This is a genomic window from Silvibacterium bohemicum, assembly GCF_001006305.1.
Lineage (GTDB): Bacteria > Acidobacteriota > Terriglobia > Terriglobales > Acidobacteriaceae > Silvibacterium > Silvibacterium bohemicum.
Genome location: NZ_LBHJ01000004.1, coordinates 575347 through 690689, shown reverse-complemented (window position 1 = coordinate 690689; position 115343 = coordinate 575347). Strand labels below are relative to the sequence as shown.

General features: G+C 57.8%; 99 protein-coding genes and 2 tRNA genes (1 of these 101 running past the window's edge). 66 read left to right on the top strand and 35 right to left on the bottom strand.

Features of this window, described 5'->3' with window-relative positions; translation table 11 throughout:
* Positions 1–55: 55 nt before the first annotated feature.
* From XX99_RS13595 to XX99_RS28665, 6 genes are all read right to left on the bottom strand, one after another.
* Complete coding sequence (locus tag XX99_RS13595) at positions 56–1363, bottom strand: glycosyltransferase (protein WP_050059910.1); 1308 nt, start codon at positions 1361–1363, stop codon at positions 56–58.
* Between the two features lie 391 nt (positions 1364–1754).
* On the bottom strand, positions 1755–2345 hold the full coding sequence (locus XX99_RS13590) for a TetR/AcrR family transcriptional regulator (protein WP_082125542.1): 591 nt from the start codon (positions 2343–2345) through the stop codon (positions 1755–1757).
* Between the two features lie 316 nt (positions 2346–2661).
* A complete protein-coding gene (locus XX99_RS13585; protein WP_050059908.1) occupies positions 2662–4074 on the bottom strand; it encodes a flavin monoamine oxidase family protein in 1413 nt (470 codons plus the stop codon).
* 193 nt (positions 4075–4267) lie between these two features.
* Complete coding sequence (locus XX99_RS13580; protein ID WP_156185974.1) at positions 4268–4762, bottom strand: RidA family protein; 495 nt, start codon at positions 4760–4762, stop codon at positions 4268–4270.
* A gap of 116 nt (positions 4763–4878) precedes the next feature.
* Positions 4879–5571, bottom strand: a complete 693-nt coding sequence (locus tag XX99_RS28365) for an alpha/beta hydrolase domain-containing protein (RefSeq protein WP_408021478.1) — start codon at positions 5569–5571, stop codon at positions 4879–4881.
* Positions 5478–6896: an alpha/beta hydrolase domain-containing protein gene (locus XX99_RS28665; protein WP_197081885.1), complete on the bottom strand. Its 1419-nt coding sequence runs from the start codon at positions 6894–6896 to the stop codon at positions 5478–5480. The genes XX99_RS28365 and XX99_RS28665 overlap by 94 nt, the downstream gene beginning before the upstream one ends.
* Before the next feature lie 88 nt (positions 6897–6984).
* Between XX99_RS28665 and XX99_RS13570 the strand changes: the two genes are divergently transcribed.
* Positions 6985–7428, top strand: coding sequence for a cadherin-like beta sandwich domain-containing protein (locus XX99_RS13570; RefSeq protein WP_050059906.1), 444 nt, complete (start codon positions 6985–6987; stop codon positions 7426–7428).
* A gap of 82 nt (positions 7429–7510) precedes the next feature.
* On the opposite strand, the gene XX99_RS13565 is transcribed toward XX99_RS13570, so the two are convergent.
* The 3 genes from XX99_RS13565 to XX99_RS13555 are packed head-to-tail and all read right to left on the bottom strand — an operon-like array spanning position 7511 to position 13416.
* Positions 7511–8938, bottom strand: coding sequence for an efflux transporter outer membrane subunit (locus tag XX99_RS13565; RefSeq protein WP_050059905.1), 1428 nt, complete (start codon positions 8936–8938; stop codon positions 7511–7513).
* A complete protein-coding gene (locus XX99_RS13560) occupies positions 8935–12159 on the bottom strand; it encodes an efflux RND transporter permease subunit (RefSeq protein ID WP_050059904.1) in 3225 nt (1074 codons plus the stop codon). The genes XX99_RS13565 and XX99_RS13560 overlap by 4 nt, the downstream gene beginning before the upstream one ends.
* A gap of 6 nt (positions 12160–12165) precedes the next feature.
* A complete protein-coding gene (locus XX99_RS13555) occupies positions 12166–13416 on the bottom strand; it encodes an efflux RND transporter periplasmic adaptor subunit (protein WP_082125540.1) in 1251 nt (416 codons plus the stop codon).
* 138 nt (positions 13417–13554) lie between these two features.
* Here XX99_RS13555 and XX99_RS13550 point away from each other — a divergent pair, with 138 nt between their 5' ends.
* The 3 genes from XX99_RS13550 to XX99_RS13540 all read left to right on the top strand — a co-directional run bounded on the left by XX99_RS13550 (position 13555) and on the right by XX99_RS13540 (position 17414).
* The gene (locus XX99_RS13550) at positions 13555–14217 is read left to right on the top strand and encodes a TetR/AcrR family transcriptional regulator (RefSeq protein WP_184085274.1); all 663 of its coding nucleotides are present in this window, start codon (positions 13555–13557) and stop codon (positions 14215–14217) included.
* Positions 14218–14369: 152 nt separating this feature from the next.
* Complete coding sequence (locus XX99_RS13545; protein WP_050059902.1) at positions 14370–14714, top strand: PadR family transcriptional regulator; 345 nt, start codon at positions 14370–14372, stop codon at positions 14712–14714.
* Positions 14715–14723: 9 nt separating this feature from the next.
* Complete coding sequence (locus XX99_RS13540; protein ID WP_050059901.1) at positions 14724–17414, top strand: ABC transporter permease; 2691 nt, start codon at positions 14724–14726, stop codon at positions 17412–17414.
* Between the two features lie 307 nt (positions 17415–17721).
* Here the strand turns inward: XX99_RS13540 and XX99_RS13535 are convergent, their stop codons facing one another.
* Positions 17722–18213, bottom strand: coding sequence for a hypothetical protein (locus XX99_RS13535; RefSeq protein WP_156185973.1), 492 nt, complete (start codon positions 18211–18213; stop codon positions 17722–17724).
* A 309-nt stretch (positions 18214–18522) separates the two neighbouring features.
* On the opposite strand from XX99_RS13535, the gene XX99_RS27270 reads away from it, so the two are divergent.
* A protein-coding gene (locus XX99_RS27270; RefSeq protein ID WP_156185972.1) for an IS5 family transposase occupies positions 18523–19277 on the top strand; the annotation gives its coding sequence in 2 pieces (ribosomal slippage) (positions 18523–18838 and positions 18838–19277; 756 coding nt in all).
* A 107-nt stretch (positions 19278–19384) separates the two neighbouring features.
* Here the strand turns inward: XX99_RS27270 and XX99_RS13520 are convergent.
* The 3 genes from XX99_RS13520 to XX99_RS13505 form a co-directional block, all read right to left on the bottom strand.
* A tRNA-Leu gene (locus XX99_RS13520) sits at positions 19385–19471 on the bottom strand.
* A 504-nt stretch (positions 19472–19975) separates the two neighbouring features.
* Entirely contained in the window at positions 19976–23119 is a 3144-nt protein-coding gene (locus tag XX99_RS13510) for an efflux RND transporter permease subunit (protein WP_050059896.1), read from the bottom strand.
* 86 nt (positions 23120–23205) lie between these two features.
* Positions 23206–24291, bottom strand: a complete 1086-nt coding sequence (locus tag XX99_RS13505; RefSeq protein ID WP_050059895.1) for an efflux RND transporter periplasmic adaptor subunit — start codon at positions 24289–24291, stop codon at positions 23206–23208.
* A gap of 622 nt (positions 24292–24913) precedes the next feature.
* Here XX99_RS13505 and XX99_RS13500 point away from each other — a divergent pair.
* From XX99_RS13500 to XX99_RS13490, 3 genes are all read left to right on the top strand, one after another.
* Positions 24914–24991: transfer RNA gene (locus XX99_RS13500), tRNA-Glu, on the top strand.
* Positions 24992–25890: 899 nt separating this feature from the next.
* Positions 25891–30072, top strand: coding sequence for an Ig-like domain repeat protein (locus tag XX99_RS13495; RefSeq protein WP_184085329.1), 4182 nt, complete (start codon positions 25891–25893; stop codon positions 30070–30072).
* Positions 30073–30081: 9 nt separating this feature from the next.
* On the top strand, positions 30082–30708 hold the full coding sequence (locus tag XX99_RS13490) for a hypothetical protein (protein WP_156185971.1): 627 nt from the start codon (positions 30082–30084) through the stop codon (positions 30706–30708).
* 128 nt (positions 30709–30836) lie between these two features.
* Here the strand turns inward: XX99_RS13490 and XX99_RS13485 are convergent, their stop codons facing one another.
* Positions 30837–31550 (bottom strand): M24 family metallopeptidase, encoded by a 714-nt coding sequence (locus XX99_RS13485; RefSeq protein ID WP_050059892.1) that lies wholly within the window; start codon positions 31548–31550, stop codon positions 30837–30839.
* A gap of 97 nt (positions 31551–31647) precedes the next feature.
* On the opposite strand from XX99_RS13485, the gene XX99_RS13480 reads away from it, so the two are divergent.
* Genes XX99_RS13480 through XX99_RS13470 form a run of 3 tightly spaced genes read left to right on the top strand, consistent with a single transcriptional unit; the run spans position 31648 to position 33813 of the window.
* Positions 31648–32688 carry a thioredoxin family protein gene (locus XX99_RS13480; protein ID WP_050059891.1) on the top strand — a complete coding sequence of 347 codons (1041 nt, stop codon included), beginning with the start codon at positions 31648–31650 and terminating at the stop codon, positions 32686–32688.
* 11 nt (positions 32689–32699) lie between these two features.
* Positions 32700–33311: a peptide-methionine (R)-S-oxide reductase MsrB gene (msrB, locus tag XX99_RS13475; protein ID WP_050059890.1), complete on the top strand. Its 612-nt coding sequence runs from the start codon at positions 32700–32702 to the stop codon at positions 33309–33311.
* Between the two features lie 4 nt (positions 33312–33315).
* Positions 33316–33813 carry a GAF domain-containing protein gene (locus tag XX99_RS13470; RefSeq protein WP_050059889.1) on the top strand — a complete coding sequence of 166 codons (498 nt, stop codon included), beginning with the start codon at positions 33316–33318 and terminating at the stop codon, positions 33811–33813.
* Here XX99_RS13470 and XX99_RS26745 read toward each other — a convergent pair.
* The 4 genes from XX99_RS26745 to XX99_RS13450 form a co-directional block, all read right to left on the bottom strand.
* Positions 33786–34031: a CHY zinc finger protein gene (locus tag XX99_RS26745; protein WP_231581372.1), complete on the bottom strand. Its 246-nt coding sequence runs from the start codon at positions 34029–34031 to the stop codon at positions 33786–33788. The two genes, XX99_RS13470 and XX99_RS26745, sit on opposite strands and share 28 nt — an antisense overlap.
* A gap of 127 nt (positions 34032–34158) precedes the next feature.
* On the bottom strand, positions 34159–34605 hold the full coding sequence (gene cynS / locus XX99_RS13460) for a cyanase (RefSeq protein ID WP_050059887.1): 447 nt from the start codon (positions 34603–34605) through the stop codon (positions 34159–34161).
* A gap of 68 nt (positions 34606–34673) precedes the next feature.
* Positions 34674–35834 carry an NAD-dependent formate dehydrogenase gene (locus XX99_RS13455; RefSeq protein ID WP_050059886.1) on the bottom strand — a complete coding sequence of 387 codons (1161 nt, stop codon included), beginning with the start codon at positions 35832–35834 and terminating at the stop codon, positions 34674–34676.
* A gap of 130 nt (positions 35835–35964) precedes the next feature.
* Entirely contained in the window at positions 35965–36867 is a 903-nt protein-coding gene (locus XX99_RS13450) for a LysR family transcriptional regulator (RefSeq protein WP_050059885.1), read from the bottom strand.
* A gap of 107 nt (positions 36868–36974) precedes the next feature.
* Between XX99_RS13450 and XX99_RS13445 the strand changes: the two genes are divergently transcribed.
* From XX99_RS13445 to XX99_RS13430, 5 genes are all read left to right on the top strand, one after another.
* Complete coding sequence (locus XX99_RS13445) at positions 36975–38039, top strand: aromatic ring-hydroxylating oxygenase subunit alpha (RefSeq protein ID WP_050059884.1); 1065 nt, start codon at positions 36975–36977, stop codon at positions 38037–38039.
* Positions 38040–38160: 121 nt separating this feature from the next.
* Entirely contained in the window at positions 38161–38400 is a 240-nt protein-coding gene (locus XX99_RS27265; RefSeq protein ID WP_156185970.1) for a hypothetical protein, read from the top strand.
* 184 nt (positions 38401–38584) lie between these two features.
* Positions 38585–38914, top strand: a complete 330-nt coding sequence (locus XX99_RS13440) for a PadR family transcriptional regulator (RefSeq protein ID WP_050059883.1) — start codon at positions 38585–38587, stop codon at positions 38912–38914.
* A 7-nt stretch (positions 38915–38921) separates the two neighbouring features.
* Positions 38922–41573, top strand: coding sequence for an ABC transporter permease (locus XX99_RS13435; protein ID WP_050059882.1), 2652 nt, complete (start codon positions 38922–38924; stop codon positions 41571–41573).
* 163 nt (positions 41574–41736) lie between these two features.
* Positions 41737–42084, top strand: coding sequence for an STAS domain-containing protein (locus XX99_RS13430; RefSeq protein ID WP_050059881.1), 348 nt, complete (start codon positions 41737–41739; stop codon positions 42082–42084).
* Positions 42085–42172: 88 nt separating this feature from the next.
* Here the strand turns inward: XX99_RS13430 and katG are convergent, their stop codons facing one another.
* Positions 42173–44440, bottom strand: a complete 2268-nt coding sequence (katG, locus tag XX99_RS13425; RefSeq protein WP_050059880.1) for a catalase/peroxidase HPI — start codon at positions 44438–44440, stop codon at positions 42173–42175.
* A gap of 366 nt (positions 44441–44806) precedes the next feature.
* Positions 44807–45829 carry a zinc-binding alcohol dehydrogenase family protein gene (locus tag XX99_RS13420; protein ID WP_050060131.1) on the bottom strand — a complete coding sequence of 341 codons (1023 nt, stop codon included), beginning with the start codon at positions 45827–45829 and terminating at the stop codon, positions 44807–44809.
* Between the two features lie 338 nt (positions 45830–46167).
* Between XX99_RS13420 and XX99_RS13415 the strand changes: the two genes are divergently transcribed.
* Complete coding sequence (locus tag XX99_RS13415) at positions 46168–46884, top strand: outer membrane lipoprotein-sorting protein (RefSeq protein WP_050059879.1); 717 nt, start codon at positions 46168–46170, stop codon at positions 46882–46884.
* 53 nt (positions 46885–46937) lie between these two features.
* Here the strand turns inward: XX99_RS13415 and XX99_RS13410 are convergent, their stop codons facing one another.
* A complete protein-coding gene (locus tag XX99_RS13410) occupies positions 46938–49232 on the bottom strand; it encodes an MMPL family transporter (RefSeq protein WP_050059878.1) in 2295 nt (764 codons plus the stop codon).
* A 325-nt stretch (positions 49233–49557) separates the two neighbouring features.
* Here XX99_RS13410 and bioB point away from each other — a divergent pair, with 325 nt between their 5' ends.
* The 13 genes from bioB (at position 49558) to XX99_RS28355 (ending at position 66527) form a co-directional block, all read left to right on the top strand.
* On the top strand, positions 49558–50568 hold the full coding sequence (gene bioB, locus XX99_RS13405; protein ID WP_050059877.1) for a biotin synthase BioB: 1011 nt from the start codon (positions 49558–49560) through the stop codon (positions 50566–50568).
* On the top strand, positions 50565–51710 hold the full coding sequence (locus tag XX99_RS13400) for an 8-amino-7-oxononanoate synthase (RefSeq protein ID WP_050059876.1): 1146 nt from the start codon (positions 50565–50567) through the stop codon (positions 51708–51710). The genes bioB and XX99_RS13400 overlap by 4 nt, the downstream gene beginning before the upstream one ends.
* Positions 51707–52345 carry a dethiobiotin synthase gene (gene bioD / locus XX99_RS13395; RefSeq protein WP_050059875.1) on the top strand — a complete coding sequence of 213 codons (639 nt, stop codon included), beginning with the start codon at positions 51707–51709 and terminating at the stop codon, positions 52343–52345. The genes XX99_RS13400 and bioD overlap by 4 nt, the downstream gene beginning before the upstream one ends.
* On the top strand, positions 52342–53616 hold the full coding sequence (locus tag XX99_RS13390; RefSeq protein WP_050059874.1) for an adenosylmethionine--8-amino-7-oxononanoate transaminase: 1275 nt from the start codon (positions 52342–52344) through the stop codon (positions 53614–53616). Before bioD ends, XX99_RS13390 begins: the two co-directional genes overlap by 4 nt.
* Before the next feature lie 5 nt (positions 53617–53621).
* On the top strand, positions 53622–54602 hold the full coding sequence (locus XX99_RS13385; protein ID WP_197081884.1) for a beta-ketoacyl-ACP synthase III: 981 nt from the start codon (positions 53622–53624) through the stop codon (positions 54600–54602).
* Between the two features lie 76 nt (positions 54603–54678).
* Positions 54679–56928: an alpha-amylase family protein gene (locus XX99_RS13380; protein WP_050059872.1), complete on the top strand. Its 2250-nt coding sequence runs from the start codon at positions 54679–54681 to the stop codon at positions 56926–56928.
* 163 nt (positions 56929–57091) lie between these two features.
* Positions 57092–59320, top strand: coding sequence for a prolyl oligopeptidase family serine peptidase (locus XX99_RS13375; RefSeq protein WP_184085324.1), 2229 nt, complete (start codon positions 57092–57094; stop codon positions 59318–59320).
* A gap of 173 nt (positions 59321–59493) precedes the next feature.
* Positions 59494–61194, top strand: a complete 1701-nt coding sequence (locus tag XX99_RS13370; protein ID WP_050059870.1) for a carboxylesterase/lipase family protein — start codon at positions 59494–59496, stop codon at positions 61192–61194.
* 117 nt (positions 61195–61311) lie between these two features.
* Positions 61312–62616, top strand: a complete 1305-nt coding sequence (locus XX99_RS13365) for an extracellular solute-binding protein (protein WP_184085321.1) — start codon at positions 61312–61314, stop codon at positions 62614–62616.
* 99 nt (positions 62617–62715) lie between these two features.
* Positions 62716–64095 carry a sensor histidine kinase gene (locus XX99_RS13360; protein WP_050059868.1) on the top strand — a complete coding sequence of 460 codons (1380 nt, stop codon included), beginning with the start codon at positions 62716–62718 and terminating at the stop codon, positions 64093–64095.
* The gene (locus XX99_RS13355; protein WP_050059867.1) at positions 64079–64708 is read left to right on the top strand and encodes a response regulator; all 630 of its coding nucleotides are present in this window, start codon (positions 64079–64081) and stop codon (positions 64706–64708) included. Before XX99_RS13360 ends, XX99_RS13355 begins: the two co-directional genes overlap by 17 nt.
* A 90-nt stretch (positions 64709–64798) precedes the next feature.
* On the top strand, positions 64799–65173 hold the full coding sequence (locus XX99_RS13350; RefSeq protein ID WP_050060130.1) for a DoxX family protein: 375 nt from the start codon (positions 64799–64801) through the stop codon (positions 65171–65173).
* Positions 65154–66527: a sigma-54 interaction domain-containing protein gene (locus XX99_RS28355; protein WP_269430970.1), complete on the top strand. Its 1374-nt coding sequence runs from the start codon at positions 65154–65156 to the stop codon at positions 66525–66527. Before XX99_RS13350 ends, XX99_RS28355 begins: the two co-directional genes overlap by 20 nt.
* A 41-nt stretch (positions 66528–66568) precedes the next feature.
* On the opposite strand, the gene XX99_RS13340 is transcribed toward XX99_RS28355, so the two are convergent.
* A complete protein-coding gene (locus XX99_RS13340) occupies positions 66569–67207 on the bottom strand; it encodes a nuclear transport factor 2 family protein (RefSeq protein WP_050059866.1) in 639 nt (212 codons plus the stop codon).
* 417 nt (positions 67208–67624) lie between these two features.
* Between XX99_RS13340 and XX99_RS28660 the strand changes: the two genes are divergently transcribed.
* From XX99_RS28660 to XX99_RS13310, 6 genes are all read left to right on the top strand, one after another.
* On the top strand, positions 67625–67852 hold the full coding sequence (locus tag XX99_RS28660; RefSeq protein WP_050059865.1) for a DUF1427 family protein: 228 nt from the start codon (positions 67625–67627) through the stop codon (positions 67850–67852).
* Positions 67843–68814 (top strand): quinone oxidoreductase family protein, encoded by a 972-nt coding sequence (locus tag XX99_RS13330; RefSeq protein WP_050059864.1) that lies wholly within the window; start codon positions 67843–67845, stop codon positions 68812–68814. The genes XX99_RS28660 and XX99_RS13330 overlap by 10 nt, the downstream gene beginning before the upstream one ends.
* A 73-nt stretch (positions 68815–68887) precedes the next feature.
* Positions 68888–70381: an alginate export family protein gene (locus XX99_RS13325; RefSeq protein ID WP_050059863.1), complete on the top strand. Its 1494-nt coding sequence runs from the start codon at positions 68888–68890 to the stop codon at positions 70379–70381.
* Positions 70382–70479: 98 nt separating this feature from the next.
* Positions 70480–71415 (top strand): LysR family transcriptional regulator, encoded by a 936-nt coding sequence (locus XX99_RS13320; RefSeq protein WP_050059862.1) that lies wholly within the window; start codon positions 70480–70482, stop codon positions 71413–71415.
* A 231-nt stretch (positions 71416–71646) separates the two neighbouring features.
* Positions 71647–72075 carry a DoxX family protein gene (locus XX99_RS13315; RefSeq protein ID WP_050059861.1) on the top strand — a complete coding sequence of 143 codons (429 nt, stop codon included), beginning with the start codon at positions 71647–71649 and terminating at the stop codon, positions 72073–72075.
* Positions 72076–72178: 103 nt separating this feature from the next.
* Positions 72179–73486, top strand: coding sequence for a glycosyltransferase (locus XX99_RS13310; protein WP_050059860.1), 1308 nt, complete (start codon positions 72179–72181; stop codon positions 73484–73486).
* A 282-nt stretch (positions 73487–73768) separates the two neighbouring features.
* Here XX99_RS13310 and XX99_RS13305 read toward each other — a convergent pair whose 3' ends face one another.
* A complete protein-coding gene (locus tag XX99_RS13305; protein ID WP_050059859.1) occupies positions 73769–74725 on the bottom strand; it encodes a LysR family transcriptional regulator in 957 nt (318 codons plus the stop codon).
* 135 nt (positions 74726–74860) lie between these two features.
* On the opposite strand from XX99_RS13305, the gene XX99_RS13300 reads away from it, so the two are divergent.
* Positions 74861–75565: an alpha/beta fold hydrolase gene (locus XX99_RS13300; RefSeq protein ID WP_050059858.1), complete on the top strand. Its 705-nt coding sequence runs from the start codon at positions 74861–74863 to the stop codon at positions 75563–75565.
* A 496-nt stretch (positions 75566–76061) separates the two neighbouring features.
* On the opposite strand, the gene gyrB is transcribed toward XX99_RS13300, so the two are convergent.
* Positions 76062–78686, bottom strand: a complete 2625-nt coding sequence (gene gyrB / locus XX99_RS13295) for a DNA topoisomerase (ATP-hydrolyzing) subunit B (protein WP_050059857.1) — start codon at positions 78684–78686, stop codon at positions 76062–76064.
* A gap of 336 nt (positions 78687–79022) precedes the next feature.
* Between gyrB and XX99_RS13290 the strand changes: the two genes are divergently transcribed.
* Positions 79023–79208 carry a hypothetical protein gene (locus XX99_RS13290; RefSeq protein WP_050059856.1) on the top strand — a complete coding sequence of 62 codons (186 nt, stop codon included), beginning with the start codon at positions 79023–79025 and terminating at the stop codon, positions 79206–79208.
* 111 nt (positions 79209–79319) lie between these two features.
* Entirely contained in the window at positions 79320–80192 is an 873-nt protein-coding gene (locus XX99_RS13285) for a hypothetical protein (protein ID WP_050059855.1), read from the top strand.
* Positions 80193–80325: 133 nt separating this feature from the next.
* Here XX99_RS13285 and rpmA read toward each other — a convergent pair whose 3' ends face one another.
* Together rpmA and rplU are read right to left on the bottom strand one after the other, a co-directional pair.
* Complete coding sequence (gene rpmA, locus XX99_RS13280) at positions 80326–80589, bottom strand: 50S ribosomal protein L27 (RefSeq protein ID WP_050059854.1); 264 nt, start codon at positions 80587–80589, stop codon at positions 80326–80328.
* A 50-nt stretch (positions 80590–80639) separates the two neighbouring features.
* Positions 80640–80966 carry a 50S ribosomal protein L21 gene (gene rplU / locus XX99_RS13275; protein WP_050059853.1) on the bottom strand — a complete coding sequence of 109 codons (327 nt, stop codon included), beginning with the start codon at positions 80964–80966 and terminating at the stop codon, positions 80640–80642.
* 544 nt (positions 80967–81510) lie between these two features.
* Here rplU and XX99_RS13270 point away from each other — a divergent pair.
* Both XX99_RS13270 and rpmB read left to right on the top strand, forming a co-directional pair.
* The gene (locus tag XX99_RS13270; protein ID WP_050059852.1) at positions 81511–82803 is read left to right on the top strand and encodes an MFS transporter; all 1293 of its coding nucleotides are present in this window, start codon (positions 81511–81513) and stop codon (positions 82801–82803) included.
* 230 nt (positions 82804–83033) lie between these two features.
* A complete protein-coding gene (rpmB, locus tag XX99_RS13265; protein WP_050059851.1) occupies positions 83034–83222 on the top strand; it encodes a 50S ribosomal protein L28 in 189 nt (62 codons plus the stop codon).
* Positions 83223–83280: 58 nt separating this feature from the next.
* On the opposite strand, the gene XX99_RS13260 is transcribed toward rpmB, so the two are convergent.
* The 5 genes from XX99_RS13260 to XX99_RS13240 all read right to left on the bottom strand — a co-directional run bounded on the left by XX99_RS13260 (position 83281) and on the right by XX99_RS13240 (position 88179).
* Positions 83281–84279 carry a hypothetical protein gene (locus XX99_RS13260; RefSeq protein WP_156185968.1) on the bottom strand — a complete coding sequence of 333 codons (999 nt, stop codon included), beginning with the start codon at positions 84277–84279 and terminating at the stop codon, positions 83281–83283.
* Complete coding sequence (msrB, locus tag XX99_RS13255; protein ID WP_050060129.1) at positions 84276–84689, bottom strand: peptide-methionine (R)-S-oxide reductase MsrB; 414 nt, start codon at positions 84687–84689, stop codon at positions 84276–84278. Before msrB (XX99_RS13255) ends, XX99_RS13260 begins: the two co-directional genes overlap by 4 nt.
* 58 nt (positions 84690–84747) lie before the next feature.
* Positions 84748–85140, bottom strand: coding sequence for a RidA family protein (locus XX99_RS13250; RefSeq protein ID WP_050060128.1), 393 nt, complete (start codon positions 85138–85140; stop codon positions 84748–84750).
* Between the two features lie 50 nt (positions 85141–85190).
* Positions 85191–85775, bottom strand: a complete 585-nt coding sequence (locus tag XX99_RS13245; RefSeq protein ID WP_050059849.1) for a hypothetical protein — start codon at positions 85773–85775, stop codon at positions 85191–85193.
* A 163-nt stretch (positions 85776–85938) separates the two neighbouring features.
* Positions 85939–88179 (bottom strand): RelA/SpoT family protein, encoded by a 2241-nt coding sequence (locus tag XX99_RS13240; RefSeq protein WP_050059848.1) that lies wholly within the window; start codon positions 88177–88179, stop codon positions 85939–85941.
* A gap of 113 nt (positions 88180–88292) precedes the next feature.
* Here XX99_RS13240 and XX99_RS13235 point away from each other — a divergent pair, with 113 nt between their 5' ends.
* A complete protein-coding gene (locus XX99_RS13235; protein ID WP_082125536.1) occupies positions 88293–89621 on the top strand; it encodes a class I SAM-dependent rRNA methyltransferase in 1329 nt (442 codons plus the stop codon).
* Positions 89622–89871: 250 nt separating this feature from the next.
* Positions 89872–90039, top strand: a complete 168-nt coding sequence (locus XX99_RS27260; protein WP_156185967.1) for a hypothetical protein — start codon at positions 89872–89874, stop codon at positions 90037–90039.
* Between the two features lie 30 nt (positions 90040–90069).
* Here the strand turns inward: XX99_RS27260 and XX99_RS13230 are convergent, their stop codons facing one another.
* The 4 genes from XX99_RS13230 to XX99_RS13210 form a co-directional block, all read right to left on the bottom strand.
* Entirely contained in the window at positions 90070–91416 is a 1347-nt protein-coding gene (locus XX99_RS13230) for an EAL and HDOD domain-containing protein (protein WP_050059847.1), read from the bottom strand.
* 447 nt (positions 91417–91863) lie between these two features.
* Complete coding sequence (locus XX99_RS13225) at positions 91864–94905, bottom strand: TonB-dependent receptor (protein WP_082125535.1); 3042 nt, start codon at positions 94903–94905, stop codon at positions 91864–91866.
* A 388-nt stretch (positions 94906–95293) separates the two neighbouring features.
* The gene (locus XX99_RS13215) at positions 95294–97567 is read right to left on the bottom strand and encodes a YncE family protein (RefSeq protein WP_050059844.1); all 2274 of its coding nucleotides are present in this window, start codon (positions 97565–97567) and stop codon (positions 95294–95296) included.
* A 342-nt stretch (positions 97568–97909) separates the two neighbouring features.
* Positions 97910–99985 carry an alpha/beta hydrolase family protein gene (locus tag XX99_RS13210; protein ID WP_050059843.1) on the bottom strand — a complete coding sequence of 692 codons (2076 nt, stop codon included), beginning with the start codon at positions 99983–99985 and terminating at the stop codon, positions 97910–97912.
* A gap of 623 nt (positions 99986–100608) precedes the next feature.
* Between XX99_RS13210 and rpsL the strand changes: the two genes are divergently transcribed.
* From rpsL to rpsE, 23 genes are all read left to right on the top strand, one after another.
* A complete protein-coding gene (gene rpsL, locus XX99_RS13205) occupies positions 100609–101013 on the top strand; it encodes a 30S ribosomal protein S12 (RefSeq protein WP_050059842.1) in 405 nt (134 codons plus the stop codon).
* Between the two features lie 87 nt (positions 101014–101100).
* Positions 101101–101574 carry a 30S ribosomal protein S7 gene (rpsG, locus tag XX99_RS13200; RefSeq protein WP_050059841.1) on the top strand — a complete coding sequence of 158 codons (474 nt, stop codon included), beginning with the start codon at positions 101101–101103 and terminating at the stop codon, positions 101572–101574.
* Positions 101575–101680: 106 nt separating this feature from the next.
* Positions 101681–103762, top strand: coding sequence for an elongation factor G (gene fusA, locus XX99_RS13195; protein ID WP_050059840.1), 2082 nt, complete (start codon positions 101681–101683; stop codon positions 103760–103762).
* Between the two features lie 94 nt (positions 103763–103856).
* Positions 103857–105044 carry an elongation factor Tu gene (tuf, locus tag XX99_RS13190; RefSeq protein ID WP_050059839.1) on the top strand — a complete coding sequence of 396 codons (1188 nt, stop codon included), beginning with the start codon at positions 103857–103859 and terminating at the stop codon, positions 105042–105044.
* An 84-nt stretch (positions 105045–105128) separates the two neighbouring features.
* Positions 105129–105446 carry a 30S ribosomal protein S10 gene (rpsJ, locus tag XX99_RS13185; RefSeq protein WP_050059838.1) on the top strand — a complete coding sequence of 106 codons (318 nt, stop codon included), beginning with the start codon at positions 105129–105131 and terminating at the stop codon, positions 105444–105446.
* Between the two features lie 96 nt (positions 105447–105542).
* Positions 105543–106298: a 50S ribosomal protein L3 gene (gene rplC / locus XX99_RS13180; protein WP_050059837.1), complete on the top strand. Its 756-nt coding sequence runs from the start codon at positions 105543–105545 to the stop codon at positions 106296–106298.
* 103 nt (positions 106299–106401) lie between these two features.
* Complete coding sequence (gene rplD / locus XX99_RS13175; protein ID WP_050059836.1) at positions 106402–107082, top strand: 50S ribosomal protein L4; 681 nt, start codon at positions 106402–106404, stop codon at positions 107080–107082.
* Positions 107083–107376, top strand: a complete 294-nt coding sequence (locus XX99_RS13170; RefSeq protein ID WP_050059835.1) for a 50S ribosomal protein L23 — start codon at positions 107083–107085, stop codon at positions 107374–107376.
* A gap of 115 nt (positions 107377–107491) precedes the next feature.
* The gene (rplB, locus tag XX99_RS13165; RefSeq protein WP_050059834.1) at positions 107492–108316 is read left to right on the top strand and encodes a 50S ribosomal protein L2; all 825 of its coding nucleotides are present in this window, start codon (positions 107492–107494) and stop codon (positions 108314–108316) included.
* A gap of 134 nt (positions 108317–108450) precedes the next feature.
* Positions 108451–108738 carry a 30S ribosomal protein S19 gene (gene rpsS, locus XX99_RS13160; protein ID WP_050059833.1) on the top strand — a complete coding sequence of 96 codons (288 nt, stop codon included), beginning with the start codon at positions 108451–108453 and terminating at the stop codon, positions 108736–108738.
* 48 nt (positions 108739–108786) lie between these two features.
* Positions 108787–109341, top strand: a complete 555-nt coding sequence (gene rplV / locus XX99_RS13155; RefSeq protein ID WP_050059832.1) for a 50S ribosomal protein L22 — start codon at positions 108787–108789, stop codon at positions 109339–109341.
* Positions 109342–109350: 9 nt separating this feature from the next.
* On the top strand, positions 109351–110022 hold the full coding sequence (gene rpsC / locus XX99_RS13150; RefSeq protein WP_050059831.1) for a 30S ribosomal protein S3: 672 nt from the start codon (positions 109351–109353) through the stop codon (positions 110020–110022).
* A 143-nt stretch (positions 110023–110165) separates the two neighbouring features.
* Complete coding sequence (rplP, locus tag XX99_RS13145; protein WP_050059830.1) at positions 110166–110600, top strand: 50S ribosomal protein L16; 435 nt, start codon at positions 110166–110168, stop codon at positions 110598–110600.
* Positions 110601–110731: 131 nt separating this feature from the next.
* Positions 110732–111064, top strand: a complete 333-nt coding sequence (gene rpmC, locus XX99_RS13140) for a 50S ribosomal protein L29 (RefSeq protein WP_082125534.1) — start codon at positions 110732–110734, stop codon at positions 111062–111064.
* A gap of 3 nt (positions 111065–111067) precedes the next feature.
* The gene (gene rpsQ / locus XX99_RS13135; protein ID WP_050059829.1) at positions 111068–111421 is read left to right on the top strand and encodes a 30S ribosomal protein S17; all 354 of its coding nucleotides are present in this window, start codon (positions 111068–111070) and stop codon (positions 111419–111421) included.
* 31 nt (positions 111422–111452) lie between these two features.
* The gene (gene rplN / locus XX99_RS13130) at positions 111453–111824 is read left to right on the top strand and encodes a 50S ribosomal protein L14 (protein WP_050059828.1); all 372 of its coding nucleotides are present in this window, start codon (positions 111453–111455) and stop codon (positions 111822–111824) included.
* Between the two features lie 60 nt (positions 111825–111884).
* Complete coding sequence (gene rplX, locus XX99_RS13125; protein ID WP_050059827.1) at positions 111885–112214, top strand: 50S ribosomal protein L24; 330 nt, start codon at positions 111885–111887, stop codon at positions 112212–112214.
* Between the two features lie 149 nt (positions 112215–112363).
* The gene (rplE, locus tag XX99_RS13120) at positions 112364–112912 is read left to right on the top strand and encodes a 50S ribosomal protein L5 (RefSeq protein ID WP_050059826.1); all 549 of its coding nucleotides are present in this window, start codon (positions 112364–112366) and stop codon (positions 112910–112912) included.
* 50 nt (positions 112913–112962) lie between these two features.
* Complete coding sequence (locus tag XX99_RS13115) at positions 112963–113148, top strand: type Z 30S ribosomal protein S14 (RefSeq protein WP_050059825.1); 186 nt, start codon at positions 112963–112965, stop codon at positions 113146–113148.
* 135 nt (positions 113149–113283) lie between these two features.
* Positions 113284–113682 (top strand): 30S ribosomal protein S8, encoded by a 399-nt coding sequence (gene rpsH / locus XX99_RS13110; RefSeq protein WP_050059824.1) that lies wholly within the window; start codon positions 113284–113286, stop codon positions 113680–113682.
* Positions 113683–113901: 219 nt separating this feature from the next.
* Positions 113902–114441, top strand: coding sequence for a 50S ribosomal protein L6 (gene rplF / locus XX99_RS13105; RefSeq protein WP_050059823.1), 540 nt, complete (start codon positions 113902–113904; stop codon positions 114439–114441).
* A gap of 132 nt (positions 114442–114573) precedes the next feature.
* Complete coding sequence (gene rplR, locus XX99_RS13100) at positions 114574–114930, top strand: 50S ribosomal protein L18 (protein ID WP_050059822.1); 357 nt, start codon at positions 114574–114576, stop codon at positions 114928–114930.
* A gap of 100 nt (positions 114931–115030) precedes the next feature.
* Positions 115031–115343, top strand: partial view of a 30S ribosomal protein S5 gene (gene rpsE, locus XX99_RS13095; protein WP_050059821.1) — the 5' portion only. The gene runs 197 nt beyond the window's last position; only the first 313 of its 510 coding nucleotides appear in the window; it begins with the start codon at positions 115031–115033; its stop codon lies off the right edge, out of view.

The following is a 115343-nucleotide window of genomic DNA, read 5'->3' as shown; positions in this document are numbered from 1 at the left end:
TGGGACAGCCTCAAGTAGAAGCTGTCTCAGCATGTACAAATCCCTGGAGTGAGGATCAGCGCTCTGACTGCGATGCAATCAGCTCAGGCACATCCACACCGCGATTGACTTCGAAGACCCTTTCAATCACATCGGCGGCCGTCTCCGGTCCGTTGGTTTTTGCAATCACATCCTGGAAATAGAGCGCCTTGTCGCGATAAGACGGATTGTTGCGTACGCGGTCAATCAACTCTGAAAGACCCTCGACCGTAAGATCGTCGACTTCTACGAATTCACCCACTCCATGATGTGCAATTCTGGCCGCAACACCCGGCTGCTCATAACCGATGGGAATCGCTACTAAAGGCACACCCTGCGCTAACGCCTCCAGGGCTGTATTCAGGCCCGCGTGCGTGATGCAGAGCGACGCACGCTTCAGCAGCTCCAGCTGAGGAGCCGAGCGCACCACGACAGTGTTCGATGGAATCTTTCCCAGCTCTTCGAGGTCCAGATTGCGGCCGACCGAGATTACGAGCTGAACATCTGAAAGCGGAGCGACCGCCGCAAGAATCGTCCTGTATATATGCTCGAGGCCATTCACCAATGTTCCCAGCGAAGCGTAGATCAATGGCTTGCCATCCAGCTTTTCCCAAGGAAAATCTATCGGCGCGCGGCCTCCCTCTTCATGCAATGGGCCTGCGTAGTGAAATTGCGGGGGCCAGGGAGAGCCTGGGAAATCGAATTCCTTGGGCGTTTGCGAGATGATTGCCAACTTGGAAGCGGTGTAACCATAGTCGCTCCAATCGATCTTCAATCCATTTTTTTCGGCATAGCCGGCCGCAGCCTCCGCGATTGGCTTCCATGCGATGCCGAGTTGCCGAGCCCCTTCTTTATTTCTGGCGAGCGCTTCAGGGCTCACCTCATGCGGCCAGTTGAAAAAGCTTGGCGGCGTCGCGCCGGAAAAATCGACATGAAGAATATTCCAGATATGTACAAAGGGAATGCCGAGATGCATGGGTACAAGTTCGAGGTAAAAATAGATGGTGTCGATAACCAGCGCCTCAACGCCAGTCTCCACTATCTTTTTCTCCAAATGCTCTAATCCCGCCGCGATCAGGCCGGGCAGCACATTGTGAACCGTAAATTGCGCCACGTCTAAGCCGTGCATCTTGGATACGCCGCCCCAACTCCTGGTTGCAGAGCCAAGGGGATATTCCTGCTCGCAAAAAGGAACGAAATCCAGGCCCGCACCGCGAATGATGGATTCTCCATCCAGAACAGAAATGAATACCACTTCGTGTCCACGTGATTGCAATTTACGCGCGAGTGCGGTCATGGGATTCAGGTGCCCGGATATGGGCTGGGATAAAAAGCCGATTTTCATATTTGATCTCTCCCGGTTACAGATAATTTCTTTCTCGTCGTTGCGTCAGGGCGATAGGCCCAGGAAGGTTGGCGAACGAGCTTTAAAAGATCGAACGTTCGGATGTTTTTTTAGGCCAAGCAGATATGCTGACTGACCTTGCCCTGAATAACAACTGGCTTCCGCCTTTATTCCCCGCGCGGGATTGATTTCGCACTCCAGTGCCCGGCTACCGTGGCTGTAGTGACGATAGGAGCGTTCAGCGGCGAGCATCGTCTCATCGCTGTAGAGCGATTCGCGGGTATAAGGGATGGTCGGCTGCATTTCCTGAGATGGAATTGCAGAGATTTTTCTAGTCGTCGATCACATTCTTGATGGAGTCCGCAACAGAGTCCGGTTTAAGAATCTCGCGTCAGCCTGGCCGGTAAGCCACCGTATCAAGGTAGAGGTTGAGATGAGCGCACACCCTGTCCAGATAGCCGACTTTCTTGTCCAATCGATCCATAGCCACTGCTCCTTCGAGCGAGGCAATGATGAATGAAGCGATATCTTCAGGCTGAACCTTCGCCCGAATCTCTCTTCGGTCCTGCCCTTCTTTTACAACGCGTTCGAGGTAGAGGCGCCATTCTTTCTGCGCGGCTCTCACCATCTTCTTGAGGGTCGGATTTCCGTCATCGCTGTCTACTCCGGCGTTGATGAGAGGACATCCTCCAGGAAATGACGGCGTAGATACAAAATTGTCGACATGTATTCTTAGTTTTTCGATTGCATTGGCGACGGTATCCATTCTGGCCAGACGCGCGTCTCTGACTTCTTTCCATGCATATTCGAAGGCAGCAACAGCAAGCGCTTCCTTCGTGGAGAAATGGCCATAGAGGCTGCTTTTCTCCAAACCTACTTCCGAAACGATGTCCTGTATCGAGCAGCCCTCGAAGCCCTTTCGGTTGAATAGGGGTGCGGCCTTCGCGATAATCCGATTTCGTGTTTCAGTACCTTTACTCATAGAAAGTCCACACTTGCCGTCCTGCTGGTTTCAAATCACAGACTACTTGATCTAACTCCTAAGTCGGCCGGCTCAACACAAGCAGCCGGTGACGAAGAGCTGCAATCTATATCGCCAGAGCAGGCAGCTCATTGAAGTTCAAGGAAACAGTCCAAGCGAAGCTAAACCGCGGGAACAGATCCTCTGTAATCGCTATTGCGACAGAATACCTGTTCCTGCGAGGTTGATATGTCTCACAAAAGTATTTGGTTAGTCACAGCCAAAGAGAATACCGGGGTGAAAGTCTATTGTGCGGAATCCTGGTGAAGCCTCACGCTTACCCGTGAATTTCTTTCGCTACACGCTGCCCAGACTCGATAGCGCCCTGCATCCATCCATTCCAACGAGACGTATGTTCGCCGGCAAAGAAGATTCGGCCTTCCCTGCGTGCGTTTACATATATGGTATCGAGTTTGCCCGGAGCGAATCCCGACAGACCGCCCAGCTGCCACGGATCCTGAGCCCAGCTCTTGACTCGAGCCGCTTCAAAGTGTTCGTTGGCGCCAGGAAACACAGTTTCAGCATCGGCGAGTGTTTGTTTGATACGGCTCTCTACATCCATTTCGTCCAGCTTCACGGCATGAGACCCGATTACATAGGACAGTAGAAGGCCACGTTGGTCGAGCGAGTCAGGCCCCAGTGCCCAGAAACGATCGGACAGTAGATCGGTGTTGGCAAAGCCGCTCTGGCCATTGGCCTTCCAAAACTGCTTCCGCATTTGTAGGAAGATCTTATCGACTGGGAAGTAATTCAGCTCCTGGATAACGCGCTGCTTGTCCGCCGGCAGACGCGCATCGGCGAAGAGATTTCTGGCTACCGAAAAAGGAAGCGCGGAGACGACATAATCGCCGCGAATAGTCTCATGGCCCTCGGCGTTTTCAATCACCGCCCACGCGCCGCTGTCGTCCTGTCCAATGCTCACTACCCGGCATCCATACCGGACCGCTCCGCCGACCTGCTTGGCGAGCGCCGCCGGAAGCTGATCGTTACCGCCGGCAATATGGAAATACTGGTGATTGATCTGCTCATTGGATTCAACGAGCAGGAGCAATCCGGTACTAATTTCCGTATCTCCACCCAGGGTCAAAAGTTTAATGGCATCAGGGGAGAGACCTTGTTTCGAAAGGTATTGGCTAAGCGTGGGGCCATCCTGCGCCAAAATAGCCTTAGGTATCTCGGGCGATTTCTCTGTGCCTTTTGCGAGTTGCACGGGACCGGCCAGGTAGCGTTCGGCCATACCCTTGCGGCCCAGACGGCGCTCCTCGGGAGTCAGTTGCAGCGGCCAATCCGGTTCGGGAGTTTGTCCTGCAAGATAATTTTTCCCGCGCAGATGAAGCACATCGGAATAATCACCGCCGTGGAAAGGTTCCAGAGGAAGCCCGAACTCGCGCACATAGGAAAGCGTGAAATCATGGGTATCCGGAATTCGCGTCGCCCCTGTTTCGGCCGTAAGTCCCGGATAAAGTCCTTCCCGTAGCGTTTGTACCCGGCCTCCCGCTCGCCCCTGGCCCTCAAGAACGACTGCATCGAGACCATATTTCTGTAACTCGTATGCGCAAGAAAGGCCAGCCAATCCTCCGCCCACAATAATCACCTTTCGCCGGGGTGAAGCCAGCGGGGCGAAAGCGGCATGGGCGGCCGGAGCCAATGCTGTAGCAGCGAATGCAGCAAGAAAAGCGCGACGGTTCATAACACTCCTCATCAAAGATCGTTTGACATCTTGAATCTATAGATCGAAATCACAGCCCATGACAAACGGGACTTGGCCAGCGTTTACGATTTGCCGAAGATCGACCGCTGAATCCTATCCCAGGCATGCGCTATTCTTGACATAGAAAGAACAGCGCATGATTTCTCAACAAGCAACAGGATGGAGACAGAAACTACTGGGCGACAGGCTGTGCTTTATTCTGCGCTGCGTTCCGAACTGCGATACCCATAACCTCGAAATGCGCTCCGAAGAGCAAATCCTTAATGCCGATAAAATCTCTCGCGGGATAGGGCGCGGTAAAGAAAGAACCATACGCCTTGTTGAAGGCCGCGTACATTTTGAGATCTGTGCAGTAGACTTCGACGTAGACCAGATCGTTCATGCTCATGCCGGCTTTGTGCAGTGTCTCCTGGACCGCAGTGAGTACCTGACGCGCTTCATCCTCAGGGTCGGCTGGCGCTTTGCTCGCAGCAGGAGGCACGCCGAGATGGCCGCTGACATAAAGAGTATCTCCGACCTGGAGACCCGGACTAAAGGGTAGCTTCGCAATGTTCACAACGGGTGCGGCACTTGCGTCCGACTGCGCCTGTGAAGCTATGGGAAAAATCAAGGCCATGGCAGAAAGAGCGGGAATGGCCAGAAGATGTTTCAACTTACAGCTGCGCACGTTCTTTTCCTTCGAATCTTCAATTTCATATCGGGGAACTTCTAGGTAAACACCTGGAGCATCTTTTTATTCCCTTAGGAGTGAGTTCGGAAACGCGATCTCACTTAGCAGGCAGCTTACTTCGTAGCTTCGCTCCATTCCTGCTCGCCGCGTTGCAGAAGCGCGGCCCGATCTTCGGGCAGGATCCAGCGCCGTCTGATCAAATCATCGACAGCATCTTTGTATCGGGCGCTGTAGTCATCGTGATTCGCATAGCGCTCGGCGATGGACTTGCGGGGATCGCTGGCCTTCTTGCGCTCGGCCGCTGTTTTAGCGAACGGAATATAGGAAGCCTCGAAAGCTACACGCAGGTCGGGGGCTCCGATCGACGGATCGCGAAGGTTCCATCCTGCGTAGGTTGCTAGCGGGACAGTGATCTCCGGCAGACGGACGCCGTCGCGTTCATTTCCATCCGCGTCGACCTGGGGCACGAGGACGGGATAGACCTTGCCGATCTTAGGTGGCTGCACACTCAGGATGCCATTGCGCCAGCCCGGACCGAAGTCGAGTCGCCACGCTTCGTTGGCTTCGTGCGGACGATTCAGGCCGGGAATCGCCGGCAGTGCATAGTCGCGTAGGGATACCAGATTTCCGTCGGCAAGCCTGGGATAGCTGCTAGCAGGTGGAAGTGTATTGTTCCTCGCCCAGGCGTCCATGTTCGAGATCATGGCACGCATCAAGTATCGATGGGAGAGCGGCGACTCCGGCTGCTGACCGAGAAGGTCATCTTTGCCTCGTGCGGGCGGAAAAGGACCGGAGAAATGCTGCAGACCGGTGAAGTGATAGATGCGTACGTTGTCCGAGATGGGTGCGTCGTGTTTTCCGTCCGCGCTGATGTGGATAAGGGCGGCGGCACGGCCCCAGTATTCGAAAGAGGTGTTGGAGAAAAAGATATGCGGTACGACTTTGTCAGCGGCAGCGCGGTCGAGCAATCCGCCGGTTTCTTTTGTGACTGGATCACGCTCGGGAAGATCGGTGAAGGGAAAGATGTCGGTGGGGAAAAAGAGAGATGAGGTCGGTTGCCCATCGCGCGAGGGCTGCGCGAAGCGGTAGTTGAAACTGCCGCGGCCGGCTCCGGCGACGTGAGCAAGGACCCGTCGAGCGCGATCTTTCCATCTTCGTCGGCATTGAAGCCCTCATACAGAAAATCGCGCAGGAATCGGCCATCCTGCGAGATGCCTTGACCATAGACGCGCGCAACGGGAACGATAGAATCGGGCGCGTGCTTGGCATAGGAGGCGAGGTCGCGCACCGCGGCAAAGGCGCCTCCTGCGATCACAGGATCGGCGGCGACGTAGACATATTCATAGATCTTGCCGGGCAGGAAGCCGCCATTGAGATGGATGTATCGATCGCTTGGAGCGAGTTTGCCATCGACCGTATGCGCGAACTGCCACTCGGATCGAGGGATCGCGGTGCGCTGTGCATCGGGCGAGTCGCGAACGGTAAGCGTATTGCGAGGGTCATCGGGTGCGGAGACCGGATATTCGGTTCCTCCAATGTTGCCGAGAACGAGGTGGCCGAGCGGGATCTCCGCCATCACCTTTGAGGGCATCAGATCGCCGCGCAATAAACCGGTAATCGTCTTCCCGTCTTCTTTCGCGATCGGAGCGTAGAAGCGCAGCGCTCCCGGCCCGGTTGCATCCCATTCCCAGCCGAGGCTCACGATGGTGTAGCCCTTGCGCAGCAACCATGCATCGCCGGCATCCTTCGCGACATCCGCATCGCCGCCGTCGATGAAAGCGACGATGATCCTTTTACCTCGGTTGGGAATCTCCAGAATCATTGAGCCATTGCTCTTGGCGGGATCTTTTGGCCGAATGGCGACGAAGTCCGAGGAGAATTCGACCTCGCCATCCTTCAGGTTCACTGCATTGCGAAGATCGACGATTCCCTGATTGTGCGGATTTGCGACGGCCAGCGAGAAATAAATGCGTCCACTGACGCGCTCATATGCCCCAGCAGCGCCGAACGATTGTCCGTTAAGGACATCGGTGCGGGAAGCAATGTCGACACGAGTAACGCGTGCGTGGAGAGGTGCAACGGTGATGGACAAGAGAACGAGGAGGAAGATCGATCGTGCGGAACGAGTCATTCTTTGAGCCTTGGCTATTTCAGTTACTAGAGACATCTGAATCTTTCTCTTATTCCCTTCGCGTTTTGACATTGAACGACCGATCGGTATGAAGTGGGCAAGCCTCGAGTTAGGCTATCGCACTATTGAAGGCAAGGCGGCGTGTGCCTGCCGACTGAATCGGCTCTCGTGTATATGCGGATGTCCTGATGCCTTTATTGAGTGCAGGCGCCGAGCGTGGCCAGGAGCAGTCTTCGATGCGAACCAGCTGACTGCTCTGACGGTAAGCGCAGGAACGCTGAATCCTTCGTTTCACGCCAACGTGGACACGTATACGGTGAGAGTGGATCAGAGGGTCGCCGGCATTCAGGTGGGCGCGACAACGGAAGATCCCAACGCGACAATAACCATCGCGGGCCAGACCATCTCCAGCGGCGGAACCTCATCGGCGATCAATCTGAAGCCCGGAAAAAACCTCATCAACGTTGTGGCGACGTCGGTCGATGGGGCTTCCAGGACGTATGCGGTGATTGTTATCCGGGGAGGCTATTGAACGGGTAATCTTCGTTCGAAGATGTGAGAAAGGGTTTGGGACCAGGGCGTCAGTGTTGTTGACGCCCTGGTCGCGTAGCGACCTACTCCTGCCATCCACCGCCGAGTGCGCTGTAAACCTGGACGAGCGTGAGAGCTTCTTCCTGCTGTGCAGTTACGAGCGTCAACTGCGCCGAATACAGATTGGAGTCGGTTGTGAGGACTTCGAGATAGGAGGTCGACCCGCCCTGGTAGCGAATACGCGCCAGCCGTGTTGCGTCTTGTGCTGCGGCGACCAGCTTCTCTTGCTCCTCGCGGTATACGCGTTGTTTGTTCAGAGCAATGAGAGCGTTCGAGACATCGCGGAAGGCTCCGGCAATGGTCTTCTGGTAATTGAGGACCATCTCCTTCTGCGTCTCCTTGGCCAGGTTGAGTTGGCCGCGAAGTTTGCCGCCCTCGAAGATGGGCTGCGTCAGCGTTCCGATGCCGTAGATGGTCTTGCCGGAAGGATCGAAGATGCTCGACAACGAGTCGCCCCCTACGCCACCAGAGCCAGAGATGGAGAGGTTGGGGAAGAACTGCGCGCGTGCAACGCCGATCTGGGCGTTGGCTGCAATCAGCGTCTGTTCCGCCTGCTGAATGTCAGGCCGGCGTTCGAGCAGTTGCGATGGAATGCCGGTGGGCAAATCCTGCGGCGGAGGTGTGAGCGCGTTGGGGTCGGTATGAGCAACCGGTCCGGGATTTCCTCCGAGCAGCAGGTTCAGAGCATTTTCCTGCTGCTGAATCTGTTCTTCCAATTGCGGCACTTCAGAGGTCGCAGTGTAGAGGAGCTGTTCGGCCTGACGTACATCTGAAAGTGGAGCGGAGCCACCGCTCTCGAGTGTCTTGGTGAGGTCGAGCGAATCCTGGCGCACCTTCAGGGTCTGTCTGGTGATCTCTAATTGCCGGTCGAGCGCTCGAAGCTGCAGGTAGGTTGTGGCAACCTGCTGCACGAGTGTCAGGCGAACTGCGCGCTGCGCCCAGCTTTGCGCGAGGAGTTGCGCGCGTGCGGCTTCGGTCTGTTTGCGATAGAGACCCCAGAAGTCAGGTGTCCACGCGGCGCTGAGGTTGAAGCTGCCTTCGACCAGTGGATTCGGGATGCCGCTTCCGACGCTGCTGGGTATGGTGGCGCCGATTCCAGTTCCGCCGACACTGAGCGTTGGAAATTCCTGCGACCGAGTGATCTTGACCTGCGCCTGTTGTTCAAGCACGCGCTGTGCGGCAATGCGGACGTCATAGTTATTCGTGAGCGCGGTGCGGATCAGGGCCTGGAGCTCCGGCTCGCGAAAGACCTTGGACCACTGTTCGTCGCCCAGTGAATTTTGCGCTTCGCCAGTCACGGCTGCGTCGTCCGCGCCGCGAAAAGCCGGCGGTGTGGGATAGGACGGGCGCTGGTATTTCGGACCCACATTGCATCCGGCGATACCTGCAATGAGGATGCCCGCGAGAGTAGTTGCGTACGAGCTTTTGAGCATGGTCGCAGATTTCCTCATGCCTGATCTCCTTGCGTCGAGGGCTGCGGATGAGCGCCCGTAGCCTTGCCGCCGCTGCTTGGGCCGCATTCATGCAACGAGTCCATCGTCGTTCCCTTGCCGCCTCTGCCGAAGCGATGCGAGAGATACTCGACGACCGAGAACGTGACTGGAATAAAGATCAGTCCAAGAGCAGTTGAGAGGAACATGCCGCCGACCACGACGGTTCCGAGAATGCGGCGTGAAGCCGCACCCGCGCCAGTCGCAGTCCACAGCGGCAGGCATCCGAAGATAAAGGCCAGAGCGGTCATCACAATCGGCCGGAAGCGCAGACGTGCCGCACCCAGCGCTGCCTCGCAGATACTCTGGCCGCTCTCGTAATTCAACTTGGCGAATTCGACAATCAGAATGGCGTTCTTCGCAGAAAGTCCGATCAGCATGACCAGACCGATAGTGGCGAAGATGTCATTCTCGAGCGAGCGCATGTGTAACGCGAGATATCCGCCAAGGATAGCCACCGGTGTACTGAGCAACACGCTGAAGGGCAGAGTCCAGCTTTCATACAGCGCGGCGAGAATCAGGAAGACGAAGAGCAGGGAGAGTCCGAAGACTGCCCACGAGGGAACACCCTTCTCCGCCTGCTGCTCCTGGAAGGACATGCCGGAGTAATCGAAGCCCGCGCCGGCCGGCATGGTCTTCGCGAAGGTTTCTTCGAGCGCGGCCCGTATCTGTCCGGAGCTGTAACCGGGTGCGCCGGTGATGTTGAGCTGGGCTGCGTTGTATTCGTTGAACCGGTAGATGAACTCAGGGCCGGTCGTCTGGTTTACTTTCACGAGCGATGACAGCGGCACCTGGCCGCCGTTCGCGCTTCGCACATAGAACTGGCTGATGTTCTTGATGTCCCGGCGCGAAGTACCTTCGGCTTCCACATATGTCTGCCACTGCCGGCCGAAGCGATTGAAGTAGTTCACCAGATAGCCGCCCATGAAGGTTGACATGGTGGCGTAGACATCCGAGAGAGACACCTGCTGCTGCAGAACCTTCTCCTGGTCGACCGCGGCATAGAGCTGAGGCACCGCAGGCTCGAACGAGGGAACTGCTGCTCCGATCTCCGGCCTCTGTTTGAGTGCGCCTAGAAATGTCATGACATTCTTGGTGAGCGTCATTGGATCGTCGGAGCCGGAGCGGTCTTCGAGAATCATGGTGACGCCGCCCGACGTTCCGATACCGGGAATCGACGGTGGCGGGAAGGCGAAGGCGATGCCGTCAGGGTCGGCGCCGAGTTGTTTCTGAAGATTGCCCTGAATGTAATCGAGCTGCTCTTTCTTGCTCTTTCGTGTCTCCCACGGCTTGAGCGCGACGAAGAAGAAGCCGGCGTTGGTGCTTTGCACCTGAGTGAGCAGCGAGAAGTTGGTGACTGCAATCACGCCCTGGATGCCGGGTGTTTTCAGCAGCGCATCGGTGATCTTTTGTTGTGCCGCGTCGGTGCGCTGAGCCGATGCTCCGTCAGGCAGCTGCAGCGCCAGGAACATGTAGCCCTGATCTTCGGTCGGAAGAAATCCGCTGGGCAGCCTGGCGCCCAGGAAAACGGCGAAGATGGCGACCAGTACGAGTCCAAGCATGGCAACGGAAGATTTGTGGATGAGCACACTGGAGGTGTGAACAAAACTGTCCGTGGTGCGACCGAAGAATTTATTGAAGAGGCCGTATGCCTTGCCGAGCGGGCCTTTCTTCGCCTCTTTATCTTTCGGCTTCAGCAGCAGCGACGCCAGCGCGGGTGACAACGTCAGCGCATTGAAGGCCGAAATGAGCACCGAGATGGCGATGGTTACGGCGAACTGCTGATACATTCGGCCCGTGATGCCAGGGATGAATGCGGTTGGGATGAAAACCGCAGCCAGGATGAGAGCAATCGCAACGACCGGGCCGCCGACTTCTTCCATAGCCTTGATGGTTGCTGCGGTCGGATCCATACCTTCTTCGATATGGTGTTCGACTGCTTCCACGACGATGATGGCATCGTCGACGACCAGACCGATGGCGAGCACGAGGCCAAACAGCGACAGCGTGTTGACCGAGAAGCCGAGCGCCGGAAAGATGATGAAGGTCCCGATAAGTGAAACCGGCACGGCCAGCAGCGGGATGAGTGTGGCACGCCAGCCCTGAAGAAAGATGAAGACGACGATGACGACGAGTCCGAGCGCTTCAAGCAGGGTGAGAACAATTTCGTGGATACCGGCGGTGACAGCCTTGGTGGTGTCGAGCGGAATGTCATACGAGATGCCGGAGGGGAAGGTAGAGGAAAGCTCCTTCATGCGCGCGGTAACTGCGGCGGCAGTGGCCACGGCGTTCGATCCGGGAAGCTGGTAAATCGCCATGACGCCTGAGGGTCGCTGATTGTAGCGGCCTGAGATGCCGTAGGCCTGATCGCCGAGCTCGATGCGCGCGATGTCACTGAGGTGCAGGATGGAACCATCGGCGTTGGCGCGGATGGTGATTTTGCCGAACTCTTCCGGCGTGACGAGACGCCCCTGGGTGCGAACGGTATAAGTGAACTGCTGTCCCATGGGAATGGGCTCGCCGCCGATCTGGCCGGCAGGGTTCACATTGTTCTGGGTCTGTATGGCGGCGATAACATCCGGCGCAGTTACGCCCAGTTGCGCCATCTTGTCAGGGTTCACCCACACGCGGAGAGCGTACTGGCCGCCAAAGGTCTGAACGCGCGAGACTCCCTTGACGCGCGCAATCTGATCCTGAAGGTTGATGATGGCGTAGTTGGTGAGAAAATCCTGGCTCATGTTGCCGCTCGTCGAGTTGACGGCGACGAGCATGAGAGGCGAGGTGAGCGCCTTCTGGACCGTTAAACCAGCGGTTGTGACCTGGGCGGGCAACTGCGCCTGCGCCTGATCGACACGTAATTGTGCAAGCACCTGGTCGATATCTGGATTCGTCTTGACATCGAAATCTACGAAGAGCTGGACGACGCCGTTATTGGCGCTGACGGAGTCCATGTAGATCATGTTGTCGACACCGTTCATCTGCTGCTCGATGGGTGTCGCAACGGCCTGGGTGAGCGTCTTCGCGTCAGCGCCAGGATAGGTGGCGGTGACCAGAATTTCAGGCGGAACAATATCTGGAAACTGCGATGTCGGCAGCGTGAACATCGACACCGTACCAAGAATGACGGTAAGGATAGCGATAACGATGGCGACGATCGGACGGCGGATGAAAAATTTCGACATCGACTCCTACCTCCCCGCCGGGCTATTCGCCGCTTCCGCGGAAGCAGCGGTGGCGGGAGCCTGGTGTGGGCTGACCGGAGCGCCATCGCGCAGCTTTTGCAGATTGTCCGTGATAACCAGTGCTCCTGAGGAGACGCCGGAATCGACCAACCAGTCGGTTCCCACCTGGGTGTTCAATTGCACAGTGGCGACATGGGCTTTGCCATCGGAGCCTGCGAGGTAGACCTGGTGCAAGCCTTGGAACTCCTGCACCGCGACCTGCGGAATGAGCAGGGCGTCGCGGCGAATCTCGGTATCCGCTTTGACACGGCCGAACTGGCCGGGGCGCAGGACATTTCCCGGATTCGGAAACGCGGCCGCAATGCGGATCGCGCCGGTCTGCGCATTCATCTGGCGATCTATATATACGATGTGGCCCTTTTGCGGGAAGACTTCGCCGTTGGAGAGCGTGAGTGTCAGCGGAAGCGTTGAAGCATCCTTGAGCAGGTCACCGTGATTCTTCCTGGCGCGCTGGGTAAGCGCGAGATATTCGGAGTCGCTGATAGAGAAATAAGCCTTGATTGGATCGAGCTGCGAGACGGCAGTGAGCACCGACTGGGTGTTGACCAGATTGCCGACTTGCGTGGTCGCCTGGCCGGCGACACCCGTGATGAGCGAACGCACCTGGGTAAAGCCCAGATTCAGCTTCGCGTTTTCAACGGCGGCTTCTGCGGCAGCCACTGACGCTTGTGCGGAGGTCACAGCAGCTTCGGCCTGTGCCTTCTGCTGCGTGTCGTTATCCAATTGGCTCTGCGCAATCGCGTGAGCCTTGGCGAGCGGCGTGTCGCGGTTGACGTTGATTACAGCAAGGCCCAGCTGTGCCTGCGCCTGTCCAACCTGTCCTTTGGCCTGGGCCAACTGGCCAGCTGCCTGATCCAGTGCAGCCTGGAACGGCCGCGGATCGATTTCGAAGAGAACCTGACCCTTGGCTACCTGCGCGCCTTCGCGATAATCCTGCTTGATGAGGTAGCCGTTCGCCTGCGGCTGAATCTGTGCGTTCACATATCCGTCGAGGGTTCCCACCCACTCGCCCGTGATGGGAACAGCCGTGGGCTTAACCTCAACGACGGTTACCGGCATCGGCGGAGGAGGTCCGGCCGGGGCCGCTTTTTTGCTGCAGCCTGTGACCAGTCCTACGCCCATGAGCAGAGCGCCCACCGTGCGGGCAAAATTCATGGCAGGCTGGATGGATGCTGCTCGATATCTGCGCTGCTCCATTATTTTCTCCGTGGAACTTTCATTTGTAACCTTCTGTGCATATCGCGAATCAAACGTTTGACAGGGCAAAAATACGTCCATGTATGTTTGGAATAAAAATACGTCTATGTATGTTTACTGTCAGACGCGATGAACCGCTTGACTGATTCAAAAAATGCCTCCGGGCAACTTAAAACCGTTTTTCATAAGCAAAAGCGCGGGTTGATTACGCGGCAGGAGCTTCTTCTTTCGGCCAGGGAGATTTTTGCCCGCGATGGTTTCGAAAATGCCCGCCTCGAAGACATCGCGTCGAATATTGGGAAAACGCGTGGCGCTCTTTATGACAACTTCGAGAATAAAGAGGCCGTTTTTTATGCGATTTTCGAGCAAAATATAGAGCGCGACAAAACCGAACTGGCCTCACTGCTGGCCCGGGCCTCCACTCTCGAAAAACGTATTCAAGCTTTGATCAAATACCTGATTCGCGTAAGCCAAGATCGGGAACGGGTGCTTCTGAATCTGGAGTTCAAGCTCTATGCCATCCGGCATCCCCGGAAGCGCCAACGATTCGCCGATCTGCACGACGCGATCTGCCTCGAGGTCTTCGGCCCTGAGCTTCGCCAGCTTTTACAGCAGCTTGGCAGGCAGAGCTCCCGAGCAAAGAGGATGGGCTCCCTGGCCATCAGCGGGGTTATGGATGGATTGGTTCTCGGCCATCTCTTCGACCCAGAGGTATTGGACAGCCGGGAAGTCGCGCGTCATCTCAAACTCTGCCTAAGCGAAATACTGCAGATGAATCTCCCGGCAAAAAAGACGACGTGAAACCAGACCACGGCGCCAAAGTGTCTTCGCGCAAAACATAGCCCCTATCTATGGTTGGCGGATTTCCAAGTCTATCGAGGAAAATCGGCCTGGCTAGCCTGTCTTGAAATACCTATTTGCAGAATAGGTATTTTGATACTATTATTCCGCCAATGGCGAAAAATCCTGAACATCGCGACCTCTTTCCCGGCGCACTGGAGATCATGATTCTCCAATCGCTGCGGCTGAAGCCCATGCACGGCTATGCGCTGGTGAAGCACATCAAGCAGGTTTCCGACGACCTGCTCCAGGTGGAAGAGGGCTCGATCTATCCGGCTCTGCAGCGAATGCTGAGAGAAGGCCTGCTGGAATCGCAGACTGGAACCTCGTCCAAGGGCAGGCCAACGCGGATTTACCGGCTTACCCCTGCAGGCATCCGCCATCTCGAAAGCGAAGTCGTAAGTTTCGAGAGGATGTTTGCCGGTTTTTCCCGTGTGCTTGCCGCTGCCAGAGCGTAGGAGGTTCGAATGGCACTCTTCAGTCGCTTCTTTAGAAATCGCCGCTACGACGACATCTCTGTCTCCATCCGTGAACACATCGACGAGCGAATCGATGAGCTGATGGACGAGGGCATGCCGCGCGAAGAGGCCGCACGAGCTGCGCGTCGCGAGTTCGGCAATGTGACGCTGCTCGAAGAGCGCAGCCGCGAAGCGTGGCAGTGGCAGAGACTTGAATCGATGTTAGTGGACCTCAAGCACATCGGCCGCCGCCTGCGCCGCTCGCCGGGGTTTGCGATCACCGTCGTGCTTACGCTGGCTATCGGCATTGGGGCGAATACAGCGGTCTTCAGCGTGCTCAACAGCGTGCTGATCCGGCCGCTGCCTTACCATGAGCCGCAGCAGCTGGTTGCGTTGCGCCTGGTTGCACCCGGCGCTCCGGGACTGACCGACTTCCGGGATGAGCTGCGCCTGTCGGCCTCGATGTACCTCACCGTTGCCGCGCATAATCATGCGTTCCAATCGGTAGGCGTGTGGCTGCCTGGGACTGCAAGCATCACGGGCATTGCACAGCCGGAGCAGGTCAACACGGCATTGATTACGGATGGCGTTCTCCCGACGCTCGGTGTACCTGCCGCTGCCGGCCAATGGCTGACTGCAGCCGATCAAGACCGGCGCGGGACACGGCGGGTAATGCTTGGCTACGGATACTGGCAGCGGCGCTTCGGCGGCGATCCAAGCGTGGTAGGCCGCAACATCAACGTCGATTCGCAGCAGTGGGAGATCGCCGGTGTGATGCCGCGCGGATTCAGGGTCGTCAATTACGACTTCGATCTGCTGGTGCCGCTAGCCTTCGATCCGGTCAAGGAGTCTCTTGCAGGCTTTGCGTATCACGGCATCGCGCGTCTCCGGCCCGGCATTACGATCTCGCAGGCCGACGACGATATGGCGCGCCTGCTCAACGTATGGATGGACTCGTGGACGAACGGACCAGGCTCCGATCCGCACTTTTACCTGAACTGGAAGATCACGCCCGCGTTTCGGCCCTTGAAGGACCAGGTGGTCGGCAGCATCGGTAATGTCCTTTGGGTGGTGATGGCGACGATCGGTGTGGTGATGCTGATCGCGTGCACCAACGTGGCCAACCTGCTGCTGGTACGCGCCGACGCACGTCAGCAAGAGCTCGCGGTGCGCTCTGCGCTTGGTGCGGGCAGATGGCGGATTGCCCGCGAGCTGCTGCTGGAGAGCGTGACGCTTGGCTTGCTGGGCGGCGCAGCCGGCGTGGGAGTTGCCTATGCGGGATTGCGGCTGTTAGTGGCGATCGGGCCCGAGAACTTGCCGCGTCTGAGCGAAATCTCGCTCGATGCAAGTTCGATCGCATTCACTGTAATACTGTCGGTGCTCTCGGGGCTGCTGTTCGGCTCGATTCCGGTGTTGCGTTATGCTCCTTCAAAGCAAGCCGTGCCTTTGATTGGCTCCATGCGAACGGCGAGCGTAAGCCGCGAGCGCCAACGCGGCCGCAACCTGCTGGTGGTGGCGCAAGTCGCCATGGCACTGGTGCTGCTGATCAGCGCCGTGCTGATGATCCGCACCTTCAATGCAATGCTAAACGTCGATCCGGGCTTCTCCGCGCCCACGTCGCTGCAGGTAATGCGCATTTCGATACCAGAGACTATGGTCCGCGATCCGCAGATGGTCACGCGGATTCAGAACAACATCCAGGACAAGCTCGCCACAATTCCTGGCGTCTCCTCCGCGGGCTTTGCCGTGTCCGTTCCCATGAGCGGAGCTGAACCGAACTGGGATGGCATCTCTGTCGAAGGGAAGACCTATCAAGGTGATGAAGAGCCGCCCTTGCGCCTGTTTAACTATGTCTCACCCGGTTATTTCCATACTGCCGGCACCCGAATGGTTGCGGGACGTGATTTCACATGGACAGAGATCTACGGCCTGAGACCGGTGGGTATCCTCTCGGAGAGCCTCGCCCGCGAGCTTTGGGGATCGCCGCTCGCAGCCATCGGCAAGCGCTTCCGCGAGTTTTCCAACATGCCGTGGCATGAAGTGGTGGGTGTGGTTCAAGATGTGCGCGAGAACGGTATCGATCAGATCTCGCCTGCAACCGTGTACTGGCCTTCGATCATGCGCGATCTTTATGGCCCGGGACCTCTCGATGTAAGGCGTACTGCCTACTTTGCCTTGCGGAGCAACCGCGCTGGAACGCAGGCCTTCATCAACGAAATGCAGCAAGCCGTCTGGTTGGTGAATTCGAATCTGCCGGTTGCCGACGTGAGCACCATGCAGGATATCTACAGTCAATCGATGGCGCGTACTTCGTTCACCCTCGTCATGCTGGCCATCGCCGGGACGATGGCTCTCGCTCTCGGCATCCTCGGAATTTACGGGGTAATCTCGTATGCCGTCTCGCAGCGCACACGCGAGATCGGCATACGCATGGCGCTGGGCGCGAAGAAAAGGGAACTGGTGTGGATGTTTGTTCGTTCCGCGCTGGTGTTGACCGGGATAGGTACGGCTGTAGGCATCGGCGCCGCAGCGGCACTCATGCGCCTGATGCGAACATTGCTGTTTGGCATCAGCCCGCTCGATCCGGTCACGTTTGCAGTTGTACCCATTGTCCTGATTGCCGCAGCCGCGCTGGCAAGTTATCTACCCGCCCGCCGGACTGCGGCCGTCAATCCGGTCGAAACGCTTCGAGCCGAGTAATCATATGAGACATGAAGCCCCTCGATACGAGTCAAGCGGAGGACATTGACGACGCTTGACTCGCCGTTGAAGTTGTCATCCTGCGAGAAACCAAACACGACATATGCGCAATACTTCCGACGCTTCCGGCCAGTCTCGTACGTGCCTGAATGGAGCACGCTGCAGAGGGTGAAGAGAAGCATCGCAATGGAAGCGGTAACGACGATCCATTTTCCCGATATTTGAGGACCTGCAGTTTACCCTGTATCTTTCGTGAAAAGAGATTATGACAAAGCTCTACTGATGTGTTCGAGACGCTAGTAGGGCCTTAGTCGTGTCGGTAGGGCTGGGTCAGGGACGCGAGGTTGACAGAGCCCAAAAAGGAACGGACGGAGTTGGAGAGGCGCTGGCGGGCGACGTCAGCAGGAAGCGAACTATCTGAGATTTCGGCCCGGATCAGGATTGGAATGGGGCGCTCTGGATACTGTGAGATCAGGGCAGAGGGTTCAGGACGGCTGTAGATGAAGCCCATCTGCATGACGTCGAAGGAAGACTCGCCGCAGCGGGAGCCGTTGCAGAGAGCAGAAGCCTCGAGATATTGGCTGGCGCCATTGTTGAAGAAGGAACCGCTGAAGGCGATGGCGCCAGCAGCGGTGGCTACGGTTATCTGACCTTGCCAGAGCGGGTATTCGCCGCGGGTGGAGTGGCAGAGAAGCGTGTCGTGCGCACCTAGCACTGGAGATAGACCGATGGCAACGTGGGGTCCATCGTCCGCCGGAGCGTAGTCCCCCCAGTGGTTATGGCATTGTGAAAATGCCATAACATCTATCGCGAGTTCTGCCCAAGCCGCCAAATGAGCCTTACCTGGCGCAAGACAGCCTCCTTTGAAGTTCCAAAACTCGTTCTCCGTTGCATGTCCATTTCGAAGACGCGGCGGGTCGCCCTCAAACATCATGTCAAGAAGCGGGCTGACGTCTCTCTGTCGAATTCCCGCTGCGATGTCCTTGATCGTGGCCCTTGAGGATCACTTTCCTTCGTGACCGTTATCGTATCGGTCGCAGACCGACTAGGTATTTTAACCAGGGCGTGTTAACACTATTTCCATAGAGCAGCGGTAAGTTATGTATAGATGGAAATCAGCGAAGAGCAGTATGCGCGAATCAAGGACAGCTTGCCGGTGCAGCGTGGGAATGTGAACTTATCTAACCTGCAGTTTCTGAATGCGGTGTTGTACGTGGCCGAGCATGGATGCAAGTGGCGCGGGCTTCCGAAACGGTTTGGCAACTGGCACACCATCTACACCCGGATGAACCGCTGGTCCAAGAGCGGAGCCTTGGATCGTGTATTTGAGAAACTGCAGTTGGAACAGATCGTTCGCATTCGTATCGAAGCCTTCAGTTTGGACTCAACTTCGGTGAAGGTGCATCCAGATGGCACCGGGGCATTAAAAAAAACGGACCGCAGGCCATCGGCAAATCTCGCGGCGGATGGACCACCAAGATTCATATGGTTGCCGCGGATGCTCGGACCGCAATAACGTTCGCGCTCTCTCCTGGCAATGCTCATGACGCGCCGGAGGGCCGCGAATTGCTTCGCGACCTGGGCTCTTTCCCCGGCATGCCCGTGATCATGGATCGCGCTTACGAAGGCAATGAAACCCGTCAACTGTTGCTCGCCCTGGACATGGTCCCCGTGGTCCCGCCTAAATCCAATCGCGTCGATCCCTGGCGCTACGACCGGGCACTCTACAGAAAACGCAACGAAATCGAACGCTTATTCCGAAGGCTGAAAGGCTTCCGCAGAATCTTCTCCCGTTTCGAGAAACTAGACTGCATCTTCCTCGCCTTCGTCTCCTTCGCTCTCATCGTCGAAGCTCTCAGATAGTGTTAACACGCCCTAGTTCATCGCGTAACCAAGAAACCAACAGCCACCAATGAAAAATGACCTCTCGCATTGAGGGATCATTTTTTGATCTAAACCCTTTAGTTTATTGGTGCCGGGAGGGGGGGTCGAACCCCCACGAGGTTGCCCTCGGCGGATTTTGAGTCCGCTGCGTCTGCCAGTTCCGCCATCCCGGCTTTGCACTGCTTGTGCAATTGCTTGAGCCGTTTCGTACTTCCTCATCACATCTTGAGCGAGGGCTCTAAAAAGTTCAATCCCATCTTGTGGCGATTATGCTCGAGGCCACATCAGTATCGCATAATCGTTGCGACGGCTTCCAGTCCGGTCCCTCTCTTCTAAGGCCTGCGTTCCCTAGCCATCTTTGGACAATCTTGCGAGACGGTTTTGTACTGCATCGTTTCTAGATGAGTGCGGGGTCAATGCCCGCGTCCTGGTTATCGATCCTCGGACGCGTGAAGGCCCGAAAGCGCAAAGAAGAAAGCGCTACCTATACGACACCCATCAATAACTCGATGCGCACTTGACCGGCTTTCTCCAGGCCTACGATTTCACGCGGGGGCTCTAGGCCCTGGAGGCACTCGCGCGCGCCTACGAGTATCTTTGCGAACTCTGGACTCAGACGCCGGATAGATTTCCTCTCAACCTCATCCACCGACTGCCGGAGCGAAGCAGCCACTCCGCTAGCTCGCCGTTTCCACTGTAGCCGGTGCGGGTGGGTGTCCCTTCTTCTTGGAAAAGAGTCCCAGCAAGGTTTGCAAAATGACGTAGAGCGCCGGGATGAAGAAGAGGTTGAGCACCGTTGAAAGCAGCATGCCGCCTACGATCGTGGTTCCGACCGATCTGCGGCCGAGCGCTCCTGCTCCGGTTGCAAAGTATAGAGGCATAACGCCGAGGATGAAGGCAAAGGAGGTCATGAGGATGGGGCGAAGCCGAAGTTCCGCGGCTTCGATGGCGGCGTCGACGATGGACTTTCCCTGTGCGCGTATCTGTTCGGCGAACTCGACGATAAGGATAGAGTTCTTCGCCGAGAGACCGATGAGCATTACCAGACCGATCTGGCAGTAGACATCGTTCGCCATGCCGCGCATGGAAACCGCGCCGAGCGCGCCGAGCACGGCCATGGGAACGGCAAGCAGAATGATGAATGGCAACGCGAAGCTTTCATATTGTGCTGACAAGGTCAGATAGACGACGAGCAATCCGAGTCCGAAGATGATGATTGCTTTGCCGCTCGACTCGATCTCTTCGAGCGAGAGTCCGGTCCAGGAATACGTCATGCCCTGGATCATCGTTTTCTTCGCCAGATTCTCCATCTCTCGCAGGCCCTCGCTCGAGCTGTAGCCGGGAGCCGCGGCCCCATCGATCTCCGCAGAGCGGAAGAGATTGTAGTGAGAGATGACCTGCGGCCCGGAGGATTGTTCTATCGATACCAGATTGTCGAGTGAGACCATCTGTCCGCCATCTGTACGCACATAGAACTTACGCAGATCTCCCGGCGTCATGCGGCTCGATTGGTCGGCTTGAACGTAGACGCGATACGAGCGGTTGTTGAAATCGAAGTCGTTCACATACTGCGAACCCATGAAGACACTCAGCGTCGAGCTGATCTGACTGAGCGAAGCGCCCATAGCCTTGGCCTTTTCGCGGTCGATGGAGACAAGCAGCTGCGGATCGTTCGACGTATAGCTGGTGTAGAGGTTGACCAGTCCCTTGTCCTGCCGGCTGGCTCCGATGATCTGATGCGCCACGCGATCCAGATCTCCGAGCGTATTGCGGCCAAGATCCTGAAGCTCGAACTGGAAACCGCCGAATGTTCCCAGGCCTTGAATGGCGGGCGGCTCAAAAACGGCAACGGTTGCTCCAGGAACGGCAAACAGCTTTGGCGAGAGAGTAGCGAGCACATCCGAGGCCGCATGCCCTGGCCCTTTCTTCGATCGCAGGTCGACAGCTTTAAGCGGAATGAAGATGAGGCCGTAATTGGATGCGCTACCGCCGCTCAAGCTGAATCCCATGATGGCAAAGGTTCCGAAGACATCATCATCTTGGGTAATGACCTTGACGGCGCGCGACGCCACTTCACTGGTGTAGCTGAGCGAGGCTCCTTGAGGCGCCTGGACAATGCACATCAGATAATTCTGATCTTCCGAGGGGACGAAGGCAGTGGGCACGCGCTGATACAGATAAACGGTGGCGTATAGTCCCGCGACAAAGACCAGCAGCACCAGATACCGGACTCGCAGCACATGATGGGTGATGCGCCCGTAGAGCTGCGTGCTCTTATGGATGCTGCGATCGATGACTCCTAAGAGCCCGCGCTTGGTTTTCTCGCCACGCAGGAAGAGAGCGGAAAGCGCAGGAGAAAGCGTGAGCGCGTTGAACGCGGAGATGGCGATGGCGAAGGCGATGGTCAGAGCGAACTGGCGATAGAGAATTCCTGTTGTACCGGGAAAGAACGACACAGGCACGAAGACCGAGATCAGCACGAGAGATGTGGCGATAACGGCGCTGGTCACCTCGGACATGGCGACAGAGGTGGCCGTGTGCGGGTCTGAGTGCTCGGCGTTGATGTGTCGTTGCACGTTCTCGATCACCACGATGGCGTCGTCGACAACGAGGCCTGTCGCCAGCGTTATGCCGAACATGGTGAGCGAATTGATGGAGAATCCGAAGGCCTTGATGAAAGCGAAGGTGCCGACGAGCGATACAGGAATGGTGATGGCCGGGATGATCGTCGCACGCCAATCCAAAAGAAAAAGGAAGATGACGATGATCACGATCACGATGGCTTCACCGAGGGTTTGCACCACTTCGCGGATGGAGTCGCCGACAACGGTGGTGGTATCGAACGGGATTACATACTGAAGTCCCGGGGGGAACGATTTCGCCAGCTCATCCAGCCCTGCTTTCGCTTCGCGGTCGACCTCGAGCGCATTGGCGTTGCTCAACTGCTGCACGCCGAAGCCTACGCCTTCGAGACCGTTGTAGCGCAAATCCGTGGAATAGGTCTCAGCGCCTAATTCGGCGTGGCCCACATCCTTGATCTGGACGATGCCCGAAGTCGTGTTCTTAACGATGATGTTGTCGAACTGTTTCGGGTCGGTGAGCCGGCCGACGACGCGAACTGCGATTTGGTAAGCCTGATGTTCATCCGACGGAGGTTGGCCTACCTGGCCGGCGGGGATCTCTACATTTTGCTCGGCCAATGCGCTGGTTACATCGGAAGCGGTGAGAGAACGCGCTGCCAGCTTCGCTGGGTCGAGCCAGATACGCATTGCGTATTTGCGCTCACCGAAGATGACCACGTCGCCGACGCCGGGAATGCGCTTCAGCGCGTCCTTAATATAGACATCGAGATAATTGCTGATGAAGAGGTCGCTATATTTTCCGCCCGGAGCGATCAAGGCCGCGCCAAACACGAAGTTGGAGTTGGCCTTGCTGATGGTGATGCCGGTGCTGGTGACCGCCTGCGGCAGGCGACCCTGCGCTGAAGCTACGCGATTCTGTACGTCGACCGCGGCGATGTTCAGATCGTAGCCGGTGCGGAACGTCGTCGTAATGGTGCTGGTGCCGTCGTTCGAGCTGGTCGAATTGATGTAGTGCATTCCTTCGACGCCGTTGATCTGCTCTTCGAGTGGAATGGTGACCGCGGATTCAACCACCTGCGCGTTCGCGCCTACATAATTGCTGCTCACCACCACCTGCGGCGGAGCGAGCTGCGGATAAAGCGAAATCGGCAGGGTGGGAATGCAAACGGCGCCCGCGAGAACAATCAGCAGAGCGCATACGGTCGCAAATACTGGCCGGTGGATGAAAAAATCTACCAAGAAGAGCCTACCTATCTAGATGTTCCTGACGGTCTCATGTTGATGCTGTAACGGGATGAGAATGCGCTCCGGGACAGCAGATTCGCTTAGCCCAAAGGCTGCACAGGCATGCCGTCGACCAAAAACTGGGTGCCTGAAACGATGACTTTATCTCCGTTGCGCAGACCGCCCAAAACCGCGTAGTTGTTCCCCACCGGATCGCCCAGCTTCACGGGGAGCTGCTGCGCGAAATACTTTCCGCCCTTATCCTGGGCCACGTATACAAAGGCCTGGCCGCCGAGCCGGGTAACCGCGAGCACCGGCACAACGGGAGTTGGATTCGTGCTCCACACCACACGCGCTTTCACCAGCTGTGCGGTTCGCAGCATTGCCTGATCCGAATGAACGGGAGCCTTTACGAGAATTCCTTGCAGCTGGTTGTCCACCTGGGGAGAGATGAAATCGATCTTCGTGTGCTCGAGGAGCTGCTCGTTGTTGTCGAGAATGTCGACCGCGAGCCCGCTGCGCACCAGAGAGCCGCGCTCCGTAGGAATATAGATATAGGCTTCGAGGTCGCGATTCTCGTCGACGGTGGTCAGCATTGTGGTGGCCGAGACGTAATCGCCCACGTGCACCGGTATATCCCCGACAATGCCGTCGAAGGGCGCGGAGATGCTGTAGTAGCCAAGCTGCTTCTCTTGTGTGACTCGCGAAGCGATCGACGACTCGTAATCGGCCTTGGAGTTGGCAAAGGCTTGTTCGGCCTGGTCGAGTGTGTCGCGGCTGGTCACTCCCGCGGCAAAGAGCTTACGCTGGCGCTCAACTTCCGTCTGGTTGTATTGGTAGACGGCCAGCTTCTGCTGTTCGGTGGCAGCCTGCGACTGTACGGTAGCTTTTTGCCTGGCCGGGTCAATCTCCATGAGTGTCTGGCCGGTCTTCACCCGATCGCCCGAGTGAACCAGGATCTCCGTGAGGTTGCCATCCACCTGGGGATTCAACGTGGCCGAGCGGCGAGACTTGATGGTGGCGACGTATTCATCCGACGTGGCAACTGGAGAAGAGGTCACGGTAAGGGTTTGAACGGGCAGCGCATGAAACGCGGCCTGGGTCGCCGGCTTCGCCTCCCGGCATGCCGTGATTGCCAGGGAAAGAGCCAATGGGATTAAGGCAATGCAGATGCGTAACGGTCTCATCAAAAAAATCCTTAGATTTAAGCCTTCCGGTGAATATCCCGGTTCTGGTATTTGCGTCTGCTTACAATTTCATCCGCCGACTCAAGTGGCAAGCGAGCGATGTCGCTACGATTCCCGGAAACTTGCGACGACGGGTTTCCCCTGCCGCTCGATTTCGGATGCCCGGTTTCGCGACCTATGTTGTTGTCGCTCTTCGAATCTTCCGATTGATTCCAGAACAGTCGATCGATTTTAGGCAATCCCGGCCAGATTGCATGGCAACCCAGTTCCCATACTGATTCACCGTCAAGGCGAAGGCTTCACGAAATGTTTCAAATGAGATAGGCTTCACGATCGATCCAGCGCCGTGACCGAGAAATACGCCCTACGGGCTCTTATTTTCAGGAAATTTCCCCGGCTCCTGTCGCAGGCCAACATGCTAACTGAAAGATACGAAAGCGTGCCATCTGAAGTTCCGGCTGGGCATGGGACAGATGGCGAGACGAGAAACCAAGGTAATTCTAGGTTGGGAGTCGAGCGTTCGACGCGACGTCCGGGTTTTGACACCGTCCGCTCCAATTGATACATTCAAGATGGCTCTTGCCGTGCGTGCGTGCGTGCTTTTTCCCGCCTCGCATCTCGCGTCCCCGTCGTCTAGCCCGGCCTAGGACACCGCCCTTTCACGGCGATAACACGGGTTCGAATCCCGTCGGGGACGCCAAATACATCAACAACTTCAAATCTTATTGCCGGCTGAAACGGCTTCGTGTGGTGATGGAATCCACTGGGGCAATCCACTGGGGCCAGGAGTGAATCAGTTCTCCGCCACCGGCTCGCTGCCTTCCTGATCGGCGAGGGGAGAGCTTGGACGATGCCTGGAGCCTAAAACGTTCGTGTTGGTGGAACCTGTATTCCGCGGATGGCGCTGGAGTAAAGGAAAGTACGGCTCGGCAGAGCCTATATAAGCGTTGTCTTGGAAGGTACGCAGGAACTAAATGCACTTATAGCATTCCTCTACCTATTCACAGCCCGAACAACAGACTCGATAGGATCAATATCAGTTAAGCGAACTAAGCAGACTGTAAGGTCTGGCTATTGAAGATCCCAAGTTCCGCTGTAGCTCTCTGTCGAAATTCGCTGGGAAAGTACAGCCATTTTGGCGTTCTACATTTAGATACTTTGAGCCTTCAAGAAATCTGGAGCGCCTTGATATAGCCCAACGGATTAGGTCCACGTTGGAGTTAGTCGGACCCGAGATCAGGCTGGTGGAATGTGGGTCGATCTCTTAGCTTGCCTTCGAATGGTTACTGTCAGTGACCAGTTTTCCGTGCCGAAAGAAAAGAAACTTTTAATGTGCAGCGCCGGCAATAGGGCCAATTCTTGCACTGCACTCCGCGTACAGGCCAGGCCAACTTACTAAGCCCTAAGCTTTAGGATCATAGTTTGTGTCGCTTTGCAATAGCTCTTGCTGGAGATTGCCGACAATCTTGAGTAACAACGATGATTACTTCGGGCACTATCACCTTGGCTATAGCACTGGATTGTCGTCATCTGCCCCAACTCGCAGATGTTGGTGTCGAACCGCCAAGTCAACCTCGCATTGCCAAAGGATTAATCCGCATGCAAAACTCACTTAACCTCCTCCGCCACCGGCTCTCTGCACGGCGACTGTCAGCGCTTCGTCTTGCGTTGGCCTGCTTGCTTGTGCTGGGTGGAACGCGGCCCGTATGGGCTATCTTTACCGTCAAATCCAATGGCGTAGTCAGCACGCTGGGAACAGGAAGCTCAACGCTGGGCACTCCTGCCGGCATCGTCACTGATTTCTATGGGAACGTTTATGTTGCCGACACCACCGATAGCCAGATTATCAAAATTGCGCCCGATGGAGTAACCGCGAGCGTTCTTTCGATCACCGGACTTAGCCCGGCGTTGAACGCGCCCAAGGGGCTGGCCATCGACTCGGCCGGCAACTTGTATATCGCGGACACGGGCAATTCCCGCATCGTCAAGGTTTCGATCAGCGGCGCGGCCTCGGTCATTGCGACGCCGACCATCACGCTGAATGCTCCGCAGGGTGTCGCCATCGATATCTCGGGCAACATCTACATCTCGAACACCGGGAACAACCAGATCGTGAAGGTGCCTTCGGACGGAAGCAACGCCTCGGCCGATCTGACCGGCTCGCTGGCCAGCCCGAGCGGCATTGCCGTCGATCCATTGGGCAACCTGTATGTCGCTGATACCGGGAACAGCCGGGTGGTGAAAATCAATGCCACTTCGCCGTTTTCGAGCGGCAGCATCAATGCGACCGTTACCACAGCGGCTGGCGTTGCGCTTAATGCTCCCAGCGGCGTTTACATCGGCAACAACGGCATTCTCTACATCGCCGATACCAGCACCACCGAAGGCGGCCATCCCACTCCAGGCCGCGTTGTCATTGTCGACTCGCAGGGGAATGCCGAAGAGTTGCTGACCGGGTACCCGGTGTTCAACTCGCCGCTGGCCCTAGCCGTGAACGCCATGGGCAATATTTTCGTGGTCGATAACGGCGGCACATCGAATGCCGGTCGCGTGCAGTCCTTCCAGAGCTACACCATCGATACCTCCGACACCTTTACCTCTTCCGTGAACTTTGGCCATGTGCAGCTCGGTTCTGCCGGAACTTCCATCACTATTCCCATCTCGGTCAGCTCGGACACCACGCTGAGCGCGATCAACGTTTACACCTCCGGCACGCAGAATCTCGACTTCACCATCGCCAACGACAGTACCTGCGCCGCGGCCACGACCAACACCGATTGCACCGTCGATGTCACCTTCGCGCCGACCGCTGCCGGCCTGCGCCGGGGCACGCTGGTCCTGAGCTACACCTCCACCGACTTCCCCCCGGGCTCGCTGACCATTCCCATCTTCGGCTCCGCGGATGCACCGATCGCAGCCCTTTCGCCTGGCGTCGCCTCGGTCTTGAGTGTCGGCACCGCGACGGTTACCGATCCCTTCCAGGAAGCGGTAGACGGAGCCGGAAACATTTACGTCACCAGCTATAGCAGCAACAAGGTCCTCGCTATTCCCGCCGGCGGAGGTTCCGGAACGATCGTCAACACCGGCAGCTTCACGCCTTCTCAGCCCACCGGTGTCGCTGTCGATGCCTCCGGGAATCTCTTCATCGCGGATTACGGCAATGCCCGCATTATCGAGGTAGCAACTAACGGAACCGCTTCGCTGTTCACGATCAGCGGTCTGAGCACGGGCATCAGCTTTCCCACCGCGCTGGCCTTTGACGCGGCCGGAAACCTCTATATTACCGACTACGGCAATGGTCGCATCGTCGAGGTCAATCCCTATGGACAGGGCACGGTGCTCTCGACCGGCAGCTTCACCTTCAGCTCGATCGACATCACCGGCACGGCCGTGGATGCAATCGGCAATGTCTACATCGCAGACCGCAACAACAACCAGATCGTGAAAGTTGACCCTCTGGGCAACGCAACTCTCCTGAATCTGCCTTCCCTCACCCTCAACGATCCGCAGGGCGTCGCAGTTGACCCTAGCGGCAACGTCTACGTCATGGATTCCGGCAATGAGCGCATCATCCAGACAACGACCTCCGGAGCTGTTTCCGTGATGGCGTTCTCTGGCGTCACCATCGGTCCCACCATCTTCGGCATCACGCCCGATTCCAACGGCAACATCCTGGTTGGTGACTGGAACAACGGTCGCCTGGTCAAGATCAATGTTGGCCAGGCGGCGCTGACCTTCGCTGACACGAACACCCGGAGCACCAGCTCGGACAGCCCCAAGACGGCGACGGTGACCAACCTGGGTGACCAGCCGCTGGTCTTCTCTGCCAATTCGGTCTTTCCGGCCGATTTCTCCGAAAATATGGGAGACCCGAACCCCTGCATTTCCGGCACGTCGCTCTCCGCCGGAACCGACTGCGATGTGGCAATCAAGTTCACGCCGCTGACAGCAGGCAGCTTGAGCGAAACTGTCACTGTCACCGATAACACCCTCAACGTGGCCAGCTCGACGCAGCAGATCGCAGTAAGCGGAACCGGCATTAATGCCGGCGACACCACCTCGACCACTCTCTCGATCTCGCCTAACACGGCCAGCTACGGGCTGCCGTTAACCCTTACCGCTCTGGTCGCGGATACTACGACCGGGCAGAGCGCCACCAAGCCCACCGGCTCGGTGACCTTCACCGATATGGTCGGCTCGACCGTTACCCAGCTGAATAACGGTGCTGCCGTCACTCTCGATGCGACGGGCAAGGCCGTGCTGTCGAACGTTGTGCTCAGCACTCCGGGTGCGCACATCATCACTGCGACCTACGACGGAGTGAGCAGCACCTTCCTTGCAAGTAACGGCACTGCCAGCATCACCGTGAGCCAGGCTTCGGTTACGGTGGCCGGTCCTTCTTCTGCCGTCACTCTCACTCCGGGCCACGCCGGTTCTGTCGCCATCACGGTGACGGGAGCCAACACGTCAGCCCCCAGCGTTCCTAGCGGAAGCGTCAGCTATACCATCACAAACTCTTCCAACACCGTGGTTGGTTCGGGAACAGCGATCCTGACCGCGGGCGCCGGTAACGCAACAGCCTCCGTGCCTCTCGCGAGCACACTGGCTTCGGGAACCTACACCATCACGCTGACCTACTCCGGGGACGCCAACTACGCCTCCGGCACGGCAACCGTGACGGTCCACGTAGCCCAGATCACTCCCACCATCACCTGGAGCGCCTCCGGTGCTTCCATTACCTTTGGCACGAACCTGGCCGCATTGCTCAATGCCACTGCGAGTAATAACGGCACAGCGGTCCCGGGCACCTTCACCTACACGGCAACCCTCGCCGGGGGCTCGGCCGTCGCGGTGAACGCTTCGACGGTGCTGGTTGCGGGCATGTACACCTTGACCGCAACCTTCACTCCAACCGATACCACTACCTACTCCACTACGTCCGCAACGGCTTCGCTGGCTGTCTCGATGGCCTCCGCGAATACGTCGCTCACCGCATCCGCCAACCCGATTCTGGCTACGGCATCCGTAACCTTTACGGCGACAGAAGCCTCGACGGCCGGTACGCCGACCGGCGCCATCGGCTTCTACGATGGCACCACGCTTCTGGGCACGGTCGCTCTCTCGCAGGGGCAGGCTTCGTTCACGACGACGGCTCTCGCCACCGGCAGCCAGCCCATAACCGCGTCCTACTCCGGCGACAGCAACTTCGCCGCCAATACCAGCCCGATCGTCACCGAGGTTGTCCAGGACTTCACCCTGTCAACCCAAGGGGGAACATCGTCCGGTTCTGGCTCTACCCCCTCGGCGACCGTCGAACCTGGGGGAACAGCTACCTTCCAGCTCTCATTTGGTCCCACCGCTGGCACTGTCTTTCCGGCGCCGGTTACGTTGTCGGTGAGCGGACTGCCTCCCGGAGCGACCGCAACTCTTACCCCGCAGACGCTCCCTGCCGGCTCGGCATTGACCTCTGTGACTCTGACCATTCAGACCGCGCCGCAGAGCGCTTCGCTTGGCCGTGATCTGCGGCTGGGTGCACCGGTCCTGGCGCTCATATTCCTGCCCTTCGCGGGAAGCCTGCGGCGCAATGGCAAAAAGCTGCAGCGGCTGAGCTTCCTGCTGATGATCCTGGTGGGCGGCGCAGCGGCCATGGCTGGAATCTCGGGCTGCGGCTCGAATAACTCCGGCTTCCTGGGACAGGCAAACCAGAGCTACACCGTAGTGATTACGGCGACCTCCGGCAACCTGTCTCATTCCACTTCCGTAACGCTGAATGTCCAATAAGGAGCGCAAATGTCAGTCAGGTTTTTCAGAAACATGCTGCTCCTGAGCGGAGCATTCTCCATGGGCCTGTTCGCACAGGCCCAGCAACAGCAACCGGTATCCAGTCATCCGGCAGATATCGATCTAGCCATCACGTATGTAGCCGAAAGAGCCAAGATCGTGAACACTGACTGCGGCTGTTTCTGGCTGCAGGGTGGAAGCGGAAACTTCGCTTTTAACTTCTTCCACGGCCTGGGGGTGGCTGGAGATTTATCCGGTGATCATTCGGCTGACATCGCAAGCGGAGTGGCTCTGGACAAGGTAATGTTTGCCGCGGGCCCTCGTTATACTTTCAGCCCCGGCAGTTGGTCGAAGCATCACCTGGGCGCCAGCCGCGAGCTGTCGTTCTTTGGTGAAGCCCTCTTTGGAGGCGTGCACGGCTTCAACGGCGTCTTTCCTTCTTCTTCCGGCGTGCAGGGTGCAGCCAGTTCCTTCGCCATGCAGTTCGGTGGAGGTGTGAACCTCAGGATGACGCACACCTTTGGCATTCGTGCTATTGAAGCAGACTACGTTCGCTCCACACTCCCCAACAGCGGCAACGATACGCAAAACGATCTGCGGCTCGGCGCTGGTGCCTACTTCCACTTCGGGCGATAAGTCCGGCTCCCTTCTATGGGTTGGCCCAGATTGTGCACCGGCCCATAGAACTCAAGTTCGGCAAACGCGGTAACGCTGGACCGAATCCCCTCAGAAACGCCAAATAAAACATCAGAATTAGTACATTTTCAGTCTACAGTCAGCAGCTCTTCAAAAAAGCCTCCGATCTGGCGCTCGCGGTCGATGAAATGAATCTCCAGGATCCAGTGCCTTCGCTGGCCGCTCTCGCTGGTCGAACGCATGCGCAGGTTGCTCTTCGGGTGGACGTAGAGGGTCACTTTATCCTCTGCAATTCGCTCGTGAGGAAAGTGGCCTATTAGATGTCCGGCGATCGGTCCGCCAAACTCCCAGCCGTATTTTTCTGCGAGGGAGACGGCATGCTCATAGAGCTGGCTCGCGGTAATGTCCGGGTGTTGCCAGAAGTAGCGTTTCCCATCCGCAAACGCCTTGGCGACGTCGTCGCGCATCTTCAGCTTGGCAGGATCTGATCCGATCACAAAAGTTCGGCCAAAATCCGCCTCATACTCTTCGAAGACAGGGCCGAGGTCCAGAAAGAGAATCTCATCTGCTCTGATGACGTGATCTGGCGGATTGTCGTCGTAGGGCAGCAGCGTATTGGCTCCGGCGCGAACCATTCGCTTGTGCCAGTACGTCGAGATGCCGTACATCTCCTTCGCGAGATCGTAAACCTCCCGGTTTAGCTGGCTTTCCGCGATACCAGAGCGGATCAAGCCGCGCGTTTCGACCTGGTCAAAGAGCTGCTTCGCTTTCTCCTGTGCGATGCGAAGCTCTGTAACCTTTCGCTCTTCTGAGCTATCTACTATACGAGTGTGGTCTGCCATGTGGACTTGGCTCATTATAGAGAGTGTGCCCAATGGAGGGGCAGAACGCCAGATGCCGATTCCTTCCCGCGTAAGGTTTATGAGATCGTCCGTAGTCATGGCCGTTGCTGCGGTTCTGATCAGCCTGGCGCTCGGTTCTTCTCTCTCCGAAGCGCAGGAGCCGCCGAGCATCGTCGGGAGCTCTCCGCTGCCTGGGCTCGCGGGCGCCACAGATTGGATCAACTCCAAGCCGCTGACGGCGAAGGAACTCAAGGGCAAGGTTGTCCTCGTCGATTTCTGGGACTATTCCTGCATCAATTGCATTCGCGCAATCCCTTACATCCGCGCGTGGGCGGATAAGTACAAGGACAGCGGGCTGGTGGTAATCGGAGTTCACACGCCTGAGTTCGACGTTGAAAAGCAATTGCCGAATGTCCAGAAAGCGGTGCAGAAGTTTGGCATCACGTATCCAGTCGCACTGGATAACAACTACGCGATCTGGAATGCGTTTCACAATCAATATTGGCCTGCCCACTACTTCATCGATGCCAAGGGCAAGGTTCGCTACGAACATTTCGGAGAAGGCGAATATGACCAATCCGAGCGATGGATACAGGAGCTTCTGAAAGAAGCAAACGCCAAGCAGATGCCGGCGAGCCTGGTGAGTGTGCATGGGCAGGGAGCCCAGGCCGCCGCGGACATGAGCGATGTCCGGTCTCCTGAAACCTACATTGGCTACTCGCGCGCCCAGCATTTTGTATCTCCAGGCGGCATCAAGCGCGATGCGGAGCAGCTCTATATTGCGCCGAGTCATCTTCAGCTAAACGATTGGGGGTTGACCGGCGACTGGCTCGATCATGGGCAAGTAGCTGTGCTTCGATCTCCCGGAGGAAAGATCCTCTTCCGCTTCCATGCCCGTGATCTGCATCTGGTACTGGGTCCGAGTGCTGACGGCAAGCCCATCCGCTTCCGAGTGACAATCGACGGACAGGCTCCAGGAGAAAACCACGGGGACGATACGGATGCGCAGGGAAATGGTGTGGTGAAAGATCACCGTTTATATCAATTGGTAAGACAAAAGGGCTCCATCACAGACCATACGTTTGCGATCGAGTTTGAAGATCCGGGAGTACAGGCGTTTTCATTTACCTTCGGATAAGTGAGGACACAATGATTCAGAAACAGGATGACAACAAGAATGGGACGAACCGGCGGCTGTTCCTGATCGCTGGAGGAGCAGCCGCAGTTGCGTTCGCTCTCAAGCTTCGGCATGGAACCGAGATAGTACAGGCGAGACCCGAGCTTCCAAAAGAAGTGAAGATCGTCGAGTTCTCCGCCTCCGGACAACGAAAAGATGCAGTCACGGTTCCTGTGATTATCAAGACGGATGCAGAGTGGGAACAGCAGCTCTCACCGGCTGCCTATCAGGTCACACGGCGTGCCGGCACGGAGAGACCATACTCTGGCGAATACTGGAACTTGCACGACAAGGGGCTGTATCACTGCATCTGCTGCGACACGCTGCTTTTCAATTCCGACACGAAGTTCGAATCGGGCACGGGATGGCCGAGCTTCTGGCAAGCCATCGCCAAAGAAAATGTCCGTGAAAACACGGATCTCTCTATAGGGATGGAACGTACCGAGGTTCGGTGCAGGCGATGCGATGCCCACCTTGGTCACGTCTTCGATGACGGCCCAAGACCAACCGGCCTCCGCTACTGCATGAATTCTGTCGCACTCAAATTCGTGAAATTGGCCGATGCCTTGAAGGGCGCACAATAGAAGCATGCCCGAAAATGCCTTCGTCCAGATTGTCTCTGAAGTGAGATCGTTCGCCTCCCACGCGAACGATCTCGAAGCGCTGCAGAAGTTCATCGTCGAGATCATTCCGGCCCGCTTGTCTTACTACAATTGGACAGGCTTTTACATGCTCGATCCCAATGATCCGGAGACGCTCGTTCTCGGACCATTTCGCGGAGCGCCCACCGAGCACGTTCGTATCCCTGTACACGAGGGCATCTGCGGAGCAGCTGTCGCGCAGAATGACACTGTTATCGTCGATGACGTCAACGCCGATCCGCGCTACCTTGCCTGCTCACTGGAGACCAAATCCGAGATCGTTGTTCCAGTGCGAGCCAACGGCGTTGTCGTTGGCGAGATCGACATCGACAGCCACGACCTGGCGGCCTTCTCTTCGGCCGATCGTGAATTCCTGGAAGAGTGTGCAGATATCGTAGGCGGCTTTATCGAGCGGTCTCAGCTGGCGTCTTCTGTTGCAAAGTAGAAGTGGTAATGATTCCTGCAGCCGGGGTTGAATCCGGCTGCGCATTGCGGACACTGCGACCCGCTATCCACGTATTCGCGAATCGTCAGTTCATGACCGCACGCCCCGCAAAGAACCGCGCGAACGTTCCACTCGGAGCGGAGCCATACCTGGATAGCGTGATCGGCGAGGACTTCGTGGCAATCCTTGCAGGCGTAGTAGACGCCGCAGCAGCGCATTCTGATCGCAAGGATGTCGAGCGCTGAATGATAGTGGACGCAACGTGTCTCTGCATCCAACTCCACTCCCCGAACTTCCGGTCTCGGTATGCTCACATCTCTATCAAAGCACACCGCGCAGAGTTGCTCAGTAACGCTTGTAGGGCAGGAACTTTCCGGACATGGTGATGCGTACCCGGTCGCCTTTGGGATTCTGTTCGCGGCTGATCTCCATATCGAAATCGATTGCGCTCATGATGCCGTCGCCGAACTCTTCCTCGATCAGAGCCTTCCATGTGGTGCCGTAGGTCTGTACGAGTTCATGGAAGCGATAGATCAACGGATCGGTTGGCGGAACGGCGGGCAGGGAACCCCTGTAGGGCGGCTCAGCAAGCAGCGCGACCTCTGACTCATCCAATTCCAGGAACTTTGCCAGCTTGCCGGCTTCTTCCTTCGTCAGTGTCATCTGCCCGAGCAGCGCGGCCGTATAGAGGATCGGCGATCCCGGTCCGACAGCTTCTGCAATCTGTTTCCATGAAAGACCCTTCTTTCGCTTCGCATCCAGTATCTTTGCGGTGAGTTCTTCGCGCGTCATCGATTTCTCCTAAATGAATTGACGGGCGAAGGTTGGCTTCGCCCGTCATGATTCGGTTGAGTGGTGCTTTACTTCTTCACGGTATAGGAATGCGCCCCGGCTCCAGCGAGCTTACCTCCGTCCACGATCAGGTACTCCTCGCGGATAGGACGATTCTCGAAGAAGCACTCCAGGATTTCCCGTGTGCCGGCAGCGTAGCGCGTCTGAGCCGAAAGCGATGTGCCGGAGATATGCGGGGTCATGCCATGGTGAGGCATCGTCCGCCACGGGTGATTCTGCGGAGCGGGCTGCGGATACCACACATCGCCGGCGTATCCGGCAAGTTGACCGCTCTCCAGTGCGCGAACGATTGCTTCACGATTGCAGATCAGGCCGCGAGCGGTGTTGACGAGATAAGCGCCGCGCTTCATCTTGCCAATCAGCTCCTCGTTGAAGAGGTCGAGCGTGCCAGGATGCAGCGGTGCGTTGATCGTTACCACGTCGCAGACCTTGACCATGTCCTCGACGCTCGTGTGGTGGGTGAGACCGAGTTCCTTCTCTACGGCCTCAGGCAGACGGTGTTGATCGAAGTAGTGCAGTTTTACATCGAAGGGCTTCAGGCGCTTCAACACTGCAAGTCCGATGCGGCCCGCGGCAACGGTTCCCACATGCATGCCTTCGAGATCATAGGAGCGCTCGACACAATCCGCGATGTTCCAGCCGCCTTTGAGCACCCACTCGTGGGACGGCAGATAATTGCGCACCAGCGAGAGGATCATCATGAGCACATGCTCCGACACGCTGATGCTGTTGGAGAATGTGACCTCGGCAACGGTGATGCCGTGCTTGATGGCGGCTTCCAGGTTCACGTGGTCGGAGCCGATGCCGGCCGTGATTGCCAGCTTCAGTTTCTTCGCCTTCGCGATGCGCTCCGGCGTCAAGTAGGCCGGCCAGAACGGCTGCGAGATGACGATATCCGTATCGGGCAGCTCGCGATCGAATACCGAGTCAGCGCCTTCCTTATCCGACGTGACAACGAAGGTGTGGCCGAGGCCCTCAAGATACTTGCGCAGGCCGAGTTCACCGGAAACGCTGCCGAGCAACTCGCCGGGCTTGAAGTCAATTGCCTTCGGTGTCGGAGCTGTCTGACCGCCTGGATAGTGATCGATTTTGGGAATGTCGTTGCGAGCGTAACTCTTGGGGTAGCCGGTAACAGGGTCGTCGTACAGCACACAAAGTATCTTTGCCATTGTTTCCTCCACTTACGGAAACAACGCTCTCAAAGTGAAAGAACGACGGTCAAACAAAGGACTTCAATGGGGCAATCGAAGATATCGATCATCATTGCGAATGCGTGAATCATGGATAGAGCTGCGCAAGTCATCGCTTCATTTCTTCGTTGAGATTTACTTGTTTGGCCAGGTCAAGAAACGCCCGCGCGACCGGAGGCAAGGGATCACGATCGGATGCCACGAGGCCAACTACGTGCGCGGCATCCGGTTCGACCAGTGCGAGCGCAACAAGTCCATCCACGTTACCAATCAGAGAGAGAAACGAGTTCGGCACCACGGTCGACCACTGGCCGAATTTCAAATGTGACCACAGCGTGATTAGAGAATTCGTTTCGATGGCCGCATTGACTGTGGCTCCCGCTCCGCGGAAATGCATGTCGATGATCCTGCGATTCTGCATGTCGGAGGTCAGGAGGCAGAGGGGATAGTTCGCTGCTTCTGCCCACGGAATCGTCTTCCGCTCTTCGACACCTGGACTTTTACGGGTCAGAAAAACATAATGCTCGGGATATAGCTGGAGCCTACGAACCCTGGCCAGTGGCTCGTTATCGAGATAAGTCACTCCGATGTCCAGTGTGAGTTCGTCGATGCCCCTCTGAATCTCAATCGAGGTCAGGCTGCGAATCACAATGTGAGTGTGAGGATGGAGTTTGGCGAACGGTGTTGTGAGTAGAGAAATCACCGGCAGGGTGACGGGAATCGCGCCAATCTTCAAATATCCGGTCAAGCCCCGTCGCATCTCTGAAAGACTCTGCTGCAGCCCTTCATAGTCGACGATGACGTGCTTGGCCCACTCAAGAACTTTTTCGCCCTCTGGAGTGAGCCCCAGGAAGCGCTGCCCGCGTTCGACCAGTAGAACGCCGAGGCTCTCCTCCATTTGCTTGATCCCCGCGGAGAGCGTCGATTGCGTTACGTGGCAGGAGGCCGCGGCTCGCGCGAAATGTCTTTCTCTCGCCAATGCTGTAAGGAATTCAAGGTGCCGGAGAATCATGCGTATCTCTTTCAATTGAAATCATATAATTCCGTGACCTGAAACTGGCTGAAGCGGCCGTCCATGCGTCGATTGCTGCAGCGAGAGGCTTGCACCCATAATGATCTATGGCAACGATTCCCACGATTCTTCCCACCGACGTTCGGTCATCCCGTGAGTCACTTCCGCGTGACTGTACTTTTTCCGTATCGGATTGGCATGCGCTCGCTCCGCACTGGTATCCGGTCGCGTTCTCGCATGAGGTCAGCGACAAACCTTACGCCGCTCGGCTGCTGGATGAACGCGTGGTCCTCTATCGCTTGAGTGATGGAAAGATCGTCGCCGCAAAGGACATCTGCTTTCACCGTGGCGCTCCATTAAGCCTGGGCAGCGTCGAGAAAGACGAGATTATATGCAAGTATCATGGCCTGCGGTATAACGCTTCCGGCCAGTGCACGTGCATCCCGGCGCATCCCAAGGGAGCCATTTCTCCGCGCCTCCATTTGCATATGTTTCGCGCGCAGGAAGCGTTCGGTCTGGTCTGGGTGCAGCTCATTGCGAACGACGAGGCAAGACTGCCGGAGATGAGCGAGTGGTCCGATCCCGATTACATCCAGGTGCTGCCCAACAGCGTTGCCATGAATGCCGCAGCAGGCAGACAGGTCGAAGGCTTCCTCGACGTGAGCCACTTTGCATTTGTGCACGTGGAGACCTTTGGCGAACTCGATAATCCGGAAGTCCCCGACTACGCCGTGACGAAAACGGCCAATGGATTTGTCGCCGACTACATCAGCTCCGTCAGCAATTACTCGAAGGATTTCAAGCATCTCAATCCGCCGGGCTTTCTCTGGCGGCGGCGTTTTGAGACCTATCTGCCATTCACGGCAAAACTGACCGTCTTCTTTCCCAACGGCCAGCTTCACATCCTCAATGCCGCTTCGCCCGTGTCGGCGCGAAAAACAAGGCTCTTTGTTCCGATATGCCGAAACTTCGATAAAGACGCCCCGCTTCAGGCAACGCTGGAATTCAATCATCAGGTCTTTGCTGAGGACCAGGCGATTGTCGAGCAACAATACCCGGAAGACCTGCCTCTCGATCTCCACGCGGAAGCCCATTTTCCCGCGGATCGAAGCTCTATCGCGTACCGCAAGGGCTTGGCTGCGCTGGGTCTGGGACGTTCGTTTACCGCATAGTCTCCGCGTGCTCATGGAACAAGGCTGTTCTGCAGCGTGGGCGAGTGTTCGCGCGCGCGAAAATCTGATAGAAAGTGTAAGCGCCCGTCAAAGCCGGGCAAACAGACGCGATAAGGAATTTATGGCATCTATTCAAGAGTTTCGATGTGAAGTCTGCGGAACAGTGGCCAGCAATCCCACCCACTGGTACGTGATTCAATGCGGCGATAGAGCACTCACCGTTCTCAAGTGGGACTCAGAAACCGCCAACGCTGAGGGCGCGCGCCACTATTGCGGAGAAGCCCACGCTCAGGTGTACATCAGCCGGTGGTTTGACTCGGTATGTTCGCCGGCGAAGCCGGACTTCACCAGGTCTTCGTAGGAAAGTAAAGAACAGATACGCTCGGGCGTGTGTCTCGCTCGAGCGTCACCATCTCGGGACGATGACGTTGTGGCAGTATGCCCCGGCGAGTAGCCGCCCTGATCTCAAGGATGAACGCAAACTTTCCCCTTGCACTTCTACAGGTAAGGTTGTAGCGTTCCTGTAGAAGTGGAAGGGTTTGAGAATGACCGATCGAATTGATCTTCCGCAGGGAACTTTAGACCTCCTGATATTGCGAACGCTATCGATGGGGCCACAGCATGGCTGGGCGATTTCCGAGCGTGTGCAGCAGGTTTCGAGCGATGTTTTGCAGATTCAACAGGGCTCGTTGTATCCAGCGTTGCACCGGTTGGAGCGGCGTGGTTGGATCAAGGCGCAATGGGGAATCTCTGATAACAATCGGCGTGCGAAGTATTACGAACTGACGCGCAGCGGGACCAGGCAGCTCGAGGTAGAGACGGATACTTGGCGCAAGCTTGCCGCTGCGGTTGCCCAGGTGCTCGAGAGCGTGTGAGGCTGCGATGCTCAACGATTTGCTTTATCGGCTGCGTGCCCTTTTCCGTCGCGATGCAATGGAAGCGGAACTTGAAGATGAACTGCAGTTTCATTTCGAGCGGGAGATCGAGAAGCATCGGAGGGCGGGCATGACGGAGCAGGAGGCGAGGCGGCGTGCGCGCCTGTCGATAGGCGGCCATGACCAAGTGAAGGAAGATTGCCGCGATGCGCGCGGCACCATTTTCATCGAGCAGTCAATACAGGATGCGCGTTATGCGCTGCGGCAGCTGTGGGCGAATCCCACGTTTGCCCTGGTGATGATCTTGACGCTGGCGTTGAGCATCGGGGCTAATAGCGCGATCTTTAGCGTAGTCGAGAGTGTGCTGATCCGTTCGCTTCCTTTCGAGCAGCCGGATCGCATTGTGCGCCTGTTCATGTCGGAGCCGATGTATCCGCGGTTTCCCCTGAATCCTTTTGACTTTCGCGATTTTCGCTCGCGCAGCCGATCCTTTGCCGGGCTGGCTGGCTTCACGCGCGACGACCTGCAGCTTTCAGGAGGCTCGGGACAGCCCGAACAGTTGCATGGATTCGATATCACGGCTGGATATTTCCAGGTACTAGGTCTCCATCCAGAGCTGGGGCATGAGTTCACTGAGCGCAACGAAGTTCCGAACAGTGGACGGCAGGTGATTATCAGCGACCGGCTTTGGAGGACGCGATTTGGAGCCGATCCAGCAATTCTCGGACGCAAGCTGACTCTGAATGCCATGCCCTTCACGGTGATCGGAGTCATGCCATCCGGCACCGAGCACCCGGGCAACGAACGCCAGCCGGTTGCGTATGGAGAGAGCGTGGATGCATGGACTCCCTTCTGGTTTCAGGGTGACCCGTCGAATCGCGGTTCGCACTTTCTCGAAGGTATCGGCCGATTAAAAGACGGCGTGACTGCCGCTCAGGCAAAGGCGGAGCTGAGCGCGATCATGGCGCAGATGGCGCGTGACCATGGCGACTCCAACTGGCAGGTGCTGGCGGTTCCTCTGGAGCAGGAGATTGTGGGGGCGAGCCGGCAAATGTTGCTCGTGCTGCTCGGTGCTGTTGGCATGGTGTTGCTGATTGCCTGCGCGAATGCAGCCAATCTGCTTTTGGCGCGCGCTGCCAGCCGTCAACGGGAGCTCGCTGTGCGGCTGGCGCTCGGTGCGCCGCGTTCGCGGCTTATCCGGCAACTGTTGACGGAGAGTCTGATGATCGCTCTTACCGGAGGCGTGCTGGGTCTGGTGCTGGCAGCGGGAGGCGTACGGGCGATGGTCTCTTTGTTGCCGAATGATTTTCCGCGCGTACACGATATTCATCTCAGCGTACCGGTGTTTGCTTTCACGATGCTGATCAGCCTGAGCACGGGGATTCTGTTCGGGCTGGTTCCGGCGATTCAGGCATCGCAAACCGATCCGAAGAACGGGTTGCATGAAGGCGGCCGTTCGGCGACAGCAAGCGGCCGACAGAGCCGGCTGCGCAATGCACTGGTCATTTCGGAGGTGACGCTGGCCTGCGTGCTGCTGATCGGGGCCGGATTGATGCTGCGCAGTCTACTGAACCTGCTGCATCTCGACCCCGGCTTCCGGCAAGACCATGTGTTAACCGCGAGCCTTTCATTGCCGCACGCCGAGTATCGGGACAAAACGTCGGTGGAGCGATTCTTCAGCCAGTTGACGTCGGATCTCCAATCGATGCCGGAAGTGGAGGCGGTGGGCGCAGGAAGCGATCTGCCCTGGACGGGCTGGGATGAGAACACCAGTTTCAATATCGAGGGGAAACAGCCTCCTCCGAAAGAGTTTTTTCACGGACGCTATCACGCAGCAACGCCGGACTACTTTCGCGCTTTGGGAACACCGCTGGTGAGCGGCAGGTTCTTTACGGACGCCGATAAGGATGGCGCTCCTGCTGTTGTCCTTGTGAACCAGGCGATGGCTGAGAAGTATTGGCCGCACGAAAATGTAGTGGGCAAGCGCATCACCTTCGAGGACAAGCCTGCAGAAAAGGATTGGCTGATGATCGTCGGCGTGGTCGCGGACGTCAAGGACAAACCGAACAGCGCTGAGGCGGCTCCCGGGTTCTGGTGGCCGCATTTGCAGGCTCAATTTCACAATATGTCGTTGGTAGTGCGTTCCTCGGGCAATCCGCAAACAACCATGGATGCAATGCGCAATGAGATTCATCGGCTGAATCCAGGATTGGCAGTATCTCATCCGGAGATGATGAACGAGATCGTACAGCAGTCTGTGGCGACGCCGCGGGTCGCATTTATTCTGGTCGGGCTTTTTGCAGCGCTCGCGATTTTATTAGCGGCCATCGGCACGTATGGCGTGATCGCGTACGCGGTGAGCCAGCGGACTTCGGAGTTCGGCCTTCGCCTGGCGCTCGGGGCACGCCGTTTCGATTTGCTAAGGCTGGTCCTGGCTCAAGGGGCGCGGCTGGCGATATTCGGAACAGTGCTTGGAGTATTGATGTCCCTGGGCCTGGGGCGGGTGATGCGTAGTTTGATTTATGGAGTCAGCCCAGCCGATCCGCTGATCTTCGTATCCGTTGCCTTCATGGTATTGGCAATTGCGTTTCTGGCATCGTATATGCCCGCTCGACGTGCGGCGCAAGCGGACCCGATGACCGCACTCCGCAGCGAATGAGCCCGGTAGCAGCGCGAATCCCGGAATATCAATGTCCTTTGCGTGCCGTCATCAATCTGCGTACGCCTCTGCACAAATTAGTTCCAGCATTCAGGTTTCGTATGCGAGAATTCCCACGTCGACTGACAGGCCCACGTTCGTCATCGCCGCCGGAGCAGTGCATATGCCTGAAGAAGTGCAAAAAGTTTTGACCTTTGAAATCGAACGTGACGGGAATACCGCTGTTGTGAAGTGTCAGGGCCGATTGGTAGCGGGTACGACCGAAGAGTTTCAGCGCAAGGTGAAGCTCCTGCTGCCCGAGACAAAAGTAGTGGTCGTCGACTTGGCGGAACTTGCTTACGTGGACAGCACGGGGCTTGGCACGTTGGTGCGGCTGTATGCGTCCGCCCGGCAGCAGGGGTGCGAGTTCAAGTTGCTTCATCTCGGCAAGCAGCTTCGCAATGTGCTGAAGATGACGAATCTTCTCTCGGTCTTCGGCGAGACGGAAGATCACGGAATCAACATCGCCTGATTATTCACGAGCAAGAAAAACGCTCAACCTCGGCCTGACCTGAATCAGACCGAAGTTGAGCGGTGTAAGACTGCCCTACCTTTTGCGACTACGCCAGGTCGTAACGATCGAGGTTCATCACCTTGGTCCAGGCTGCCACGAAGTCATGGACGAACTTCTTCTGCGCGTCCGAACTTCCGTAGACTTCGGCAACTGCCCGAAGTTGCGCATTGGAACCGAAGATGAGATCGACACGCGTGCCGGTCCACTTGAGTTCCCCTGTTTTACGATCGCGCCCTTCGAAGACGTCCTGGGCGTTTGAGACGGCTTTCCACTCCGTGCCCATATCGAGCAGGTTGACGAAGAAGTCGTTGGTTAGCGTCTCCGGTTTCTTGGTGAAGACGCCATGGGATGCCCCTCCAGCATTGGCATTCAACGCGCGTAAGCCGCCGACGAGCACTGCCAATTCAGGCGCAGTCAGAGTTAGCAACTGTGCCTTATCGATCAGCAGCGTCTCGGACGGTACGGTGTATTTGCCTTTGAGGTAGTTGCGGAAGCCATCTGCGATCGGCTCGAGCACCGCGAAGGATTCCACATCGGTCTGCTCCTGCGAGGCATCCGTGCGACCTGGTGCGAAGGGAACGGTCACATCGTGACCCGCGTTCTTCGCTGCCTGCTCGACAGCCGCAGAACCAGCCAGGACAATCAGGTCGGCGAGCGAAACCTTCTTGCCGCCGGACTGCTTGCCGTTGAATTCGCTCTGGATACCTTCGAGCGCCTTCAGTACTTTTTCGAGTTGTTCTGGCTGGTTGACTGCCCAGTCTTTCTGCGGAGCCAGACGAATGCGTGCGCCATTGGCGCCTCCGCGCTTGTCGGAGCCGCGGAAGGTGGAAGCCGATGCCCAGGCGGTGGAGACCAGTTGAGGAATGGACAAACCCGCAGCGAGAATCTTGCCCTTGAGAGCAGCGATGTCCTGCTCGTCAATGAGCTTGTGGTCGACCGCAGGGATGGGGTCCTGCCAGAGGAGCTCTTCGGCAGGGACTTCCGGTCCGAGGTAACGCACGCGCGGACCCATGTCGCGGTGCGTCAGCTTGAACCACGCACGGGCGAAGGCATCGGCGAACTGGTCGGGGTTCTCGTAGAAGCGCCGCGAGATTTTCTCGTATGCCGGATCGACGCGCAGCGCAATGTCCGTGGTTAACATGGAAGGCGCATGACGCTTGGATTGGTCGTGCGCATCCGGTACGGTTCCGGCGCCTGCGTCTCCCTTTGGTCTCCACTGATGCGCACCGGCCGGGCTCTTGGTGAGTTCCCATTCGTAGCCGAGCAGGTTCCAGAAGAAGTTGCTGCTCCACTTCGTCGGCGTGCTGGTCCAGATAACCTCCAGACCGCTGGTGATGGTGTCCGCTCCCTTGCCGGTGCCGTAGCTGTTCTTCCAGCCGAGGCCCTGCTCTTCGATGCCGGCGGCTTCGGGCTCAGGCCCCACGTTGGACGAAGGTCCGGCGCCGTGCGTCTTGCCGAAGGTGTGTCCGCCCGCAATCAGCGCAACGGTCTCTTCGTCGTTCATGGCCATACGTCCGAAGGTTTCGCGGATGTCATGGGCCGCGGCAACGGGATCCGGATGGCCATCGGGGCCTTCCGGGTTCACGTAGATCAGACCCATCTGCACAGCGGCAAGCGGATTCTCGAGGTTGCGCTCATTGGAGCCGCCGCCGGTGCGATCGTGCTCAGTGCCGTGCAATTCTGCGTCGGCTACGAGCACGCCCTCGCCTGCGGGCTTTCCTTTACCGTAGCGATGATCGCCGCCCAGCCACGTCTTCTCGGTGCCCCAGTAGACATCCTCATCCGGCTCCCAGACGTCTTCGCGCCCACCGCCGAAACCGAAGGTCTTAAAGCCCATCGATTCAAGAGCGACATTGCCCGTGAGGACAATCAGGTCGGCCCATGAAATTTTGTTGCCGTACTTCTGCTTGACCGGCCAGATCAGCCGGCGCGCCTTGTCCAGACTGACGTTGTCGGGCCAGCTGTTGAGAGGAGCGAAGCGCTGTTGTCCGGATCCGGCGCCGCCGCGACCGTCGCCGGTGCGGTAGGTTCCGGCGCTATGCCACGCCATGCGAATGAAGAATGGCCCGTAGTGGCCGAAGTCCGCAGGCCACCAGTCCTGCGAGGTCGTCATCACCGCCAGGAGATCCTGCTTCGCGGCTGCCAGGTCGAGGCTCTTGAACGCTTCGGCGTAGTTGAAGTCTTCGTCCAAAGGATCGGACAGGGACGAGTGCTGGTGCAGAATCTTCAGCTTCAACTGGCTCGGCCACCAGTCACGGTTCGATGTGCCTTCACCTGCGGCGTGATGGAAAGGGCACTTCGCTTCGCTTGACATGCTATTTCTCCTTCTTGCGGTTTGAGTCCAACTAGAGGGCCTGGTATTCAGCCCCAGGCATCGATCAGTGCGTGTTTGTTTTCATGGCATCGAATGAAGAGCGGTTTCCCGAGTGGATTGCCGGGGCTGCTTGTGCGTCGTCCTGCATCCTCCGAGATCTCTTGCTCCCGTCTGCCTTCATTCCGCTCGCGAGACAAAACATGTGCGGAACAAAGCTCATTCGTTGCGACCGCACTGCTGTTTGTCTCGCCCAATGAATGTAGCACCGCAGAGAGAGATAGCTCCAATACATTGTTCCCATGTCGACGATAGGAATCACCTATGGGAGTTTTCTTCGTCCCTTTGTGCCGACGCCGCAGTGAAACCCTAGAATCCGCTGAGCGTTATTTTCCCGATGGCTTTTCCGCTCTCGGCAAGCGTGTGGGCCTTCTTAAGATTTTCGACATTGATGGGGCTGAACGTCTGTGTCTGAGTCGAGCGCAGTTCACCGCGGTCGACCAGGTCCGCGACGCGACTCAGCAGGCGTCCCTGCTCGCCCATGTCCGCCGTTTGCCACATGGAGCGTGCAAACATGAACTCCCAATGGAGAGACGCCGCCTTACGCTTGAGAGGAACTACATCCAGCGTCTGCGGGTCGTCGATCAGGCCGAGCTTTCCTTCGGGAGCCAGAACTTCAACCAGTTGCGCAAAGTTCCGCGCGGTTCCCGTCAGGCTGGCGATGTATTTCACCGGAGGCGCGCTCAGTTTCTTTACCTGCTCGGCCAGCGGTTCGGTGTGGTCGATGACCTGGTGGGCTCCCATGTGTGTGACCCACTGCACGGTTTCCGGCCGCGATGCGGTTGCAATGATGGTCAGTCCCGTGAGCCGGCGCGCCAGTTGCACGAGAATGGAGCCTACGCCGCCCGCAGCTCCGCTCACCAACAAAGACTCGCCACTCTCGCCCTCGCGAATGCCAAGGCGATCGAACAGCAGCTCCCATGCGGTAATACTCGTCAACGGCAGCGCGGCGGCTTCGGCAAATCCGATCGACTTCGGCTTGCGTCCCACCAGCCGCTCATCGACAGCCTGGTACTCCGCGTTCGAACCGGGACGATCCAACTCTCCCGCGTAGTAGACTTCGTCTCCCACGTTGAATCCGCTGACACCTGCGCCTTTGCTTACAACCACACCAGCCGCATCCCAGCCCAGCACCCGCGGTTTCCCCGTGTTGTCCGAGGTTGAGCCTTGATGCCGCGCGCCTCGTATCTTCGTATCTACTGGATTTACCGAAACCGCCCGCACATTGACCAGCAAGTCTCGTGCCCCGATCTCTGGCTGGGGCAGATCCAATTCCACAAGTGAGTCCTCCGCCTCGATCGGCAGCGGACGCGTGAACGCAATCGCTTTCATCTTCTCTCCAGTCTCGAACGCCATCCGGCGCGTTTCGAATCAATTTATGACTCAATCCATCCTGCTTCAGACTTGGAGCAACCGTTCCGTCCGTTCGATGCTTTTCATTCTGTCCTTGCATCGGAAGCTAGGGTGGATGGCCGCTATACAGGCTTTGGCTGTATACATAACTTATGACCCTCCTCCGCCGCGTCGCCATGCTCTCCCACAGCAAGTTTGGCCGGTACCCTGAGGCGAAACGGACGAATAGCGCCTTTAGGACGATTCAAGCTTCCGTAGCTTTGCTCGCACTCTTGTTGCTGGTGCATTCCCCGAGAATGTCGGCAGCAGAGGCCCCAGTGGCGAATCCCGACCTGGACACGGTGTTGACCAGCTCGCGCCAGCGCATTGAAAAACTGGACTATCGCGTGAGCGGGCGGCTGACACAGGTGGGGGGCGACGGCAAGCGCACGAACTATAAGTTTGTCGGCAAGGCGCACTGGTTTCCCGATGGTTTGCGCGTGCTGTCCGAGATCTCCGGTCCTGGCTCAGACAAGACGATCCTTCTCTTGCAGATGAGCGTGAACGGACGCGTGACCATCGAGGCGTTGCTTCCGGGTCAGCAGACCGCCAGCGCATTGCCATTTGAACATTGGAGCGACTCGCTTGTCGGAACGAATTTTTCCTACGAAGACATGCTCGAGAGCCAGTTCTTCTGGAAGAAACAGGAACTCCTGGCGCCGGCGAAATACGGCGCGCGGGATTGCTTTGTCCTCAAGAGCACGCCCGGCCCGCAGGACCGGGTTCATTACGATTCGGTGACGTCGTGGATCGACCGTAAGATTTTGTTCCCGGTGCATGTGACGAAGACGCTTCACGGAACTGGACAGCAGAAGGACTTCGTTTACTATGGCCTGCGGCAGGTTGACGGCGCATGGTCTGCGACGCAGGTGGAAGCCAAGCTGCAAGGCAAGCCCGGTTCTTCGCTGATGGTCATCGAAGGTGGGTCGGGGAAGGCAAAACTTGCCCTGAAGGACTTCGATATCAGCCAGTCCGGTCCTCAAGGAAAGAAGTGAAATAAGCCGAATGGCCTGGCTTCATCGGCCGTTGCGACGTCTTGAGCTCATCTTTAGTCGCCGTAGTGTTTGGCCTCGGGGATGAGCTCCTTCTCCGCGATTATCGGAGCCCCATGCAAGCCATAGGGCCACCAGTTCCAGTCGCCGGCAAGCTGCAACAGCGCCGGCCCGACAACCATCCGCACCACTGTCGCATCGATGAACACGGCTACGGCGAGCGTGAAGCCCAGCATCTTGACGACCAAAAAGCTTCCTATCGTAAATGCGATGAAGACAGCAATCATGATCGCCGCTGCGCTCGTGATGAGCTTGGCCGTCCGCGCCAGTCCCTCGATCACCGCTGATGTCTCGGGTAAACCGCGCCGCCGCTCCTCGAGGATTCGGGCGACGAGGAAGACTTCGTAGTCCATGCTCAACCCAAAGACGATGGCAAACGAGAGAATTGGCACGATGGGGAATACTGCGCCTGTAGCTCCGCCCAGACCCAGGAGCTTGCTGCCGTGGCCTTGCTGAAAAACCAGAACTAATGCACCGAATGAGGCGCCCACGGAGAGCAGGTTAAGCAAAATTGCTTTGATGGCCGCAAACAAAGAATGTAGTCCCAGGAGAAGCGCGAGTAGGCTCCCCACCACGACGCCAACGATCACCTTGGGCAAGCGTTCCTTCACTACCGAGTCATAATCTGCATTGAGCGCGGGAATGCCGCCAACTCGCAGCACTGCACCGGGCACGCCGGTGATCGCCGCCACATCCGAGGAGCGCACCTCTCGCACCCATCGTATTTGATCGGTGGGCGAGAGTTTAGCCGCTGGCAGCAACTCGATCAAAGTGGCTTGCCCATCGGTGCTTAGAAAATTCTTGCGGATTGCTTCGGGCGCGCTGTCGACACCATCCGGAGTGTCGGACATTCCCGAGAGGGTGGGAAGAGATAAGACCTCTTCCGCTCTGGGATCGCTCTGGAAGTGCTTCGTCAGGCGGCTGACGGCCAGCCAGCCAGATGGCGAGAGCGTGGAAGACTGCGATGGTAACTCCAGCACCACGCGGAGGGAATTCACAATACCCGATCGCCCCATGCTTTGAAGGGTGTCCAGAGCCTGCGCTGACTGAGCCGTGGCCGGGAGCGAGCCTCGGTCAGGAACCCCGATAGCGATTTTGCGCGCCTGGAAGGCAAGAATCAGCAGCGGAATTCCGGCGACAAGCAAAGCTGTCCAGGGGCGGCGGGTTACGATACCACCCCACCGCGCCCACCGCTGACTCGGCGCGCACAGGGTGTCCCGTTTTTTGATTCGTTTGCCAGGAAGACGCAATCTCCCGGCGTCGATGCGATACCCCAGCAGGCCAAGCACCCAGGGCAGGATGAAGGTACAAAGCATGACACTCAAGAGGGTCACCAGCAGGCCGGCTATTCCTATCGAGCGTAATTCGCTGATGGGCACAAACAACAACGCTGAAAATCCGATGGCAACGGTCGTGGCAGACACTATTAGCGTGCGCCCCGCTTGCACGGCAGCAAGATCGGCAGCACAACCGGGATCGCATCCGTCAGCCAGTGCTTCGCGAAACCGGCTTACCATCAGCAATGCATAGTCGATGCCCAGGCCAAGGCCGAGCATCGTCGCCAGATTTTGCACCAGAATCGACAGATGCAGATGATAGGAGAGCAGCGCAGAGGCACCCATCGCCATTGAGATGGAGAGCACTCCAACCCCCAGCGGCAGGAGCGCGGCCACAAGAGTGCCGAAAGCCAGCAGCAACAGCAGGAGAGTCACGGGCATGGCCCGCTCCTCTGCATGCCGGACGTCATCGGCGCTGACCTTGCGAATATCGAAGTTTATCGGTGTCTCACCCGTGATCTCCAGCTTGATCTTGGGGTATTGCGCCCTGAGCTTACCTTGCATCCAGTCGGCTTTTGCTCTCAGCGTCGGGACCAGCGCCTCCACAGCTTCACCGTGCGGGTCCAATCCGACGATGATCAAGGCCCCGCCGTTGTCTCCAGTGAAAAGAGGATCCGGCCAATCCACACTCGAGACCGCGCCCGACACGCCAGGCACGCTGCGCAAGGAACTGGTCAAGAAGCCCAATGCCTCCGCGCCTTCTGCCGAATCCGGCTCGGGAATTCCGCTGATCACCAGAATCAGCCGGTGGGCATAAGGAGACTGGAAGCGTTGCGCCAGTTCCAGGTCAACCTTTTCGGATTCGCCGCCCCTGATGTGAACGGCTGTCTCCAGGCGGCGTTCGACTTTGTAAGAAAAGGGCAGCAGTGTAAGGGCCATGACGAATCCCACCATCGCCAACCAGAACCGGCGGCGAGCGGCGCCCTGACCAATCTTCGAGCTCGGCGTTACCATTGAAAATCCATATCCATTTTAAGTTCGTACGGCAGCCATGAACGGGCGCCGGTGATCCTACGCGTCCATAATATAGAGCCAAATCGCATATCTATCGAAGTTCGGTCTTTGGCACCGTTAACGATGAGATGCGGGGAACCGCCCGCTAAGCCTTCCGTCAATGGACGGATATGGCCGGCAAGGTGTCTCTCCCCGATGCCGCCTCGACTGCGCAGCCACAAAAACGACTGCTATATTCAAAAAGTCGAGAGATTAAAAGGCGATTATTTAATAGTCCTTTCCCAGAGCGATAGATCTGCTCGCGCAGGAGGCTGGAAAATATCTCATGAATGAAGAAATCGCATTCGTGCCTTCCGAACAGGTGGCCGCGGCGCCCCTCACTTCAGTTACGCGCTGGACCTCCGCCGCCGCACGCGCAGTGTATGAGCTGCCGTTCAATGACCTCTTGTTTCGCGCGCACTCCGTGCACCGGGAGAACTTCGATCCAAACCGGGTACAGCTGAGTAAATTGCTCAGCATAAAAACCGGAGGGTGCCCCGAGGATTGCGGCTATTGCAGCCAATCTGCCCGCTATGCGACCGGCCTCAACGCTTCGAAGCTGATGGAGGTTGAGCACGTCATAGCCGAAGCGCGCAAGGCAAAGGAAGGCGGAGCCACCCGCTACTGCATGGGAGCCGCCTGGCGCAGCCCCAAGCAGCGCGACATGGAAATGGTCGTCGCAATGGTTGAGGGCGTGAAAGCGCTCGGCCTGGAAACATGCATGACGCTGGGAATGCTGTCGTCCGAGCAGGCTGAATCCCTTGCCGAAGCCGGGCTCGATTACTACAACCACAATATCGATACGTCGAAGCGGTTTTATGGGGAGATCATCACCACCAGGAGTTTTGGAGATCGTCTCGAAACGCTGGAAAATGTCCGGCAGGCAGGCATCAAAGTGTGTGCCGGCGGCATTATCGGCATGGGCGAAACTGCTGAAGATCGCATCGACATGCTTGTGACGCTGGCCAATCTGCCTGCACCGCCCGAGAGCGTGCCGATCAATATGCTCATCCCCATTCCGGGATCGAAGCTCGCCGATGCGCCGCCCGTCGATCCGATCGAATTCATCCGGATCATCGCGCTTGCCCGTATTCTTATACCCGCATCCCATGTCCGCCTCTCGGCCGGACGAAAAGGCATGTCAGACGAGCTGCAGGCTCTCTGCTTCTTTGCCGGGGCCAATTCGATCTTTGTCGGCGACACTCTTCTGACAGCCGCGAATCCCGGAGAAGACCGTGACAGCAGTCTCTTTCACCGCCTCGGATTGGCGCCAGAGGCGATGAGCACCGTCGAATGATGCCGCAACGGCTGGCTCGATATGCGGCCACGCTGGAGCAGCTCGAACGGAAGGGAAGGCGGCGCACTCTAACGCAACCAAGCGGTATAGACTTCACCTCGAACGACTATCTTGGCCTTGCAGGCTCAGCTCGGTTGAGCGCGAGTGTAATCTCTGCAATCGAGCGGGGAGTGCCGGTTGGCGCAGGCGGATCGCGTCTCCTTCGTGGCAACCATCCCGAGCATGAAGCCCTGGAAGCGGAAGCGGCCGCATTCTTTCATTCCGAGCGAATGCTGTATTTCGGCAGCGGCTATGCCGCGAATGTCGCGATAATCTCGACGCTGCCGCAGCGCAACGATCTCGTCGTTTATGACGAATTGATTCATGCGAGCGCGCATGAGGGAATGGCCGCGGGACGGGCCAAAGCCGTTGCTGTACCTCACAATGACCTCGACGCATTTGCAGATGTCATCCGCAATTGGCGCGATGAGGGCGGCAAAGGACATCCCTGGATCGCGGTCGAAAGCCTCTACTCGATGGATGGCGACAGGAGCCCTCTTGCCGGACTTGCCGAGGTGGCCGACCGCTACGACGGTTTTCTTCTGATCGATGAAGCGCACGCGACGGGTGTTCACGGCGCAGATGGTCGTGGTCTAGCGGCCGGGTTGGAAGGGCGCGACAATGTCGTCGTGCTTCATACCTGTGGAAAGGCGCTTGGCTCATCTGGCGCGCTCGTCGGAGGAAGCAGCGTTCTCTGCGACTATCTCGTGAATCACGCGCGTCCTTTTATCTATGCGACTGCTCCGTCTCCGCTGGCTGCAGCCAGCGTTCGTGAGGCTCTGCGCATTCTTGCAGATGAACCGCAGCTACGGCACAAGCTGCAGAGAATGATCGAATACGCTAACGAGCAGTTGGTCCGTCATCTCGGAATTCAAGGCAGCGGCTCACAGATACTTCCGGTCATCCTCGGCGACAGTGCCCGAACTTTGAGGGTTGCGCAACAGATGCAGGCCGATGGATTCGATATTCGCGCCATCCGTCCTCCTACAGTCCCAGCAAATACGGCGCGCCTGCGAATCGCGATTACATTGAATGTCGATTGCCCGGTTATCGCCAATATGTTCGAACGGCTGGCACAGGTTATGGCGCAGGAGCACCTATGAGCTTGCGGATCGTTGTCACGGGCACTGATACGGGGATTGGCAAAACGGTGTTTTCTGCCGCGCTGACCGATGCTCTCGATGCGTGCTATTGGAAACCCGTTCAATCCGGCCTTGACGGGGAAACCGACAGCGAGACCGTCCTCCGGCTGGGGCGGATACCGTCCGAACGCATCTTCCCCGAAGCATGGCGGCTCAACACACCGGTCTCGCCGCATCTTTCTGCAGAGATCGATGGGGTGACGATCGATCCCTATGCGCTGGAGCTGCCCCACACGTCTTTGCCTCTCGTCATCGAAGGCGCAGGCGGGCTGCTCGTTCCCCTCACACGTCATCAGACATTCGCGGATGTTTTTGCGCGCTGGCAGATTCCGGTCGTCCTCTGCGCTCGAACCGCTCTCGGAACCATCAATCACACGCTGTTGTCGTTGGAAGCGTTGCGGCAACGCCGAATTCCTGTCCTGGGCATCGCGTTCCTGGGGGATGCTTATCCCGATACGCAACGAACCATCGCGGAGATGGGAGATGTCCGTGTCCTCGGCAGGCTGCCCCGCCTGGAAGGATTGAACTCTGACACTCTACGCCAGGCGTTTCGCGAACACTTCGACATTTCTTCCTTCGGAGAGGTGATCGCATGACGCGTTCGCCTTCGCCTGTATGGCACCCCTTCACCCAACATGCCTTGGAGCCTGTAACCACCAGGATCGTCAGGACAGACGGCGCCTACCTCATCGATGAACATGGCCGTTCAATTCTCGATGCGATCTCTTCCTGGTGGGTCATTACGCATGGGCACAGGCATCCGGCCATCATGGAGGCGATTCGTTCGGCAACCGAGAGCTTCGATCAGATCATCTTCGCCGAATACACCCATGAACCGGCGGAAGAGCTGGCGCAAGGATTGATCCGGCTTGCTCCGCCCGGTCTGGCGCACGTCTTCTATTCCGATAGCGGATCGACATCGGTGGAAGTAGCGTTGAAGATGGCGCTGGGTTTCTTTCATAATAGAGGATGCTCGCGCTCACGCATCGTCGTAATGGAGCACGGCTATCACGGCGACACCATTGGCGCGATGTCCGTTGGCGAACGCGGTGTCTTCAACGCGGCCTACGGAGCGCTGCTCTTCGATGTGGACACCATTCCGTTTCCTGCGCCCGGCCATGAACAGGAGACGCTCGATGCCTTCGAGCAACTCTGCCTTGGCGAGGAAGTAGCTGCGCTGCTGATCGAACCGCTTATCCTAGGGGCGGGCGGGATGAAGATGTATCCTCCGCATCTGCTGGCGGAGTTGAAGCGGATCGCGACGCGCTACGGAACCTTATTCATCGCCGACGAAGTAATGACAGGGTGGGGAAGAACCGGCACGGTTTTCGCTTGCGAACAGGCAGGCATCACGCCCGACATTCTGTGTGTGTCGAAGGGCATTACCGGAGGTGCGCTGCCTCTTGCCGCGACGCTATGTTCCGCCGAGATATTCGATGCGCACCTGTCCTCCGATCGCAGCCGGATGTTCTTCCATTCGAGCTCTTACACAGCCAATCCCATCGCGTGCGCAGCGGCGCTTGCGAATCTCACCGTATGGCAGAATGAGCCGGTTCTCAAACGTATCGAGACGCTGGAGCACATGCACCGTGAGAGACTAACGCCATTCCGCTCTGATCCGCGCTTCGTCAACGTCCGGCAGACGGGCACGATTGCCGCTCTGGACCTCGATGTTTCGACATCCGGATATCTCTCGGACGTTGGGCCGAAGCTGAGAGCTTTCTTTCGGCAGAGAGATCTCCTCATCCGTCCGCTTGGCAACGTGATCTATCTGATGACACCTTACTGTGTGACGTCCGATGATCTCGATCGGGCTTATGCGGCCATCGATGAGGCAGCTGATGTGATTGGCAAGGCCCAGAAATGATGCGGGTGCAATCGAGCCGCATTGCTGGTTTAGGACACTATGTTCCGGAGCGGCGCGTCGAAAACGCTGAGATCGAGACGCGGCTTGGTCTTGAATCCGGCTGGATCGAGCGCCGCACCGGCATCCGCGCTCGCCGTTGGGCCGCTCCCGATGAGGCGCTGACGGATCTTGCCAGGAAGGCTGGAGAGATGGCCCTGGAGGATGCGGGGATCGCGCGCAACGAAGTGGCGCTGACCCTTCTCGCAACGTCGACGCCTGATCACCTGTTGCCGCCATCCGCTCCGCTGCTCGCTCATCAATTGAACCTCTCGCACTCCGGCGCCATCGATCTCGCCGGTGCTTGTTCAGGGTTCCTTTATGCATTAACTCTGGCCGATGGTTTTGTTCGCACGCAAGGCAAGCCCGTTCTCATCGTGGCGGCCAATATTTTGAGCCGGCGTATCAATCCCGAAGAGCGCGGCAGCTCAATCCTGTTTGCTGATGCAGCCGGAGCGGTGGTGCTGGTTCCTTCAACTTCGCCGGAGGTTGGAATTCTCGGCGTCGATCTGACCTCTGACGGAAGCCTCTATGGCCTGATTGCGATTCCCGCAGGTGGGAGCAGGAAGCCTTTCGTTGCAGGCATGGACCCGAATGAGCTATTGATGACGATGAGTAGTAGCAAATCGGTGTTCTCGCAGGCTGTGCGCATGATGACGGAGTGCTCGACTCGCGCGATGGAGCAGGCTGGACTGACAGCGGCAAACATCGATCGTTTCGTGCCGCATCAAGCCAATATCCGCATCTTGAATGCGGTTTGCGAAAACCTTGGATTGGAAAAGAGCAAGACGGTGCGCACAATCGAAGAGTCCGGAAACTCGTCGGCAGCCACCATTCCCCTATCTTTGTCTCTTGCTCATAAAGATCATCCCTTCGTCTCAGGAGAGCGATTGCTTTTGACTGCTGCAGGCGCCGGGATGACAGGTGGGAGCATCGTTTGGGGATTCTAGTGTCCTGATTGGCGAGTGGTTCGACGCCGCATCTCGCGGTTAGACTTGCTCCGTGTAGAAAACGAGGGGAGTTCGGATGCTCAACCGTCGTACCTTTCTCAAGGCAGGCGCGGGTGCCGTTCCAGTGGCGGCCGCAATAGATGCTCTCAACCCATTTTCGACTCTCTCCGCAGAGGAGACAGTGGCCGCGCCCAGCGGTGGACCTCAAGCGAAGCTTGCTCCGCTACCGCAACGTATGCCTGCGATCGATCCGGCTACCCTGTCCTGGCAGCAGCGAATTCGCCGCGTGGGACAGAGCAACATGACCGAGCACGACCCGGCGGTGATGAACATCGAGGAGTGGGCAGACTATTGGCACTCCGCCGAAGTGGACATCGTCTTCATCAGCGTGACCGGCATTCTGGCCTTCTATCCCTCGAAGGTAAAGTTCCATCGCCACGGAAAATTCTTGAACGGCCGGGATTTCTTCGGCGAGTGCGTAGCCGCCGCGAAGAAGCGCAACATGCGTGTCGTTGCGCGCATGAGCCCCGATCTCAACTGGGGAGATGCACTCGAGGCGCATCCGGAGTGGGCCATGCGCAATAAGGATGGCTCCGTGCAATTCAGCGGCGAAGAACCGCGCCTCTTCAAGACATGCATGTTCTCCACTTACATGGACGATTACATCCCGGCGATCATGCGAGAGATCAACTCGCTCTATGATGTCGATTGCTTCTATACGAATGGTTGGCCGCCGCTGGGCACTCTGCCCGATTGCCATTGCGCTATCTGCAGCACTCTGCCGGCTTCCGGCACTCCCGCTTACTGGCACGCCTTTACCGACCGTGTTCTCGATCTCTGGCAGAGATACGACGCCATCGCCAAGGAGAAAAAGCAGGAGAGCTTCTTCTTCGCCAACTCAGGTGGCAATGTGCGCGGCGGCCCGAACCTCGATCGCCTGGGCAAAGTTGCGGCATGGTTCCAGGCGGACAATCAAGGACGCACCTACGAGGATGCCGCCGTGTGGGGATGCAGTCTGCAGGGCCGCGTTTGCCAGGCTGTGCTCGATGGCAAGTTCGCCACCAATGTCACTGCCGCCTACTCCACCGGCACGCCGGGATGGCGCAATGCCTCGAAGAATCCCGACGAAGCCAGAATGTGGTTGAATGAATCCCTGGCCAGCGGCATGGCTCCTTACTATCACTTTGTCGGTTCGGAAAAAGGCTTTGGCGAAGATCGCCGATGGCAGAAGGTAGGGACAGATTATTTCCGCTGGACGGCCCGGCACGACGCGCACTTTACCTACCGGCGCTCCATGGCCAACATCGGCGTGGTGATCGGGCAGAGCACGCAGCTTCTCTATCCGGGTCCGTCAACGGTGCATTCACGCGCCTATATGCACGAGACCACGCAGGGCATCTACGATGCGCTTCTGCGTGGCCGCTTCGCATTCGACTTCGTCCATGAAGACCGGCTCGATGCGGAACACCTCGGCAAGTATCGTGCTCTTGTGCTGCCCAACATCGCCATGCTGAGCGAACGCCAGTGTGAGCAGATTGGACAATATGCAAAGTCAGGCGGATCGATCATGACCAGCTTCGAGACCAGTCTCTACGACGAAAATCTGAACCGGCGAGCGGATTTCGGGCTCGCCGATCTTCTCGGTATCCACAGAGCCGGAGATGTCATCGGCACAAACGGCAATCCGTACTACGCGCGCATCGAATCTCCCGATAAATTGCCTCTGCACCCCATCCTGGAAGGCTTTACCGACACCAACTGGCTCCCGGGCGCGGAGAATCGCGTGCCTCTCAAGCCCGTGGACAACCCCGTACTCACGGTTGTCCCAGGATTCGTACGCTATCCGCCAGAGCTGGCCTATCCGCCTGTTTCGCACACCGATCAGCCGGCGGTGATCCTGCGCGAATCGGGCCGCAGCCGCATGGCTTACTTCCCCGGAGATATCGAACGCACCTATTGGCTCACCGGGCACGGGGATTTGCTGCGCCTGCTGCACAACACCCTAAGCTGGGTCACGAATGACGAGCGCGTGGTTCACATCGAAGGTGAAGGCTTCGTAGAGATGTTCTGTTGGGAGACAGTTCCCGGATACTCCGTGCACATCCTTAATTACACCAGCCCCGATGCCCAGCATGGATGGATGCAGTCGACTTATCCGCTGGGTCCACAGACCATAAGGCTGCAGTTACCTCGAGATGTAAGAGTAAAATCCGTCGAACTCTTGCGGGCTGAACAAAACCTGACATTTCATCTGGAAGGTCAGACGTTGCAATTCACCGTACCGCGCGTCGAAGATTACGAAGTCGCAGCGATCACCATTGCCTGAACACGCAGCTCGATGTCGATGAACTCAATCAGGCTTGATGATTTCGTTGATACGCATCCTGCCTTGATCGGTACTGATAGGATGAAAAACCTGGCCGCCCTCGATAAGTTGCGGGGTTTACACTCTCTTCATGTTCACGACCTGCGATTCGCCGAGCCGTCGCTTGCTGACCTCATTCCTGCCTGCTGGCATCTTCTTCTTTGCACTCCATGCGACGGGGCAAACGCCGAAATCCATCGCGCCTCCACCAGTGGCGCCGGTTCGGCCGGTCACGGATACCTACTTTGGCCAGCAGGTTGTCGATCCCTATCGCTATCTGGAAGATCAGAAGTCGCCGGAGGTGGTCGCCTTCATGCGCGGCCAGGCCGACTATACCCGTGCGGTGCTTGACAGCATCCCCGGACGGAAGGATTTTTCCGCAGAGATGTCCCGCTACATGAACGCGGAGGAGGCCGCCATCACCGACCTCAAGGTCGCGGGGCCTTATCTTTTCTATCGCAAGCGCAACAGGGGAGAGAATCAGGCCAGTCTTTATGTCCGCCTGGCACCGGGCGGTTCCGAGCGCATGCTTCTCGACCTGCCCAAGCTCTCGACTGCCACCTCCCACGTTTCGCTCGACGATTACACACCCTCCGGTGACGGCGAGTTAGTGACGGTCGAACTATCGCCAGGCGGCTCGGAAGAGAAGACCGCGCATATTTACGAGACCGCCACCGGACGCGAGCTGCCGGAGACCTTGGAACGCTGTTTAGGAGCAGTCTTTTCTGCCGACGATAAGAGCCTCTTCTATCTCCAATTGGAAAAGCTTGCCCCTAATGCTCCGCCTACCGACAAGTACCGCAGACCGATGGTTCATCAGCATGTTCTTGGCACGCCGGTGGCGCAGGATACCCTGGTGCTGGGCCGTGGTGTCTCGCCTGAGATCGAAGTGCCGGAGTTCTCTTTTCCAATCGCGCTCACGGTGCCGGGATCAAAGTTCGCGTTTGCGACTGTAACCCCTGGAGTCGATCCCGACGGCTCGGTCTATGTTGGCCCACCCTCCGCTCTTACCACTCATACTGGATGGCAGAAGGTCGCTGACTTCTCCGACAAGGTGACCGACGAGGCTCTTCACGGGAACGACCTTTACCTGGTCAGCTTCAGCGACACGCTCAATGGCAAGATCCTGCGCGTAGATGCCGCTCATCCCGACCTCAAGACGGCTGAGGTTGTGCTTCCTGCAAGTGACCTCGTTCTCTCCGGCGGCTTCATTGGCACGAACGTGCTTCATGCGGCCTCGGATGCTCTTTACATCCAGTGTCTGCAGAACGGCATCGGCCGGGTGCTTCGTCTGCCCTATGGTCCCAACTCCAGGGCGACCACTCTTCCGCTGCCCGCCACCGAGCACGCCGACGCGGTCGCCACCGCGCTCTCCGTTTCCGGAGCGGTCATCGATCTCACCAGCTGGACGACGCCCGGCGACTCCTTTCGCTACGATTCCGCAAGCGCGTCGCTCACTGCTCTGCACCTGAGAGTTCCGAACCCTGTCGACCCTACCGATCTCGTCTCCGAAGAGCTCACCATCAAGGGGCTGGATGGCACCCCGCTCCCGCTGTCGATTGTTTATAAGAAAGGTCTGGTCCGCGACGGCAAAGCTCCCACGACGCTGATCGGCTACGGCGCCTACGGAGACGCATTCACTCCTGGCTTCAGCCGGCGTTACATGGCGTGGCTGGAGCGTGGAGGCGTGCTCGCTATCGCTCATGTGCGCGGCGGCGGGGAGCTCGGCGAAGGCTGGCACCTTGCGGGCAAAAAGCTTACCAAGCCAAACACGTGGCGTGACTTCATCGCCTCTGCTCAATACCTCATTGACGAAAAATATACCTCGACTCCACATCTCGGCATCTGGAGCCAGTCCGCCGGCGGAATCTTGATAGGGCGCTCCATCACCGAGCGGCCCGACCTCTTCGCCGCCGCGATTGACGGTGTGCCTTGCTCCGATATGCTGCGTCAGGAGACTGGAGCGAATGGGCCGGCGAATATTCCGGAGTACGGCACAGTCAAGGATCCGGACGGCTTCAAGGGGCTATTGGAAATGGCAGCGTACGACCATGTGGTTCCGGGCACCAAATATCCCGCCACTTTGGTAACTGCCGGCGCCAACGATCCGCGCGTCGATCCCTGGCAGGGCGCCAAGATGGCTTCACGTCTGCAAGCCGCGAATGCTGGACCTAATCCCATCCTCTTTCGTGTGAACTACGACGCGGGCCACGGCATCACCGATACCATCGCCCAGCAGGTTTCTGACTGGACGGACATCTTCACCTTCTTCCTCTGGAATTTCGGGAATCCCGATTTCCAACCTACCGCACTTGCTCAAACCACGACTCCTGCCACACACGGCAGCAAGTAAACACTCTTTCTCCACGCGACGCCTGCCAATTAGCCGGCGTCGTGGAGAAGGGAAGCGTCAGCTCACGCGTGGCCTAAGGCATATCTAAAGACAAAATGTGCCGTGCCGTGCATGGCGGCATGTGCGGCCGAAATGAACCAGCGACACCGTTGGTTATTTGATTCAGGAGAAATATGAATTGCAAGTACGACACCGCATCGTGGTGGAAGCGATGCAGCGGGTTAGAAATTTTTGCAATGATCGCGATGGTTGTGCTGGCTTCGCTTTCGCAGACAGTACGCGCACAGGAAACAACATCGCCGGCGCAGGCGCAGCAGCCTCAAGCGGGATTGCCGCTTTCGCCAGTAGTACAGACCTCGGCCGGTCCGCTGCAGGGGCTCGATAATCACGGCGTCCACGAATATCTGGGCATTCCGTATGCGCAACCGCCCGTTGGCGGCCTGCGCTGGCAGCCTCCGCAAGCTTATCCGCAATGGACTGAAACCCGGCAAGCGACGCGCTTCGGACCAACCTGCGCGCAGGTCACGACGCTGGGGGCATTTGCCGGACCGGCGAACAGCAATGAGGACTGCCTTTACCTCAATGTGTTTGCCCCCAAACAGGCTGGCAGCGAAAAGCTGGCGGTCCTGGTGTGGATTCATGGAGGCGGCAATTTTGATGGTGAGAGCAACGACTACGATGCCAGCAAACTCGTAACGAAGGGCGATGTGGTTGTCGTTACTCTCAACTACCGGCTCGGCCTGCTGGGATGGCTGGCCAATCCCGCGCTGGATCATGAGGGGCATCCGTTCGGCAACTACGGGTTGTTGGATCAGCAGCTGGCGCTGAAGTGGGTGCAGAAGAACATTGCATCGTTTGGCGGCGATCCGACGAGGGTAGCTCTTGGCGGCCAGTCCGCGGGGTCGGTCGATGCCTCGACGCATGTGGTTTCACCGCTGGCGGCGGGCCTGTTCAATCGTGCAATCTTCGAGAGCATCCTGTTCGACTCGATTTCATTAAGCGCCGGAGAGAAGCTTGGGACCTCATTCTCAACTGCTGCCGGGTGTGGCTCTGGCTCTGGCCCGGATGCCGCGGCTTGCCTGCGAAGCTTGCCGGTGGAGACAATCCTGAAATTGCAAGGCACAGAAAGCGCCAACGGTCCTTACATGACGACCGCCCCGATCGCGGATGGCACGATTGTGCCGAGCCAGGGGCTGTTCGATGCCTTCAAGACGGGCAAGTTCGCCCACATGCCCATAATGAGCGGCTTTACCCACGACGAATACAATTTCCTGCTCGCGATCAACGAGTATTTTTCCGCGCCGCCACAAGCACCCGTCTCCGAAGCGGATGTGAAGAGGTATGTGGAGACTTATGGAGCGAATGCGTCGAAGGTGGTTGCCGCCTACACGCCCGCTTCCTACGCTACTCCTCAACTGGCTCTTGACGCGATGGGCACCGGCTCGTACGTTTGCCCGCAGCAGGCCGTGAATCAGACGCTGTCTTCGCAGGTTCCGCTCTATGCCTATGAGTTCAACGACCGGACCGCGCCCTTTTTCTTTCCGGGGTTGCCGGGCTTCCAGTCGCTGGCCTACCACACGGCTGACATTCAATACCTATTCCCCGGATGGCACGGCGGCACGCGAGGAATAGCGCACCCGCTCAATAGCGCGCAGGAGAAGCTTTCGGACGAGCTGGTGATGGCCTGGGCTAACTTCGCCCGCACGGGCAATCCGAACGCGGCGGGAGATGAGCTGTGGCCGCGCTTCGATGCCCGCAACCCACGGTCATCGTTTTATCTATCGGAAGATATCCCCGCCTTATCTCTGCGGTCGGAGAGTCAAATGTCCGAGGAGCATCGGTGCAAACTCTGGGATAGCCTGCAGCTGCCCTGACGATGCGGTGCGAGCTGGGGAAACCTCACTCGTCGCAGTATCGCGAACCGAAAATCTCCTGTGCTCCAATTGATATTGGCGCATCTTTTGAACATGCGCGGGCCGGAGCATCGTTCCTTGCCAGATAAATTGGCCATCGTCATCGTCTTGCTCCTTTGCTTTGTCTCCGGCTGCCGCAAATCCGCACCAGCACCCGCGACGGTGACTTTTCTCGATCAGGAGTGGTCGCAGCCCGACGAATTGTCCAGAGCCGCGGGCGAATCTCGTGAGTTCACCAGGGAAACTGGAATTGTCATCCAGCCGCCGCCGCTTCCCGAGACCTTGTTTTCTGCGCTCCCCCCGCAGGCTCAACTGGACCTGCTGCGCCGGTTGTTGAAGGAAGGCGCGCTCAGCCCCGATGTCCTGGGTATTGACGTCATCTGGCCGCGAATTCTCGCGGACCATCTGGTCGATCTGCGGCCAGATTTCGCCTCCGAACTTTCGTCGCTGGATGCCCAATTGGTCGCCAGCTACACGGTGAACGGCAAGGTGGTGGCGTTGCCCTATGACACTCACGTCGGCGTTCTCGCATATCGAACTGATCTACTCCGGCAGTATGGATATAGCCATCCTCCGAAGACATGGGATGAACTGGAACGCATGGCCGCCCGAATTCAGGCGGGCGAACGGGCAAAGGGCAGAAAGGATTTTTGGGGATACATCTGGCAAGGTGCGGCCACGGAGAGCTTGACCTGCAACGCCCTGGAATGGCAGGTCTCCGCGGGAGGGGGCCGCATCATCGAAGATGATGGAACAATCAGCGTAAACAATCCCGCCGCGATCCAGTCTTGGCAACGAGCTGCCCGTTGGATCGGCAGAATATCGCCGCCTGGTGTTGTGGCTTATCAGGAAGTGGATTCGTTGGGCGTTTGGGATTCAGGCAATGCTGCTTTCATGCGCAGCTGGCAGTGGGGTTATCGATTGACTCACCCCAGGGAATCGCCTATGCGAGACCGCACGGGTTACACGAGTATGCCTGGAGGTCGCGGAGGACAAGTGGGCGCCCTGGGAGGCATTGGTTTGGCCGTCTCCCAATCCTCGGCTCATCCTCGTGAAGCAGTTGCCCTCATCCATTTTCTGATTGCCAGGGACTTGCAAGCAAAAGCGAACGCCGTTCACTCCGAGCCGGCCGCTGAGTTCTATGGTCTGCCACAAACGCTGCAGGCCTACGCTCCCTCGCCTCAATCAGGTGAACAGAGCAGCCGGCTGGTTAGCCGGCCTTCGAGTGTCACCGGTCATGCCTATGAAGACGTGACTGCGGCTTACATTCAGGCAGTGCATTCTGTGTTAACCGGCCAGAGAGGGGCGCAAGAAGCGGCAGCGGAGTTGGAAAAGCAATTGATTCAGATAACCGGTTTCCATGCCGGACCGCCCAAGACGTAAAAGTAAATTACCTTTAGCATTGTGTTTCGTAGGATGAATATTCTCATGCGCGGAAAGAACCGCCGCCAGGGGAAAGCTTCTTGAGGAAGCGGGGCTTGAATGAAATCAGCAGATTATTTCAAGATTGGTCCTAGGCTCACGCTTGCTTTCGCCCTGTTAATCGCTCTTATTCTTGCCGGCAACGCTCTTGTCATCTGGCAGTTTCATCGAGCCAGCATCCAGACCGATCGACTCACCGGCGCGAATCAACAACTGATTGCGGTGCTGCGACTTCAAGTAGGCGTTCTCTCGTTCCATCAATGCCTGGACGACCTTGTACGATCCGGCGATGCACAGCATCTGGCCACTGCAGCCAAGCCATTGCGCTGGGTTCTCCAGGAACAGGTTCGACAAGCGAGAATGGCCGTTTCCGCTAACCAGCCGCCCGGAACGCAAGTAGATTCGGCATTCTTACCAACGCTGGAAACAATCGAAGTTGCTTTGCCGGCACAACTCGACGCTATTAACGACTTAGCGGAGTCGGGCGAGTGGGGAACGGTGCAACGCCGATTAGACAACGAACTGAAACCGATCGAGACTCAGACCTCAGTATTGGTCGGCAGCATTCAACAACAAGCCAACGGAGAACTTGCACAGGCCGTTTTGAAAATGGGAAGCGTGCGGCGGCAGATTCTTTTTATCGTTCCGCTAACGGCGATCTCTACGTTTTTCATCGCCGCTTTCTTTGGCTGGGCCATAACGCGGCGCATCGTTGAGCTTCGTCTGGAAGAACGTGTCAGCGAGCGCACACGTATCGCGCGCGAACTGCACGACAGCCTGCTTCAGAGCCTGCATGGATTGATGTTTGAGGTTCAGGCGGCCCGCAACATGTTCCAGAAGCGGCCGGATGAAGCCCTGCAAGCTCTCGATGGCGCGATTATGGGAACGGAGCAGGCGATCACCGAGAGCCAGGACGCCATCGCCGACTTGCGAAGCACAGCGACGACGGACGATGATCTCGCACAGCTCATCAAGTTAACTGGAGAGAAATTGACGGCCTCGCGAAGTGGAGAACATGATTCTCCAACCTTCGGACTTACTGTCGAGGGTCAGCAACGAGCGTTGACTCCGGTCATCCGGGATGAGAGCTATCGCATTGCGCGGGAGGTATTGCGCAATGCTTTCCGGCATGCGCAGGCGAGGCGGATCGAGGCAGAGATTCTCTACGACGACCATCAGTTCCGGTTGCGTGTGCGGGACGATGGAAAAGGCATGGACGCGCACACACTCGAGGAAGGCAGACGCGCCGGGCACTGGGGCCTGCCAGGCGTTCGAGAGCGGGCACAGCAAATCGGTGCGAAACTGGATGTTTGGAGCCAGGCGGGCGCGGGGACAGAAGTTCAACTGGCCGTTGCTGCTTCGCTGGCCTACGAAAAGACGCCGGGACGCTCTGGATTCCGGGTGTTTCAAAGGACCGAAAATCATGAGCATCGACCCTAGCCTGATTCGAATTCTTACGGTGGACGATCACCCCCTTCTTCGCAAAGGGATCGCCGCGCTCGTCAATACCGAGGATGACATGAAGCTGGTCGCGGAAGCTTCCAGTGGGGAGGAAGCCATCGAGAAGTTTCGCGCCTGCCGGCCGGATGTGACGCTGATGGACATCCAGCTACCCGGCTTGAACGGCATCGAGAGCCTTAGCCAGATTCAAAGAGAGTTTCCGGATGCAAAGGTCATCGTTCTGACAACGTATAGCGGCGATATTCAAGTGGTGCGCGCGATTAAGGCGGGTGCCCGAGGTTATTTGTTAAAGAGACAGGTGCACCGTGAACTCCTCGAGACCATTCGAGCGGTTCATGCCGGACAGCGGCGCATCCCTCAGGAGATTGCTGTAGAGCTGGTGGATCATCCCAGGGACGATCTCACCCCGCGGGAAATTGATGTGCTGCGGCTGATCGCTGGCGGGAACGCCAATAAAGAGATTGCGGATCTGCTATCGATTGGCGAAGCCAGCGTGAAAAGCTACGTTGCGAACATACTCTCGAAGCTTGACGCCAAGGACCGGGCACATGCTGTCACGATCGGATTGAAGCGAGGAATCATCGAGCTATAGATCCCCCAAATGGAGGGGGCGAAGAGCCTCGTTCGGGCGTTTTGAGCTTATCGCGGCTACTGTAAGCTGAAGGCGGAAAAAGGGGTGCTCTTGCAACGTCTCTTCTCCGCATTTCCAAATAGTTGGCCGGGCAGAGGCTTACTTCTCCAGCGTGTGGTCACTGCGGCGTTCCTGTTCTGCTCAGGGTTGGAGCACCTCAAGGAAGCTCCGCAGTTTACCTTAGCCCTTCCGCACATGATTGGGGCAGGTGCAGGGATACTTCTGCTCATTGGCTTATGGACACCTCTCTGCGGAACGGCAATCGCGGTGGTTGAAGTGTGGATCGCTTTTTCCGGTAGCGGCAGCGGTGCAATTCCCATCATGCTGGCGGCGTTAGGCGCAACGTTGGCAATGATCGGACCGGGTGCATGGTCCGTTGATGCACGTATGTTCGGCCGAAAGCATTTTGAGATCCCCCAGCGCTAGATGCTTTTTATCCCCTCAAAAACATAGCCTTTCTTGCCCCGGCATCCGCGTTCGCCACCCTCAACACAGCGGCCCTGCGAGCGTCGATTTGCGGTTGCGCATGACCAAAGGTCATTCCACACTCAGTTTGTACGCTCGAATGTTCAACTGCTGCGGGCGCCAAGATGAGCCTCGGAGACACTTTATGATCGAAAGTACACCAGGGTGCCTAGATCAGATTTCCCAACAAGCTTTGGAATGCGCTGTGAATGATCGCCGGGTGCCGGTCGATCTTGAGAGCGAGTTGGGCTACGAAAATGCAATAGGGGTTCAGGATAGAGAGATAAAACAAAGACTCTTCCTTGAAGAGGAGACTCGCACCGAGTTTCGAAAAATCATCGGGGAAAGTTCCGCGTTGAAGACCACGTTGGACTTGGTTTCCGTGGTGGCGCCTACGGATTCGAGCGTGCTGATCCAAGGCGAGACAGGAACCGGTAAAGAACTTATCGCGCGCGCTATCCACAACCTCAGCCGGCGCCGCGAGCGTGCCTTCGTCAAATTGAACTGCGCTGCAATTCCGCTCGGGCTCCTCGAAAGCGAGCTGTTTGGACATGAACGAGGAGCGTTCACCGGAGCAATTGCACGAAAGACGGGACGCTTCGAACTAGCCGACAAGGGCACACTCTTCCTTGACGAAGTCGGAGACATTCCTCCGGAGCTCCAAGCAAAACTGCTGCGAGTCCTGCAGGAGCAAGAGTTCGAGAGACTGGGCAGCAATTACACGCACAAGGTGAATGTCCGCCTGATCGCGGCCACGCATCGCGATTTGACTGCCATGGTCAAACACGGGACGTTTCGGGAGGATCTTTATTATCGGCTGAAGGTATTTCCGATCCACGTTCCAGCATTGCGCCAGCGTACTGAGGATATTCCGAAGCTGGTTCGACACTTTATACAGGAGTACGCACGGCGAATGAAGAAAGGGATCGACGAGATTCCTTCAGAGACAATGGAAGCGCTGGTCCGGTATCGATGGCCCGGAAATGTTCGCGAGCTGCAGAATTTTATCGAGCGTGCCGTAATCCTCTCGCCTCACACGATCTTGCGCGCGCCGGTTTCCGAGTTGGACCGGTTCAGTATTCCTGAAAGGTCTAACCTGCCAATGACGGGCCTTAAAGAATTGGAGCGAGACCACATTCTGCATGTACTCGAAGCCAGCAACTGGATAGTCGGGGGCCGCAACGGTGCTGCAGAGCGGCTAGGAATGAAGCGGACTTCGCTGGTCTACAAAATGCGGAAGTTTCGGATCAGCCGTCCTGCGTCTTCCCGCAAGAATGGTCCGATTCCTTCCGTCTCTGGGGCGCCCCGCTTCTAGCCATAAATCCTCCAGAAAAGGTAGCCCTTCGGAGATTGCATTTATGGAGTGGACATACGACTATCGGACCAATCAATGATCAGTTTTCTTTCCGCGAAGTACCAACGGTTCTCCTGACGAAGAAACTGGTCGTAGTAGCGGATCCCAAGGGTCTGGCACTTGCGCTGATCGTTCTGCATCGTGAATTGATGGACCAGACAATAGGTCTCACCGATGGCGTGATCCCCTCGGATCATCACGTCACTCTGCCCATTCATATGCAAGGTGACCGTGAACGTATTGAGGACCGCTAGAGCAGAGCGGATAGCCGTCCTGCCTTTGATTGTTGAGTTTGGCTGGTGAGTGTTGGGATCCCCCTCATAGTTCAGGATTGTCCCATCCGGCACGAACAGGTTTGACTGCTGTTCAGCAAGTCTCCTATCGGCACAGTGAGCCCATGCATCGACAAGTCTGCGTAGTGCGAGGCGATCAGCCGCCTCGCCTTTCAGCGTTGTAGCCAGGATGGAAGTGTCATAGAGGTTATCAAAAGAAAGAGGGGACGCAGTCGTGGGTTGTGGCCGGCCTCCGTCTCCCTGGTCATGGGCATCAGCGTCGCACAGTCCAACCGTGATAGCTGAACCAGCCGCCGCTGCTGCTGTCGCGAGAAAGCTGCGCCGATCGGTTTTGAATTCACCCTGCATATGTTCCCTCCGTCTTCCTGTCTCGAGTCTGGATGAGATCGCGATACTGTTGTGGAAACGAGCAGCGCTTTAAGCTTAAGGTTCAATCATCTTAGGATGCAGATACTTCCGCCGCGACTGAAATCTGTTTCCCTAGCTGAGATAGAACATCGTTCACGACTTGACGATGCCTTCGCCGGGCTCGGGCCAATAGCCATGGGGAAAGTATCAATAACGGCGGATAGCTGAGCCACACCACCAAGCTCCCAAGGTCGGACCTCCATGGGACGCCATTGCCGACAGTAGTGAACATCTGTCATCTGAGGATCTTTGCTGAATATGAAAAGCAGCTATGAACCTTTCCTGTCTACTCATGCGAGCACTGCCCGCCTAATCTCACATCAGCGGTAAGAAGCAACACCGCTGGAGGCAAGGCATATGAGAGTACTTCTAGGATTTGTGCTCGCATTCGCGATCGGGGCAGTTTGCCGCCTGGTGAAAATTCCATCTCCCGCGCCGAACGCTCTGCTCGGCTCCCTGCTTGTGGTTGCAATGAGCGTCGGTTATATCGCGGCGGAGCGAGCGCTCACGCGGCAACCTCAGGATGCCTCTAAGATCGCCGATGGAGTTCAGAGCTCAATCAATGGAGCAAAGTCATGCAGGTAATCGAGTTCAAAGAATTCGGAAGTCCATCGCAGCTTCATCTCGCGGAACGGCCGCTGCCGCAAGCGGATGCAAACAGCGCAATCGTGCGCATCGAGGCCGCGTCGGTGAACCCCAGCGATTTGAAAAATGTCGCCGGACGCATGTCGCAGACAACCTTGCCTCGCATACCCGGAAGGGACTATTCCGGCGTCGTAGTGGACGGACCGAAGAAGTGGATCGACCGCGCGGTATGGGGCTCGGGTGGGGATGTGGGATTCACCAGAGACGGAACGCATGCGGAATGCATCCAGGTTCCGGTCGCGAGTCTCGCTCTAAAGCCCGAGAGGTTGTCGCATGTGGAAGCAGGTGCAGTGGGTGTGACCTTTGTGGCCGCGTGGTGCGCGCTGGTCGCGTATGCCCGATTGATGCATGGCGAGACCGTGGCCATCTTTGGAGCTACGGGTGGTGTCGGTGGAGCGGCTGTTCAGATTGCGAAGAATCTGGGAGCGCGGGTTATTGCCATCAACCGTGCGGGCTCGCCTGCCAGCTCCCCAGTCGTGGGGCTTGCCGACGTGCAACTCGATTCTGGCGATCCGGAACTGCCCTCTACCCTCCGATCCTTCAATTCCGGCCGTGGTGCTGATGTGGTCCTGAATACGGCTGGGGGCTCGCTGTTTCAGGTTGGACTCGAACTCCTTGCGCATCGCGGGCGGCAGATTGAGATTACCTCTCCACCAATGCGGCGAGTAAGCATGGACCTCGTGGACTTCTACCATAATGAGTCCCAGTTGTTTGGCGTGGATTCGTTGAAGTTCGATCTGACGGCCACAGCCCGCATCCTGGAGAAGTTGCGCCCCGGTTTTGAGACGGGCGCGTACCTTCCACCGATGATCGCAGACACCATACCGTTGAACCACGCGCGGAATGCCTATGAACGGGTGGCCAACGGTGAGCATGGACGCATGGTGTTGAAACCGCACTGAACCGGGCGAGCAGTCTCCGCATTCACGAACTCATCGTCTCTTGGGGACCAATTGAAGGAAGGGGAGATCGGCTATGAAGAACTCGAAAGATCCTTCGCTGAAGCTGGTAAAACTCCAAGCCGCGGCCCGCGTGCAGGTAATAACGGCCGGAGTTGCGATATTGCTGAGCATCGCTCCTATCGCTGCTCAGACTCCCGATCCCCAACCACCGGGCGCCGTGAGCGATCCCGCCCGGCCAGCACTGAACCCATTTCCTGCCGAGCAGGACTGGAGCTTTCTTGCTCGCCCCGCGCAGCATCCGGATTTCTTTGATCCCGCGAAGTACATTCGACTGAGCGGCGATCCGCAGACTTATATCTCTCTGGGGCTGGAGTATCGCACAGAGTATGAGTACTACGATAACTGGATGCTCGGCGCGGGTCCTCAGGATCATAACGGCTACGTTCTCAGCCGTGTAATGCCGCATTTCGATTTGCATGCCGGCCTGGATTTTCGCCTCTTCTCCGAATGGCAGTTCGACTACGCTGCAGGCAGGATGGGCGGCCCCAGGCCCGGTGTCGATGAGGATGCCGGGGATATTCATCAGGCATTTGTTGACATAGGCCCGCATGTCAGCCGTGAACGCGGCAGCAGTTTACGGCTCGGCCGGCAAGAGGTCGTGCTGGGGTCTGGCCGCCTCTTCGACAACAATGAAGGCCCGAATGTGAAACTCAGTTTCGACGGAGCACGCTGGATCACGCAAAGCGAGCATCTCCGTTGGGATGTGTTTGCATTGAAACCGGTGGAAGATAACATCGGCTTCTTTGATGACGCTCCCAATGCACAGCAGACGACATGGGGCAGCTATGTCACTGTTCCCGCGCCAATACTCTCGCGAGGGATGCTGGATCTGTACTACATCGTGCTTGCAACGAAAAACGCTACTTACAATCGCGGCTCTGCCACAGAGCTTCGCCATACTGTGGGTGCAAGAGCCTTCCGTCAGCCATCGAAGGGGCTCGACTACAACTGGGAGGCCAACTATCAGTGGGGATCCTTTGGCCGCGATTCGATTGCTGCATGGAGTGCCTCCACGGAGACTGGATATACCTTCGACCAAGCCCGGTTCCAGCCGCATCCTCTTTTACGTGCGGATGTGTATAGCGGCGACAGGAGCGAGAACGGGACTACGCTTGGCACATTCAATTCGCTCTTCCCGCGCGGCGCCTATTTCACGCCTAAAGTAGTTCCGATTCTCGGGCCGCAAAATCTGATGGACGTACATCCCATGCTTCAGTTTCACCTGAGACAGAATGTCACCGGATCGATTGCGTGGGAGTGGTACTGGCGAGAGTCGATCCATGATGGCGTCTATGCCTTTGGCAGCGGTGCGCTTATGAATCCTGCGCACATCTCCACGGCGAAGTATCTTGGAGATCAGGGCGACATGGAGATTCGCTGGTCGCCCGCTCCGCATGTCATCGCCGCCTTCAATCTCGTTGGACTTCAGCCCGGCGGCTTCCTTAATCACGCCGTGAATAACCATCCTCCGATCGCTGCGAACGCCGGCCTGACCTTCAGGTTCTGATCCCTTTGGCTTTCCTGAATTCCGATTGGCAAAGACAACCACCCTTTTTGAGTCGCTAGAATGAGATGGTCTAGCGAGCTTCGAAGGAGGCAGGAATCGTGGCGGACGAAGTTGCCGAACTCCAGTTATTTGTCGAAATCGTGCGGGCTGGAAATCTTTCCGCCGCGGCACGGGTGCTCAATTCTTCGCCGGCGGCCATGAGCCGTGGATTGGCCGCTCTCGAATCCCGTCTCGGTGTGCGCCTCGTCACCCGGACTTCCAGATCGTTCGAACTCACCGAAGAAGGACAGCTGTTCTACGAGCGTTGCGCACGCATCGTCGCGGAGATTGCCGATGCAGAAGCCGAGGCTTCTTCCAAAGGGGAGACCATCAAGGGAATGCTTCGGCTCGGAGCACCAATGGAGCTCGGCAGACGATTGGTAGCTCCGCTAATTACGGAGTTCAGACAAAAATTTCCGGATGTTCAGGTGCATCTTGTGCTGTCCGATTCCGGGCTGGATGTAATCGATGACGGATTGGATGTGGCTCTTCGCGTTGGCCTGCCGTCAGACTCCAGTGTGATTGCGAAAAAGGTTTTGACGGCAAAACGTATCGTCTGCGCGTCACCGGACTACTTCAGAAAGCATGGCATCCCCGCCACGCCAGACGATCTGCTGCAACACGATTGCATCCGGCTGGTACGGGGCAGGCGTGTGATGGATGCGTGGGTCTTTCAGGATCAGGGAAAACGCTTCGAGGTCGTAGTGAGTGGAACGCTTACGACTACCAGCGGAGAAGTAGTCCACGATTGGGTGCGCGCCGGCAAGGGCATCGCGTTGAAAGCCGACTGGGATCTGCAGCCCGAACTTCGCGAAGGATCGATTGTGCCCTGCCTTGGCGATTACTGGTGCGACGAGATCAACCTATTTGCACTCAGCGCGAACCGCCGTCATCTCTCACCCCGTATTCGCGCGTTCCTCAAATTCATCGTTGCCAGATTGCCTCAGGCTGTCGCCGCCAGTGGTCGCGGTTCGACGAAATCCCACCCGCGATAGCGCGACGGACATCCTCGCAGGCGCAGGTCAGGCCGATGGCGATATATGCGATAGCCTTTGCCGATCATGCAAAGCTGCTGTGCGATCAAGACGGCTTCTCACTCACTCGCTCCATCGATAACCTTTTGACTAAGAGATGACCAACATACTGTGTCATCGATCTTCGTAGACGCGAAGTTATTCAGACTTCAAGTCGGACCAAGAGAATTCGGCAAAAGGAGATCCAAATTTATGAAACGTTATGCCCTGATCGCAGCTCGCATCCTCATTTCAACCATCTTCCTATTGAATGGGCTAGACATCATTGGCCAAACCCTTGCGGCGCACGAGATGGCCATGCACGGTGTTCCCATCGACGTCATTCCTGCAATGATTATCGGAACGCGTGTTCTGCAGCTTGTCGCGGGTACTGCGTTGGTGCTGGGAATATATCCCCGTATTTCAGCCGTCGCCTTGCTGCTGTTCCTGATACCCGCGACCCTCATGGCTCACGCATTCTGGCAGGCGACGGGCACGTCGATGTATCAGGTTCAGCTCATTAACTTCTTCAAGAATGTGTGCATGGCTGGTGGATTGATCTTTATCGCTGCCGCAAAGGACCAACCTGTTCTGTTTCCGCATTCAACACCATCGACCCATATGCACTCCACAGTCGATTAAGGATGCGGTTTTCTTCGCCTCACGGGAATATTCTTCGCGCCGGCGCATTTCATCATCAGAGGAGCTCCTGCTCTGATCACTGGTTGATGATTGAGGAATTTCAATGAGGGTTTTACTCGCATCCATTCCCGCCACCGGACACTTTAATCCGCTGCTTGTCGTTGCAAACATCCTGAAGAAGGCAGGGCACGAAACCGCTTTCTACACGAGCACACTTTTTCACGAAAAGATTGAGGCTGCCGGATCACGATTCTTTCCTTTGCCTGATGAGGTCGATCAACGCTGGCTGGAGAAGGTTGCCGGACTGCTCAAACGGTTTATATACGCGCCCAGTTTAGAAGAGGGAGCGGAGATTTTTAAAACCGTTTTTGTCGAGCCCATGCCTGCGCAGTTTCACGAGTTGCAGAAGGTCCTGAAGAAGTTTCCTGCAGATTTAATCGTGTTCGAGACATCCTTTGCTGGCGTGTTTCCACTTTTGCTCGGACCGCGCTCTGCGCGTCCCGTGTGCGCATATCTTGGAATTTCAGCATCGCCTCTCGACCGGGCGGATGGTGCGCCATGGGGCCCAGGTCTGATGCCGACCGAAGATCCAGAGAAGTTGAAGGAGTATGCCGAAATCGCGCGTGAGGTCAATGAGAAGAAAGAGGGACCACTGACAGAGACCGCCGACCGCCTGCTTGCTGAGCTCGGTCTGCCGGGCTTGCCGGGAACGGTCTTCGCGTCTGGCGCGCTGCTCGCCGATATTATTCTTCAGCCATGCGCGCCGAGCTTCGAATTTCCCTTGCGCGAGCCGGCGAAGAAGGTTCACTTCATCGGTGCTCTGCTGCCGCAGGGAGCGGGAGATGTGCCGCCCGGTTTGAAAGAGGCCAAAGATGCAGGACGGAAGATTGTTCTGGTCAGCCAGGGAACAATTGCCAACAACGATCTAGGGAAGCTGCTGGCACCAGCCATCCAGGCATTGGGCGAGCGCGAGGACTTTCTGATCCTGGCAACGACCGGCGGCAAGCCTATCGAGAACATCCCCTGCGCCCTCACTCCGAATACGGTGGCTTCGAAATACCTCAACTTTGGTAAGGTCATGCCGTACGTGGATGTACTGATCGCATTCGGCAGCTACGGAACTGTAACTCAGGCACTCAGCTTAGGCGTGCCGATGGTAGTGGCAGGCCGCGGCGAGGACAAGCCGGAAGTAGGAGCGCGGGTGACGGCGACGGGATGCGGCATCTATCTTGCGACAGATACGCCGAGCCCGGAACAGATACGCGACGCCGTCGATCAAATATTGGCAGAGCCGGAGTATCGCGCCAACTCAGAGAAGCTTCGTCGCGAGTTTGCGGCTCATAGCGCAGAGCAGGAACTGACTACTTTGCTCGAAGCACTCGTCGAAGATCAGCAGGTGCTCGTAAGCTAAAAGCGTCGTCGAAATTGCTTTCGAGCAATTTCGACGGCCACACCACCGTGGTCTGCATAGCCGCTCGGCAGTAGCCTGCTCTCATTTATCCAAACTTAACAACCGTCGTTGGATGAACTAAGCCCTGCGGTTTTTCCCTTGATAGTACTGTCGCGTGCTCAGGATACCTCGCTCAGCCGTTCTCCAACCAGTCGGCTTAGACGCGGTTCACGTTCATAGCCGGAACCGCGGATTACTTCCGAGATGCAGACATGTCGACACCAGCCATATTGTCACTTTCAATCACCGTCCGGGCTGTACTCTCTTAAGTCGGGGCATTTCTGTTTTCCTGAAGGAGCCTTTTTGTGTCCGAGGTCCGTAAGACGCCAACTCATCCGCACGAAGCAAATATCTTTTGAGCAACGGAGAGGTATTCGACTTGTTGTACCCCATCACAAGGTCGATGGTAGGAATCTCGCCGTGCAAAGGCCGGGCAACCACGGAAGGAAGCAGCGAATTCTGAACATAGATAGGCACCAATGTGAAGCCGCCCGTCGACGCCACCAGCGACATTCCGGCCGATAGAGTTTCGGCATCGTAAGTCTGCTTTAGTTTGATACCAATCTTGGCTGCGTACTCCTCGATGATCTTTCTAAGCACGGGTGCGGCGCCTGCTGTGCTGATAAAGTCCTCGCGACAGATGTCCTCTGGCTTCACTGTCTTATGTCGAGCGAGGCGATGGTGAGAAGGCAGGATCGCGATCAGAGGCTCTTTGACGAGAAATCGGAATTCCAGGCCAGCAGTCCGCGTTTCGCGCCTCATCAGAGCCACATCAATTTCGCCCTGCATCAATGCATTGGCAAGTTCAGGTGAGGATTTCGTCATGATCGTAACGTCGACATCAGCCGTTTCCTCGCGCACGATTCGCAACGCCTCAGACAACCAGATAACTTCCTGTCCGGGCAAGAAACCCAGTCCAAAACCCGGCTTGTGAGGTCGCTCTGTGTTTCGGGCCGCTTCGCTCCCTACCTCTATCTGCATCAACGCCAGCCGCGCATGATCGAGGAACACCCGTCCAGCCGCAGTGAGTTCAATGCCTCGTGCTTTTCGCTCCAGCAGCTTCACGCCTAGTTCCAATTCGAGATCGCGGATTTGGCGACTCAGCGACGGCTGCGAAGTATGGAGCCGCCGCTCTGCGGCGTGCAGAAGACTACCCTCCTCGGCGACCGCAACGAAATACCGAAGGTGACGAAGTTCCATCTCATCTTCCTCCTATGCTTTGCAAGCATAGGTAAATCATTCAAAGTATTTGTACAAGCCCTTTATGCAGAGGAACCTATATCCAACGGGCAACGATCATCTTGTCCGAAATCCAAATCGTAGGAGCAATTAGGTATGTCGTCACAACACAAACCAACCATCGTATTCTGCCACGGCATTTGGGCCGACGGCTCGTGCTTCAACAAGGTCATCCCCGCATTGCAGGCGGACGGCCACGAGGTCATTGCGGTTCAATACAGCCTGGAGTCATTCGAAGAGGACGTGGCTATGATTAAGCGCACTCTCAACCGCGTCGGCAGCCCCGTCCTCCTCGTGGGCCATTCCTACGGCGGCGCTACCATTACGGCCGCGGGAGTCGATGATCGCGTGGCTGGCCTCGTCTACATTGGAGCAGTCGCCCCGGATGTCGGCGAGACGGTACAGGATCAACTCAACAAGTATCCCTCGGATATCTTCTCTCGCGTGGAGGTCAAGGACGGGTACGCCTGGATGCTTCCGAGCGGCACTGAGTTTTTCTGCGGAGACCTTTCCGAGCAAGAGCAGAAGCTTGTCTGGGCGACACACTTCCCGCCTCATGCCGATCTCTTCACGCAGCACCCTATCCAGAGCACCCCGTGGAAGTCGAAGCCAAGTTGGTACATTCTGTGCCTGCAGGACCATACCGTTCACCCTGATCTCCAGCGGTGGGTTTCGAAGCGTATGGGAGCAACTGTGGTGGAGGTAGAGAGCAGCCACGTCCCCATGCTCTCCAAGCCGGATTTAGTCATCGAGGTGATCCGCAAAGCTGCAAAAACAATACAAGAGAAGACGACAACGTAATGCGGGAAGAACCTCATTTGGACAGACCGTCGCCCGGCGGTCTGTCCTTTTTGTAAGGTCGCGATAAACGCTGTTGTCGGAAGTGATCCACCCCGCACACGGCTTCAACGAGTGCATTGCGCTTTACGCAATACCTGATCTCCCAGAGTCCAATGGTAAGAAGATGTGAAGATGTATGATTTGGGCGGCTCTACTGAAAAGATCAAATAAAGTGGTTAATCTGCTCGCAGCGCCTGCGCGGGATGGATCGACGCCGCACTCGGCGCAGGGATAAAATTGGCCAGCAGCGCCGAGGCGACCAACCCCCCAGCCACCGACAGCGACGCAAATTGCACCTACTGCGTCGCCCGACGCCGGGCATTCCACTCACCGCCGATGATCGAATCTGTGCCATTCTTGCTTTTCATGGCACAGATTCTCATTCACCGTGGCACCAGTTTCATTAACGGTGCCACGCTACAGTATTTCTGCTTATGCTTCCCGCTACAGATGCTAGTTAGATATCGAGATTCTTTACGTCGAGCGCATTCTCTTCGATGAACTTGCGTCGCGCTTCGACATCTTCTCCCATTAGCGTGGTGAAGATGGTTTCGGTTTCTGCGATGTCTTCTAGTCTTACCGACAGCAGCGTACGGCGTTCGGGATCCATGGTGGTTTCCCATAGCTGCGGAGCGGTCATTTCCCCCAGGCCCTTATAGCGCTGCACCTGATACTCGCGGCGCCCCTGCTCGATGACGTATTCGAAGAGTTCCTGCGGCGTCTGCTTCTCCACCGGCTCCAACGATACGCGGCTGGAGCGCTTGGGCGCGGGCTTGCCGGCCTCGGCTTCTCCAACGGTCTGGCCTTCGGTCTCTTCCGCTTCTGCAGCTTCCGCGGCTTCGGCTTTGGCGGAGGATGCCTTGGGAGCGTACTCGATGAAGAACGGTGGCTCGAGCGAGTCCTTGATCTGCGCGTACTTGGACATCATCTGGCGATACTCGGGAGTGGATGCGAGCGTCCAGTCAAGATGCCGTTCCGCTCCCTGCGAATCGATGAAGCTCACCGACCATGTCTGGTGTTCTTCGTCGCGAACCGGATGGGACAGGCCTTTGAACTGATACTTCTTCTGGATTGCGGCGAGCGAGGTGTGCAGGGCTTCGAGTTTGGCCGGAACGGAATCGCCTTCGAAGTCGCTGCGGCGCACCAGTTCCTGTTTTGCGAGGAGCGTAGTGATCTCTTCGTTGCGCAGGCGCTTGTTCAGCTTTTCGAAGAAGCCGATGTAATCGTTCAGATGGCCCATGAACTTGGTGAGGGCTGCGCCTTCAAGCTTCTCGCCGGCGTCGCCGTGGCGAACGATCATCCCGTCGGATGCGCGCTTCACCATGACCTTGACGAATTCGCGGTCGTCTTTGATGTACTGCTCGAAGCGGCCCTTCTTGATCTTGTAAAGCGGAGGCTGCGCGATATACACGTGCCCGCGCTTGATCAGCTCCTGCATGTGGCGGAAGAAGAAAGTCAGCAGGAGCGTTCTGATGTGCGAGCCGTCAACGTCGGCGTCCGTCATCAGGATGATCTTGCCGTAGCGCAGCTTGGAGGGATCAAAGTCGTCCTTGCCGATACCGCAGCCGAGCGCGGTGATCATGGCGCGGATTTCTTCGTGGCCCAGCATCTTGTCATAGCGGGCCTTCTCCACGTTGAGGATCTTGCCCTTGAGGGGCAGGATGGCCTGGAACTTGCGGTCCCGGCCCTGCTTGGCGGTTCCGCCTGCGGACTCACCCTCGACCAGGTAGAGTTCGCAGCGATCGGGATTGCGTTCGCTGCAATCGGCCAGCTTGCCCGGCAGGCCGCCGCCATCGAGCGCACCTTTACGGCGAGTAAGATCGCGAGCCTTGCGGGCTGCCTCGCGGGCGCGTGCAGCTTCGATAGCCTTGTTGATGATGCGCTTCGCGACGGGAGGATTTTGTTCAAGGAACATGCCCAGCTTCTCGTTGACCAATGCCTGCACAATACCGGCGATGTCCGAATTGAGCTTGCCCTTGGTCTGCCCTTCGAATTGTGGCTGGGACAGCTTCACGCTGATCACCGCGACCAGGCCTTCGCGAACGTCATCTCCGGAGAGATTTTCCTTCACGTCCTTGAAGAGGCCAAGCTGCTGACCAGCGGAGTTGATGGTGCGGGTCAGCGCGGTCTTGAAGCCGGAAAGATGCGATCCACCATCGACAGTGTTGATGTTGTTGGCGAAGGTGAAGACCGTCTCAGAGTAGCTGTCGTTGTATTGGAGAGCGATCTCCATATCGACGCCATCCCGCAGGCCTTCCATCATGATGGGCTTCTCGTGCAGGACCTGTTTGCCGCGATTGATGTGCTTGATGAATTCGGCGATGCCGCCGGCGTAACGGAATTCGGTGCGCTTGGCCTCGCCGGTCTTGGCGTCGGTGGTGCGCTCATCGGTGAGCGAGATCTCCAGCCCCTTATTCAGGAAGGCGAGTTCGCGAAGTCGCTGAGCCAGCGTGTCGTAGTTGTACTCGGTGACCGTGAAAATGGTCTTGTCGGCGAGGAAGTGGACCTTGGTGCCGCGGCGCTTCGAGGTGCCGCACTGGCGGAGGGTGGAAATAGGGGCGCCCTTCGCGTAGTCCTGCTCATAGGTGTGCCCGTCGCGCCAGATCTCGACATCGAAGGCCTCGCTGAGCGCATTCACGCAGGAGACGCCGACGCCATGCAAGCCGCCGGAAACTTTGTAGGTCGAGGAATCGAACTTGCCGCCGGCATGCAGCTTGGTGAGCACGACCTGTACAGCGGGCATGCGTTCGCCGTTGTCCAGAAGCTTTTCGTCGACAGGGATGCCGCGGCCGTCGTCGATGACGGTGATCGAGTTATCGACGTGAATAATGACATCGATTTTCTTGGCGTATCCAGCCAGCGCCTCGTCGACAGAATTGTCTACGACTTCGTAGACCAGATGGTGCAGTCCCATCTCACCGGTCGAGCCGATGTACATGGCAGGGCGCAGTCGAACCGCCTCTAATCCCTCCAGCACCTTAATGTTGTCGCTGGTATAGCTGCCGTTTTGTATAGCATTTTGGGCGGAATCGCCTTCGACGAGGGCTAAGTTGTCCGAGGATTCAATCTCTTTTTGGGGCATGGAACTCCACTAGCTGAACCCTATGAAGGCCTTCCGAACCAGGACGGTCCATAATGGGAATAAAACCTTGAAAGCGCGTGGGTTTCAGCCTTTAAGTCTGACCTGATTGTAGCATGGCGGGCCCTTCCAATTCAGGGCCAAAAGGCAGGCCGGATGCCAATTCGAGCCGCGCTGGAACTGCGATTTTTGAGAAGAAAAATGTTACCTCGGTAATGTTGTTAAGTATAAACTTTCTATATATACCTAAACCATTGAAGTGTTAGGGGTTGTGGCTATACTACAAAGTATCGAAACCTTTCTTGTCGAAGGCTAAATCCATTTTCAGGAGTTACCAAAATGATCAAAACCACTGTCCGCACCTTCGCCCTCGTCCTCGCCGTTTCCGGAGCCGTCGCCGGCGTAGCTTCCAGCCATGCCTCGCGTACCGAGCAGGTAGTCACTCTCAGCCATCAGGTCGTCCTCGCGGGAATGCCGGCTCCTCTTTGCTCCCCTGCTACTTGCAACATTCGTGGCGGCAAGTAACCTCCACCGGTCACCTGCCGGTCACCCGAATGTTGTAGATAAAAGGCGATTTATCTGATTGAGTGCGCACCCTCCGTCGAGCTATGCTGTATCTCGATAGGGTGAGCGACGATGGCATGGACAACTCCGCTACTTCACGGCCTGACGCTCGCCGAGCCTTGGCTCAATCTGCTGGCGTTGCTCGCTGCGCTCAAGGCGGGGATGAAAAAGCGGTTTCCAGCGATCACCTTTTATCTGGCCCTGCGATTTTTTAGTGGTGTTGCGCTGCTCGGAATACTGAATGCTCACCATTTCTCGTCGATCGGCGAGAGAGCTCAGACCCTCGCGTATATTTACGGCTATTGGTTGTCTTACATCGTCGGCGCGGTTGCGATTTTCTTTGCCGTTCAAGAGATATTTAAAGAACTCATGACGCCTGTCCCCGGCCTGCAAAGACTTGGCATCATCGCCTTTCGCTGGGTGAGTGTGGTGTCGGTACTGATATCGATCGGGGCTGCTCTTTCCATTCGCGAAGACGGCGATGTGTTTGCGACCATCGGAACGCAGATGATGAAATGCGTCTCCATTATGGAGCTTTGCCTTTTAGCCTTTTTGGCGCTCACAGTGCATAGTCTCGGTCGCTCATTTCGAAGCGTGACCTTCGGGCTCGGTCTAGGCTTCGGATTGGAAGCCGCTTCGCAGTTGGTCGCATCGGCTCTCATAGCGAGACACGCTGGCCTTTATTCAGTTGGAAATCTTATCTTGGAAGCCATTACCCTCTCCGCCTTTATGACCTGGACCGCTTACTTCTTTCTCCCGGAAGAATCGACTGTGCGCAGCGCAGCGACCTTGCCTGTCTCCTCGCCTCTGATTCGCTGGAACGAGATCGCCAAGGCCCTTGGGCACAGCGCACCGCATGTAGCGCTCGGGCAGTCGCAGGCTTTCTTCCTCCAGGACGTGGAGAAGGTGGTCGACAAGATCCTCACCAAGAATTCCATCAGCTAAACAGTTCTCGCATCATGACAAAGCCCCGGAATCTTCCGGGGCTTTGCTGTTTACGCGCTAAAAAAGAGAAGAGCCGCCAGAGGATCTCCGGCCGCTCTTCTTTCGTTCTGGATTCTTGTTGTGGGCTGTGGCGTTACTCTGCCGCTACCGGCTCGATAGCTACGAAGCGACCAGTCCGTCCGCGGTCGATGAACCTGACATAGCCGTCGATCTTGGCGAAGAGCGTGTCATCGCTGCCGATGCCGACGTTCAGGCCGGGCTTCAGGGGTGTGCCACGCTGACGAACGATGATCGAGCCGCCGGTGACCAGTTCGCCGCCGAACTTCTTGACTCCGAGCCGCTGGGCGTTCGAGTCGCGGCCATTTTTCGAGCTGCCTAGTCCTTTTTTATGTGCCATTGCTTAATCCTTTTCTTGGTGGAGGCCAGCAGGCCTGCCGAAATTCTTCGTTACTTGGCCGCGCTGTAGCTGTTGCCGTCCACTTCGATCGAGTCGATGCGGACCTCGGTGTAATCCTGGCGATGCCCCTGCATCTTCTTGTACTGCTTCTTGCGCTTGTAGTGGAAGACCAGAATCTTCTCGCCGCGCCCTTCGCCCAGGACCGTGCCGATGACCTTCGCGGACGCGGGGTTGCCGATGCCGTTATCGCCGGAGAAGGCGAGGACTTCGCTGAACTCGACGGCGCCGTTCTCGTTGGCCGCTGCCTTCTCAATCTTGACCACATCGCCCGGGGCGACGCGATATTGCTTTCCACCAGTGCGGATGACCGCGTACATAATTCCTCCAGCGTTCGACGGTGCGAACGCGCTTCCAATCTCAAGGCTGGGCAGATACGTGCTCGCTCAACGAATGGCTCAAACTCTCAACAGTTCAGGAGTGAGCTGGCTGCATCTGGTCGTGCACTTCTTCAATCCAGAGGGGTGAGCCGCAGAGCGAAAGGCAGAATCGCCAAACCATTTGATTTTACCGGCGCGGAAGGCTCAGGTCAATGGCCCAACTCCGCCTCAGGCCCAGATCCGCAACGACAACCAATTAAGAGCCTACATCAAGTGTCTGCACTTATCGGCCAAGGAATGAAACCGGCGGGCGAAGGTTTTTATCGACAGGATCCGGATTGGGGGATCGAAGGCTAAGCAACGCTCCTCGCCGAGCTCTCCAGCTTTCGCGTTTCGATCTCGGCCGCAGGAAGATTTCCCGGGGGCAAGAGGAGGCTATCGATGAATCTCTCGCCGCCTACGCGGAAGCTTTTACTGTGACAGATTGTGGTACAACCCCCAGAAGGCAGTCCGCGTGAAACAGAATTCGAGTTTGGGAGAAGCGATGGCCGGCACGCAGCAAAAGTCAGTTAATTCGCGAAGGCAAATCCTGTTTGCCAGCATGATAGGCACCACCATCGAGTTCTTCGATTTCTACATCTACGCGACCGCCGCCGTACTTGTGTTTCCGCGCCTCTTCTTTCCCGCCTCCGATCCGTCGTCATCCACGCTTGCATCGCTGGCGACGTTTGGCATTGCCTTCATCGCGCGTCCTATCGGATCGGCGTTGTTTGGACACTTCGGCGATCGCATCGGGCGCAAAAGAACGCTAGTTCTGGCTCTTTTGACCATGGGCCTTGCCACTTTCATGATTGGAGTGTTGCCGACCTATCGCTCCATCGGCATTGCCTCGCCGCTCATTCTGGCGCTCTGCCGTTTTGGCCAGGGAATCGGCCTGGGAGGCGAGTGGGGCGGCGCCGTCCTGCTGGCTGCCGAAAACGCTCCGCCCAAGAAGCGCGCCCTGTACGGCATATTCCCGCAGCTCGGAGCTCCCATCGGATTTTTGATCTCCGGCACTACTTTTCTTCTACTCTCGCGCTGGCTTACCGAAGAGCAGTTCTTTAATTTCGGCTGGCGGCTCCCGTTTCTGGCCAGCGCGGTGCTGGTGATACTTGGCCTCTATGTTCGATTGACAATCGCGGAAACCCCTGTCTTTCAGGCTTCGATCGAACGTGGGGAAACGGTTGCCGTTCCCATGAGCACAGTCTTCCGTCGCTATTTGGGGCCGCTGGTGGCAAGCGTCTTTGTCTGTCTGGCCACATTCGTTCTGTTCTACCTGATGACGGTCTTCGCCCTTTCGTGGGGAACCAGCGTACTTCATTACAGCCGCTCCAGTTTCCTTCTGATTCAACTGCTTGGCGTCCTGGTTTTCGCCCTCACGATTCCCATCTCCTCTGTGCTGGCGGAGCATGGGCGCCGCCGGGTGATGTTCGTCGTCACCGCGCTGATCGCGGTCTTTGGCCTCGTTCTGGCTCCGCTGTTCACGGCCGGCATCGTTGGAACGACTGCGATGCTGTGCATCGGTCTGGCTTTGATGGGATTCACCTGGGGGCCGCTCGGCACATTGGTTTCTGAGCTTTTCCCCACGCCCATTCGATATACGGGCAGTTCTCTCGCGCTCAGCTTCGCGGGCATCCTGGGCGCATCGCTCGCCCCGTATATTGCCACATGGCTGGCAAAGACGTATGGCCTTCAATATGTCGGCTACTACCTGACAGGCTCGGCAATTCTTACTTTTCTGGGGCTGCTGGCCATCAAGGAAACAAAGGATAAAGACCTTACGGCTTCGCTGAGTTAGTTCTGCGCTGGCAATTGCCAGCGCTGGCCGGCAGGCACGGAGATGGCGGCAATCCGCTGTTCGCTTGAAGAAATCAGCGGAGATAGGCTAAACTGGAGATTCGGCGCCAGGATGGGAATCCCATCCATCGATCTGCCTGCTCTCCGGTTCAGTTTTGCGGCTGCTTTTGTCCGCACGGAGAGGCCTAACGGATCCGGATCGCCCGAACAATTCAGGATTTGGAGTTTGTCATGGCACAGGTTTGTGATCTTTGCGGCAAGGGTCCGCAGTTCGGCAACAACATCTCGCACGCACACAACGTGAGCCGCCGTCGCTGGAACGTAAATCTGCGCCCGGTGAAGGCCAAGACCGAGGGTGGCGCGAAGCGGATTCGCGTGTGCACCAGCTGTATCAAGAGCGGCAAAGTCGTTAAGGCCTAAATCTTCTTTCGGAAGCAAAAGCCCGGCCGTTTCGCGCCCGGGCTTTTCTGTGTTTACGCTAGGGCTTTGGCGGATTTGTAATCGCGACTCGAATCTTCGCGAGTGGCGCATTATTGTCGAAGCGCACCCCATCCCCGTCCTTCACCACTCCCAGCTGCTTCCATAACGCGTCCAGATCCATGGTTTCCGGCTTGTCCCGCGTCTTGTTGTAGAGATCCATCAGCACATGCGTCCCGGTCGCCTGATCACCAATGGTCAGCGCCTTGGTCAGAGGCCAATCCTGATCGATGGTGCCTCCCGCATTGACGATGGCGCGAAGTGCGTCCTGCAGGCCCTTGCGGTTGGCGGTCTGCTTGCGGATCTCTACATCCGCCATGAGGCAGAACTGCGCGCCTCCCCAGTAGGTTCGGCCCCACGTATGGGTATTGTCGAGTCCCTGGTCGCCCGGTCCTGGATTGCCCTTCGACATATCCCGCATCATGTCGCCCCATATCTTTTCCGGCTTGAGCAGACCTGCTTGCACCCGGGCAACGGGCTCGACGTAGACCGCGATGCCTTCTTCGATCCAGTGATGGTCATCGTCGACGGAAGGAAAGGCGGTGTGGATGAGCTCATGGGTCATCATCCAATCGTCATCGAGATCCTGCTGCGTGCTGTTTTGGCCGACGTGGATGCGAGTGAAGCCGGGAAAGCCTCCCACTCCGCCCCACGTAGTGCCGCCGCCGACTCCGCTCTCACCTGGAACGAACTCGACGAGGACGCGGTCGCGTGGGACAGGGAAGCGGCCGTAGTAAGTGGTGACAGCAAGGCCTGCGTTCTGGACCCAGTGCACGATCTGGTCCGGTGGCAGGCTAGGGTCGCCAGGTCCGAAATCGATCTGGATGGGCGAACCTTTCGCCTCGATGGTCCGTGTGGATGCTACGGAATCAGCCCAGGGTGCGTGATGGCCGTGGAACTGCGCGAACGCAATGCCGGCAAGCGTGATTGTGCAGATGAGAACGGCCAGCGACTTAAAATCGCTGGCCGTTCGCTTCGCCTGTGATTTCGGCAAACTCACGAATTCGACTTTTCAAAGTTGAGAGCTGCCGAGTTGATGCAGAAGCGCTCGCCTGTGGGCTTCGGACCGTCTGGAAAGACATGCCCGAGATGGGCTCCGCAACGGGCGCAGGTCACCTCCACCCGGCGCATGCCGTAGCTGCTATCTTCATGCTCGTCGACCGCGCTGGCGCTTACCGGCTGATAGAAACTCGGCCAGCCGCTGCCGGACTCGAACTTCGTATCGGAGGTGAAGAGCTCGGCATTGCAGGCTACGCAGCGATAGATGCCGTCCGCGTGGTTACGGTAAAGCGCTCCGGAGAATGCCGGCTCGGTGCCCTTCTGCCGCGTGACGTAGTACTGCTCGGGCGTAAGCTGCGCCTTCCACTCCTCTTCCGTCTTCTGGATCTTCTCGACTTTCGTGTCGGTCATCATTCCCTCGCTTTCCTGGATATTGGATGGACTTCGGGACCGATTCGTTACACCTCTCTTAAAGCGCAGCGATGACTTCGATTTCGACCAGCGAATCTTTAGGAAGGCGGGCGACCTCGACCGTCGACCGGGCGGGCGCGACCGTGCCTTCCGGCGCCAGATATTTGCCGTAGATGGCGTTCATGGCGGCGAAGTCATTCATGTCCTTGAGAAAAACCGTCGTTTTAATGACGCCGGCCAGAGAGGTGCCCGCGGATTCCAGGACAGCCTTAAGATTTTCGAGGACCTGAGTAGTCTGCTCGGCAATGCCGCCGGAAACGATCTGTCCGCTGGCCGGATCGAGAGGGATTTGTCCCGAGGTGTAGAGAAAATTTCCGACGCGAACGGCCTGCGTGTAGGGGCCGATGGCCGCGGGAGCTTTGGTGGTGGCGATAGCTGTCTTTGTGCTCATGGATTGATTGTCGGAGAATGGCTGGCCGGAGGCAAATAGCCGCTCGTATTTCAGATGTTTTTGAAGGATGTTTTCAAAGGGCCTGCCCAAGCAGGGACGGGGTCGAACCATCGGGGCGTGCCATTTTCGATCATGGCGACTTCACGATAGCCACCATCCGTAGAGTTGTCGAAGAGCATGACGAAATCTGCAACGTGCGCCGCGATAATCAGGTTTTTCAAACTTCGCTCGTAACGACGACGGACGTCCGCTTCCGGGACATCGTGTCCGCCGCCGATAAACCTCCGACGGATGCGGACTAAATTGATCTCGACATCAACGGTTCCGATATAGACCAGATGAATAGCGAATCCTAGATTGCCAGCCGTCCGCATGGTCTCGATGTAGTTCTTGCCGGAAAGTGTGGTCTCGACTGCAAAACTCTCGCGACGATCAACAAAGCCGGCAACTTTGGTAAGAACTTCTCGACCTGCGGTAAGAGGATTCGTATTTGCTGGATCGGCTTGAATCGTCTTAGCGATCACATCAGGATCTAGCAGAGGATAAGCTGAGAAGAAGTCGAGATTACCGCCAGTCAGAGTGCTTTTGCCAGAGCCGTTTGGTCCGGCGACAAGCGTGAATGTCGGGGTTTTCAATTTGATTGGGGCTGTTGAGACTGAGTATCTTTACGGGAAGCGATGATAGCGTCGATACGCCGTTGTTCTTCCGCAGCCTTGCGCCGCGCGCCCTCCGCAAGCTTACGAGCGAGTTTCGTCCACTCGGATTCCATGCGTTTATCCTACTCCCGCTGCCTGTTAGCTACAGCTTCTGCGAACGCTGAACGTCGCGGACGCCCGGTACGCGGCGGAGCCCTTGCACCAGGCGCGTCAAGTGCCGCACGTCTTCGGCTTCGATGACGAATTCGACGATAGCGTCATCGTTGAGGCCAGGCTTGGAGTCGACGGTGCGAATGTTGGTGTTCTCGTCGCTGATGACGGCAGTGAGCTCCTTCAGCATGCCGGTGCGGTCGTCGCAGAAGACCGTGAGCTTAACCGGATAGGTAAGGCGCCGTCCTACGGATTCATCCGCCGGGCGCGCCCACTCGACGGTGACGCGGCGGTCGGATTCATAAAGGAGGTTCTGCACATTGGGACAGCTTCGCGCGTGGACTGCGACGCCCTTGCCGCGTGTCACGTAGCCGATAATCTCTTCGCCGCGAATCGGATTGCAACATCGCGCGCGGTAGACGAGCAACTCGTCCTGGCCTTCCACCTGAAGCGAATCCGCATTGCTGGTGAGCGAGACGCGTTTGACGGTATCGGAGACGCCGGGAGTCGTCGACTCCTGTTCCGAGGGCTGCTGGCTGATGACCCCCGGGCTGATGCGATTCAACACCTGGCGCGCCGAGTATTTGCCGAAGCCGATGGCCGCCATCAGATCGTTGGGCGTGGCCACGCTGTACTCCGCAGCGATGCGCTCGTAGTCCGATTCGTCGAATTTGGAAAGTGCGATCTTGTATTTCCTGGCCTCGCGCTCGAGCAGCTTGCGGCCGATCTCGATGGCGCGCTCGCGCTGGTGCTCGTTCAGCCAATGCTTGATCTTGTTGCGGGCCCGCGAGCTCTTGACGATGTTGAGCCAGTCGCGGCTCGGTGTGTGACCATTCTGGGTAATGACCTCAACGATGTCTCCGTTGCGCAGCTTCGAGCGCAGCGGCGCCATGCGTCCATTCACCTTGGCGCCGATACAGGTGTTTCCAACTTCGGTGTGGATCGAGTACGCGAAGTCCAGCGGGCTGGCATCTTTGGGCAACACGACCACCTTGCCCTTGGGAGTGAAGGTGTAAACCTCCTCCGGATAGAGATCGATCTTCAGAGTCGATAGAAATTCGTTGGGATCGGTCATCTCCCGCTGCCACTCGACCAGCTGCCGCACCCAGGCCAGCCGCTGTTCATCGCGCGCGCTGATCGGCGAGCCTGCTGTCTTGTATTTCCAGTGCGCTGCGATTCCTTCTTCGGCGATGCGGTGCATCTCTTCGGTGCGAATCTGCACCTCGAATTGATGGCCGGCCTCGCCCATCACAGTAGTGTGCAGTGACTGATACAAATTCGGCCGGGGCATGGCGATAAAGTCTTTGATGCGGCCGGGAACCGGACGCCAGATGCTGTGGATGAGGCCGAAGACCGCGTAGCAGTCCTGCACGCTCGAGGTAATGACGCGCAGAGCGAGCAGATCATAAACCTGGTCGACGGATACCTGCGACTTCTGTAGCTTCTGGTTGATGCTGTAGAGACGCTTGATGCGCCACTCGACGCGGGCCTTGACATTGTTCTCGCGCAGCCGCTCGATCAGCAGCGCTTCGACGCCGGAGAGGAACTGCTCGCCCTCAGTGCGGCGCGCTTCAACCGCTTCATGCACCTGTTCGTACTGGAATGGATCGACGTAGCGGAAGGCGAGATCTTCAAGCTCGCCGCGTACTTTGCCCATCCCCAGACGATGAGCCAGTGGAGCATAGATATCGAGCGTTTCGCGTGCAATGTTCTGCCGTTTTTCTAGGGGCAGATGCTCGAGCGTGCGCATGTTGTGCAGGCGATCCGCAAGCTTGATCAGCACCACGCGCACATCGCTGACCATGGCCAGCAGCATTTTGCGCACGTTCTCGGCCTGGCGGTCTTCGCGGTTGGCGAATTCGATCTTGTCGATCTTGGTCACGCCCTCGACGATGTGCGCAACCTGCTCGCCGAACTTCGCGGTAATGTCGGCAGTCGTAACGGGTGTATCTTCGACGGCATCGTGCAGCAGGCCGGCTGCGATGGCCGTCGAGTCCAGCTTCATCTCGGAGAGTACGAGCGCTACTTCGAGCGGATGCAGGACGTAGGGTTCGCCCGAAGCGCGGAGCTGTCCCTTGTGATGCTCGAGGCAAAACTCCCAGGCTTTGCGGATGATTTCGGGGTCGTCGTTGGGGCGGTTGGCACGGACGGAATTCAGCAGCTCGCGGAACTTATCCGCGAAGAGATCGGCATTTCGCTCTGGCGTGAGCGAGCTGGTTTCCACCGTTGCCATATCCCATTCTATACGCAGCAGGCGAAAGAGGCATCACGAGCCCTATGCATCTTCGTGATTCCTGCAAGGCCGCACTGTGCGACGATAACTGTTTGAAGCAAAGGATTGAATCTATGAAGCTTGATGAGTCAAAACAGCGCCGCAAGGCAGGAATTTCAGCCGCGAAAGCAACAGGCGCGCAGACTCGTGTGCCGGCCGAGTCGGAGAACGGGGCCGTGGTGATTGCGCGCCGTGCTGCTGACCGGCTGCGTGCAGGACATGTGTGGGTTTATCGATCGGACATCGTTGCGATCCCCTCATTCGAGACTGAGGGCGAAGAGTCTTCTACCGCATCTGCGCCGCATCTGCTTCCGGTCTCCGATCAGCGCGGGGATCTGCTGGGAACAGCGCTCTACAGCCCTTTTTCCGAGATCGCTCTGCGGCTGGTGACGACCGAACCGCTCGCCGGTCAGGCTGCGTGGCTCGATCTGCTGGCCACACGGCTGCGCGCGGCCGTTGCCAGGCGGACAAATATCCTTGCCGGCGAAGAAACGAACGCCTGCCGCCTGGTCTTCAGCGAGGCCGACGCCTTGCCGGGCCTGGTGGTCGACAAATATGGCGAATTGGTCATTCTGCAGCTGCTCTCCAAGGCGTTGGACGACGAAGCGGTGCGCATTGTCGTAACTCAGATTCTGCGCGAGACACTGCGGCCGGCCACGATCGTCGAGCGGCCCGACCCTCGCATTCGCGAGCTGGAGCAGATCGATCCCGAAGCCGGACGGTTTCCGCTGTTTGCGGCCAACTCCGAGGAGCCGCTGCTGCAGACGGCCTTTAAGCTGAACGGCCTGAACTTTCACTACGACGCCAGCTCCGGCCAGAAGACCGGTGCCTTCCTCGATCAGCGGGAAAACTATGCCGCCGCCGCGCGTTATGCGCATGGCGAAGCACTCGACGTCTGCTGCTACCAGGGTGGCTTTGCGTTGCATCTGGCACGAGCCTGCTCACGGGTGACAGGCGTGGATGTTTCGCGTGCCGCACTCGAAGTAGCGGAGCGAAACCTGACCGCGAACTCCGGCCTGACGGCGCAGGTCGATTGGGTTGAGGCTGATGCCTTCGACCTGCTGCGCGACTGGAGCGAGTCGGGAGCTGCCTACGATACGATCGTGCTCGATCCGCCGGCCTTTGCCAAGTCCAAAAGGGCAGTCGAGGGAGCTTTGCGCGGATACAAGGAGCTGAACCTGCGAGCGCTGAAGATGCTGCGGCCGGGCGGCGTGCTCGTGACCTGCTCCTGCTCGCACCATGTGTCGGGGGCGGACTTCCAGGCTATTGTTGCGGCAGCGGCGGGCGACGCAGGACGGCGGGTGCGTCTTCTGGAGCGTCGCGGCGCGGCTGCAGATCATCCGGTCGTCCTGACCATCCCAGAGACCGAGTATCTGAAGTGCCTGGTCTGCCAGGTGGATTGAAGCAAATCACCGATATCGTGCGTTCGGATTGTCGACAAAGGTTTTGGCTTGGGCAGGGTACGACCTTCAGGCCGTACATAAATTGAGCAGAAGGAGCGCCGCTTCAGCCGCTGAGGGAACATCCCGCTCGCGCTACAAAGGTTCGTCATCCATCTCAAATCACCGGCGTGTGCTTTTGCTCTCGGGAATTCTGCGCTGCTACGATGTGGAAAGCGGCAGTGGTTGGGGCTGTCCGCATTCCAGAGTTATAGTGAGCCGCAATCTCTATTGGATATGGTTCGTTGGCTCAGCGGCCTGGTTTCTGGACGCGGCGCTGGTGCTGCATCGTGGAGCTCTGGCGCGGGGACTTTTGGCGGTCGCAGTGTCGGCGATGTTTCTGGTGGCGGGAATGTTTTTCAAGAAGCAGGCAGGCCGTTAGCAGGCTTCCAGCGTTCCTTCGGCACAAGTCCTAATTCGGCGCCAGAGACTTTCTTGGATCGATCGTGACGGCTTTCTCAGCCCACGCAAGAGATTGCGTATAAAGATCGCTTAATTCAGCTTCGCTAAGGCGAAGGGCGGAGCACTGCTCCATGCAGGCGGCCCAATCGGCCTCTTTATAACACTCGAATAGTTTGAGCGCGGCGCTCGCGTGGTTGGTTTCTCCGGACAAAGCTTCCTTGATCTCCGGACGTAGCGGCAAGGCAGCGATCAGGTCCGACGTCGGCATTTCCAGCATCACGTCCATCAAAGACAGCATGCCGAAGAGATATTGTTCCGCGGCATTCTCGCCAGTGAATGGAGCCATCAATTCCAGGAAGCGCGCGCGATGAAGAACGTGGACGAGCAGTTCGCTGGAGCGGCTTCGGCAGGTTTCTGTAGCGATGGCATTGATGAGCAGCTTTCGAAATTGCAGCTCTCCCACCTGCATCAGCGCGTCTTCCATGGAACGCACTTCGCGGTTCAATCCGAATGACGCGGAATTGACCAGGCGCAGCAACTGATAACTGAGCGCTATCTCGGACTTCAATAAGAGGGCCAGTTGCGAGATGCGAAACTCTCCCTGGCTGAGAGCGGACAGAAGATAGAGATAGTTCGCCCCATTGGCGGGCATGATCTTCTTCGAGAAAACGACCGGATGACAGAAGAAGTAACCTTGAAAGAGAGTAAAGCCTTCGTTCAGAGCAGCCTGGAATTCTTGCTCGGTCTCGACCTTCTCCGCCAATAACGTTATCTTCGTGCCTTTGAGCCGGGCTATGATTTCAGCTCTCTCCTTGGCATCGGAGAGCCGGAAGTCGACCTTCACGTAATCCGCGAGATGAAGCAGCCCTTCCATGCTTTCGCTCATGCGGAAATCGTCAAGAGCCAGCTTGTAGCCGAGTTTCTTATAGCGGGCGCAGGCCTCGAGAATTTCTTCATCACCAACCACGGTCTCGAGTATTTCTAGGACGGTCGATTCCGGGAGCAAAGTTACGATGCCGCTTACCAGAGATTCGCGGGTGCAGTTAACGAAAGTCGGCGCTCCGTGGGTCAGGTCGTGAAATCCGTAGAGAGCTCCATCGGCGATCATGATGCGGGTAGCTTCGTCGGTATCTCCGCGGAAGCAGTTTTCCCAGCCCGAGCGGAAGAGAAGCTCGTATCCAAAAACTCCCTTGCGGCGATCGAAGATCGTCTGCCGCGCGATGAAGCGTCTTGCTTCTCTGGCCTTGGCTTCGAGCAGGAGAGTTTCCGGAAGAGCATGGCGCGACTCCTGCGCGCTAACGCTCGACTCCGCCTCTCCGTGCTTTCGCCAGATGGAACCAAAGATATTCAAGCTCATATTCGTTTCCGACAACTATTCACCGTTCGAATCGCAGAAGCTTTTTGAGTAAATCAATGCAAGTACCGCAGAGAGTTTTCTGCGGGATTCTCGTTCTAAAGGCGCAACGCGATCCCGGCCTCGATAGCGGGTATCATACCGGCCGAAGCCCTCGTTTCAATCACCAAGTGCCTTTTACCGCTCTTACTCTCGGTGCTTACCGATTTGTGCAAGAACGGTTACTATATCGGCAGAATTTGAAAGTTATAGCGTCCCCCCATGAATTGAGGGGTATCAACCTAATATTTTGTTTAAGTTGCCATGCGTCAAATTGAAACAAGATAGGTTATTTGGGGGGTAAGAATCGAAAGATTAGAAGCCAACCGGCAAGGAAAATGAGCTGAAAAGCTCTACGGATCCCGTCCGCCATGCCTGTTCTTACTTCGGACAGTAACTAAAAGCTCAGATCTAGAAACTCAGATCCATATGCAGATAGAGGATGCGGTTGGCCTGGGTATTGGAAAACTGAGTCGAGGAAAGAGACGTAGAGTGGCCAAAGAGAGGAGCGCCGAGGACTCCTATCGGCAGTCCTCCATTCACGATGTTCAGCACGTTCTGCGCTTCGATTCCCAGGTTGAGTTGGTACTTGCGAGGGATCTCTTGCTTGAGTATCTTGCTGCCCGGGGCTGCTGGTTGGACCGATGAGTCGCCAATCCGGGGTCCGACGGCAAAGGTGCGGGACAAGAGCATCTGCAGCATCGCTACCGAGGGTCCGCTTCCATAGTTGATCGGGATGATGGTCTGCCCAGACAGCGGGGCGGCGTCAAAGTTACCCCACTTGGTGCGATATACGCTGGGCCGGCTCAGATCGGTTGCGAACGCGGGACGATCGTTGAATTGCGAGTCCCCATTCAGATCGGTTCCGGTCGTGATGTTGAACGGCATGCTGCTTTCGAGGACCAGGAACGGATCGATCTGGAACTTGAAGGGCAGGTTGGCCAGACCGCCGAAGTAGGCGCGATTACGCAGATCGTTCGCTGCGCGTCCATAGTCGGCGTGCAGGTCGTATTGGTTGGAAGGCGTGTAGGAGGCGCCGGTGGTGTTGGCCTTGCTGTAACCGAAAATGTAGATTCCGTAAAACGTGACCGGTTTGGTGCGGTAGTGGACATTGAGCAGGAGCCGGTTTCTCTTGGAAATGCCCTCGGACTCGTACTCATAGATGTTTCCCCCGTCAGTTACCGGGCGAATGCCGCTGCTGGGATCGTCCGGGTTGTAGGTGCCGGGCAGCGGCGCGTTGACATTGCGCAGAAGAAACTGGTCGACGCCGCGATAGAAGCTGTAGTCGATGGAGAGGGTGAGGCGCTTGAAGAAATCCTTGTCGAGGCTGACGCCCTGCTGCACGATGTACGGCGCGTGAAGCTGCGCGCCTATGCGGTAGATAATAGGCTGCGCATTCGGGCCAAGCGCGTCAGGCTGAGGACGCGCCGGATAGAAGTCGGGGTCGTTGACTGAATACTGACGCTGGGTGATTCCGTTCTCGCGCTCCGCCAGGTCGACAGAGTCCACACCGAAGCGCTGATAGAAGACGCCGATGCCGGCGCGGAGGACGCCCCACGCGGGTTTGTCCCGGTTCCCGTCATGTCCCGCGCCGATGGCCCAGGACCAGCTCAGGCGCGGAGCGAAGTCGGCGTGGTCGTGAATGTGCGATTGAGTTTCGTAGCGCAGGCCCGCGTCCAGCGTGGTGTTCGGCGTGATCTTCCACTCGTCTTCGAGGTACAGGCCGAGGTCGGCCAGGTTGACGTTGACCCTGGGATTGCCCTGGGCGTAGGTGAAGTAGCTGGCGCCCCCGCCATTGGCCCGGATCTGCGCGGGACTCAGTCCCTCGGCCAGCCCCTGTGTCGTGAGCTCATAGGCGCCGAGGGAGGAAAAGATATATACGCCGTTGTATCCGTCGCTGGAGGTGTTGCTGTCCTGGGTGTCGCGCAGGCGTCCGCCGATGCGGATGAGATGGTTGCCGCGCAGCAGCGAAAGGTAATTCTGCACTTCATACCGGTTCTGTCCGTCATGCAGCTGGTCGATGGCGTTCCCCCCGCCATTGAAAGCCCCTTGCACCAGCACAGAAGGAGCGCTGCTGAGTGACAACGAGCTGTCGTTGATGCGCATGAACTGGAAGCGCGTCTCGTTGATGACGTGTTCCGTCCAGGTCTGGGTATCACTGAGCTGGAGTGTCTGATCGGTATGCCGGGTATCGATGGCTTGAGAGGGCAAAGAAAGCTGGCTCTGCAGGAGATTATCCTGGTCCTGCCGTCCGAACTGGTAACGAACGGTGAGGGTGTGCACCGCGCCCAGCTGAAAATCGAGCCGCGGACCGAGATCGGTCGAAGTCTGAGGGCTATTGACGGTGGTCGCGACCACCGGGCTGTTGCTCGAGGTCGTCGCATAGACAAACGACTGAGCGCCAACATCCTGGCGGTCGCCGGTAAGAAGCCACGAGCTGTTTTTCGTTAGTGGGCCGCCAATGGCTCCCTGCGAGTAAAAAGCGGAATACGCCGGCTGCCCCACGACGTAAGGATTGCTGGAGTTCAAGCCCGAGTCGTCGCCGAGCAGGGTGAGATCGCCGTGCAGCTTGTCGCTCCCCGGTTTCGTAAAGACTTCGATACGCCCCAGTCCAATAGTGTCGTATTGAGCCGAGTATGGATTCTGGTTGATGCGAATCTCACGGATCGACGATTTGGGCGGGAGGCGAGTGCCGGTAAATCCGTCGATGTAAAGCTGGGGCGGGGTGGTGGGGTCGGAGCCGGCAATCAGCTGAAGCTGGGTCTGGAGGTCGATGGGATTGGTGGGCAGCGACTTCAAATCGGAGGGGCTGAGGACAATCGCTCCCGGGCTGAGGTCGGGACTGGCATCCAGTTCTTCGCCGGAAACCGCGATCTGCTGATGCTGGATATCGATGCGCAGATCAATCCGCAGCCGGAGCGTCTCTCCCGCTTGAATTGCAACACCATCGCGCGCTTCGCTGCGAAAGCCATGAGCCACGATGATGAGCTGATAGGTTCCCGGCAATACAGTGGCGAAGCGAAAGGTTCCTTGAGTGTCAGTGGAGGTCGAAAGCTGCGAGTGATCGCTGCCTTCGAGAGTGACGACCGCGGAGGGCACCAGTGCCCCGGAGGGGTCGGCGACGACGCCGGTAAGAGCGCCGGGCAATTGTGGCGAGGAAGCGGGCGCCTGAGCAACGGCTACCGTCCATCCCATCCAGCCAACGAAGAGGCAGGGAACGATGGCCGCCTTTGCGGCAGCTATGGCGAGACGAGTAACTGAATTGGGCCTGGACTGCCTGCAAAAAGCGAAAAAAGAGCGGGCCGGCATCGATAGTCGAGCAAGCGAGGTTGCAAGCAAGAATTTAGGCGCGACCGGCCGTCCGGCGATGCGAAGCGTTTGCGAGATCTCTATCGCAGCACGCTCACGTAGCCTGAAAAGCCCAGGGCAGAAATTCGCGGTTCTTCGAGCCATGCAGGGGAGGAGGATCTCCTGAATCGAGAGCGACGCTTTGGAGCGTTTGCGTTTGTTTCGCTTTCTTCAGTCCCTACGATACTGAAACTTCCGGAATCGACCAATGGGTCTTTTGCAGCGGTGAGATTGAGTGGGACTCCTGCATTGAAAATCGTAAATGGCGGCGGTTTTCCTTTGCGACGAGAACCCAAAAGTACCTGGTATAGCGCGTTTCAGGTACCACTCTCGTGCTATCTGGGTACGAGATATGGGGGATTCTCTCAATAGGGCGGCTGAAGCAAACTCAGAGATGTCACGAGGGTTGCGGTTTGGGGGAACAACAGCTCTCAGGACACGAAAGGCCTGCCACTTGTGGCAGGCCTTTCGTCTTTTAGGATTGCAATTCGTTCTAGGTAGTCGGCCTTGGCTTGACGGCCAGCATCTGAGCCGGCACGGTCTGGCCACTGGCGTTGGTCAAGCCGGGATTGATGGTCAGGGTGTCCTTGAGCGCAACCGGGTCAACGTAATGGATAAGATTGTCGCCCGACGTGCTGACGAAGAAGATGGTGTCATCGGGAGAAAAGATACCGGCAATGGGTGCCTGGGCAGTGCCCGACAACTGCACCGTGGAGAGGGTTCCCGCCGCGCCTGGACTTGCCGACGGTTGGTAGGCGGGAAGAAGTCCGGTTGCTGCGGTGGCGTTGTAGAGCACAAAGGCCACGCTGGAGTCGGGCGAAGCTAACACGTCGTCGATCTCCGTAGGAGTAACACCCGCCGGAAAAGGAGTCTGGTTCAGAGTGGTCGGGAACGTTCGAGGAGTGCCGCCGCTGAAAGCCGGGCACGCCCCGGTGGGAACGGTCACACCGATATCAGTGAAGGTGTTCCCACTGACACTGGCTCCCAGGATGTGCAGGCCGTCATTGGTGTTGGCCAACTTATCGGTCTGGGCGCCCACGCTGCCGGCTGCGGGATAGTAAGGCGGATTCGCCGAAGCATTGGGGCAGAAGCTGTGCGCCGTCGTTGGGGAGCCGGTGATGAACTGTCCAACCGCGGGAATGGTCAGCGCAAGATCCGATCCGCAGAAGGGATCGTAGGTGCCCCCCGCCAGCGGGCTATTGTTGTTCAGCGTGCAACTCTGCTCGGTTGCGTTGATGGGGTAGGTGCTCCAGCCGCTGTTGGCGTTATGCACGTAAAGGTTATTGGGTCCGGTGATGTAGACGTTCTTGCCGTCCGGCGAGAAGACCGCCTTCGTAGCCAGGCCGCCAACGCTGGTATTCGCGCCGGTCGAGACGGTATAGAGATAAATGACCTGGCGCAGCTGGTCGTTGATGACCAGCGTGGTGCTGTCCGGTGAGGCTGCGAGGACTACTCCCGGAACCGATACGTCTTCCTTGGACAGTCCATTGGTCGAGGCGCTGTAGATCATCAGCTCGCGAAAGCTGCCGAAATAGAGGTTGTTCCCAGCCTGGTCGAGGACCATGGAGTTAGGGGGGAACGGTGTGCGGATGGGAGAGCTGGGCAGACCCGTGGTGAGGTCGATCTGGCTGAAATACTGCGATTGCGTGGAGGCCATCCACATGATCGTGCTGCTGCGGCCCGGCGATGTGACGTTGAGCGTGTTGCTCACCACCGGCATGCCGGTGCCGAGAACACCTATCTGGCCGATAGGCGACGGATTACAGGTGGTCGGCTGGCAGATGGCGGTAATCGCGGTGGCGCTGGGGAAGGTCGAGGAGACCTGTCCCGCCGCACTGACGGCAATCTCCTGCGGCCGCGTCGATGTGAAATCGAGCGTCAGGCCGCTGAGGATGGTGTTGTTCTGGTCGGTAGCGACAGCCAGGATGTTCTGCGGGGTGCTGGGGTTGACCACCGCGCTGGTGGCGCCATTGATCGACAGGGCGATATTAGTCGGCGGGCAGGTGTAGAAGTACCCGGCCGGTGCGCTGACCAGGGCAACCGTGGCGTTCACGACGGTCGACCCCGGCATATTGGCGGTAGTTGTTCCGTTGGTGCCCGTACCGGTGACGGTGGTGTTGTTGATCGTCACGATCGAGCTGGTGACCGGGGTGTAATCGATGGTGCCGACGCTGGCGGCCGGTATGACAACACCGTTCGGACCAGACACCGTCGCTGTGAAAGTGGGTCCGGGATTATTCTGCGAAACGCATGCGGTCTGTGCTGGCACGCTTATAGCCGTCACTGGTGGATGAACGAAGACGGGAACGGGATTGCTGGTGACGCCGGAGCCCGACGCCGTAATCTGGGCCACGCCGCAACTGGTGGCGTTGCATTGCTCGGCCGCGGAGCCAGTGGGTGGGGTGCAGATGGTGAAGTCCGCGATTCCACCAGGGCTGTTGCGGTTCCAGGTGCCGCCGCAAAGGGCTCCCGTCGGAGAAATATCCGCCAGAAGGAGATTGCTGCTGCCGTAGGTGAAGGTAGAGACGGTGGCGGCGGCTTTTTTGCAGTTAAAAGCGGATGGCGCCGAAACCTGCCCGGTCTGTCCCCAGGACAACGAGATACCGGTCGTTTCAGGTTGCAGGGTAATGAACTCTACCGCGTTCGTCTTCGGGCCAAATCCGAGTCCGTTACAAAAATCCCCGACTTGGGTGGCGCAACCTGAGATAGAAAGGCCAACGGGAAGAGAGAAAACAAACAAAGCTATGAGGGCGAGATACCGCTGCATGAAACCTCCCCGCCCGAGCGAGGGAGCGCGGACGGTCTTTCCAACCGAAAGTGTCGAACAGTCCTTATTAGACGTAAGGGTTCGAAGAAAAAGTGTATCAGGATTGGCCATTCAGGCGTGCATGGCCGCGCCGCCTGTTCCCCACCCGGCCGATGCCTGTCCTTACCGCTCCCTTTGGCCGTCGGGCTCGGTTAAGGGGTCAAGCATCTGCCGGTTTCTCTGCCATGTCCGGACCAAGGCGATTTAGGCTCTTCAGAGCTCTGAACCCTGAACCCTGAACCCTAACTATGAGCCCTGAACCCTGAACCCTAAACCCTAAACCCTAAATATGAGCCCTGAGCCCTACTTCATATATTCGTCAAACCAGCCGAGCGCCCGTTCGAGGACGTCGATCTGGTGTGCGGGGTCCACAAAGCGGTGTCCCTCGTTGGGATAGACCACGAGTTGCGTCGGAACATTTTCGTCCCGCAATGCGTGCCAGAACTCGAAGGACTGCGGCGCGGGGCCTTCGCCGTCGCGATCGCCTACGACGAGTAGGGTTGGCGTTTTGACCTGCTTGACGTAGTTGATGGGCGAGCTTTTGGCGTAAACGGCGGGATCGTCATATACGGATGCGCCGAAGAAGGGGAGCATCCACTGGTCGATGGAGTTCTCTCCGTAGTAGCTGAGCCAGTCGGAGACGCCGGCTCCGCCGACGGCCGCGCGGAAGCGATGGGTCTGGCTGACGGCAAACATGGACATGAACCCGCCGTAGCTCCAGCCGGCAACGCCCACGCGCTGGGGATCGACCGGATATTTGCGGGTAACGGCGTCGACTCCGGCAAGAATGTCGCGAAGGTCGCCGTAGCCGAAGTCCTTGCGGTTGGCTGCGGTAAATTTCTCTCCCTCGCCATAGCTTCCGCGGGGGTTGGGCAGAAGCACGAAGTAGCCGAGCGCGGAAAAGGGAACGCCGCCGAAGCCGGTCGAAGGCCAGCGGGGGAGCGTGACCGAGGATGGGCCTCCATGAATCAGGACGATCATGGGGTATTTCTTCGCCGGGTCATAATCGGCCGGATAAAGCAGCCAGCCTTGCACGTGGAAGCCGTCATTGCTCCAGTCGACTGACTCGGACTTGCCCCATGAGGGTTTCAGCGCATCGTTGTAGTGCGTGATCTGCTTGAGATCGCCGAGGGGGCCGGCCCAGACTTCGGGCGCATGCTCGAACGAAGATTGAATATAAGCAATCTCGTTCCCCGCTGTAGAAATGCGCATTTGAAGTCCGCCCGCGCCTACGGTGGCTGGCAGGGTGGCGTTGTACTCCGATGACTCCTGGCCGGTTTCGATGTTGTAAACGAAGAGGTGCGACTGCGCGTCCTTGGTTTCTGCTACGCCCAGCTGCTGATTGTCGACCCACTCGATCCAGGCCGGGCTGGAGGCACGGTCGGGAGTGACGTTCTTGGCCTCGCCGCCGGCAGCCGGGATGACGTAGATATCGCCGCCAGTCACGCCCTGGTCCGACATCAGTCCTCCGATGAAAGCGATTTCTGACCCGTCAGGCGACCAGCGCGGCACGGCGAGTTGCAGGCCGTGAAGCGGGCCGGGGGTTGTGTTGGGGTCAAAGGCGACTTTCGGACTTTCTGTGATCAGGGCTTCTTCCGGTTGGGAGCTGCTGGCGGCCTGATACAGGCGTCCAACCCGCTTTGTGTAAAGCTTCGCCACCCACCAATTGTTTTCTCCGGGGGGCGGGGCAGCTATGAACGCCAGATTCTTTCCGTCGCTTGACCAGCTGAACTCGTAGACATGGAGATTGGCGGGGGTGATCTGGGTCAGATTGCCGCCGCTGGCGTCGACCGCGGCCACCCGCTGCACCTCCAACCCCTCGACGCCAATCACTCCAGACGGCGGCTTCATGGCGGCCAGGGCTCCCGACGGACGCGTCGCCCCTTCCACATAGAGAAAGCTGAGGAACTTGCCATCGGGAGAGTACTCAAGGCTCTCGGCAAAGCCGTTGAGAGGGGCGAGCAGGTGTGGGGCTGCCGTTGAGTCGGCATCGGCAACGAAGATGGCGGTCTTTTTGTCTCCCGCCTTTCCGTTCTCGGTGCAGTCGGAAAAGAAGGCCAGGTGCTTGGAATCGGGCAACCAGGCAAGGCCGCTTTCTTCGCCTTTAGCGCCGGCTGCGCAAGCCGTAACGGGATGGGGATGGCTTGGGTTGTCGAGCGACGCCACCTGGATGCCATCGCCGCTTACTTCCCAGGCGATCAGGTTGCCATCAGGCGAAAGTTCAGTCTCCCCGAGAGTGCGAACCTTTTCGAGAGAATGAATGATGGCTGCGATACGTGGATCATGTGTCGGGGCGGCGGCGGTCTGGCCGAAGGCTGCAAAGGACACAAATGCAAAGGTGCCAAGAAGAGCAGGGGCAGCGAGGCGATGAAGGGGCATACTTTGCAATCTAGCAGAGAGGAATTAGGCGTTTTGCGTATGCTGGAAATTCCGCAAATCTTCCCTTGTATTTCGCTTTTCAGAGAGCAGGGGAAGGGGATTCGTTCGAAATATCCTGGAACCGTGAGAAAATCTCTGCAGGGAAGCGAAATTCGCGTTCGTCCCGTTGACGGACGGGGTTGCTCTTGCTACTCTTAAAAGGTTCCACGAGTGTGCTTGTTTTTCCTGTATGAGCGGAGAGACGAGAGGCTCAGGCAACAACCATCACAGAAGCAGCCGGTAGCAGTGGATCTCCGGCGCGTAATTTCTGTGAGCCCCAGCCGGAAGCAAGGATGGGGACGTATCGCACAGGCGCCTGCGACATTTGCCACCTTGGCAAACTATGTGGGCCGGAATCAGCGAAACGGAGTCGGCTACTTTTGCGGCCTGCTGAATAAGCGGGTTCGAAGTTACGCGCGGCCACCGTCGGGGTTCTCGTCTGGGATTGAAGTTTTGGGGTAAGGCGCGAAGCGAAGCTTCGCTGGTTCGGATGCTTGCGCGTCCGGATCGTGTTGTGGGGCGGCTTTTGGGCCGCGTCCGATGGTTAGGAATTTGAAACGGTTTGGATTGGTAAGGAGTCGGGTTTGCCTACATTCAGTCAGCTGGTAAGGAAGGGTCGCACCGCACCGCGGTATAAGACGGCCTCCCCTGCGTTGCAGGGTTCGCCGCAGCGGCGCGGAGTCTGCACGCGTGTCTACACGCAGACGCCAAAGAAGCCGAACTCGGCACTTCGTAAAGTGGCGCGTGTTCGCCTGACGAACGGGATTGAAGTGACGTCGTACATCCCTGGCGAAGGCCATAACCTGCAGGAGCACTCGATTGTGCTCATCCGCGGCGGCCGTGTAAAGGATCTGCCCGGCGTGCGCTATCACATCGTGCGCGGCACGCTGGATTCCGTCGGCGTGGTGAAGCGGACGCAAAGCCGGTCGAAGTACGGTGCCAAGCGCGCCAAGGCTGGAGCACCAGCCGCAGGCGGCAAGAAGAAATAGGTGCTGCGCGCACGGCGACACGCGGCTTTGCCGCAAGAGCCAAAGCGCAGGCCGAAACAAGTTTTGAAGTAGAGAGAGATTTGATTTATGCCTAGAAAAGGTCATATCGCCAAGCGTGAGGTTGCTCCTGACCCGGTTTACAGCTCGTCGCTCGTGACGAAGTTTGTGAACTCGATGATGTGGGGCGGCAAGAAGTCGACGGCACAGGGAATTTTCTATACCGCCATGACGAACCTCGAGGCCAAGGGCGGCGGCACCGATGCGCTGACTCTGTTCAAGAAGGCTGTTGAGAATTGCAAGCCGCTGCTCGAGGTAAAGACCCGGCGCGTCGGCGGTGCGAACTATCAGGTGCCGATCGAAGTGAATCCCGAGCGCCGTACGTCGCTCGCCATTCGCTGGCTGGTGAGCTACGGTCGCGCCCGCGGCGAAAAGGGCATGATCGACAAGCTGTCCGCCGAATTGCTGGATGCGGCCAATGGCCGCGGTGCGGCGATGAAGAAGAAGGAAGACGTTCATCGCATGGCCGAAGCAAACAAGGCCTTCGCGCACTACCGCTGGTAGGACTAGCCGGGACTGGACGTTCAGGCGATTGCGCTTCGCGCTGGTCTGGGAAGAATAATTTCAACCTTGAGCTGAAAGGCTTGAGAGAAGCAGAGAGAAGAATACTGTGGCTCGCCAAGTACCGCTAAATCGTTGCCGGAACATCGGAATCATGGCTCACATCGACGCCGGAAAGACGACGACAACCGAGCGCATTCTCTTCTATACGGGCATCACGCACCGTATCGGAGAAGTGCACGAGGGTACGGCGACCATGGATTACATGGAGCAGGAGCAGGAGCGCGGCATCACCATCACCTCCGCTGCTACCACCTGCACCTGGAAGAATATCCGTATCAATATTATTGACACCCCTGGCCACGTGGATTTCACGGCCGAGGTGGAGCGCTCGCTGCGTGTTCTGGACGGCGCGGTCGCGCTCTTCGACTCCGTCTCCGGCGTGCAGCCCCAGACCGAGACGGTCTGGCGGCAGGGCGATAAGTACAAGGTTCCCCGTATTTGCTTCGTCAATAAGATGGACAAGGCCGGCGCGGACTTCGAGCATGTGATCGAGACCATCCGCAAGCGCCTGGGCGCGCGGCCGGTGGCGATTCAGATTCCGATTGGCGCGGAAGCGAATTTCAAGGGCGTCATCGATCTCATCGAGATGCGCGCGATCGTCTGGCATGACGAGACGATGGGCGCGGAGTACTCGGTCGAGCCGGTTCCCGAGAATCTGCTCAAGAAGGCTGAAGCCTTCCGCATGCAGCTGATCGAAACCGTCGCCGAGAATGACGATGAGATGCTGCACAAGTTCCTGGAAGGCGAGACGCCGACTCCGGAAGAGCTGAAGAAAGCATTGCGTGGCGCGACCATCGGGATGAAGGTTTTCCCGGTCCTGTGCGGCACGGCTTTCAAGAACAAGGGCGTTCAGACGCTGCTCGATGCGGTCGTCGATTATCTGCCCAGCCCGTTGGATGTGCCGGCGGTTGAGGGTATCGACCCCAGCGATCCTTCGGTGACTCTGATTCGCGAGGCGAAGGACGAGGAGCCGCTGTCGGCTCTGGCCTTCAAGTTGATCAACGATCCCTTCGGGAAGCTGAGCTTTATCCGGATTTACTCGGGCGTTTTGAAGACTGGCGATACGATTCTGAATCCCCGTACGGGCAAGAGCGAGCGCGTAGGCCGCCTGGTGAAGATGCACGCCAACAAGCGTGAAGACATCACCGAGATCATGGCCGGCGATATCTGCGCGGCGGTGGGTCTCAAGGACATCAAGACGGGCGACACTCTGTGCAACCCGCAGCATCCGGTTGCGTTGTCTGCCATCACCTTCCCGGAGCCGGTCATTTCGGTGGCAATCGAGCCGAAGACCAAGGCCGACCAGGAAAAGATGGGCATGGCGCTGGCGCGGCTATCGGATGAAGATCCTACGTTCAAGGTTCGCACCGATATCGATTCGGGTCAGACCATCATCAGCGGCATGGGTGAGCTTCACCTTGAAATTCTTGTCGACCGCATGAAGCGCGAGCACAAGGTCGAGGCCAATGTGGGCGAGCCGCGAGTGGCATTCCGCGAGACGATCCGCAAGCTGGCTGAGGCGGAAGGTAAATACATCCGTCAGACCGGTGGTTCGGGCAACTACGGCCACGTGAAGATTCGCCTGGAGCCCAACGAGCCGGGCAAGGGCTTCGAGTTTATCGACGCCATCAGGGGCGGCGTGGTCCCCAAGGAATATATCAAGCCGACCGAGCAGGGTATCCGTGAGGCGCTGCACAACGGCGTGCTCGCCGGCTACGAGATGGTCGACTTCAAGGCCACCCTTTTCGACGGCAGCTACCACGATGTCGACTCGAATGAAATGGCCTTCAAGATTGCCGGATCGATGGCCTTCAAGGATGCGGCGAAAAAAGCCAGCCCTGTTCTGCTCGAGCCGGTGATGGCAGTTGAAGTTACAGTGCCGGAAGAGCATATGGGTACGATCATCGGCGATATCAACTCGCGCCGTGGCCGGATCGAAGGCATGGAGCACATCGGCGGATCGCAGGTGATCAAGGCCATGGTGCCGCTCAAGGAGATGTTCGGATACGTCAACGATATCCGCTCCTCGACCCAGGGCCGCGCTTCGTACTCGATGCAGTTTGCCCGCTACGAAGAGGCGCCGCGCATGATTTCGGAAGAGATCATCAGCCGGAACCAGGGTAAATAGCCGGTTTACTTAGTTTGGAAATAGCGGATCCCTTGGGGTTCGGAACAGAAAACGGAAGATCAGCAGCGCTGAAGGAACGAGAGAGGGAGTCAAGATGGCGAAGGAGAAATTTGACCGGTCGAAGCCGCACGTGAATGTGGGAACGATTGGACACATTGATCACGGGAAGACGACGTTGACTGCGGCGATCACGAAGGTGTTGTCGAAGCACAACCCGAACAACAAGTTCCGCTCGTTCGACACGATTGACAACGCACCCGAGGAGCGCGAGCGCGGTATCACGATCGCGACGGCGCACGTGGAGTATGAGACGGCGAACCGTCACTACGCGCACGTCGATTGCCCGGGCCACGCCGACTACATCAAGAACATGATCACCGGCGCGGCGCAGATGGATGGAGCAATCCTGGTCGTCGCTGCGACCGACGGACCGATGCCGCAGACCAAGGAGCACGTTCTGTTGGCTCGCCAGGTAGGCGTGCCGTACATCGTGGTGTTCCTGAACAAGTGTGATGCGGTCGAAGATTCCGAGCTGACCGACCTGGTCGAGATGGAAGTTCGCGAACTGCTGTCGAAGTACAACTTCCCCGGCGACGATGTGCCGGTGATTCGCGGGTCTGCATTGGGAGCGCTTAATGGTGAGGCCCAGTGGGAAAAGTCGGTGGACGAGCTGATGGCCGCTGTCGACGCGAATGTCCCGTTGCCTGCACGTGCGATCGATCAGCCTTTCCTGATGCCGATCGAAGACATCTTCTCGATCTCGGGCCGCGGTACTGTGGTTACGGGCCGTATCGAACGCGGCAAGGTGAAGGTGGGCGAGGAAGCGGAGATTGTAGGCTTCCGCGACACGCGCAAGACGGTTGTCACTGGCGTTGAGATGTTCAAGAAGCAGCTGGACGAAGGTCTGGCCGGCGACAACGCGGGGCTTCTGCTGCGCGGTATTGCCAAGGAAGACGTAGAGCGCGGAATGGTTCTGGCCAAGACCGGCTCGATCACGCCGCACACCAAGTTCAAGGGCGAGATTTACGTACTGAGCAAAGAAGAAGGCGGCCGTCACACGCCGTTCTTCAACGGCTATCGTCCGCAGTTCTACTTCCGCACCACGGACGTGACTGGTTCGGCGACCCTGCCTGCGGGCACGGAGATGGTGATGCCGGGCGACAACATTTCGCTCGAGATCGAGCTGCACACTCCGGTGGCAATGGAGAAGGGCCTGCGCTTTGCAATCCGCGAAGGCGGACGCACAGTAGGCGCCGGCACCATCTCGGAAATTATTAAATAGCGGTAGCCGCGGGCTTTAGCCCGCGGAGCAAGTTAGCGAGCCGGCTGGAGTAGTTCCAGCCGGCAGCGGAAAGATACAAAGCTCATGGTTGGACAGAGAATTCGAATCCGGTTGAAGGCGTATGACTACCGGGTTTTGGACACTTCGACGGGCGAGATTGTAGACACGGCCAAGCGCACGGGTGCGCAGGTGGCGGGTCCGATTCCCTTGCCTACGGTCAAGAACAAATACTGCGTGCTGCGTTCGCCGCACGTCGACAAGAAATCACGCGAGGCCTTCGAGATCCGCACGCACAAGCGGCTGATCGATATCCTCGAGCCCACGCAGCAGACGGTGGACGCACTGATGAAGCTCGACCTGCCGGCCGGCGTGGATGTAGAGATCAAGGCCTTCGAAAAATAAGGACTGGCCGTCCAGGCAAACGCGCCTCCGGCGCAAATACGAAATGCCTTCAGTGCCCACAGTAGTTGAGTAGGCATGATGGGGAGAGAAGACGAGATGTCAGTTACTGGAATTCTGGGTAAGAAAATCGGCATGACGCAGGTATTCGATGAGAAGGGTGAAGTTCACCCCATCACCGTCCTGCAGGCCGGACCCTGCGTGATTACGCAGTTGAAGACAGCTGCGCGTGATGGCTATGACGCCGCGCAGATTGGCCTGGTTGAATTTGTCAAGGCTCACAAGGTGACCAAGCCGCAGGCTGGCCACTTCGCCAAGAGCGATGTCGCTCCGGTTCGCTTGATCAAGGAAGTATCGGTCGAGACCGTGAAGCCGGGCGCCGATGCTGCTGAGGGCGAAGTCGAGTCGAATGGCCATGTAAAGGCTGGCGACCGCGTTCTGGTCGACATCTTCTCCGACGAGAAGTATGTGGATGTAATCGGCACCAGCAAGGGTCGCGGTTTCGCTGGCGTCGTTCGCCGCCATAACTTTGGCGGTGGCCCCAAGTCGCACGGACATATGTTCCAGGTGCAGGGCTCGATCGGTGCTTCATCGTTCCCGTCGCGCGTGCTACCCAAGACGCGTATGCCTGGGCACATGGGTGTGGATCGCATCACCGTCCGCAACCTGCGTATTCGCGGTATCGACCTTGAGGAGAATCTCATCATGGTCGAGGGTGCGGTTCCGGGGCCTCGTGATGGATATGTCTTGATCTCGAAGGCTAAGGCTCCGCCGCGCGAGCGTCGTGGGTTTGCGGGTTCGGGTACGGTCGATCCGCTGAAGGCTTCAAAGAAGGCAGCCGGCAAGAAGAAGTAGTTCAGGTTTCAAGTAGGACGGACTCGCCGTTCAGGCGGTTGCGCTCTTAGGAGCGCCTAAAGATCAGAGCCGGGGTTGCTACTCCGGCTTGAAAGAGACAGCGATGGCAAACATTGACGTATTGGATCTCGGCGGAAAGAAGGTTGGCTCGATGGAGCTGGCCGACGAAGTCTTCGCGCCGAGCGAAGTGAACGAGGGGCTGGTCTGGGAAGCGGTCAAGCATTATCGTGCTTCGCTGCGCCAGGGCACCGCGGCTACCAAGAATCGTAAGCTGGTTTCGGGTGCGGGCAAGAAACTGTGGAAGCAGAAGGGAACGGGCCGCGCACGCGTCGGTTCGATCCGCTCGCCTCTCTGGCGGCATGGCGGCACGGTTCACGGACCGCAGCCCCACTCGCACGATTATGCTTTCCCCCACAAGAAGGTGCTCGGCGCTCTGCGCGCGGTGCTGGCGGCAAAGCTGCAGGACGGCAAGTTGACTGTGGTCGACACGCTGGAGCTCAAGGAGCCGAAGGCGAAGCTGTATCGCGCGGCCCTGAACACGCTCGACGCGAAGCGCACCGTGCTTCTGGTCGAGAGCGGCAAAGAGTTGAGCCCGTCCGTAGTGCTCGGTTCGCGCAATCTGGCGAATGTGGAGCTGGTGCTTAACAACGAAGTGCATCCTTACGATCTGCTCAAGCATGATCGCGCGATCTTCTCGCGGGCAGCGCTTGAGAGCCTGCAGGAATCGCTTAAGAAGTCCGTTTCCAAGCGGAAGCTGGCCGAGAAGAATGCGGAGGTGGCCTAAATGTCGTCGACATATACCGTAATTCGCCGCCCCCTGATCACCGAGAAGGGGCTGACTGTCAAGGAAACCGAGGGAACCCTGGTTTTCGAGGTAGACCCCAAGGCCAGCAAAACAGCCGTAAAGCAGGCAGTCGAGCTGCTGTTCAAGGTGAAGGTGGATAGTGTTCGCACCTCCAACGTGGCCGGTAAAGAGCGCCGCCGCGGTAAGTTCTCCGGCTTTCGCCCCGACTGGAAGAAGGCGTATGTGCGCCTCAAGTCGGGCGAGAAGATGCCGGACTACGTAAACAACCTCTAAACCCAGATTGCAGGGGATAGGGTGCAGGATTAAGAAGACCTGAGTGCGGGTACAGCCTCAGGGATTAGCAGGGCAGACGCGAGTGTAAGCAGCTTGCGGGTAGAGAGAAGAAACGATGCCGATTAAGACATATCGACCGATCACACCAACGCTGCGGTTCCAGACCACGCTGGTGAATGACGACATCACGACGGATAAGCCATACAAGCCGCTGCTGGCTGTGAAGCAGCGCACCGGCGGCCGCCGAAACGCGGGCGACCTGACCATCCGTCATCATGGCGGCGGACATAAGCAGAAGCTGCGCCTGATCGACTTCAAGCGCGACAAGTACGGCGTGCCGGGCAAGGTGGCGACGATCGAGTACGATCCCAACCGCTCCTCGCGCATCGCTCTCATCAGCTACGCGGACGGCGAAAAGCGCTACATCATTCAGCCAGTAGGCCTGAAGGTTGGCCAGATCATCACGAGCGGCCCCGAGGCCGACATCCTGATCGGCAACGCGCTGCCGCTCAAGAACATTCCTGCCGGTACGACGGTTCACAACGTCGAGCTTCGTCCTGGCAAGGGTGCTCAGATGGTACGCTCGGCTGGCGCTTCGGCTCAGCTGGTCGCAAAAGAAGGCGACTACGCGCTGCTCAAGCTGCCCTCCGGTGAAACTCGCCGGGTGCTGGTGGATTGCATGGCGACCATCGGGCAGGTAGGCAACACCGATCACGAGAACGTATCGATCGGTAAGGCCGGCCGTAACCGCTGGAAGGGCATTCGCCCGACCAACCGCGGTGTCTCGATGAACCCTGTCGATCACCCGCACGGTGGTGGTGAAGGTAAGACTTCGGGCGGACGCCATCCTGTGACCCCGTGGGGCCAGCCCACACGCGGATACAAGACGCGTAACAACAAGCGGACTGATGTCTTCATCGTGAACCGCAAGAACAAGTAGGACAGCTTTTAGCTCCTGGCCATCAGCTGTTTCGGCCAGGGTGTGAGCGCAAGAAGCTGAGCAGGGTAGGTTGGATACAGAACAGCTCTAGCTGAAAGCTAGGAGCTAATAGCTAAAGGCTAAGAGGTTTTTACATGGCACGGTCGACAAAAAAGGGTCCCTTCATCGACGGGCACCTGATGGTCAAGATTGAGGTGTTGAACCAGGCGAACGACAAGAAGGTCGTGCGGACCTGGTCGCGCCGGTCCACCATCCATCCCGACATGGTGGGTCATACCATCGCAGTGCACAACGGCAAGAAGTTCGTGCCGGTGTACGTGACGGAAAACATGGTGGGTCACAAGCTGGGCGAGTTTGCGGCGACGCGGACCTTCAAGGGGCATTCGGCCAAGTCGTCGGAGAGCTCGGCGAAGCCGAAATAACTCGAGGTTGAGCACGAGAGCGCAGGCTCTTGGATAGAGGATTAAGTCATGGCATTGGAAACGAGAGAATTCCGGGCGCAGGCACGCTTCCAGCGGGTATCCCCGCAGAAGGCGCGACTGGTGCTCGAGCTCATCAAGGGTCGCGGCGTTGAAGAGGCACTGAATACCGTGGCCTTCACCAAGAAGTCCGTCGCTCCGATGGTGGAGAAGGTGCTGCGCTCCGCGCTGCAGAATGCGAATTACTTGAGCCAGGAGCAGGGGCTCGACGTAGATGTGGACAATCTCTACGTGAAGACGGCAATCGCGAACGACGGTCCGCGCATGAAGCGTATCCGTCCCGCGCCGATGGGCCGCGCTTATCGCTATCAGCGCAGGCTGTCGCACATCATGATTGCTGTCGCCGAGCGTGGCGAGGGCGGCGAAAGCCTGGTGCACACGGTAGGCGAGACGGCTGAGGCTGGATCGGCTCCGAAGACGGCCAAGAAGAAGAAGGCGACCGCCAAGAAAGCTCCGGCGCGGAAGCTTTCGGGTCGAGCCGATGGCAAGAAGGCGGCTCCGAAGAAGGCCGGCAAGACTTGGAAGGGTTTAGGGAAGAAGGGTTAAGGGGAAACTATGGGACAGAAAGTCCATCCTTACGGATTTCGGCTCGGTGTGAACAAGCCCTGGCGCTCGCGCTGGTTTGTCGAGCGCGACTACGACAAGTTGCTCATCGAAGATGTTCAGCTGAAGAAGGAACTCAAGGAAAAGCTGAAAGCGGCGGGCGTAAGCTCGGTCGAGATCGAGCGTCCCGGCAACAAGCTGCGCATCATCATCCGCACCGCCCGTCCGGGCATCATCATCGGACGCAAGGGCGCGGAGATCGATAAGCTCAAGCTCGACCTGCAGAAGCGCACCAATCGTGATGTCTTCATCGATATCCTCGAGGTCAACAAGCCGGAGCTCGATGCCCAGCTGGTGGCCGAGAATATCGCTTTGCAGCTCGAGAAGCGCGTCGGCTTCCGTCGCGCCATGCGCAAGTCGGTCGATTCGGCCCTGCGTTTCGGCTGCAAGGGAATCAAGGTTCGCGTCTCGGGCCGCTTGAACGGCAACGAGATCGCGCGTTCCGAGTGGTATCTGCAGGGACGTCTGCCGCTGCACACGCTGCGCGCGGATATCGATTACGGTTTTGCCGAGGCGCACACCACCTACGGGATTATCGGTGTGAAGACCTGGATCTATCGCGGCGATATCTACCAGCAGAAGCGGCGCGAGCCGCAGGCGGCAGTGGGCACGTCGGTATTCTAAAGGCAGGGTTCAGCCATTAGGAATAGGGGTTGGCTCCGGCAATGCCGGGTGAATCTCTTCCGAATGGCGGCGCTGCTGGTACGAAAGAGAAATACTAATCGCTATTGGCTGACCGCTGATGGCTGCTTTTTGAGGGTTTCGTTATGTTGATGCCAAAGAAGGTCAAGTATCGCAAGCAGCAGCGCGGCCGCATGCGCGGCAAAGCATGGCGCGGCAGCGAGCTGTCGTTCGGCGATTTCGGCCTGAAGGTTTTGGAGTGCGGTTACATCACTGACCGGCAGATCGAAGCCAGCCGTATCGCGATGACGCGTTTCATCAAGCGCGGCGGCAAGATCTGGCTGCGTCTCTTCCCCGATAAGCCGGTCACCAAGAAGCCGGCCGAAACCCGTATGGGTAAGGGTAAGGGAGCTCCCGATCACTGGGTCGCCGTAGTTCGCCCGGGCAAGGTGCTCTTCGAGATGGAAGGCGTTTCCGTCGAGATGGCGCAGGAGGCAATGCGACTGGCCTCCCATAAGCTGCCGCTCAAGACGCGCTTCGTGCAGCGTCACGACGCCAAGGTGATTGCCACCGCGAAGTAGGTGGTCGGTTGTTAGTCCCCGGTTTTCGCCTGACGGTCGACGATACTGGCAACTGACGGCTGTTCACTGGGGATTGTAGTTTGGGATACGCGGGGTCTTCTAGCCCCGTCGTCCCGGAGAGAAGAAGAGAAATGGAACTCGATAAGATTCGTAATCTGAGCGACGGCGAGCTGAAGACGGAGCAGGTCAAGGCCGCCGAGCAGCTCTTTCGCCTGCGCTTTCAGATGAAGCTGGGCCAGAACGAAGGCGTCAAGAAGCTGCGTGGTCTCAAGAAGGACATTGCGCGCATTCAGACCATCGCACGTGAGCGCGAGCTGGGGCTATACGGCGAAGCGCCGAAGGCCGAATCCAGCGCGCCGCCGGCGAAGAAGGCTGCCAAGAAGGCCGCTTCGACCACCAAGGCTGCTTCGACTACCAAGGCCAAGGCAACCACCAAGAGCAAGACCAAGAAGGAGGCGCGCTAGGTTATGAGCGAAGCCACACAGACGAGCCCTGCAACAGCAGGTCAGGCGCAGCCGGTCAAGGAATCGCGCCGCAACGAGAAGGTCGGCAACGTGGTTTCGACCAAGATGGCCAAGACCATCGTGGTCGAAGTCGAAATGCGCAAGGCCCATCCGAAGTACAAGCGCGTGATGAAGACCAACAAGAAGTTCTACGCGCACGACGAGCAGAATACCGCCCGGGTTGGTGACGTGGTCCGTATCCGCGAAACCCGGCCGTTGAGCAAGTTGAAGCGCTGGAACCTGGAAGAGATCGTTCGCCGCTCCGCTTTGGCTCAGGCTGAAGAAGCAGCGGCAGCAGCAGCCGCGGCCGCCAAGTAAACGCTGCAGGAAGATATAAGGAGAGTTTGCTATGGCAGTGCAGATGAGAACCATGCTGGAGGTCGCCGATAACTCGGGCGCCCGCAAGCTGCAGATGATTCTTCCCCTGGGCGGTTCGAGCGGCAAAAAGGCCGGTCTCGGAGATGTGGTGACGGCTGCCGTGAAGGAAGCTTCGCCCGATGGCCAGGTGAAGAAGGGCAAAGTAGTGAAGGCGGTGATCGTGCGCACCCGCAAGGAATATCGCCGTCGCGACGGAACCTATATCCGTTTCGATTCGAATGCCGCGGTGCTGATCAACGACGCCGGTGAGCCGGTTGGAACGCGCGTCTTCGGGCCGGTTGCCCGTGAATTGCGCGAGAAGAAGTTTCTGAAGATCGTGTCACTGGCTCCAGAAGTTCTTTAAAACGGAGCTCCGGAAGTTCAAAGTCCGGGCCCGGTGGGGAAAGCCCCAGAGGATAGATTTATGAGTTTGAGCTTACAACGCAATGATCAGGTGAAGGTGATCGCGGGCGTGGATCGCGGCAAGACTGGACGCGTGCTGCGCGTCGATGCCGATACCAACCGCGTGCTGGTCGAGCATGTGCGGATGGTGAAGAAGAACGTTCGCCCCAATCCGCAGCGGAACATCAAGGGCGGCATCGCCGAGCAGGAGGCGCCGATTCACATCTCGAATGTGATGCTGGTATGCCCCAACTGCGGGCCCAGCCGCATAGGGCACAAGTTTGAAGGCGGCAAGAAAGTCCGCGTTTGCAAGAAGTGCGGGAACACCGTCGCAACCAAGGGCAAGAAGTAACAAGCCGAAAGGGTTTTGCCCCGTAAGGCGCGATTGCCTGGACGGCAAGTCCAGACGGCAAGTCCAGACGGCAAGTCCAATTGAAGACCCTCCGTAACGGTACACGGTAGCAATACCACTCCGACCACCGGAGAGAAAGAACGGGAAACATGGCAGCACGACTGAAAGAGAAGTATCACAGCGAGCTCAAGCAGGCTCTGCAAAAAGAGCTTGGCATCGAAAACAGCATGGCGGTGCCGCGTCTCGAGAAGATCGTCATCAACATGGGCCTCGGCGAAGCGACGCAGAATTCGAAGATGCTCGATCCGCTGGTGGCCGATCTGGCCTCGATTGCCGGACAGAAGCCCGTAACCACGCGCGCCAAGAAGTCCATCGCGGCTTTCAAGGTTCGCGAAGGCATGCCGATCGGCGCAATGGTCACGTTGCGCGGCGATACGATGTACGAGTTTCTTGACCGCCTGATTTCCGTTGCTCTTCCCCGCGTGCGCGATTTTCGCGGCGTATCTACGAAAAGTTTTGACGGACGCGGCAACTACACCTTGGGCGTTCGCGATCAGCTGATCTTCGCCGAGATCGACTACTCGAAGGTGGACAAGCTCAAGGGCATGAACATCACCATCGTGACCTCGGCCCAGGATGACAATTCGGCGCGCGCTCTGCTCAAGCAGTTTGGCATTCCCTTCCGCCAGACCGCGTAAGCTCTTCGACGAAGCCGCTTTTTTGAGATTGGGATAAGGATTAAAGAGATATGGCAACGACTGCAAAACGAGTGAAGGATGCACGCAAGCCAAAGTTCAAGAGCCGGCAGCACAACCGCTGCAAGCTGTGCGGGCGTCCCCGCGCTTTCCTGCGCAAGTTCGGCATCTGCCGCCTGTGCTTCCGCCAGCTGGCGCTCAGGGGCGAGATTCCCGGCGTCGTCAAATCGTCCTGGTGACACTGACCGCGTCAGGCATACGCGCGCTTTGCGCGCAACGACAAGTTTGACTTCGAGCTTCGGCTCCAAGTCTTAAACATTCCCGCTGGTTCTCGGTAGAACGATGCCGAGCGAACGGGGGATGAAGGAGAAACGATGAGTTTGACCGATCCTGTAGCAGACTTCCTCACGCGTATTCGCAATTCCATCCGTGCGCGGCACGCGAAGCTCGATGTTCCGGCCTCCAAGCTGAAGACCGAGATCGCCCGCATCCTGAAGGAAGAGGGCTATATCGCCAACTACAAGGCCGCTGAAGAGAACGGCCGCAACGTGCTGCGCGTTTATCTGAAGTACAGCGCCAGCAACGAAGCTGCCATCCGCGACCTGTCTCGCGTCTCGCGCCCCGGCTGCCGCGTCTATGTCGGCCGCGATGAGATCAAGCGCGTACAAGGCGGACTCGGCATCAGCATCCTCACCACGCCCCGCGGCGTGATGACCGGACGCCAGGCGCGCCGTGAAGGCGTAGGCGGCGAGATCCTCTGCGAAGTCTGGTAGGACTGGCCCTCCAGGCGTACGCGCGCTTTGCGCGCCATTCGTGGGATGATTAACTGTTGTGATCTCGCGCCGTTGGCGCTTGATAAGAGTAAGGGTAGGCGGGGGCTTTAGCCCTCGCACCCGAAGCAAAGCAAGAGGGGCTTTAGCCCCGGAGGCACCAGGCCTCTGGCTGCAGTGGAACGATGAGAGTCGGGACTCGCAAGCCTTTAAGGATTAGAAATGTCGCGTATTGGAAAAAAGCCGATTCCGCTGCCTAGCGGCGTGAAGTACACGGTAACCGGCAATACCATCGTTGTCGAAGGTCCGAAGGGCAAGGTCGAGCAGGCCATCCCCTCCGGCATCAAGCTCGAAACTCAGGATGGGCATGTGCATGCAATTCGCGAGAGCGATTCGCAGGCAGCTATTCATGGATTGACCCGCGCGCTGGTCTTCAACGCCATTGAAGGCGTAACCAAGGGCTGGTCGAAGGATCTGGACATCGTCGGTATCGGTTATCGCGCCGAGCTGAAGGGCAAGAACACGGTGGTCTTCACGCTGGGGTATTCGCACCCCATCGAGTTCGTGTTGCCAACGGGCATCACAGTGGCCATTGACCCCAAGCAGACCCGTGTGACCGTCTCCGGCATCGATCGCCAGAAGGTTGGACAGGTTGCAGCCGACATGCGTTCGCTGCGCAAGCCCGATCCGTACAAAAACAAGGGCGTGCGCTACTCGGACGAGAAGCTGAAGAAGAAGGTCGGCAAGACCGGAGCGAAATAAGCAGGGTACAGGGTGTGGGGCCTAGGGTTTAGAAAACGGTTTTGCTACACCCTGAACGCTGTACCCTACATCCTGCATTCAAAGCCGAACGGGGCCGCAGGGCGGTTCCGCTACTAGGAAGGAAGAGAAGAGATGATTCCGCAGAGGAAAAGAAACGAAATCCGGCAGCGCGTGCATGACCGCATCCGGGCCAAGATCTCCGGCACACAGGAGCGCCCGCGGTTGAATGTATACCGCTCGCTGAACCACATTTACGCGCAGCTGATTGACGACTCCAAGGGCGTCACCATTGTCTCGGCCTCGACGGTCGCGGCTAAGGCGAAGACCGGCGGCAACGTCGCCGCGGCAAAAGAGATCGGCAAGCTGGTCGCTGAGCGCGCACAGGAGAAGGGCATCAAGAAGGTGGTCTTCGATCGTGGCGGCTATCTTTATCATGGCCGCATCAAGGCGCTGGCGGATGCCGCTCGCGAAGCAGGGCTGGACTTTTAAGCAGAGTATAGGGGTTAGGGATTAGGGTGTAGCCGACGGGTGCATTTCGCTTTTACACCCTAAACCCTGAACGCTACACCCTGAATCAAGAGGGGATTTCATGGCGACACTGAAGAAGAAACTGGATGCAGGCTCCTACAATCTGAAGGATCAGGTTGTGGCCATCAACCGCGTCACCAAGGTAGTGAAGGGCGGCAAGAATATGTCGTTCGCCGCGCTGGTGGTGGTGGGCGATCCGGGCGCGGGCGTGGTTGGCTACGGCTCGGGCAAGGCCAAGGAAGTGCCGCAGGCTATCCGCAAGGGTATCGAGTCGGCGAAGAAAAACCTGGTCCGCATCAACCTCACCGAGACCACCATTCCGCACCAGGTGCTGGGCCGCTACGGTTCGGGACAGGTGCTGTTGAAGCCGGCTC

What these genes read in the sequence shown, in the direction of transcription:
- XX99_RS13305 (WP_050059859.1), bottom strand. Translation starts at nt 74,725, where the DNA reads ATGGAACTTCGTCACCTTCGGTATTTCGTTGCGGTCGCCGAGGAGGGT.
- XX99_RS13170 (WP_050059835.1), top strand. Translation starts at nt 107,083, where the DNA reads ATGTCGTCGACATATACCGTAATTCGCCGCCCCCTGATCACCGAGAAG.
- rpmB (WP_050059851.1), top strand. Translation starts at nt 83,034, where the DNA reads ATGGCACAGGTTTGTGATCTTTGCGGCAAGGGTCCGCAGTTCGGCAAC.
- XX99_RS13225 (WP_082125535.1), bottom strand. Translation starts at nt 94,905, where the DNA reads ATGGCTCGAAGAACCGCGAATTTCTGCCCTGGGCTTTTCAGGCTACGT.
- XX99_RS13400 (WP_050059876.1), top strand. Translation starts at nt 50,565, where the DNA reads ATGATGCCGCAACGGCTGGCTCGATATGCGGCCACGCTGGAGCAGCTC.
- rpmA (WP_050059854.1), bottom strand. Translation starts at nt 80,589, where the DNA reads ATGGCACATAAAAAAGGACTAGGCAGCTCGAAAAATGGCCGCGACTCG.
- rplR (WP_050059822.1), top strand. Translation starts at nt 114,574, where the DNA reads ATGATTCCGCAGAGGAAAAGAAACGAAATCCGGCAGCGCGTGCATGAC.
- rplV (WP_050059832.1), top strand. Translation starts at nt 108,787, where the DNA reads ATGGCATTGGAAACGAGAGAATTCCGGGCGCAGGCACGCTTCCAGCGG.
- XX99_RS13325 (WP_050059863.1), top strand. Translation starts at nt 68,888, where the DNA reads ATGAAGAACTCGAAAGATCCTTCGCTGAAGCTGGTAAAACTCCAAGCC.
- XX99_RS27265 (WP_156185970.1), top strand. Translation starts at nt 38,161, where the DNA reads ATGGCATCTATTCAAGAGTTTCGATGTGAAGTCTGCGGAACAGTGGCC.
- XX99_RS13410 (WP_050059878.1), bottom strand. Translation starts at nt 49,232, where the DNA reads ATGGTAACGCCGAGCTCGAAGATTGGTCAGGGCGCCGCTCGCCGCCGG.
- XX99_RS13565 (WP_050059905.1), bottom strand. Translation starts at nt 8,938, where the DNA reads ATGAGGAAATCTGCGACCATGCTCAAAAGCTCGTACGCAACTACTCTC.
- rpsJ (WP_050059838.1), top strand. Translation starts at nt 105,129, where the DNA reads ATGGTTGGACAGAGAATTCGAATCCGGTTGAAGGCGTATGACTACCGG.
- XX99_RS13430 (WP_050059881.1), top strand. Translation starts at nt 41,737, where the DNA reads ATGCCTGAAGAAGTGCAAAAAGTTTTGACCTTTGAAATCGAACGTGAC.
- rpsG (WP_050059841.1), top strand. Translation starts at nt 101,101, where the DNA reads ATGCCTAGAAAAGGTCATATCGCCAAGCGTGAGGTTGCTCCTGACCCG.
- XX99_RS13570 (WP_050059906.1), top strand. Translation starts at nt 6,985, where the DNA reads ATGAAGTGGGCAAGCCTCGAGTTAGGCTATCGCACTATTGAAGGCAAG.
- XX99_RS13300 (WP_050059858.1), top strand. Translation starts at nt 74,861, where the DNA reads ATGTCGTCACAACACAAACCAACCATCGTATTCTGCCACGGCATTTGG.
- XX99_RS13235 (WP_082125536.1), top strand. Translation starts at nt 88,293, where the DNA reads ATGAAGCTTGATGAGTCAAAACAGCGCCGCAAGGCAGGAATTTCAGCC.
- XX99_RS13215 (WP_050059844.1), bottom strand. Translation starts at nt 97,567, where the DNA reads ATGCAGCGGTATCTCGCCCTCATAGCTTTGTTTGTTTTCTCTCTTCCC.
- XX99_RS13285 (WP_050059855.1), top strand. Translation starts at nt 79,320, where the DNA reads ATGGCATGGACAACTCCGCTACTTCACGGCCTGACGCTCGCCGAGCCT.
- rplC (WP_050059837.1), top strand. Translation starts at nt 105,543, where the DNA reads ATGTCAGTTACTGGAATTCTGGGTAAGAAAATCGGCATGACGCAGGTA.
- XX99_RS13390 (WP_050059874.1), top strand. Translation starts at nt 52,342, where the DNA reads ATGACGCGTTCGCCTTCGCCTGTATGGCACCCCTTCACCCAACATGCC.
- XX99_RS13440 (WP_050059883.1), top strand. Translation starts at nt 38,585, where the DNA reads ATGACCGATCGAATTGATCTTCCGCAGGGAACTTTAGACCTCCTGATA.
- rplD (WP_050059836.1), top strand. Translation starts at nt 106,402, where the DNA reads ATGGCAAACATTGACGTATTGGATCTCGGCGGAAAGAAGGTTGGCTCG.
- gyrB (WP_050059857.1), bottom strand. Translation starts at nt 78,686, where the DNA reads ATGCCCCAAAAAGAGATTGAATCCTCGGACAACTTAGCCCTCGTCGAA.
- XX99_RS13590 (WP_082125542.1), bottom strand. Translation starts at nt 2,345, where the DNA reads ATGAGTAAAGGTACTGAAACACGAAATCGGATTATCGCGAAGGCCGCA.
- rpsH (WP_050059824.1), top strand. Translation starts at nt 113,284, where the DNA reads ATGAGTTTGACCGATCCTGTAGCAGACTTCCTCACGCGTATTCGCAAT.
- XX99_RS13290 (WP_050059856.1), top strand. Translation starts at nt 79,023, where the DNA reads ATGATCAAAACCACTGTCCGCACCTTCGCCCTCGTCCTCGCCGTTTCC.
- bioD (WP_050059875.1), top strand. Translation starts at nt 51,707, where the DNA reads ATGAGCTTGCGGATCGTTGTCACGGGCACTGATACGGGGATTGGCAAA.
- XX99_RS13210 (WP_050059843.1), bottom strand. Translation starts at nt 99,985, where the DNA reads ATGCCCCTTCATCGCCTCGCTGCCCCTGCTCTTCTTGGCACCTTTGCA.
- XX99_RS13490 (WP_156185971.1), top strand. Translation starts at nt 30,082, where the DNA reads ATGTCAGTCAGGTTTTTCAGAAACATGCTGCTCCTGAGCGGAGCATTC.
- rpsQ (WP_050059829.1), top strand. Translation starts at nt 111,068, where the DNA reads ATGAGCGAAGCCACACAGACGAGCCCTGCAACAGCAGGTCAGGCGCAG.
- XX99_RS13355 (WP_050059867.1), top strand. Translation starts at nt 64,079, where the DNA reads ATGAGCATCGACCCTAGCCTGATTCGAATTCTTACGGTGGACGATCAC.
- XX99_RS13585 (WP_050059908.1), bottom strand. Translation starts at nt 4,074, where the DNA reads ATGAACCGTCGCGCTTTTCTTGCTGCATTCGCTGCTACAGCATTGGCT.
- XX99_RS13555 (WP_082125540.1), bottom strand. Translation starts at nt 13,416, where the DNA reads ATGGAGCAGCGCAGATATCGAGCAGCATCCATCCAGCCTGCCATGAAT.
- XX99_RS13315 (WP_050059861.1), top strand. Translation starts at nt 71,647, where the DNA reads ATGAAACGTTATGCCCTGATCGCAGCTCGCATCCTCATTTCAACCATC.
- bioB (WP_050059877.1), top strand. Translation starts at nt 49,558, where the DNA reads ATGAATGAAGAAATCGCATTCGTGCCTTCCGAACAGGTGGCCGCGGCG.
- rpmC (WP_082125534.1), top strand. Translation starts at nt 110,732, where the DNA reads ATGGAACTCGATAAGATTCGTAATCTGAGCGACGGCGAGCTGAAGACG.
- XX99_RS13230 (WP_050059847.1), bottom strand. Translation starts at nt 91,416, where the DNA reads ATGAGCTTGAATATCTTTGGTTCCATCTGGCGAAAGCACGGAGAGGCG.
- rplE (WP_050059826.1), top strand. Translation starts at nt 112,364, where the DNA reads ATGGCAGCACGACTGAAAGAGAAGTATCACAGCGAGCTCAAGCAGGCT.
- tuf (WP_050059839.1), top strand. Translation starts at nt 103,857, where the DNA reads ATGGCGAAGGAGAAATTTGACCGGTCGAAGCCGCACGTGAATGTGGGA.
- XX99_RS13545 (WP_050059902.1), top strand. Translation starts at nt 14,370, where the DNA reads ATGGCGAAAAATCCTGAACATCGCGACCTCTTTCCCGGCGCACTGGAG.
- rplF (WP_050059823.1), top strand. Translation starts at nt 113,902, where the DNA reads ATGTCGCGTATTGGAAAAAAGCCGATTCCGCTGCCTAGCGGCGTGAAG.
- XX99_RS13505 (WP_050059895.1), bottom strand. Translation starts at nt 24,291, where the DNA reads ATGAGACCGTTACGCATCTGCATTGCCTTAATCCCATTGGCTCTTTCC.
- XX99_RS13480 (WP_050059891.1), top strand. Translation starts at nt 31,648, where the DNA reads ATGGCCGTTGCTGCGGTTCTGATCAGCCTGGCGCTCGGTTCTTCTCTC.
- XX99_RS13370 (WP_050059870.1), top strand. Translation starts at nt 59,494, where the DNA reads ATGAATTGCAAGTACGACACCGCATCGTGGTGGAAGCGATGCAGCGGG.
- XX99_RS13595 (WP_050059910.1), bottom strand. Translation starts at nt 1,363, where the DNA reads ATGAAAATCGGCTTTTTATCCCAGCCCATATCCGGGCACCTGAATCCC.
- msrB (WP_050060129.1), bottom strand. Translation starts at nt 84,689, where the DNA reads ATGACCGACACGAAAGTCGAGAAGATCCAGAAGACGGAAGAGGAGTGG.
- XX99_RS13450 (WP_050059885.1), bottom strand. Translation starts at nt 36,867, where the DNA reads ATGATTCTCCGGCACCTTGAATTCCTTACAGCATTGGCGAGAGAAAGA.
- XX99_RS13270 (WP_050059852.1), top strand. Translation starts at nt 81,511, where the DNA reads ATGGCCGGCACGCAGCAAAAGTCAGTTAATTCGCGAAGGCAAATCCTG.
- XX99_RS13535 (WP_156185973.1), bottom strand. Translation starts at nt 18,213, where the DNA reads ATGGCATTTTCACAATGCCATAACCACTGGGGGGACTACGCTCCGGCG.
- cynS (WP_050059887.1), bottom strand. Translation starts at nt 34,605, where the DNA reads ATGACGCGCGAAGAACTCACCGCAAAGATACTGGATGCGAAGCGAAAG.
- XX99_RS13380 (WP_050059872.1), top strand. Translation starts at nt 54,679, where the DNA reads ATGCTCAACCGTCGTACCTTTCTCAAGGCAGGCGCGGGTGCCGTTCCA.
- rplP (WP_050059830.1), top strand. Translation starts at nt 110,166, where the DNA reads ATGTTGATGCCAAAGAAGGTCAAGTATCGCAAGCAGCAGCGCGGCCGC.
- rplU (WP_050059853.1), bottom strand. Translation starts at nt 80,966, where the DNA reads ATGTACGCGGTCATCCGCACTGGTGGAAAGCAATATCGCGTCGCCCCG.
- rpsS (WP_050059833.1), top strand. Translation starts at nt 108,451, where the DNA reads ATGGCACGGTCGACAAAAAAGGGTCCCTTCATCGACGGGCACCTGATG.
- XX99_RS13340 (WP_050059866.1), bottom strand. Translation starts at nt 67,207, where the DNA reads ATGCAGGGTGAATTCAAAACCGATCGGCGCAGCTTTCTCGCGACAGCA.
- XX99_RS13360 (WP_050059868.1), top strand. Translation starts at nt 62,716, where the DNA reads ATGAAATCAGCAGATTATTTCAAGATTGGTCCTAGGCTCACGCTTGCT.
- katG (WP_050059880.1), bottom strand. Translation starts at nt 44,440, where the DNA reads ATGTCAAGCGAAGCGAAGTGCCCTTTCCATCACGCCGCAGGTGAAGGC.
- rpsC (WP_050059831.1), top strand. Translation starts at nt 109,351, where the DNA reads ATGGGACAGAAAGTCCATCCTTACGGATTTCGGCTCGGTGTGAACAAG.
- rplN (WP_050059828.1), top strand. Translation starts at nt 111,453, where the DNA reads ATGGCAGTGCAGATGAGAACCATGCTGGAGGTCGCCGATAACTCGGGC.
- XX99_RS13485 (WP_050059892.1), bottom strand. Translation starts at nt 31,550, where the DNA reads ATGGCAGACCACACTCGTATAGTAGATAGCTCAGAAGAGCGAAAGGTT.
- XX99_RS13495 (WP_184085329.1), top strand. Translation starts at nt 25,891, where the DNA reads ATGCAAAACTCACTTAACCTCCTCCGCCACCGGCTCTCTGCACGGCGA.
- XX99_RS13115 (WP_050059825.1), top strand. Translation starts at nt 112,963, where the DNA reads ATGGCAACGACTGCAAAACGAGTGAAGGATGCACGCAAGCCAAAGTTC.
- XX99_RS13540 (WP_050059901.1), top strand. Translation starts at nt 14,724, where the DNA reads ATGGCACTCTTCAGTCGCTTCTTTAGAAATCGCCGCTACGACGACATC.
- XX99_RS26745 (WP_231581372.1), bottom strand. Translation starts at nt 34,031, where the DNA reads ATGCGCTGCTGCGGCGTCTACTACGCCTGCAAGGATTGCCACGAAGTC.
- XX99_RS13240 (WP_050059848.1), bottom strand. Translation starts at nt 88,179, where the DNA reads ATGGCAACGGTGGAAACCAGCTCGCTCACGCCAGAGCGAAATGCCGAT.
- XX99_RS13445 (WP_050059884.1), top strand. Translation starts at nt 36,975, where the DNA reads ATGGCAACGATTCCCACGATTCTTCCCACCGACGTTCGGTCATCCCGT.
- XX99_RS13455 (WP_050059886.1), bottom strand. Translation starts at nt 35,834, where the DNA reads ATGGCAAAGATACTTTGTGTGCTGTACGACGACCCTGTTACCGGCTAC.
- XX99_RS13435 (WP_050059882.1), top strand. Translation starts at nt 38,922, where the DNA reads ATGCTCAACGATTTGCTTTATCGGCTGCGTGCCCTTTTCCGTCGCGAT.
- XX99_RS13560 (WP_050059904.1), bottom strand. Translation starts at nt 12,159, where the DNA reads ATGTCGAAATTTTTCATCCGCCGTCCGATCGTCGCCATCGTTATCGCT.
- XX99_RS13470 (WP_050059889.1), top strand. Translation starts at nt 33,316, where the DNA reads ATGCCCGAAAATGCCTTCGTCCAGATTGTCTCTGAAGTGAGATCGTTC.
- XX99_RS13310 (WP_050059860.1), top strand. Translation starts at nt 72,179, where the DNA reads ATGAGGGTTTTACTCGCATCCATTCCCGCCACCGGACACTTTAATCCG.
- msrB (WP_050059890.1), top strand. Translation starts at nt 32,700, where the DNA reads ATGATTCAGAAACAGGATGACAACAAGAATGGGACGAACCGGCGGCTG.
- XX99_RS28660 (WP_050059865.1), top strand. Translation starts at nt 67,625, where the DNA reads ATGAGAGTACTTCTAGGATTTGTGCTCGCATTCGCGATCGGGGCAGTT.
- XX99_RS13250 (WP_050060128.1), bottom strand. Translation starts at nt 85,140, where the DNA reads ATGAGCACAAAGACAGCTATCGCCACCACCAAAGCTCCCGCGGCCATC.
- rplX (WP_050059827.1), top strand. Translation starts at nt 111,885, where the DNA reads ATGAGTTTGAGCTTACAACGCAATGATCAGGTGAAGGTGATCGCGGGC.
- XX99_RS28665 (WP_197081885.1), bottom strand. Translation starts at nt 6,896, where the DNA reads ATGACTCGTTCCGCACGATCGATCTTCCTCCTCGTTCTCTTGTCCATC.
- XX99_RS13420 (WP_050060131.1), bottom strand. Translation starts at nt 45,829, where the DNA reads ATGAAAGCGATTGCGTTCACGCGTCCGCTGCCGATCGAGGCGGAGGAC.
- rplB (WP_050059834.1), top strand. Translation starts at nt 107,492, where the DNA reads ATGCCGATTAAGACATATCGACCGATCACACCAACGCTGCGGTTCCAG.
- XX99_RS13330 (WP_050059864.1), top strand. Translation starts at nt 67,843, where the DNA reads ATGCAGGTAATCGAGTTCAAAGAATTCGGAAGTCCATCGCAGCTTCAT.